Below are 115,343 nucleotides of genomic sequence, written 5' to 3' on the forward strand. Positions count from 1 at the left end.
TTACAGAACACCATGACGCGCTGCGAATGGTGTTCACGCCTGCAGCGGATGGCAGTTATACTGCTTGGAACCGTGCCGTGAATGAAGGGGAAAGTTACGGCTTGGAAGTCTTCGACTTCCGGCAAGAACAGATTCGGAAAAACGGTCGGCAGGGTACCGATTTACAGGAAGGACGGGAAGAGCTGGAGGAGCCGTCGTGGAGTCGGTTAGTGGAAGCGAAGGCTCGCGAGCTGCATTCCGGCATCTCCTTAGAGACCGGTCCGCTCGTAAAGCTGGGCTTATTCCAATGCGGTGATGGCGATCATTTGCTCATCGTGATTCACCATCTCGTAATTGACGGTATATCCTGGCGGATCTTGCTGGAAGACCTCGCCACGGCGTACGAGCAGGTTGTACAAGGGCGGGACATTCGTCTTCCGTTGAAAACCGATTCGTTCCAACTCTGGTCGCAACAACTGACTGCTTATGCTTCAAGTCCGGCTATGGAGGCGGAACGTGAATATTGGAGTCAGATGACGGGACGGGAGCAAAGACCATTGCCGAAGGATTACGATCAAGGCGGAGACACGGTCGAAAACAGCGCAACGTTTACCTTGCAATGGTCGCGGCGCGAAACGCAGCAGTTATTAACGCAAGCGAACCGGGCATACGGGACGGAGATTAACGATCTGCTGCTGACCGCACTGGGAATGGCGATTCAAGAATGGACGGGCAGTGAGCAGGTTGCCGTCATGTTGGAAGGGCACGGCAGGGAATCCATCCTGCCGGATGTGGACGTAAGCCGGACGGTAGGCTGGTTCACGAGTGCGTATCCGGTCATGCTTGACATGCAAGCGGATCTGGATCTGCCGCGGTGCATCAAGCTGGTCAAGGAAACGCTGCGAAGCATTCCGCATAAAGGCGTCGGGTACGGCATTTTGTGCTATCTGTCCCCATCGCGGGAGGATAGTATCCGGACGTTGGCGCCTGAGATCTCGTTTAATTACTTGGGGCAGTTCGATCAGGACTTGCAGAGCAGCGCGCTTCAAATGTCTTCGCTTTCGTCCGGGGATGCGGCAAGCCGCAGGCAAAAAAGGGCAGCCACACTCGAATTTAACGGCATGATCGCCGAAGGAACATTGACATTGAATCTGAGCTATAGCGCCGAGCAATATCGCAAAAAAACGATGCAGCAGTTGGGCAAACGGCTAAAGCATCATTTGCAGGAAGTGATTCGTCACTGCGCAGCAAAAGAATGCATAGAACTGACGCCTAGCGACGTGATGCAGCCAGACATGACGATTGAGGAACTAGAAGCGCTAGTACAGCGGAATCGTCACATCGGGGACATCGAGAATGTATATGCTTTGACGCCTATGCAGCAGGGAATGCTGTTCCACAGCCGTCTAGATCCTCAGGCGGGGGCTTATGTGAACCAAATGCTCATTTCGCTGCAGGGAGAACTGGATCTAATCGCATTGGAACGAAGCTGGAATAGGGTCATCCAGCGGCATGCGGTACTGCGGACGAGCGTAGATAGCGGTTGGCGCGATCAGCCGCTGCAGGTGGTCTATCGAAGCCGTACCTTGAAGATTGATTATTCCGACCTATCGATGAAGAGTGCGGCGGAACAAGAGCAGGCGTTGGGCTTACTCAAGGAAGAAGACCGCAAGAAAGGATTTGCGGTAGAGGCGGACGGCTTGATGCGTGTAGCGGTCGTGCGTACGGGACTGGAGACGCACCAGCTGCTGTGGAGCTTCCACCATATTCTGATGGATGGATGGTGCTTGCCGATCGTGGTCAAGGAAGTCCTTGAAGTGTACGCGGCCTTGTGCAAGGGAGAGCAGCCGCAATTGCTGCGAGTGAGCGAGTATAGCGAATATATACGCTGGCTGTCCGAACAGGACGCTCAAACGGCATCGAACTATTGGACAGACTTGCTTGGGGGCTTCGATCAAGCGGCAGAGCTACCGAGACGGCAGCGCCAAGTACAGGGATATGAAGCAAGGCGGGTGACCTGTTCATTGGATCGGAAGCGAACTGAACGGATCAGCCAAGCAGCACGAGAGCAGGGAGTGACGGTAAATACCCTGCTGCAGACGGCATGGGGACTGCTGCTGCACAAATACAGCGGGACAAGCGACGCGGTATTCGGCAGCGTGGTGTCCGGCAGACCGGCAAATCTTCCTGGTGTGGAAGGAATGATCGGGCTGTTCATCAATACGATTCCGGTTCGGGTGAAGTGCGAGCCGGGAGACACAGTAGCCCAAGTGTTGCAAAGAAATCAGGAGCAAGCGCTGGCGTCCCAAGCTTACGACTATTATCCGCTGCATGAAATTCAAGCTCAAAGTTCGAAAAATCGAGAGCTGTTCCATCACATTCTGATATTCGAAAACTACCCGGTGGAGGAGCAGGCAGCATCACTTGGAGATGCGGCTGGACTGAACATTACGGCAGTTCAAGCAGAGGAACAAACCAACTATGACCTGAATGTGATGATTATGCCTGGGGAAGAGCTGACGCTTCATTTTGACTTCAATGCGCAGGTGTACGAACGAGATGGAATGGAGCGTTTGCAAAGACATTTACTGCAAATCACAGAACAGATTGCAGCGGACTCAAGCATTCCGGTACAGGAGCTGGAACTGCTGACAGCGGCTGAGAGAGAACAACTGCTCGTGCAGTTCAATGATACAAAGGCAGCGATTCCGGAAGAGGCAAGCATTCCTTCGTTGTTCGAGCGGCAGGCAGCACAGACGCCGGATCAACTGGCTGTCGTATGTGCAGACCAGCGGCTGACTTACCGGGAGCTGGAGGAGCAGGCGAACCGCATTGCCCAATGGCTGCAGGCTCATGGCATAACGGAGGGAGATCATGTAGGCGTGCTGATAAATCGTTCGCCGCAGCTCATCGCAGGGCTGTTAGGAATCCTAAAAGCCGGGGCCGCGTACGTTCCAATTGACCCAATTCTTCCTAAGGAGCGTATGGAGGCGATAATCCGGGATTCCGGGATGAAGGCAATGCTTACCGATGCAGGATATGCGAAGACATTATCTGTCTTGCAAGATACATCGCTATGTTATTCATTACTTGTGGACGACCATAAACTGCTGGAAGAATATCCTGCCGAGCCCGTTGGCGTGGAAATAAAACCATCCGGCAGCGCATACGTCATCTATACCTCTGGTACGACTGGCACGCCGAAAGGGGTCGTTGTGGAGCATCGAAACGTGGTGAATTTCATCACGGGGATGATCCGCGAGCTTCCGTTCGGGAAGCATGCTTCGATGCTGTGCGTAACGACGGTGTCCTTCGACATCTTCGCCGCAGAGAGCTGGGTGCCGCTGAGCTGCGGCATGCAGATCGTCCTCGCAAGCGAGGAAGCGCAGCAGGATCCAGCCGTACTGGGAGAACTGTTGACTCAGCATCCGGTGCAGATGATGCAGATGACGCCTTCGCGTCTCATGCTGCTGCTCGGTAATGCACGGAGCGCGGCGCAGCTGCGGAGCGTCAAGACGCTGTTGGTAGGCGGGGAGGCCTTCCCTTCCAACTTGTATCGACAGTTGAAGAAGCATACGGATGCGACGCTGTACAACATGTACGGGCCGACAGAAACGACCGTGTGGTCCACGTTCGACCGCTTGGACGGGGAGGAGCGAATCAGCATCGGACGGCCGATGGCGAATACGCAGGTATATGTGCTGAACGAGGAGCTTCAACCGCAGCCGATTGGTGTGGCAGGAGAGCTCTGTATTGGTGGTGCGGGCGTCGCACGCGGATATTGGGCGCGACCAGAGCTGACGGCCGAGAAATTTGTTGACAATCCGTTCGTCTCTGGAGAACGTCTGTACCGGACCGGGGATTTGGCGCGCTGGTTGCCAGCCGGGCGGCTGGAGCATCTGGGACGTATCGACCATCAGGTGAAGATTCGGGGATACCGGATTGAACTAGGCGAAATCGAAGCCAGCCTGCTGCGTATTCCGGGCGTAAGCGAAGCCGTCGTAACTGTTGTAGAAACGAAAGAGGAAAAAGATCATGCGGAGGAATTATGCGCCTATATAACAGGTGCAAGGGATGAGCAAATGCTTGCGGCAGTCGAGATCCGCGCCGCCTTGGCTGAATCTTTGCCATCGTACATGATTCCATCGTACTTCGTGCAGCTGGAGGAGCTTCCGCTGACACCGAATGGCAAGGTGGATCGCCGGGCACTGCCGAAACCATCGGGAAGTGGAACGGCAGCGGAATATACAGCGCCGCGAACCAACGCTGAGGCGAAGCTGGCGCAGTTGTGGCAGGAGGTACTGGGCGTTGAACGCGTAGGCATTCATGACAATTTCTTCGAGCTGGGCGGACATTCATTGAAGGCGATGACGCTCGTATCAAAGATTCACCAGTTGCTCGGAATAGAACTGCCGTTAAGACAGTTGTTCCTTTCGCCAACGGTCGAAGGGCTGGCGGCTGCGCTGGAAGATGTGGAAGGAAGCGCGATGTATCAAGCATTGACTCCGGCAGGAGAACAAGAACATTACCCGCTGTCATCGTCCCAAAAACGGCTCTATTTCCTGCATCAATTAGAAGGAGCCGAGCTTAGCTACAACATGCCAGTGGCGCTGCGGCTTGAAGGAAAACTGGAACGGGTACAGCTTGAAGCAGCGCTGCATGCGCTCATTGCCCGTCACGAATCGCTACGCACTTCGTTTGCTATCATAGATGGCGAGCCGATACAGCAGGTACAAGACAAATGGAGCTTCTCTGTATCTTATGAGGAAGCGGAGGAAAGCGACGTCGAGAAGCTCATCCAGGCATTCCTTCGCCCGTTTGACCTAAGCGAAGCGCCACTACTGCGCGCAACCGTGTTGCGACTTGGTGAAATGCAGCACTTGCTGTTGATGGATATGCACCATATCATCTCGGACGGTGCGTCAATGAATATTTTGGTGACTGAATTTGTGAAGCTGTACGCGGGCGAAGCGCTGGATCCGTTAAAGCTGCAATACAAAGATTACGCCGTATGGCAGGAGAAGTACGCGCTTAGCGATGCTTACCGGGAGCAGGAACAATACTGGCTCGATCATTTCACGGGCGAACTACCGACTTTGCAGCTGCCAACCGATTTCACGCGTCCCGCTTTGCGCAGTTTTGCAGGCGACCGAGTTGATTTTAAGCTGGAGAAACCATTGTCGGAAGCGATCCAGCGGCTGGCACTGAACCAAGGGGTTACCGTCTATATGGTATTCTTGGCGGCATACAGTACCCTGCTGTCCCGCTTGTCTGGCAACGAGGAGATTATTGTTGGCTCGCCGGTAGCCGGACGCCCGCATGCGGATCTCGCAGGTATGATGGGGATGTTTGTCAATACGCTGGCTTTGCGCACATTCCCTTCCGAACAAAAAGCATTTGCCGAATACCTTGAGGAAATCAAGCAAACGTCGCTTGATGCCTTTGAACATGGCGAGTATCACTTTGAGGAATTAGTTGACCAAGTTGTCATCCAGCGTGATTTGAGCCGCAATCCGATCTTCGATGTGATATTCATGCTTCAAAATGCCGAAACCTTACAGCAGGATCTTTCGGATTTGAAAGTCGATTCTTATCCGCTTGCCGATACGCAGGCCAAGTTTGACCTCAGCTTAATGGTATCCGAGAGCGAGGCTGGCTACTACGGATCATTGGAGTTCGCTACCGCCTTGTTCACGCGGGAAACGATAGAACGATGGGCTGGTCATTTGACGGAGCTATTGAATCATGTGACGTCTGAGCCGGATACGACTCTCGGTGAAGTTAGATTAATGAGGGGAGACGATGAGCTCAATCAACTGATGGCATACAGCGGCTTGCCTATCCAAACCAAGCCTCGAACGACGACGATTGATCGGCGATTTGAGGAAATAGCCGGCCTATATCCGGATCGGACGGCCATTGTAAGCGGTGATCGGCATCTCACTTATGCGGAGCTGTGGATACAAGCGAGTCTTGTTGCCGCTAGACTGCGGAGAGAAGGAATGCAGCCGCGGGCAGCCGTTGCCATTCTGGCGGAACGCTCAATCGAATTCGTCGTTGCGGTACTGGGAATATTGCAGGCGGGTGGAGTGTATGTGCCGCTGGATCCGGACGCGCCTGAGGAGCGTGGCCTGTATATCTTGGGCGATTGCGGAGCGGAATTCCTGTTGGCTGCACAAAAACGAACAGTTCCGGCGTCTTATCCGGGAACGGTCATCACACTTGATAATGGAGATCTTCAGGATCAAGCTTTAGTAGCGCTAGAGGATTTGGAACGTTTGGAGCTTGAAGAAGCGCATGACTGTGGTTCTGATGAGCCGGCCTACATTCTATATACCTCGGGCACCACGGGGAGACCAAAGGGAGTGCTGGTAACGCACGGAAATGTACTTCATCTGGTGAATAACAATGGGTATGTTCCTTTCCATGACAATCATCGCTTCGCACAGACTGGTTCGGTAAGCTTTGATGCGGCTACGTTTGAAATTTTCGGAGCACTCCTGCACGGTGGATCCTTGCATCCGGTTGAGAAAGACGTGCTGCTGGACGCGCGTCGAATAGGGGCGTTTTTGACGGAGCAAAGGATTACGGTTCTGTTCTTGACGACATCTCTCTTCCATCATCTATCCGATGAGGATGCGGCTCTGTTTGCCAGCGTACAGCACCTGATTATTGGCGGGGAGGCTCTTTCGCCGAAGCATGCTTACGCTGTGAAGATGGCATGTCCAAAGCTTATGATCTGGAACGGTTATGGACCTACCGAGAACACGACATTCTCGACTGCATTTGCAATCGAGGATGTCCATAGCAAAAACAACATTCCGATCGGCCGGCCGATTGAGGGGACGACAGCCTATGTATTAAGCACGGAGGGTCAGCTGCTCCCAGTCGGGGTGCCTGGGGAATTGTGTCTTGGGGGCGAAGGCGTAGCTGCAGGGTATTGGAATCTGCCGGAGCTTACACATGAGAAATTCATGCCGGATCCATTTATTGCAGGCGGAAGAATGTACAGAACTGGGGATTTGGTGCGCTGGCTCTCGGACGGAACGCTCGAATATTTGGGAAGAATCGATCAGCAAGTCAAAATACGCGGCTATCGGATTGAACCTGGCGAAATTGAGGCACGACTCCTGCTTCATGCCGATATTCGCCAAGCGGCGGTCGTAACTTGGGCAGAGCCGGCTGGAAGCGAGGTTTTGTGCGCTTATTACGTAAGCAGCAAGCGCCTGGAACCAGCTGAATTGAGACATCACCTTAGCGTCGCTTTGCCTGAATATATGGTTCCTGCGCATTTCATGCATTTGTTGGAACTTCCGCTTACGAGAAATGGCAAGCTTGATCGCATGGCGCTGCCCGAGCCAGAAAAGAATGCGGTATCGGACAGTGCGTTCCTGCCGCCGCAGACAGTAACGGAGATTAGGCTTGCGATGCTATGGCAGGATGTATTAGGGGTACAGCGGGTAGGTCTGAACGACAATTTCTTTGAACTAGGAGGCCAATCTTTACGAGCAATGACGCTGGTTTCACGGATTCATCAACAGCTGCATGCACAAATCAAGCTGCACGATGTATTCCAGGCGCCTACGCTTGAACGGATGAGCCAAATTATCGAATCATCGGCGGGCTCACCGTATGAAGATTTGATTCCTGTACCAAATCAAGATTACTATCCGTTATCCTCTGCCCAGAAACGGATGTATGTATTGCAGCAGCTTCAAGGAGAAGAACAGGCTTATAATATGCCGAACATTTTCCAATTGGAAGGGCCAGTTGATTTGGAGCGCATAAATGATGCGCTTCATGGCCTAATTAAGCGGCATGAGGTGCTGCGTACTTCATTTGAAATGGTGGAAGACAGTCCCGTTCAGCTCGTACATGATACGGTGGAATTCTCCGTTTCTTATACGGAGGCGAACGAAGAGGATGCAAGCCAGGCGATTCGCGAGTTTTACTTCCCATTTGATCTCACACGCGCTCCGCTGCTTCGCGTAGGACTGATACACTTGCAAGAGGAACAGCACCTGCTGCTGTTCGACATGCATCACATCATTTCGGATGGCGTTTCGATGAGTATATTGATCAAGGAGTTCGGGAAGCTGTACTCCGGCGAGACTATGCCGTTCCCGCGCCTTCAATATAAAGATTACAGCACTTGGCAAAGCCGGTATGTGATGATGGAAGGTTACAAAAAACAGGAAGCGTATTGGTTGGGGAAATATACGGGAGAGCTTCCGGTATTGGAATTGCCTCTAGACTACCCGAGACTGCCTGCACGCAGTTTTGCAGGAGACAGGGTGCATCTGGAATTGGATCTCCATCTTACCGGAGAAATGACAAAACTAACGCAACATACAGGGACTACCTTCTACATGCTGCTATTGGCGGCATACAGTACGCTGCTGTCGCGTCTCAGCGGACAGGACGATATCGTTGTCGGCTCGCCCACTGCTGGCAGGCCGCATGCAGATCTTGCTGATATGTTGGGCATGTTTGTAAATACACTAGCGCTGCGTACCAACCCGGCCGGCGAAAAAGAGTTTTTAAGCTATTTGCTGGAAGTAAAGGAAAACGCACTTGATGCGTTCGTCCATCAAGAGTATCCATTCGAAGAGCTGGTGGAAAAGGTTGTCAGTCGGCGGGATGTGAGCCGCAGTCCTCTATTTGATGTCATGCTTGTCCTGCAAAATATGGAGAAGGAGCAAATGGAGCTGGAACATGTCCGGTTGACCACCTATCCGTACGAAGGAATCGCTGCAAAGTTCGATCTCACGCTAACCGCCATTGAGCATGAAAAAGGGATGAGCCTTACTTTCACGTATGCTGCGGATCTGTTTGACCGTGCAACGATTGAACAATGGGCATCTTACTTTAAAGTGCTATTGGAATCGGCAGTATTGGATCCAAAGCAGCGGCTCGCGGATTTGCCTTTGCTTGACGAAGAGGCGCGGCAGCGGATGCAAGCCTATACGCAAGGTGCATCAATGAATTGTTGTGATGAGCACACTTTGGATCAATGGTATGCAAAGCAAGCCAGAAGAACGCCTGATCGATACGCTGTCATTTGCGGTGAAAGCCGGATGACTTACAAGGAGTTGAATGAACAAGCCGACCGCCTCGCCGAGCTGTTGCTTGACAGGGGAGTAGGCCCGGATCGGATTGTCGGTCTCTTCCTGCCGCCATCTCCGGAATTAATCATCGGAATGCTCGCGATTTGGAAAGCCGGCGGTGCCTATCTTCCGATCGATCCTGAGGTGAATTCAGAGCGGTTGACATACATGCTGAAGGATTCGGAGACAGCCCTGCTGCTGACGATAAGCGAATGGGAGTCCAGTCTGCATCTTCCGGTGGAGTGTCTGAGTTTGGATCGGCTTCCTGCAAAATCGTCGGGTGTCAGCAATGATAGGCTGAATGCAAGTCGCAGCTTGGACGATTTGGCATACGTCATTTATACATCGGGAAGTACAGGGACGCCAAAGGGCGTCAAAATTATGCATCGAAATGTGGCGGCTTATGCAACATGGTTTATCGAAGAAGCTGGCATTGTGGAGGAGGATCGTACGGCCCTTGTTTCCTCATTCGCCTTTGACCTGGGATATACGGCAGTATTTTCAGCTCTATTGTCCGGGACGGCGCTGCATTTGCCAGGTAAAGATACCTACATGGATCCGGAAAATTTGCTGGAGTACCTTATCCGGGAAAGAATCACTTACGTCAAAATGACACCGTCCCTGTTCGGTCTTCTTGTAAGAAGTCAGTGTTTTGCGGAGCATTCGGTTAACGACTATCTTCGTTTGGTCGTACTCGGCGGGGAGTCAATCAACTGTGCAGATGTGGATCTGTTCTTTGCCAAGTATGAGTGTGCCGAAGTGATGCAGCATTATGGGCCGACGGAGACGACAATCGGTTCCATAGCAATGAAGATGGATGTCGAACAGTTCCAAATTTTCCGGAACCGACCGGTATTAGGAAGACCGATTGCAGGCGAACAGGTTTTTATTGTCGACTCTAATGCAATACCAGTTCCGATGGGTGTTGTGGGGGAAATCGCAATTGGCGGACATGGAGTAAGCCGAGGCTATGTGAACCTGCCGGCTGAGACAGACAAGCGATTCGTGAGTCAATCGATCGCTTCGAATCAGCGGTTGTACTTGACAAGTGATCGTGGCCGAGTACTGGCAAATGGTATGATCGAGTACTTAGGTCGCAGCGATCATCAAGTAAAAATCCGCGGTTACCGGGTTGAACTGGGAGAGATTGAAGCGCGGTTGAAGCAAATGGACAGGGTCACGGAGGTTGCTGTGTTGGCTATTCCGGATAGCCAGGGTATATTGGATTTGAGTGCATTTGTCGTGGCCGAAGGTCCAATCGACAAGGCAGAATTGTGGAAACAATTGCGTTTGCAGCTGCCTGACTATATGATTCCGTCTCGCTTCCATCAGCTTGAAAAGCTGCCGCTGACAGCCAACGGCAAGGTTGACCGTGCAACGCTGGCTAAGCATCAGATCTCGATGCCTGCAATTCAGCAGACTAAATATACGGCTCCTCGAAATTCACTGGAGCAAGCACTTGCCGATCTATGGCAGGAGGTATTGGGTATAGAACGTGTTGGAATTGAGGATGATTTCTTCGAGATCGGCGGGCAGTCGTTGAGATTGATTCAGACAATTGGGAAGATTCGGCGAGAATTGAAGCTGGAAATTTCCCTTCGTGATGCCTTTGCCCATACGACCGTGGCAAAATTGGCGCAATATTTTGAAGCCCGGGGAAGTAAGGTTGAGGAACATATATGTTCGGTATGGAACCCGGATAACGAAGTATCCCTGTTCTGTTTCCCGCCAATTGTGGGGTATGGTCAGGTGTTCATGAAAATGGCGGAGGAACTGCAAGATGTTGCCGCGATTTACGCCTTTGACTTTATCGAAGCGGAAGATAGGATTCGCTATTATGCGAACCATATTCAGAAGTTACAGCCACAAGGAATGCTTCATTTGCTTGGCTACTCGGCAGGTGGAAATTTGGCTTTCGAAGTGGCCAAACAATTGGAGAGCGATGGGCGGGAAGTAGCTCATCTCATCATGCTAGACGCTTATCCGAGAAAGAACGTGCTCCAAGCTGCGGATCAGGCAGCGTATGTTGAGTCGCTGCAGGACGAAATTTCGCGTTTCATCGCTCATGTGCCTGAAGCAGACGGAGAGGAAGTACTTCAGAACATCGTCAAATACAAGTCATGGGTTGACAGCGTGGCGACGACTGGAAGGACTCATGCCTGTATTCACTTGATTCGCTCGGAATATGCGGAAGAGCAGTCAACGCATAATTACTGGGAGAACTGGACCTCTGGAGATCACAACCTGTATCAAGGAAGCGGGAAGCATGAAAAGATGCTGGAAGACGAGGATGCAAGCAGGAATGGAGCTATTATCAGAACCATATTCCAGCGGGAAGTGTAATGAAGAATAACGGTAAAGGTAGAAGGCGGGGGAGTTATTATCTCCCGTCTTTTTCCATATTTCACAAATAAGTAAAGAATTCTTTTAGATGTAGCTTCATAATATTCAGGGTGGCATGCCCAAGAGCAACAGCAAATCAAGCAACATTGGCATCATTTTTCGATCTTGAAGGAAGGAGATGAAAAAGGTTTGAAGTTTCGCATGGAGTTTCGCTTTAAACCATTATTTTTGGAGGTGCTACTGGTATGTTCAACGAAAGGCCAATTATGAAAAGGACAAAATTAATGGCCGTCCTGCTCTCATTTTCTTTACTTGTTTCCTTGTCCGGAGTAATTGCGCTGCTTCCATCGAAGGCTTCTGCTGCAAGCTCTCCCGATGACAATTTTTCAGCAAAGACGCTAAAGTTCCTTCGTGCCAATACAGGACTTGATGGCGAGCAGTGGGACAATATTATGAAACTCATTAACAAACCTGAGCAGGACTCGCTTAAATGGACCGAGTACTATGGGTACTGCGAGGACATTGATGATGATCGCGGGTATACAATCGGCATTTTCGGAGCCACGACAGGGGGAGACAACGACAAGCATCCGGACGGCCCGACTTTGTTCAAGGAATTCGACGCTGCTAGCGGTGCTTCTAAACCTTCGGTTGAAGGAGGCTTGTCCCGAATTGGTGTTAATGGGTCAATGAAAGGATCGATATTGAAAATTAACGATAGCGAAAAAGTGTTCTGCGGCAAAATCAAAAATTTGCAAAACAATAGTGCGTGGAGAGAGGCAATGTGGCAAACCTTTTATAAGGTTTACATAAAATACAGCGTGGAGCAAGCGCGCCAACGCGGTTTCAATTCTGCGCTGACGATCGGTTCCTTTGTCGATACAGCCTTAAATCAGGGCGCTACTGGAGGTTCCGGAACACTTGAAGGCCTTTTGTCTCGTTCAGGCAAAAGTAACGACGAGAAGACATTTATGAAAAAATTTTATGACGAGAGAACAAAAATCGTAGATACCAACCAATACAATCAGCCGCCTAACGGCAAGAACCGTGTGAAGCAATGGAGCCAACTGTGGGATATGGGGAAAGCAGACCTCAAGAACGCTGACGAAGCGGTCGTTAAAGTCACCAGTTGGAAAATGAAATAAGTCAAAAATCCCGCGACCGTTGTTCGGATGCGGGATTTTTTCTGTCATCTTTTTGAAAGGTACAGTTTAATTCCATCTAACTATCATTAAAAAAGTGATGAAAAGAATGCAGCAGCCCGCTATAAATGGAGCGAATAGATTGGCGTCAAATAAGAAACCAGCCAAAGTGGGGCCAACAATATTTCCAACGCTCATGTAAGCATTATTCATCCCGGCTACATCCCCCTGCTCATTGCCTGCCATCTTGGATAATTGCGTATTCAACGCTGGCCGAAGCATGGATACCGCAAAAAATATGATGGAAGTGACAAGGAATATGCTCCAAAAATGAGTAGCGAATAAAAGTACAATATAGGCAGTTGACATTAAGAGAAGAGAGCCTTTGATTACCTTCGTTTTACCGAATGCCTGAATGATTTTCGCGACAAGCAATGCTTGCATGCCAACGCCGATTATCGCCCCGGTGGTTAGAATGATGGCAATATGCTGTGCTGTGAATTGGAATTGGGTCGTTACATATAAGCCGAGCACGGATTCATAATTGGCGAGTCCGAAAGTCATTACTAGTACAAGCATGAAGAGCATCGCATATTTGGATGTTATTGATTTGGCATACAGCATCCACAGCGCATCTCCAAGAGCGAACAGCAGCTTAGCAGCACTGAATATGACAAGTCCGGCAAGAATAAATGTTTTTCTCCCATATCGATCAGACAGGCTGCCTGTAAGCGGGGACAGCAGAAACTGAGTAATGCCGTAAGCGGCAACTAACAATCCCATCGCCTGACCGTTTGCGTCGAATTCGATGATCAATTCAGGCAGGATGGGCGTAATCAAGCCAACACCGGCCATCACAATAAATATATTGAGCATTAATATTGCGAGTATTTTGTTGTTTTTGAGAAAGGTAACCATACGAAAGCCTCCTTACTGGTGGACTGCACCACATGAATGATGATGTTTTAGCAAGTTGTAGAAACCAAAAAACCTCCTTATCCATACTGGATAGGAGGCAGACATGTCTGGATACGTACCATCCAAAATACGCGAATAGAATAGAACTCGATCGATTTTAAACAACATTGTCGCTAAAATATGGGTTGTCCGTGTATTCGTAGATTTGGTACGATAACGGAAAATAGGGCTACGACAAAGGAAACAAATGAATACATTAGAACTGGTGAATTCGTGAAAAGGGAAGGGGACCACGATCTTGCTGCAAATTATCAATTTGAAAGACCGAATGGATTTACTGGAACAGGTGAGTCATTGGCTGTGGCAGCAATGGGCAAGCGATAAGCCCTACGAAGCGATCAAGTACGCGACAGAACATCATGTCCATGTCGACCGTGTGCCGATGACATTCGTGGCTTTGCTGGATAAGCAGCCTGTAGGTACGGTATCGCTATGGATGAATGATTTTAAGTGTCGTCAAGATTTGTACCCATGGCTGGCGAGCTTGTATGTGACGGAAGCAGCAAGGGGACAAGGAGTCGCGGCTGCGCTTCAACAATATGTTGTACAAGAGGCAAAGCGGCTCGGATATGATAATTTATACTTGAACACGAATCATATTGGATTTTACGAAAGACAAGGTTGGGAGTTTGTAGAATCAGCGCCGCTGCTGGAAGGTGGTTATAAACGAATATACAGGAAAAAACTAACATATTAATCGAAAGGGCAGCGGAGAGCTGCCCTTTATTTTTGCCAAAAAGAGATATAATTTCTCTCAAATCCCCAGAATTAATGATTTATTCAATGGATGTTTTCCCTAGTTTGATGAAAAGGAAACTGATTTTGTATGCTCTTATTTTAGAGTGACCTCCTCATTACTTGCAAAATTCGACAATGTGATGAAATGGGTGAAAGCGCCCTTGTAAAGGTTTACGGGATTCGAATATGTATGGTCTTCGTCCTAATTCTGGGAAGAAGTTGCTGCGTCGAAAGTACTATTCGGAAATAAAAACAGGAATTTAGCTGCATGACTGTAGCTCTGTGTGACGCCGATATTAGGTTTATCGTTCATCTATCGTGAACGTACACCAATATACACATGGGGGATAACTGCAGATGAAACATCAGACGAAACAACTGACGAAAAAACAGAAGAAACAACAGATGAAGGAGCAGATGAAACAACGAGCATGGATGAAGTGGACTTCGATTTTGTTGGCGGCCACTATCGCGACGGGGAGTACAGCGGGCTTCGCAGCAGCTGAGGAGCGAGGATTGCAGGTTCGGGAAGATGCCGCTCAGTTTGGAATTCACAATGTGATCGCACAGCAAGAACCTTCTGGATCTGATTTGCCGTCCGACATGGAAGGAAGACTGCCGATGGCGGAACAGTCTGAAGATCCAGGGATCCCGGAGCCGCCTGCCCGGGCTGTAAAGAGCATAAGCAAACAATCCACATACAGCATGGCCGATTTGAATGCACTGTCGTATGAGGAGCTTACAGATCTGCTGGTAAGCATTGATTGGGAAAAGATTCCTGAGTTGTTCAAATTAAATGAGGATAGTCGACGTTTTTATGCGGACGAAAATCGCATGCAAGCGATCATTGATCGGCTGGAGGAGAGCGGAAGACGATTTACAACTGAGGATATGAAGGGTATTCCAACGTTGGTAGAGGTACTGCGTTCTGGTGTATACCTGGGGTATTACAATAAGGAGCTGAGTCGCCTTAATGAGCTGGATTTCCGTGAGAAAATGCTGCCTGCTATAAAGGCGATTATTGATAACCCGTCTTTTACTTGGGGAAATGAAGTGCAGCATTCAGTTATTTCGGCAACGGGCAGACTGATTTCTAACGTCACAGTTGATACGTATATCGTCAACCGGTTGACCGGACTGTTGTCAGACTTTACTGATCGCCAAGAGCAATTAGGAGGTAATTTCTTATCTGGAAAGGCCTTCTACGACGTAATCCAGGGCGTCGGGTATGTTCTGATGTATCGCATGACCGAGCCGGATCAGAAGGCCGAATTCAAAGGCAATATAGACGGATATTTGGAGCAATTATTCCGTCTGGGGAGCGAAGGTTCCACAGCAGAGGATAAGAAATGGCTGACCAGCAATGCAATTTACTATTCTGGCGCGCTCGGGCATTATCATAGCGATCCGGAGAAAGCGAACCGGGTGCTGACGGACGTTATGCAGACGCAGCCGAAGCTTGGGGAGTTCTATTTCGTAGCAGCAGATCAGATTGCACGGAATTACGATGAGAAGGACGCTTTTGGCAACCGGGTTGATATCGACGAACTGAAGCAGCGCGGAAAGGAACATTATTTACCGCAGCGGGTTGAATTCGATGATGGCCAGATAGTGTTCCGGGCGGGGGGCCAATTGACCCAAGAGCAACTCCAACGCTTATATTGGGCGGCGAAAGAAGTGAAGGCCCAATTCCACCGGGTCATTGGCAATGACAAGCCATTAGAGGCGGGAAATGCAGACGATGTACTTACGATCGTCATTTATAACAGTCCGGATGAATACAAGATGAACAAGTTCTTGTACGGGTACGACACGGAAAACGGCGGTATTTATATCGAAGGGGTAGGTACCTTCTTTACGTATGATCGCACGGAAAATCAAAGTATTTATAGTTTGGAGGAGTTGTTCCGGCACGAGTTTACCCATTATTTGCAAGCACGCTTTGAGGTGCCGGGCCAGTTTGGACAAGGGCCGTTGTATCAAGGCGGACGCATGCAATGGTTCGATGAAGGCGGAGCCGAATTCTTCGCTGGCGCCACGCGAATGGAGGGAATTAAGCCCCGCAAGTCGGTTGTCGGCTATTTGGTTGGTGACGAGCCGGGGCAGCGCTTCACTGTGTCGGATACCGTAAATTCAAAATATGGATCATGGCAATTTTATAATTATTCCTTTGCATTATACGACTATTTATATCATCATGACTTTAATGCGATGGATCGGATTCATCGTGCCATCCGGTACAATGATGCGAATGCTTATGAGCAGCAGCTCGCGTCCATAAGCGGCGATGCACGCACGAACGAATCATACCAGCGCTCTATCGACGAGGCGGTTGCTCGCTATGAAGAATTGTCGACACCGCTCGTATCTGACGACTATTTACAAGCGGTAGAGCAGAAGCCGGAACTCGAAATTTACGATGAGATCACGAATGTGGCTGGACTTCGCAACAGAAGCGTTAAGAAAAGTAATTCTGGCTTGTTCAAATCGTACGAACTGCGCGGCACTTATGTCGGCGGTGCCTCTGCAGGAGTAGAACAAGATTGGCAGTCGATGAACAAGTTGACGGATGGCTTCCTGCAATCTTTGTCAGACAAACCATGGAACGGATACAAGACGCTTACGGCATACTTTACTAATTACCGTGTTAATGATGAAGGCAATTTCGTTTATGATGTTGTGTTCAATGGCAAGCTTCCCGAAGGTGCAGACGGTGGGGATGTAGAATTGCCGGATGGCGGCACCAATCCCGGAAACGGCAACGAAGGCAACAATGGGGATAAAGACGGCGATCAAAAAGATACTGCGGATCGTGAGCCAAACGACACATGGAAGACAGCTGTTCGACTCGACGATACAGGAAAAACGATTTCCGGTAAATTGAGTAATAAGGATGCGCTGGATATTTATCGTTTTGACGCGAAGCAGGCAGGGGAATGGACGATCGAATTGGAATCGGCGCAGGAACTGGGAGTAGCTTGGGTGCTATTCCATGAGTCTGACCCGAACAATTATCAGGCCTATCCGACTAAAAGGGAAGGGAACAGCTTAGCTGGCTCTATATCCGTTTCCGAGCCGGGAACCTATTATTTACACGTATATGCGGCAACAGAAGGAGATCAGTCGTATCGTCTGTCTGTTAAGTCGGAAGCGCAGCAACAGCCTGAACCAGAGGTGTCTTTATTTGAGGAGACTGAACCGAATGATGCGCCTGACATGGCTAATGGACCGGTACCAGTAGGCCGGACGGTAAATGGAACGCTTGAAGGAGACGACAAGCAGGATGTATTCATGATTGACTTGGACAAACCAACATCGTTGAACATTGGATTGGAAAAGCAGCAGGGCGAACACGTAAATTGGGTGTTGTACCGCGAGGGCGATAATGAGCAAGTTCTGTATCCTGTTGATATAGACGGAAATTGGATGAAGGGTCAAGTCGAAGCGGAACCTGGCCGGTATCATTTGTATGTGTATAAATTTGCCGATGAGGATGTTCGTTACAAGCTCGAAATTCAATAATATTTAATTTCATAACAGGTAAGTTGGTTACCGAAGTGCTGCTGTAACCGAAAAAGCGAGCGTGTCACTCTTCATTGAGCGGCACGCTTTTTTTCAGTTATCAAGCGTTTATCAAAATATATTTCCAATTTTATGAACCACAATTATACTTAGTAGAGTGAGTTTGGTGTAAGGAAATGAAAAAGTCTAGCGATGACCGACAAAAGGGGTAAATAGGCGGTGAATAATAGCTATGAAAATATCAATCGAAGAAATCGATATTCAGAAAGAAGAAGAAATTATTATACGATGTCATGAAGTCACTGATGAAATCATGAGTCTGATAAGTCGGATAAAAGTAAAAAATAAGATGCTCATGGGCTTTCAAGAGGATACGATTCACCAAATCAAGCTCAGCGATGTGTACTATTTTGAATCGGTGGATAACAAGGTATTTATGTATTGCAAGGATAAGGTGTTTGAAGCGAAACAGAAGCTGTACGAGCTCGAACAGGTAGTTGAGGGAAAGAAGTTTTTCCGCGCATCGAAATCTAGCATTCTCAATATCGCTAAAATATCGTACATCAAGCCGTCTATCAGCGGCAGGTTCGAGGCGAGAATGGATAATGGAGAGACGGTTATGGTGTCGCGTCAATATGTGCCGATTCTGAAATCGATGCTTGGTCTATAGGGAGGGACGAACATGAATGTTTCAGAGATTGTAAAAAGCTTTGTAAGAAATTACTTGCTTGTATTTGCAGGCATTGTCATATTCATCACCCTGCTGAACCATCTAAATATATGGGTAGACGGCTCGGATGCTTCGATATTTTCTCTCGGTTTCCATCATATATACGCAATCATGATATGCGCTTTGGTGGGTGTCTTGCCAAGTCCTTTGTTCTATTATTCTGCTGATGATACAAGCGAAAAGGGAATGCGGTTGCGAATTTTGATCCATTTTGTGATCTTAGAAGTAGTGTTGCTTATTCTCACGAATTGGATGGGTTGGGTAACGGGAGTAGTTAACACTATGATACTCGCATTTGAAATCGCAATTATCTCCCTGCTTGTCCGTTGGCTTGAATGGAGCAGTGACAGGAAGGTCGCAATGGAAATCAACGAGAAGCTACAAAAACTAAAAAATGATGAAGAACAATAAGACGGGGAGGCAGCAGCTTACCTCGTCTTTTTTACAGCTTACTTTGTTATTCATACAGCATAGTGTCGTTCATATTTACTCTGCACCAATCGTTATGTATGCTGATGCTGCACGAATGAAGCAGAGGAGGCTCGGATTTGGATGATAGGAAACATCATATTGATTATTGCAGTTGTTTGTGAAGTAGCATTTGCAGTATTCTGCATTTGTACGAAGTCGTATCAGAAAAAGATCAAAGCCATGATAAGGATTGGCGCTTTTGCAGCATTCCTAATTTTCACACTGGCTTCGGTCATCGAGTGGAGCTTCCGTTGGATGGGACTTGGACTGCTGCTGCTTGTCTGGGCGCAACTTGGAGTATGGACGCTCATACGCAGCAAAGAGGAGCACAAAGAATATAAAAGCGGCCGCGTTATCAGGAATGCAATTGCTATGTTTATGCTCGTTGTCATCACTATAACTCCTGCTCTCGTATTCCCGCAGTATCATTTGCTACCTGTTACGGGGAAATATCAAGTCGCAACCGCAACATACACCTATGTTGACAAAAATCGTATCGAACAATTTACAGACACAGGAGAAAATCGGCACGTTAATGTTGAGTTTTGGTATCCTGAACAGGCAGACGGTACCTATCCGCTGTTGGTATTCTCTCCTGGTGCATTCGGCAGCAAAGAAAGCAATTATTCAGCCTATATGGAGCTTGCGAGCCACGGGTACGTAGTATGCTCTATTGATCATCCGTATCATTCTTTTTATACGGAGTCCGAGGACGGAAACAGGGCGTTCATCGATCAGGGATATATGCAGGAAGTCTTTGGTGCCAACAAGGGAACATACACGGTAGAGCAGACCTATGGGCTTAATCAAAAATGGATGAAGCTGCGTACAGATGACATGAATTTTGTAATCGATACGATTTTGGAAAAAGCAAAAACGAGCAGTGACCAGGTTTATGCGCTAGTGAATACTCAAAAGATAGGTGTGTTTGGACACTCCATGGGCGGAGCAGCAAGCACTTGGCTTGGCAGGGAGCGTAATGATGTTGGCGCCGTTGTTAATATCGATGCTGCGATGTTTGGCGAGCTCGTATACAACAAGGAGACCGATGATTTTGCGGCAAGCAACAAGACCTATACGACTCCGCTTCTTAATATCTATTCTGACGCTGTGTGGGTACAACTCCTACAGCGCAACAGCAAATCCCCTTATGCAGCTAACAAAGTTATTGATAAAAACGGTAAAGTAGTGCATACCGTCCATTTCCAAGGAGCGGAGCATATGAGTCTTACCGACCTGTCCCTCATTTCCCCGCTAATATCTAATGTGCTGCAGGGCGGTAGGATGGCAGAAATTGATCCTTATTACTGTCTTGAGACGATGAATCATATTCTCGTACAGTTTTTCGATTGCTATCTCAAAGGGCAGGGCAGCTTCACATCTGCGGGAACATATTGATGGGCAAATCACTCTTAACTATTTCGATCCTCAACTTTTATCTTTTTTCATATTGCGCTTCAGATCGTTTGTGCTATAATAAATGTCGAATGGACGACCATTCACGTCATGCACAACAGAAGAAGTTATAGACAATGGAAGTTTGGTGCAAATCCAACACGGTCCCGCCACTGTAATAGGCTGAATACTCGGTCTTAAGTCAGGTCTTTTGTCTAGTAACTTTGCCAGGCCAGTCATTTCGAGGCGAAAGTGACTGGTTTACAAGTCTAGTGACGATTGCGCCTCACTAGGCTTTTTTTATATTTCTCGAAGGCAGTCGACAATGCAGTCGAGTTGGCCTGGTGGTCGCCGCCGAATATACGATGATGTACAAGCGAGGCAAGCGGGACGTTCTTCAACGAAGAAGAATCAGATGCACAATGATGTGCATGTCCCAACTTTTTCTTACTGAGATTTGTCGTAATGATGAACTCGACCCTATTGAGGTTGACGCATGTTTGCGTTACGATGTACAGTATAGATGATAATTGAATGATAAGTTGCACAATGGCGTGCACACGACATAACAAGCAAAGAGGCTTTTTGAAGGGAACCATCCCTTTGAGAGGCCTCTTTTTTTGTTGCAACTACTCGTTGGAGGTGCTTTACGTGGATAAACTTTCGATCAAAGCCGATCTCTATATGGGTCATGGCGCGCTGGATCGTCTGATGGAATGGCGTAATAAGCGGATTTTCATCGTTACCGATCCATTCATGGTCAAATCAGGGATGATCAACATGGTATTCGACCGACTGCATGAGAGCAATGAGCAATATATTTTCAGCAATATCGTACCCGATCCTCCTGTTGAAATCGTAACTGAAGGTGTTGAGGCATTGGGTGCGTTCAACACAGATTTAATCATTGCAATTGGCGGTGGATCTGCGATTGATGCGGCTAAGGCAATGAAGCTGTTTGCGCAGAAGCTGCTGAACCAGCAGGAGATTCCGTTCGTCGCGATTCCAACTACAAGCGGAACAGGATCAGAAGTGACATCGTTCTCTGTTATTAGCGACAAACAGAAAAACATCAAATACCCACTTGTGTCCGATGATATGCTGCCGCAAGAGGCGATATTGGATCCAGAGCTAGTCAAGAGTGTGCCGGACTTCATTACGGCGGATACCGGAATGGACGTATTGACGCATGCGATTGAAGCATATGTGTCTACTAAGGCAAATGATATATCCGATGCGCTCGCAGAGAAGGCTATCAAGCTGGTGTTTGCTTATTTGCCACGTGCATATAAGGATGGTGGAGATTTAGAAGCACGTGAAAAAATGCATAATGCCTCCTGTATTGCGGGAATGGCATTCAATATTACATCACTGGGGCTGAATCATGGCATTGCGCATGTCGCAGGTGCCAAATTCAAAATTGCGCATGGCCGCATGAATGCGATGCTGCTCCCGCATGTTATTGAATACAATGCAAATTATAAACCAGGCTATGGCAGAGAAGAGAGCACAGCTGCAGCGGTTCGTTACGCAGAAATCGCGAAGAGCTTGGGTCTATCCGCACCGAATCCGAAGAGCGGTGTACGCAGCTTGGTGCAAGCTATCAAGCAGCTGCAGAAGCAATTGCAGATGCCGCAGACGCTGAAGGAATGCGGAGTTGAGAAGGCGCTGTTGGATGAAATGAGAGCGTCGGTTGCCGAAGGCGCGTTGAAAGACGGCTGCACCGCGACGAATCCTCGTGTACCAACAGCAGGAGATGTGGCTGAAATTTTGAACAAAATGTTTCAATCGTAGGTTTGCGTCGAATTTTGTCTGAATGTGTATTGACAACGTTTGCAGTATTAAAATATAGTAAAGGTAACACAACGGCGTGTTGCATACAAAACCAAGCAAAGAGGCTTCTTAAAATTCCTGTGTGAACTTTTAAGGGGCTTTTATGTTTTTTTACAGCAATTTCACGTGTTTCTGACATGAGAGTGAGATGATGGTATGGAGCAACACACTGAGAAACAACGCGTTATCCAAGAGTACGTGCCTGGTAAACAGGTCACGCTGGCTCATATTATCGCGAATCCGAATCCAGATATCTATAAGAAGCTGGGATTAGGGAATGACGCACATGATTCCATCGGAGTCATGACGATAACACCAAGCGAGGCGTCCATTATTGCAGCGGATATCGCGACGAAGGCGGCTGGCGTACAGATTGGCTTTGTTGATCGCTTCAGCGGATCACTCGTCATTACAGGCGATGTATCCTCTGTCGAATCCGCCATAAGTGAAGTGCTGTTTGGACTGCAAAATATTTTAGGCTTCTCAACTGCTGCGAACATAACAAGAACGTAGGTGAAGAAGCTGATGAGAAAAATTATTTTCGCCGGAAGTACCGGTTCTGGCAAGACGACTCTGTGCCAATGGCTGCATGGTCAAGAAATTGCCTATAAAAAGACGCAAGCGATTGAAAGCTTCGACCAAGCAATCGATACGCCTGGCGAGTGCATCGAGAACCGATATTTGTACAAGATGCTGCTCGTATCGAGCGTAGATGCTGACGTAATCGGGCTTGTGCAAGATTGCACGAAGGAAGATAGTTACTTCCCACCCGCCTTTGCAACCGTATTTGCCAAGCCGGTCATCGGCGTGGTAACGAAGGTGGAACTGGCCGAGTCGCAGGAGCAAATCGCACAAGCGAGAGCTCATCTGCAGGCGGCTGGCGTGGAACAGATATTTGAAGTCTCGACGATAGAGAATGTGGGAGTGGAGGCGCTTCAGCAATACTTGGAGGCGTAAACGGCTGATTCTATTATTACAAGAGGCGCAATACCAATAGACAAGCAAATAACGGCAGACAATGAGGTGCATGACACATGAATGGAAAAATTGTAATAGTCGACGACGAACCTATTACAAGAATGGATATTCGTGAGATGCTCGAAGAGGCGAACTACAATGTAGTAGGCGAAGCTTCCGATGGATTTGAAGCCATCGAATTATGTAAGAAGCATCTGCCTGACCTCGTCATCATGGATGTTCAAATGCCCATCCTCGATGGGCTCAAGGCTAGTAAACGAATCTTATCAGAGCAGCTGGCAGGAGGAATTCTTCTCCTGACCGCCTTCAGCGACAAGCAGACTATCGAGAAAGCCTCGGCTGTCGGTGCGCTTGGCTATCTGGTAAAGCCGCTTGATGAAAAGTCGTTCATTCCCATGGTGGAAGTGACCATTGCCAAAGGCAAGGAGATACGCAAGCTGGAGCAGAATCTATCGAAGCTGACGCAGAAGATGGAAGAGCGCAAAGCAGTGGAGAAGGCGAAAGGGATCTTGATGAAGGAAAATGGCTATACCGAGGAGGAAGCCTATCAAACCCTGCGCAAATTAAGTATGGATAGACGATGTCCGATGATGGAAATCGCAACCACGATCGTCATGTCCTATGATTGATTTCAAAGAACGAATCAAGCAGCTGTGCAGACTCCATACGGGGTTGTCTGAAGCGGATATGGCGTGGATATGCGAAATTGCGGAGTCTTTTGAACATACCGAGGTGCAAGACGATGTGTTCATTGATGTACTGTCCAGTGTATCGAACGAGGCTATCGTCGTATATCATCGCCGTCCGAGCGAACGACAGTCCTTGTATGAGCGGCCAGTTACGGGAGAGAAGGCGCTGCGCGAGAATGAGCCTGGCGTTCTGAGAACTCTGGAGACTGGCATTATGTCGCAAGGCCTTGTCGCCAACACGCAGGAGAATCATCTGGTTCGGCAGACGGTATATCCGATGAAAAATCAAGATGGCGTCATTGCAGTTGTCATTTATGAAAAAGATGTGAGTGACAATATTCAAGCTCACTTCAATATGGCGGGAGCGCCGTATGAAGATGGCGAGATGTCTTCTATGCTGACGGCTATGCTTCGCTTCAAGGATTCGCTTATCAATCAGTTGGAGGACGCTGTTCTCGTGTTTGACAAGCATGGATTTTTGAAGCTTAAAAATAATCAGGCAGATGCGTATTATAGACAGCTTGGCTATTTGGAGGATATACAGGGCTTGCATTATGACAATTTGTCGCTCGATCAGACGATGTTCTCCGAGGTTATGAAGCAGCATTCATCTTCGCCGTGTTGTCCATTGACGACAGATGTGAAGGCTGCAGGCCGTTACTTCCAAGTGAAGCGGCTATTCATTGAGGAGAAGGATCTATGCGTAGGCGTCATTCTGCACGATGTAACCGAGATAAAGGACAAGGAAGCAGAGATCATCTCGAAGTCGGTAGCCATTCGGGAAATTCACCATCGAGTGAAGAACAATTTGCAGACGGTGGCATCCCTGCTGCGCATTCAAGGCCGACAGTGCAGTAGCCCTGAGGCTAAGAAATGTCTGGATGACAGTGTCAGTCGGGTATTGGCAATTGCGGCTACTCATGAACTGCTATCGACGGAAATCGATGCACAGGTAGATCTGCTCGATGTCATACGGCTCATTGCATCAAATATTGAGCGCTGCTTCGTTCATTGCCATGCTATCAAAGTGAACATCTCATCAACAGACAGTATTTGCTTAGATAGTGATCGTACCGTAGATATCGCGCTGATTGTAAGTGAGCTGCTGCACAATAGCTATGAGCATGCGTTCGGGGATTGTACAGAAGGTGAAATCACGATTACGGCGCAAGTCGAAGGAGGTCTTGTTACCGTCGTCGTTGCAGACAACGGAACAGGATTCGTGGTAGAAGAAGCTTCTCGCAAGAGCTTAGGGCTGTCGATCGTTCGCAGCTATGTGAAGGATAAGCTGAAAGGGAAGCTCACGATTGCATCAGGTGATAAGGGCACGGCTGTTACATTTACGTTCAAAAAAATAAATATTCGAACTACAAGGGCGTAGTTTTAGAAGCAAAGAGGCTTAAAGTCAACCATATCCGGTGTGAATCGGAAGTGGTGCTTTAAGCCTTTTTTTGTTCGAATGGTGTTGTTCGAATGTTACCACAATGCGATTCAGGAACTATGCCCAGTGGAGTTAAACGGAAATCAATCGGTGGGGGTGAGGAAAGTGGAAGAACAATTGCTGAGTGTAGGCATCGATATGGGGACTTCTACGACACAGATTGTGTTATCGAAGCTGCACATTCAGAACATGGCATCTTCCTTCACAGTGCCGCGATTGGTCATTACGGACAAAGAAGTTGTATATCGAAGCGATATTTGCTTCACGCCTGTAATGGAGGACAATCGCATCGATATGCAGCAGATTCAGGTGTTTATTGAAGAGCAGTATGCGAAGGCTGGCATTCGCAAGGAAGATATTCAGACAGGCGCTGTCATTATTACGGGGGAAACAGCTCGCAAAGAAAATGCCAACGAAGCGGTACTTTCGCTAAGCGGTTTCGCTGGAGACTTCGTAGTTGCAACGGCCGGTCCAGATCTGGAGAGCATCATCGCTGCGAAAGGTGCAGGTGCCCATACGTACTCCAAAGAGCATTCGACTTCCATCGTCAATATCGACATTGGCGGAGGTACGAGCAATCTGGCGCTATTTGCTAGCGGTGATCTCATCGATACAGGCTGCCTCGATATCGGTGGACGACTCATCAAGGTGGATCAAGCTACACATGAAGTGACGTACATTGCACCGAAAATTAAGCAGCTGGCAGAGCGGAGAGGCATCAAGCTCGCACTCGGTCAGCGGGTAACTCCAACCGACTTGGAGCCGATTATCGGAGAGATGGTCAAGCTGCTCGAAGAGAGCGTTGGACTGAGGCAGCCCGGCGACTTTTATGACACGATCATCACGAACAAAGGGATCAAGCTGGAACGTTCGATTCCGTGCATTTCTTTCTCCGGCGGCGTCGCGGACTACATTTATGAAGAGGCGACGGGCGATGTGTTCCAGTACGGTGACATCGGCATCTTGCTCGGCCGTGCCATCGCAGCGTCTCCGCTTACGGCGCAGATGACAGTGGCTCGGTCAGCTGAGACCATCCGAGCAACCGTAGTTGGAGCAGGGTCTCATACGACGGAAATTAGCGGCAGCACGATTACGTACACGGAAGAGAGCTTCCCGATTAAGAATATTCCGATTCTGAAGCTTGCTGCGGCAGATGAGTCGGGAAGCAGTGAGACGCTGGCGCAGGCGATTGCCGACAAGCTGAATTGGTTCAAGCTGAACAATGATCTGCAGCGGGTTGCGATTGCATTGGAAGGGAAGAAGAGCCCCAGCTTCCAAGAGGTTCAGAAATATGCGCAAGGGCTGTATCAAGGCATGTCCGAGCTGCTGGAGCGGGATTATCCCCTCATCGTGATCGTCCATCACGACATGGCGAAAGTGCTGGGACAGACGCTGTACGCCCTGCTTGACTACAAGAAGGATGTTGTCTGCATCGATAGTGTTGTGGTTGATAACGGCGACTATATCGATATCGGCAAGCCGATTGCGAATGGTAAGGTGCTGCCAGTCGTCATTAAAACCCTCGTATTTCATTAGGGGAGGTTCAAAAATTTCGATTTTGATCACGAAGTGATACTGGTAGTAACTCGGCATCGAACATTGCGTTCACTCTCGAAATCCGCTGCTCATGTAGTCCCGACTACACTGCGCTGCTCATTCTTCGAGTTCTCACAATCTTCTCGGTGCTGAAAACCGAATTTTTTGAACTTTTATTATTAAGACAAATTGATTATGAGTTGGAAGGAGGAGCTTTTGTGATTTTAAAAACGAAGTTGTTTGGCCGCGTGTATCAGTTCAGCAGCCTTATGGAAGTTATGGCAAAAGCAAACGAGGAAAAATCAGGGGATACACTGGCTGGGCTGGGTGCTACTTCGTCCGAAGAGCGTGTAGCTGCGAAAGTAGTTCTCTCCCAAATTAAGCTGTCTGATCTGCGCAACAATCCAGCCGTTCCTTACGAGGTAGATGAGGTTACCCGCATTATCCAAGATGGGGTTAATGAGCGCATTTACAGTGAAATTCAAAACTGGACGGTTGAAGAGCTGCGGGAGTGGATCTTGAATGAGAACACGACCGAAGCTGACATTAAACGCGTATCGCGCGGGTTGACAGCCGAAATGATTGCAGCGGTTGCGAAGATTATGTCCAACCTTGACCTGATGTACGGTGCGAAGAAGATTCGCATTGAGGCTACTGCCAATACGACGATTGGCCGTGCAGGTACGTTGTCCGCACGTTTGCAGCCGAATCACCCGACAGATGATCCGGATGGAATCATGGCTTCCCTTATGGAAGGCTTGACCTTCGGTATCGGGGACGCCGTACTTGGTCTCAATCCAGTTGACGACTCGGTTGAGAGTGTAACACGTGTATTGAAGCGATTCGAGGAATTCCGTCAGAAGTGGGAGATTCCAACGCAAACTTGCGTTTTGGCTCACGTTACCACGCAAATGGAAGCGGTGAAGCGCGGCGCGCCGACAGGACTTATCTTCCAATCGATCGCCGGCTCTCAAAAAGGGAATGAAGCATTCGGCTTCAATGCCGACACGATTGCGGAAGCGCAGCAGCTTGTCTTGCAGCACGGGCAAGTAGCAGGGCCAGACGTCATGTACTTTGAAACAGGGCAAGGCTCGGAGTTGTCTTCCGAAGCGCATCACGGCATTGACCAAGTGACGATGGAAGCGCGTTGCTACGGTTTTGCGAAGAAATACAATCCGTTCCTAGTCAATACTGTTGTTGGATTTATCGGGCCTGAGTATCTGTACGATGCGAAGCAAGTCGTTCGCGCCGGCTTGGAAGATCACTTCATGGGTAAGCTGACAGGCGTCTCCATGGGTTGTGATGCTTGTTACACAAACCATATGAAGGCTGACCAGAATGACTTGGAAAACTTGGCTGTGCTCTTATCTACAGCAGGTTGTAACTTCTTCATGGGCATCCCGCATGGCGATGATGTCATGCTTAACTATCAGACAACGGGCTATCATGAAACCGCGACACTGCGTGAATTGCTTGGCTTGCGTCCAATCCGCGAGTTCGAACAATGGATGGAGAAGATGGGCTTCATTGAAAATGGCAAGTTGACGAAAAAAGCCGGAGACGCATCCGTGTTTCTTAAGTAGGGAAAGGAGGAAGCTCACATGAACGAAAAAGATCTAAAATCGATGATTGAGTCGATATTGAACGAAATGGTAGGAAACGAGACGGTGCCGGCTGCAGAAGCAGTGAAGGAAGTCGTCACGAAGGCAGTGGAAGTGACTGCTCCGCAAGAGGGAAAAACGGAGTTTGCCGTAGGTGGGCTGGTACAAGCCACCATGCCTGCAGAAGAGCAACTGGACGATGGCGAATGTCTGGATGATATTACAGATATCGATCTGCGCAAGCTGCTGCTTGTACCGGATCCAGAGGACCGCGAAGGCTACTTGAAAATGAAAGAAAAAACACCTGCACGCCTTGGCGTATGGCGTGCAGGCCCACGATACAAGACAATTACGTCGCTGCGCTTCCGTGCTGACCATGCTGCAGCACAAGATGCCGTGTTCTCCTACGTGTCTGAGGACTTCGTGAAGGAAATGAATCTTGTGCCGATTGCGACAAAATGTCGGGACAAGGATGAATATATTACGCGCCCTGACTTGGGACGCCAATTCTCTGATGAAACGATTGCGACGATTAAACAGCGTACGACCAATCAGGCGAAAGTTCAGATTATGGTTGGTGATGGCTTAAGTTCCGCCGCGATTGAAGCCAATTTGCGCGACATCATTCCATCCATCACACAAGGTCTGAAGATGTATGGTTACGAAGTCGGCAATATCTTGTTTGTTAAGCATTGCCGCGTTCCTTCCATGGATGTCATTGGCGATGTAACAGAAGCGGATGTCGTGTGTCTGCTCGTTGGCGAACGTCCAGGATTGGTTACCGCTGAATCAATGAGTGCCTACATCGCTTATAAGCCGACGGTAGGTATGCCTGAAGCGAGACGCACGGTTATCTCCAACATTCACTCAGGCGGTACGCCTGCAGTTGAAGCCGGCGCGCATATTGCAGAGCTGATCAAGACGATGATTGACCGCAAAGCATCAGGTATTGATTTGAAACTGTAGCGTTCATTCCAATGTCGTTCAATAATCACGACAAGTTGAACACGCAATTTATAAGCTATCGCAAGGAGGAAGGCACGTATGAGAAACGAACCGATTCATGCAACGGTGCTCGGCATGAAGCTCATTTCCAACGTAAGCCTGGATATGGCAAGCAAGCTGGAGCTGAAGCCACACCATAAGAGCTTAGGTATTATTACTGCTGACATTGACGATGTCACGTACGTGGCATTGGATGAAGCGACAAAAGCAGCAGCCGTAGATGTTGTCTATGCAAAAAGCATGTATGCCGGATCGGCCAATGCTTCAACGAAGCTGGCAGGCGAGGTCATTGGTATTCTGGCAGGACCCAATCCAGAAGAAGTGCGCAGCGGCATGAGCGCCGTTGCGGATTTCATCGAGAGCGGAGCGCATTTCGTGAGTGCAAATGAAGATAACAGCATTACGTATTTCGCTCACTGTGTATCCCGTACAGGAACGCACTTATCCGAGACAGCAGGCATCAAGGAAGGAGAAGCGATCGCTTACTTAATCGCTCCTCCACTTGAAGCAATGTATGCACTTGATGCAGCACTGAAGGCCGCAGATGTGACAATTGCCGCTTTCTTCGGACCACCTTCAGAAACGAACTTCGGTGGTGCATTGCTTACGGGCAGTCAATCGGCCTGCAAGGCAGCATGCGATGCGTTCGCAGACGCTGTTCAATTCGTCGCAGACAATCCGACGAGTTATTAAGGTAACGGGCGATGAGAAATAGTGCATTAGGATTGGTTGAGGTTAGGGGATATCTCGGAGCAGTCGCTGCCGCAGATGCCGCTTTGAAGGCAGCAAGCGTTACTTGCATCGGTGTTGAGATCATCAATGGTGGATTGGTAACGGTGAAGCTCGATGGTGATGTCGGAGCTGTACAAGCTGCCGTTGACGCGGGAGCAGAGCTGGCCAAGCAGCTGGATGTACTTGTCACTCGTCATGTGATTGCTCGCATGCATGAAGAGACAGCAGCAATGGTTGCGACTCCGGATACTCCTGATGATGAAGGGGACAATCACTGTCAGGTGAAAGAGAGCGACAGCACGAGTCAAAATAAACAAGGCGAGGCGGAACTCGTCTCTGAGATTGCGGCTGAACATGAAGCTGTAACAGATACGAATGAAGCTAAGGATGTTGCAAATAAGTTCGCTGCAACGAGCATCAACGAAGCTGACGAGAAGAATTCCAGAGGCGAAAAGCATGATGCTTCGGATGATGTTTCGAAGTCGGTCAAGCTAGAGTCGACCGAAGGAAACAACAATGCAGCTGCTGCAACTGGCCAGGAACGCATATCTGGAATCACGGATTCCGTGATCGCAATACAAGCAGATGAAGCCCCTGCAGCTGAGGATGCTAATGATAAGGAAGAAACTGTTACTAAGTCTGAACAAGTAGCTGCTCCGAAGGTTTCGCAAGCGAAAGCAGAATCAACTGCTGCTAAGGCTAGCAACAGTACTGTTGAAGGTAAGACAAACGCTGGCATAACGAAAACCGCTCATGCTTCGAATTCTGCGGGTTTGAATACGTCAACTGTTGGCGACAAGCAGAAGCAAGCTAGTACCGGTAATGGCGGCGCTGCACGCGTAAAGCCAGTGCCTTCACCAGCCGCGAAACGGAGCAAAAGCACAAAAAAAGCAAGTTCGTAAAAAATGGAGTAGAGAGAAGGAATATTGATGGAAACATTGGATAAAGACCTACGATCCATTCAAGAAGTCCGTGATCTGATCAAGAAAGCGAAAGAAGCACAAGCCAAGCTTGCCGTCATGACGCAGGAGCAGATTAACGCAATCGTCAAGGCAGTAGCGGATGCTGGCTACAAGCATCGCGAGAAGCTCGCGAAGATGGCAAATGAGGAAACTGGCTTCGGCCGTTGGCAGGATAAAATCATCAAGAACTCATTTGCTTCGAAGCACGTGTATGCATCGATCAAGGACATGAAGACAGTTGGCGTGTTGAAGGATGACAAGGCACACAAGGTGATGGAGGTAGCGGTTCCAGTCGGCGTTATTGCGGGTCTGATTCCGTCTACGAATCCAACATCGACAGTTATCTACAAGGCGCTCATCGCGTTGAAAGCTGGGAACAGCATTGTGTTCTCTCCACATCCGAACGCGCTCAAGAGCATTTTGGAAACAGTGAAGGACATCAGCGAGGCAGCTGTGCAAGCAGGTTGTCCGGAAGGTGCCATCGGCGTCATGACCGTTCCTACGATCCAAGGTACGGATCAATTGATGAAGCACAAAGATGTTGCCTTGATTCTTGCAACTGGTGGAACAGCGATGGTCAAAGCCGCTTATTCCTCCGGTACGCCGGCAATCGGGGTTGGTCCGGGCAACGGCCCTGCCTTCATTGAGAAGAGTGCGAACATCCCGCTTGCAGTCAAGCGCATCATGGATTCCAAAACGTTCGACAACGGCACAATCTGTGCATCCGAACAATCCGTTGTTGTGGAAGCATGCAGTAAGGATGCGGTAATTGCGGAATTTAAAAAGCAGGGGGCTTACTTCCTTTCGAAGGAAGAGGCAGCACAGCTTGGCAAGTTCATTATGCGCGCCAATGGCACTATGAATCCGCAAATCGTCGGACGCAGTGTGGAACATATCGCGAAGCTGGCGAACCTGAGCATTCCAGCAGATGCACGCGTGCTGATCGCAGAAGAGACACAAGTTGGACCGAAGGTTCCATACTCTCGCGAGAAGCTGGCTCCGATTCTTGCCTTCTACACAGAAGACAACTGGGAAGCGGCATGCGAGCGCTGCATCGAGATTCTGCATGGCGAGGGTGCAGGCCACACGATGGTCATTCACTCCGAAAATGAAGAGATCATTCGCGAGTTCGCATTGAAGAAGCCAGTATCCCGCTTGCTTGTGAACACACCGGGTACACTTGGCGGTATCGGCGCAACAACAGCAATTGCACCGGCGCTTACGCTGGGATGCGGTGCCGTTGGCGGCAGCTCGACATCCGACAACATCAGCCCACTTAATCTGCTCAATATCCGCAGAGTCGCTTATGGACTTCGCGAGATGGAAGATTTGATGGAGCAGGAGCAGCCTGTGGCTCAGCAAGATAAATTGGCAAGCCTTAATTTAGGAGACAAAGAAGAGCTGATCGGCATGATCGTCGCTCGTATTCTCGAAAAACTGTAAGTTGATAGATTCATGAGGATTCCTATTTATTTGTTTCACAACAATGGTAACTCAACACTTTATATACAATTAATTCTAATTTATTGACTACTAGGAGGAATTTTATTATGGCAAACGCAAACGCATTGGGAATGGTAGAAACGAAAGGTTTGGTAGGCGCAATCGAAGCAGCAGACGCAATGGTAAAAGCAGCTAACGTTACATTGATCGGCAAAGAGCAAATCGGTGCAGGTCTCGTAACTGTAATGGTTCGCGGTGACGTAGGTGCAGTTAAAGCAGCTACAGATGCAGGTGCAGCAGCAGCAGAACGTGTTGGCGAATTGTTGTCCGTACACGTAATTCCAAGACCACATTCCGAAGTGGACGCAATCTTGCCTAAGACAAAAACAGTAGAGTAATTCGGATTCCGAACGAGTTTTATTGAAAGAGATGAAGCAGGATGCTGGCGTTAAGCTCGGCATCCTGCAACTCATCTATCGTGATGAATCGGCTTGTTCAAGCCGAGATAATTGGCGTTAACGAGATGGATTTGAACAACACGCATTCGCACGAGAAGGATGTGAGAACATGGCTCTGATTACGGAAAGCGAACTCCGCAAGCATTTTCGAAACCAGAATTTGAAGGATGTTGCCGTATATGAGACGGCGGCAGGTACAATTCTAACGCCGTCGGCCAAGAGCTTCTTGACCGATCACCAGATCGAACTCCGATATGTGACGGCTCCTGAACTTGGGGCGAATACGGCCACGGTGGAGGCACCATCGTCCACTAAGGAAGTTAAACTGCAGATTACGAAAAACCTGGATGTCGAACCTGCGACAGAAGGCAAGAAGCGATTTCGCACGCTGTATGGCGGTTTTTTGGAAACGAAGCCGGAGCATATGACCCATTTATATGGCAATATGCTTGTATTCAAGGATCATCCACGGATCCTCTTCCGCGGGAAGTTGGATTCACTAGAAACAAAATGTTTAGAAGCGCAAATTAGCTGCTTCAAGTTGAACATGACCAAGCTGGTCAATGATTTGGAAGAAATCTTGCAATTCGTACGGCGAGTCGTGCGATGCGAGGTACTGAGTGAGAGCATTGAAGAGTTTCATTTGCTTGGGATGACAGCGAAGGAACTTCGAGAGCAATCTCATTTTCCTAAGAAGTACTTTGGATTGGAACATTTTCAACCCAGCTATGAAATGGGCGAAGCGGTTGTTGTTATAAATGCGTTGCGCACATTGACAAGGGAGACGGAACTGTTGGCTTATCAGGCCTTCAAGAAGGAGCATGGCGAAGCAGATCGCGAGGATATTATCCGTTCGCTGAACCGTTTGTCCTCCTTGTTCTGGATTATCATGTTCCGCATCCGTGTTGGACACTACGATAAATGAGGTGAAAAGGTGGATAACCAACTGGTAGAAAGCATTATTAACGAAGTGGTGAAACGTGTGCAGAATGAAGCCTGCTTCGAGGTGGAAGCATCCGGCAAGCATGTGCATTTGAACCGGGAAGCGATCGATGCGTTGTTCGGTGAAGGCTATCAATTGACGAAGGCGAAGGAGTTGTCCCAGCCTGGGCAATATGCCTGTAAAGAACGCGTTACACTGATCGGTCCGAAGGGCTCACTGCATAACGTAGTCGTGCTCGGCCCTGAGCGCAAGGAATCTCAAGTTGAGGTATCACTGACAGATTCTGTTGTGCTTGGTGTGTCTGTACTTGTAAAAGAAAGCGGCAAGCTGGAAGGAACTCCGGGCATCGTGATTGCTTCTGGCAGTAACATGATTAGATTGGAAAAAGGACTCATCGCTGCACAGCGCCATATTCATGTGAAAGCTGAGGATGCTGAGAAGTTCAACGTGAAAAATGGCGAGATCGTACAGGTGAAAGTGTTTGGCAAGCGCCCGCTTATTTTTGACGATGTGCTTGTACGCGTCAGCTCCAACTATGAGACTTACATGCATATCGACTATGATGAGGCAAATGCATGCGGCTTTGCAAAAGGGACGAAGGGCATAATTGTAAAGCAGAGCATCTAGGTTTAGGAGTGTGAAAAAATGAACATAGAAGCTCAAGACCGAGCTGCAATCATTGAAGCCGTAGCAGCAGAGGTAATCAAAAGACTAGGGCAACAGGACAAGAAAGAACCGACTGCAGCGAGAAAGCAAGCGGTTCTTCTATCCATGGAAGCGGTACCGGAATTGGAGAGCCTACTGAACTCGCATGTTGATGTTCGTTATTATGATGAGACGCTCAGAGATTGTGATGTACTAATTATCCCTAAGCTATGCATTCAGCTGTTAGCCAACCTTGCTAACGGAATAAGTGCAGGCCCACGCGAACGATTTGTCTTGACGATGCTGCTTAAGGGACGAGAGGTTATCGCACTCGAAGAAGGATTGCAGTATCGTAAATACAAGTCGACGGCACCTGTACTCTTGTACAAGATGTATGACGAGTTTGCGGCAAAGCTTAGTGCTTACGGGATTCGGCTTGTAAAGGAGCAGGATCTTCCTGCAGCCTGCCTAGAGATTGGCAATGTCTCTGGAAAACTTCAAGCTGGACAACATGCAGTGGCGTCACAGGAAGATATTCGGGTTGAATCCGTAGTAGGCGACATAGCGTCTCATGCACTAGTGCTGAATCGCAAGGTTATTACGGAAGCGGAATTGAAGAAGCATCGTCTGCATAACGGAAAAGAAATTGTCATTGATCGGCACAGCATCATTACACCGCTCGCGCAAGACTACTTGCGCATGCAGAAGATGCAGGTGCACAGAAGATAACGGCGGGGTGAAACTATGATCGTGGGACAAGTTACGGGAAGCCTGTGGGCGACCCGCAAGGACAACAAGCTGAATGGTCTGACCTTCCTGGTGGTCAAGCCGTTATCGAATCATGATGAACCCGTTCAGCGTGATTACTTCGTCGCGGCAGATAATGCAGGAGCGGGCATCGGTGATACTGTGCTCGTGACAACGGGAAGCGCAGCCCGTGCATCATTCACGAACTCAGACATACCAGTCGACGCGGTTATTGTCGGCATTGTGGATTCTATCGAGGTATCTCATGACTAGTGCAATCGGTGTGATTGAGCTGCGCAGCATAAGCAAAGGCTATGAGACGGCTGACCGCATGCTGAAGACATCTCCCGTCAGCGTGCATCATATGAAGCCGATCTGCCCGGGGAAGTTCCTCATTATGATGAGCGGAGACACGGCAGATGTTCAGGCTGCGATGGAAGCAGCCCGAGCGGAAGCAAGTGATTTCCGTATTAGCGATTTCGAGCTGCACGGTGTTCAGCCCGAAATCGTCGAGGGGCTGAAACGCAGCAACGCTTCACTACCTGTGGATGCGCTTGGAATTGTGGAGACTTCTACAGTGTCTTCCGGTATTTATGCACTGAATGAAGCACTGAAGCAAAGTGACATTCACGTGAAGAAAATGAATCTCGGCATGGCTATCGGCGGCAAGTTCCTCGCCGTATTCACGGGTAGTGTGAGCGATGTCGAGCAGGGGATGAAGGTGTTCGTATCCTCCATGGATCAAAAGCGGATTATTCATTATTCCGTGATACCTTCCCCATCCGAAGAACTTAAACAACACTTCCGATAGGTAGTTTAAAAAGCTCGCTTTTGATCTTAGGTAAGAATGGAGGAGCACGTTCGTGGAGATTAATGAAATCATCATATACGGCATGGTTATCTTCATGATTCTCGGTGCAATCGACAAATGCATCGGGTATAAGTTCGGATTGGGTCACCAGTTCGATGAGGGTATTATGGCAATGGGGTCGCTCACTCTAGCCATGGTGGGGATTATCTCTCTGTCCCCAGTATTGGCCAAGGTGCTAAGTCCGGTGGTCGTACCGCTGTACAGTGCGCTCGGCGCAGATCCAGCAATGTTTGCCACGACGCTGTTAGCCAACGATATGGGCGGGTTCTCACTCGCACAAGAATTGGCGCAGACGCCGGAAGCGGGATTGTTCGCGGGTACGATTCTAGGCGCCATGCTTGGGCCAACAATCGTATTCATTATTCCAGTCGCACTCGGCATTATTAAGAAGGAAGACCAGAAGTACTTGGCAACCGGCGTATTGGCTGGTATTGTTACCATTCCTCTTGGTTGCTTAATAGGGGGATTGGTAGCAGGCTACTCGATTTCAATGATTTTGACCAACCTAGTTCCAATCATCCTGTTCGCAGTGCTGATTGTGTTAGGCTTATGGAAATTCCCGAATGGAATGATTAAGGGCTTCACGATCTTCGGTCAGTTCATCGTCATAGTTGCGACGCTTGGACTAGCGGTTGGTATCACGCAGCAGTTGACGGATATTACAATCATTCCGGGACTTGCACCGATTGAAGAAGGAATTAAGATCGTTGGCGACATCTCCATTGTATTGGCTGGTGCTTTTGCGATGGTGTTCGTCATTACGAAGGTATTCAACAAGCCGCTTATGAAGCTGGGCAAAATGCTCGGTATGAACGAGATCGCTGCAGCGGGCTTGGTAGCAACGCTTGCTAACGTCATCCCGATGTTCGGCATGATGAAGGATATGGATGTGCGCGGTAAGGTCATCAACGTTGCATTCGCTGTCTCTGCCGCATTCGTATTCGGCGATCACCTCGGCTTTACGGCTGGGGTTGCGAAGGAAATGATCTTCCCAATGATCGTCGGCAAGCTTGTCGGTGGTATTACAGCGATTATCGTCGCTATGTTCTTGGCCAAAAAGTTGGCACCCGAACCGGAGCAGAAGGAAGAGCTTCCGGAATCGGTTTAATGAATGGTATGGGCACTCTATCTCTCTATTTTATGTATATGGGCATGATATAAATTGTTTTGAACTCTTCTTTAGGTGTAATGCCTAAGAAGGGTTCTTTTTTTGATATTGGTTAGGGAAATAACTAACTCGGAGCCATACAATGTGGACAGTGGTGTGTCGGAAAGTGAACGTAGTCGGGTGCATGAATGAAATCTCATGCACCCGAATTAAGGATATTTAGTTACTTCTCATGACATCAATTAATCTTTTTGTCCAGCTAAAGTCTGTTTTCGTAATTGAATTATCTCCGTATACTTTGCCATCTCTATCGATGGCATAGATAAACATTCCGCCCTTAGGGCCATCTTTTGGCTGCCAAGCTGCATATTTGTAAGCTCTGCTTGTTTCAAATGGTTCCTGAGCATCACCCCAGTTTGCACCTAATTCTTCTTGAAAAGATATTCCCGGAAGAAATTGATCAGGGGAGATCGTATTTTTATAAGTTGCCCATGTAGTATCTAATCTACTAGGGGTTCTGCCGTAAGCTTGAAGGAACAAATAGTCACAGAATGGAGCTACTTTTTTGAATAGGCTATGATTGTCTTTGTTTGTATCATAGATAAGCAATTTGCCACTGTTCGACAATGGTCCTAAACGTTTAGACAGAGCTTCAAAAGTACCAGAAGCTTTTGTTTCTTTGTCTTGTGTTAACGTTTCCTCCATATCAATGTCTAAGCCATCTAAATTGTAGGGAGTTATGTATTTATCAACTAAAGATTGCGCATGATTATCATATTCTTTGGATGTGGGCATTGTACCCATACTAGGAACGTTATATAGCTCCCTTATATCTATCGTGCGTATCACTTTGGTTTGACGTTCGTGTAAGGCAGGCACATATGTATCACGAAGTGTGTCCCAAAATAACTTTTCATTTGTACCTGGGTTAACATAGTGGAAGACAGAAACGATATCGACTCCTTCAGGAATATCTGTCATCGCTGTCACATTAGGGTCTGGGAGAGTTGAATTTGCATCATGAGGCATTGTTACGTCACGCCATGTTCTGTAGTATGCCATCATTACAGGAGATTTTTGACCTTTGGTCAATTCGTTTGCTAAAGAAGTTGAAGGACTAGCTGAAACAACTGAGCCACTCACTAAAGATAAAATTAAAACGGCTGACAAGAGCAACAACATGGATGTTTTTTTCATAAATGATAACTCCCTTTCTTAGATGATAATTTACCACAATAAAGTAAGCGGTTACATTTCAGAGGAAATCATGTCTTCAGCGCTGTCCTTCATCCCATAAATTCAAAACCTCCCCAAAGAAGTATTCACCTTTTACGGTTTGACTCTCCATTGGCGCAAATTCCTGCTGCAAAAGTTGAGTCATTACTATTATCGTACAGAAGTACAAAAAAGTGAAGTGAAATCGTGAAATTAATGCTATTTTTTGGATCAAGTTGCCACTATTTCTTCTCCCACAACCGGTTCATTCGGCGTGAATCCAGTAGTACAGCCACATTGGCTATAAGGGGGAAAGGATATATATCCCTAGAAATAGGTTAGCCCCGGATTAGTTCCGAGGCTATTTTACCCACTTTATGACGTGCTTTAGGCATACCAATCTATTGCTTCTCTTTCAAGGTTCTTCACGAACGAATCCTTCCCGTCCATATAAGCTTCGATGTCATCAGGGTATTGTCGCGCTAGCCTTTCTTTTAAGCTGCCATATCGTGATGCAATGTCGGAGTGTATTCGCAAATAATCCCTTACTGCCAAATGACGATGAATATCTTCCGTGTTATCGAACTGAAACGTATGCACGTGATGGGTTCGATGATCTCCGCCCTTTCTGAAATACCGTCTTCCTTTCATGCCGAACTCGCCCATGCATTCGTAACCGAGTTCCTTCATTTGCTCATTAAAAGAATCGATTCTGGTGATGTCCTTTACAACAGGCATCATATCGATTATCGGTTTGGCTTGTAACCCGGGTACTGAAGTGCTGCCGATATGATGGATTTCGATCAACTCAGCTCCGAATATCGCTTTTATTTTTTGTGCTTCATCCTCGAACATACGATTCCAGTCTTCATTATATTTAGTGACGATTACGTTCATCGCTACAGATCTCCTCCTTCGAACGAGCTTATATATGTTTAATCTGACAGTATTTATCTCTGTAGATATATCATAGGGGAAGCCAAATAGGAAGTAAACGCTCTAATTAGCGGCTCGTTCATCATCGGGATCGTTAACGAATGGTGTTTAGGTTATCATGATGAGAAAGACATCGCTCGCAGATGCAGCGACTTGTTTCAATGTTATATCGGTAAGTAAGACATATGTGAAAAAGCATCCGCAGAACGGATGCTTTACGCAGTCAATATAAATTTTGGATCACATCGCGGTATCGATTCCCGTATTGGAGCGTACGAGAATTTCATCGAATTCGACTTGATTGTCGGCTTTTCCTGTTTTTCTCGACAATATGGTGCCGATATAACCAGCGATGAAGCCGAGCGGAATGGAGACAATACCTGGAGTCGTGAGCGGATACAGTGCGTGTCCAACGAATATCGCCTTTCCAGCTTCAGGATGAAATACGTTCGGACTGACGAGAACGAGCCCCACGGAGGTGATCAGACCAACCACCATAGCCCAGATCGCACCATTCGTATTAAAACGCCTCCAGAAAATCGTATATAAAATAACAGGAAGGTTTGCACTTGCTGCAACGGCAAACGCTAGCGATACGAGGAATGCAACGTTAAGATTTTGTGCAAATAAGGCTAGAATAATGGAAATCACAGATATCCCAATGGAAGCATAACGTGCCATATTGACCTGCTGCTTCTCTGTCGCTTGCCCTTTTCTCAAGATTTGATTGTAGAAGTCATGGGAGAAGGCAGCAGCAGCGGTAAGTACAAGTCCTGCTACAACGGCGAGAATGGTTGCGAAGGCGACAGCAGAAATAAATGCAAATAGCATATTGCCACCTAGTGCTTTTGCGAGGAGCGGAGCTGCCATGTTCCCTGCTTTATCCGCGGCGGTAATATCTCCATTTCCAACAAATGCAGCAGCCCCAAAACCTAGGAATATCGTCATCACATAGAAAATACCGATAATCCAAGTTGCGTATACAACCGAGCTGCGAGCTATTTTCGCATTTTTAACCGTAAAGAAGCGGACAAGAATATGGGGAAGGCCTGCGGTTCCAAGTACTAATCCCATCGTTAAGGAGAGTGTATCAAGACCATCTTTATATTTAACACCGGGATTAAGGAATTTCTCTTTGAGTGGCGTTGCATCCTTGACATGATCAAACATGCCTGTGAGGCTCCAGTCGAATTTGTATAGCACAAGAATCGAGATAAGAAGTGTCCCGGCCATAAGGAGAATTGCTTTGACAATCTGTACCCAGCTCGTTGCGTGCATCCCGCCAAAAGTGACGTAGATGGTCATAAGAACACCTACGATGATGACGGAGGTTGCAAAATCAATGCCGAGAAGCAGCTTGATCAAAGCTCCTGCCCCTACAAGCTGTGCAATCATGTAGAAGATGGATATGGCAATGGTATTAAACGCTGCGAATCCGCGAATTTTTGTCGTTTTAAAGCGAGCGGCAATCATATCCGCAAACGTATATTTCCCTAAATTTCGTAAAGGTTCTGCGACCAAGAAGAGGACGACTAAGTAAGCAACAAGGAAGCCGATGCTGTAGAAAAATCCATCAAATCCTGCTAGCGCAATCGATCCCGCAATCCCCAAGAACGAAGCCGCTGACATATAGTCCCCGGCAATCGCCATCCCGTTCTGCCATCCGGTTAAGCCGCCTCCAGCTGTATAGAATTCGCTTGCAGATTTACTCTTTTTCGATGCCCAATAGGTAATAATGAGTGTCACCGCAACGATGGCTAAAAACATAATAAATGCAGCAGTATTCATGGTTTACCTCCCTTTCTCAGCAATAATTTGGTCGGAGGCTTTATCAAATGTAGATGCCTTTTTGTAGTAAATCATACAAAATGCCCAGGTCATCACAAATTGCAGTAAGGCAAAGACCCAAGCCCATGTAATACTGCCGTAAAAGGAATAATTCAAGATGTCCGTGTAGGATGTAAGGATCGGCAAGGCGAAATAGAAGCAAAGGAAGAAGATTGTGAAAGGAATAATGAAGGTTTTCTTGGTTCGAATCAGCATTCTGAAGCTATCTGATTTCGCAATTGATGAGTATTGTTCGGGAGTTAATTCCTGCTTCGTGTGCTTGGCTGTTAACTTTTTACCTGCCATCAGCAATCCCTCTCATTCAATGAGTATACCTGCATCGTACAAAAAAACGAAGCGCTTACAAAATACTCCGTGCAGTTAGAAGTGGCCACCACCTTTAATGTTCATGTAGATGTGTACAACTTGTGAAAATATAATTCGAAGATATTATACTATAAAATGAATTGTTGTAAAGATATACCTGACTTATAACTTTATTTCAGTCCATTACGATTTGTAATCGTGAAGAGGTGTCTTCGAAATAGGCTTGATTGCTGATCTCATGCTGTGAAGTTGAATGTGTAACGTTATATGCACCATACTGGTGGTTTATACCTGTGTTTATAATTGAGGGAACTAGATAGGAAGTAAACGATCTGTTAAGATTCGAAGCAGAAGGGGGCGGAAGAGTAACCTATGAATAAGCCATGTACGCAGCATTTCGCAGCATTGAATGAATATGTTGAGCGGATTCAACATCAGATTTCAGCCACAGCAGCGGCTACCTATATTCTTCATAAGCAGAAAGTTGTTAACGAATGGTACTCTGGAACTCATGACAGGGCAGGGCAACGCATTGTAGATGCAGCGTCTCGCTTCAACGTTGCATCGGTGAGAAAAACATATCTAGCGTTCGTGGTCAGCTTAGCATTGTATGAAGGAAAAATCCGCAGCTTGGATGACTCTATCACGGACTACATAGACGACGACTACTTAGATATCACAGATCAACAAGTGGCAGCGATGCTGAGCGGGACGACGATACGGCATTTGCTGACTCATACGCATGGACTCCATCATTCGAATCGAAGATTGTTTTCTGCCGGTACCGACTGGGCCTATAACAACATGGGTGTAAACATACTTATTAAGTTGATGGAGAAACTGTATGAGAAGCCGTTTGTCCACGTATTGGAGGAAACAGTGTTCCACCCGTACGGATTTACAGAGACAGGATGGAGCAAAGAACGAAATGATAATCTGGTCTGGCTTCATGAAGAATATACGGATGATCAGGGGAATGATGGGAATTTATTTGTAAGTGCACATGAGTTGGCGAGATGGGGACGGCTTCATTTAGATAAGGGCATGTACGAGGGAACAAGAATCATTCCAGCAGAAATCTTCGAGCTGGCTACATCCATATGTACTCCGTCTCAATTAGAGACGCATTTGCCGAGGAACGGTTTCTTCTGGTTTGTTCAGGATATTCCGCGCGCTGCATCTGAGCTGGGGGATCAGCTTCCGGGAGGTTCGTTTCAATCGCTCGGCATAACTGGCTGCGCTTGCCTTGTCATTCCGAAATATCAAACGGTGGCAGTAAGAATGTACAATCAACAGGGTGGAAATCCTGCAAGTTATGACTATTTAGAGGATATTAAAACGTTTGGCAATATGGTGTGCAATATGATCGAGAAAATGTAGTGAAAACTGTGTTAGAAGGTTAGCATCAACTAGATATACAATAAAGAAGCTCTCGATATTTCGAGAGCTTACTAACCTGATTCTCATTACATCATATGTATGACACAAAATTAGAACTACTGTTTTATGTCACCAAATCTCCCTCGACAATCTTCGTCATATAGAGCTCTGGCTGTGCAAGGAAATCTTCGAAGCTGCATACGTCTCCGTATTCCTGATGTTCTTCATCATAGTAGCCGACGCATTTCGTCTTTGGATTCCAGACAAGGAGAATCGAAGTATAATTATCAACTTCCGCGGTGAGACGCAGCAATTTCTTCCTTCCTGCCTTCATTTCAATCGTATCTGAAAAAGTAAAGAACTCGATGTAGCCGATTTCCAGCTCATTGTCAGGCAAATCGATTCGCAGCTTGTCTCCCATTAGAAAATCAATCAGTCCTTGCGGCAGCTTATAGCTCTTCAATGCCAATCTTTTATTTTCAATGTTATGATAATCAGCAGGCTCCAAGGACTTCAAATACTCGGCCATCGCGGTATCTTTATTTTGCACAGCAATCGTATAGGCACGATCACCGCCTTTTTCACATATACACACGTCCGCTCCATGTTCAACTAAGTATTGAACCATCTTCATATCGCCATTTCGTGCGGCAGTGGTTAAGGGGGTAGCACAATAAGGGAAGACCATATCCGGCTTATTGAAATTGATATCCACGCCATGCTGAAGCATAAATTCAATTGTACGCCAATCCCGATCGTTAACGGCTTTACGTAGTGTATAGCCGCCATAACTGGCTGCATCCAAGCCAAGCTCATGGATAAGCGGAAGGTTGTGCTTGTTCCCGTAATAAGCTTGTTGATAGGCATTGGACTTAAGCTGATCTAGGGCATCGACCTTGGCTCCATGTGCTACGATGTATCTTATGATCTCCTCTTCACAATAGCGAACAGCGAGCAGGAAGGACGGTTCCTTCTTATGATTCAAATTCACACCATGCTCGATAAGCAATTTAATTACCTCGAATTGTCCCGCAATTAAGGCTGCTTCTATCGGGATCACAGTCGTATATTGGCTTATTCTAATCTCTTGTTCCATATCCCAGCCCTGTGCAATGGCATCGCGCAGCTCTGATAGATTGCCTTCATTGATGTGTCTGACAAGATCAGGAAGCGACGTATCGGTTCCAATGTCCTTTAGCTTAAACATCTCAACAACTCCACTCGTGTAAGAATCTACAGCAGTTATTCATTGACCGAAAACGTTGAGGCTATTAATTCAACATAGCCATCATATCCTGTAATCATATAATGCCTTAGACCAAGCCTATTTTTAGGGTCATATTTTTTAACGTTTTCCTGTAGGTATGTAGAATTAACCACTTCATAAAAACCTAAATGATGAAATTTTTCTTGATCAGGGACATCAATATGATAACCATTATAATGATTCTCATAGAAAGGTACAGTTACGCATTTAGCTTCTGCCACTAGTGGGAAACAAATTTCAATATTCACACACTTGTCCCAATCCATGCTTTGCGGATTTTTCAATGGTATAGCACCAACTTCAACTTTTACACCATCTGATTCTGTATAAACTACCTTTAGGTCAGTGGTGGATATTTTGAATTCGGGCATTACAGGTTTTAAAGTTAACATATGTTTAAATCCTCGACTATATAAATTCTCAACGATTTCTATCAAAATTCAACTACATTAATTACAGCAGATTACTCCAAAAAGTTCAATCGCTAAAATAGCGGTTGTATCTAAATGTAGATTTTAGTGGGTGGGTATGCTACCGTATTTGCAGTACAGACTGGAGGTTTTAGACGATGAAGGATAGAGCTAATAGTGTATGGGTTGATATCGTGCTTGTTAAGTTGCCACCTGATGGCTTGAAGGGGCTGATACATCTTAGAGAAGCTTTGCAACTCACCACGAATGCAACACATTTATACCAACAATCTAAGTCATTGCCATATACGCTTATGGAAAAGGTGTATTTTGGAACAGCCGACAACTTAGTTAAACGACTAAAGAACCCAGAGATCCTTCAAATCATCGAAAGGGGTGATAGGGAGGAAGTGATATCCGTTGAAGCCCGAATCCCCGAGGAAGCCAAACAGATTCCAACCTTGCCGAAGCAGCTAGTAGAATTTATTAATCTTGATTTCTGCTTTGATTATATAGGAATGCTCCCAGCATATTACGCAGACATAAATGATTTTAATAAAATACAGGAAGGCTATCGCTTTAACTCTCTCTCAGGGGAATTTCTCGTTTCAGATAAAAACGGCGATTGGCAAGATGGCTGGTATGTTTTCGCGGTGAACACGATGGACGATCCTTTTTGTATTGACTTTACTCAAAAAGATCATGGCTTTCCTGTCTACTTTTCATATCACGGAACGGGAAAGTGGGTTCCGATTAAAATTGCAGATACGTTAGAACAATTTGAACAGATTTTGAGAGTACTCAAAAGTAAAGATTTAGAGGTTCCCTTTGAATTAAGTGAACTGTCTTTAGAAATTGATTTGAACAATGAATTTTGGGATGAAGTGAACGGAACGTGCAAAGAACTGGATCAGTAGTAAGGGCATGTATTTACATACATCGAATAAGCAATACGGCGTAGGGAGATCAATTTTAGCGAACGGCAATAATTATATTTTGCGTGGCGACGTTTGTGTTACGCCTTGTTTTGGATGTTTTGGGTGAACGCAAAGAATGCTTGTGAAAAGGGGTACCTAGATGAGTTATTTTACTGAAGCTGATTTTAAAAACTTATGGAAGAGGGAAGGATCAGCGTATTTTACCCTGCCACTGCCATCCGATGAGGAATTAGCAGCGTTGGAGCAACGGCTTGGCGTTAAACTTCCCGCTTCTTACATTGAGTTTGTGTCCACATCTCAAAATGGTGGATTACTTAAACGCAATGGCTTTCCTATTCTTGATGGATCCGGCAATACGATTCGGCATGTAAAAATTGATTATATTAATGCAATCGGTCACCGTCCTGGAGATGAAAGTCTTCCAACGCACTATGCCGGACACAAGGCGCGTGATATGCCCCCGCTCTTCTATGACATTCCAAATCTATTGGAAATTTGCGGCATCTTGGGTGCGCCTTATTATGATTTCTTTGTTTTAAACTATTTGGAGTGTGGGACAAGCGGGGAGCCGTCTGTAGCTTTCATAACTCGAAAAGTTCGACGTGGCAAAAACGGCGAACCTGTCAATGGAAAAGAAGACTGGCGGAATATTAACGAAACATATTATTGGGAATTGACAACCGTTGCCCCTACTTTTGATGCATATATCAAAGACCTTATCGTTATGCCCAAACTGCCCGCCTTTGACTTTGCAGCATTAAAAGCACCATTGAAACAAGCCGCACAAAAATCATTCCGCGAAATAATAAAAGCGCATGGACATGAAGTAATTATCTCTTTTGGCCTGTACGTTGATGATGAAGGCTCTATGGTAGCGGACGCGGCAAATACAAAAACACATTTCGAAAAACTTGTGGCTGAAGATCCCTCAGATAAGGATTATTTTGCTTACGCCACTAACGAATGGCGTTATGAAGGCACAAATTTTACGCTCGATTTGTTCGAGCCGATTTGCAACGAACTTGCCATGTATAGTGCGGCTTTGGGATCAGATGGCAAAATGAAACGTTTCCGCGATAAGTTGCTTGATCTTTGTACGGAGGTATTGGCGGAATTAAAAGCAGAGGATTTCTTCGCCAAAGAATATAATTCACCAGTCTTGCTTAGTGTCGGCGTTTCAAACGGCGATGTTTCTACTGCAAAAAGGAAAAAGATTCGCGCACTTTTGGCATAGTACTTGAAATAGTTCATCGTTTCGCAAAACTATTTAGGTCGTTGGGGCAAAAAGAAATTTTAAACAGTAGAATCAATCAAATTCCGACAAGCTCGAGCAACACGCTCTGGCTTGTTTTTTTGCCAAATCCCGAAAAAGCTTTTATACAAAACAATTCAAAATTACGATGCATATAGTGATCATCGCTTCATCGGAATGAAAGTATATACTTCCTTTTGTAGGTAAAGTACACTTTAAGAAAGGAAGTTCATGGTAGTATAAGGTGAATACGGAGTCAAGGTCTGATTTCTCATGATGGAGGTACCTATGACGGTTAAACGAATCGTTGCCAATATAGCTGCATTGAATCTATCGGAAGCCAAGCGTTTCTACGAGGAAATATTGGGACTTGATCTCATGATGGATCACGGTTGGATTGCTACCTATGGAAATGACGCTCAAATGAGTGTTCAGATTAGTATAGCGTCACAAGGAGGTTCAGACACGCCTGTTCCGGATGTGTCGATTGAAGTGGATGATGTCGATGCTGTCGACGCTGTTCTGGAAAAGATGGAGCTTGCTGGTTTCCCGATTGAATACGGGCCTGCAGATGAGCCTTGGGGAGTGAGACGCTTCTATGTGCGTGATCCTTTCGGTAAGGTTGTGAATATTTTGGCACATACCAGTCGTTCGTAATTGAGATTTCATATGAAAGATTCGCAAGTGCATTCCTACATAAAGCTTCATATAACGATGACATCGGAGAGGATTGAGTTCGAAATGCAGCATGAGATGCGACAAAAATATCATGTGTTAGCCAGAGGCATTATTTTATCAGGGGAATACCTGCTAGTGGCACATTGTATTGGGATGGACAATACGTTCCTGCCTGGTGGACATGTTGAATTTCGGGAAGGAATGCAGGAGTCGCTGTCTCGTGAAATATTCGAAGAGATGGGCCTACAGTGTGAAGTGAAGCAGTATATTGGTGCGGTTGAAGCGGGCTATGAAGACAACAATGTTTATCATCAGGAAATCAATCATTTATTTATAACTGATGTACATGATATCGATCCAACTCGGAATCCCAGATCGATGGAAGCACATTTGGAGTTTTATTGGATTCATGTCAATGAGATGGACGAGCATAATCTGCTTCCGTATCCTGTTCGGGAAGCGGTTACACATTGTAAGAATGGCAATCGAACTCCCTTCTGGGGGAGCGACATTGTATCATCAGGGGAGTGCTGACCAGAATGACAGAGTTAACAATTGATTGTGGCGACATATTGCTGCGGGAGTATCGAATGGAAGATGTGGATGCTATATGTGCATTAACGCAGGAGCCTGCTATTTTGGAATTCTTACCGGATTGGAACGCATCGAAGGAGCAAAGGTTGGATTGGATGGCCAACTACGAGTTGGTAGAAAATAAACAATTTCTGCAGGCGGTTGCAGAAGACGGACACATTGGTGATCTTTGCCTACGCTTAGGAATTGTGCTGAAGGAGACAGGTGCGTTTATAGGATGGTGCGTAACAGGGATGAAGGATGAATTGCCGTCTCCGAATCGGGAAATTGCGTATGCAATCTCTCAAGATTATTCCGGGAAGGGATATATGACGCAGGCGGCGCGAGCGCTTATCACCTATTTGTTCGAGAATACGGATGTAACTGAGCTGAATGCAGTTGCACGCTTGAACAATATTTCTTCAAATAAAGTGATCCAAAAGTGTGGGTTTATTCAGTATAGTGAGATCGATATCGACAAGCAGCCGCATTTGTATTACAAGCTGCGCAAGTCTGAATGGACTGGGAAGCAGAAGTGTGAAGGAATGAATGTTTAGCATCTAAGTATCAGAACAGTCCATATTGCTCAAGGAAGCTATGATTCAATTGTACATACGAATCGGATTAAGTATTAAGCACCATCCGCATGATTTACCTGAATATTTGGCTGCTTGGGAGTATTGGAAGGAACAAATGGCCGGGTATGTAAAAGAAGTTGATCATTAAGAAACAGCGGACTGGGAAAGAAGAATGGCATCCTTATTCAGAAGGCGTTACTGTGAAACTAACTAGTATAGTGAGCCTGGGCATGCTTGTTCATGAAAAGATAGAGAATAACGACAACGAGAATAAATTGGAGGACAACAACATGGAAGCATACAGTTTGCATGAAATGGTCGTACATCATACGAAGCTAGCCATTCAAATTGCTGAAAAGACGGGGCACACGCTGGACTTCAGCAGCGAGAGTATTCATCGGGTGGAAGACATATTGGATAACTACGCGAATGATTATGCGAGTCATGATGATATGGTTAAGCCGCTCGATCGAGAGGTGTGGTCAATAGCGGCGATTTGGGGCATCTATGTAGGAGAGATTATGAGGATTGAACTGGGCGAAGCATGCAGATGGGAAGAGGTTGATGGAGGGTACCTGTTGATTGCTCATGGAGCCCAGGCCAATCCGATAGGGAAGGCATATAAACGCATCGTCAACGGTCCTGAGGATAATATCGTGTCGTTCTATGACATCATTGGGGAGAAAATGCGCGAGCATATCCAAAAAGGACAGGAGATCTAGCAGAGAGGAAAATGATATGGGGTATCACATCCAAGATAAATTGGTAGTGGCTGTAGCGTCGAGTGCGTTGTTTGATTTGACAGAATCAGATGCTGTTTTTCAGGAACATGGTGAAGAAGAATATCGGAAGTATCAGCGTGAGAATGAGAAGCGAGTGCTGAATAAAGGTGTGGCTTTCCCACTTATTAAGAGATTGCTCGGTCTGAACGATGCGGATATCGGTGATCAAGCCGTAGAGGTCGTTCTGTTGTCCCGCAATGATCCGGATACCGGCCTGCGCGTATTCAAATCGATAGAGTATTATGGTCTGCCTATTACACGGGCGGTATTCGTCACGGGAAATGATCCGTTTGTATATATGGATGCTTTTAATGCGTCGCTCTTCTTGTCTGGCAATAAGGATGATGTGAAGCAGGCCGTTGAGTTGGGGTTGCCAGCGGGTTGCGTGTATCCGACTGATTATGTTGATGATGAGGAAGATGAAGAGCTCCGTATTGCCTTTGATTTCGACGGTATTATTGCAGATGATTCGGCAGAGGCTGTATATGAAAAGGGAGCAATTGAGCTGTTTCACCAGCATGAGCGGTTGAAGGCGGGAGAGCCGCTCCCTGCCGGGCCATTGTTGCGTTTCTTTCTCGAAATTTCCAAGCTGCAGCGGAGAGAGATCAATCGTAGAATTGAGAATCCAAATTATCGACCGAAAATAAGAGTAGCTATCGCGACGGCACGGAATGCGCCTGCGCATGAACGGGTGATTTCCACTCTACGAAAGCTGGATATTCGGATTGATGAAGCATTTTTCTTAGGCGGAGTTGAGAAGGAGCGGGTACTGAAAATCTTTAAACCACACATCTTCTTTGATGACCAGGTTGGGCATATAGAAGGAGTTGCGAGAATCGCACCTTCCGTCCACGTCCCGTTCGGAGTAAGAAATGTTGAGGCAGTAGGCGAGACACGACAGAGCAGAGAACTTGCATCGATCCTCTTAACAGAAGGGGCTGAGATGTAGTGAGTCAGAACCGCGTAATAAAACATACTCACCTTGGAGTCTATGGTGTGATGATGAGAAATAATGAAATCCTGCTGATCAAAAAAGCAAGAGGCCCGCATACCGGTAAATGGGATCTTCCGGGTGGAAGAATTGAGTTTGGAGAAGAGCCCTATGCAGCGCTGCTACGGGAAATTGAAGAGGAAACAGGAATCGCGAATTGTTCGGGAACGATACGAACCGCTCTCTCCTACACCCTGATTTATCCCTATGCTGAGGATACGTTAGAAGAGCTCCACCACATTGGCATCATTTACAATGTAGACATACCTAATGATCATGAATTGAGAGTGGGCGGAGATGGGGAGGATTCACTTGGTGCTTGTTGGATTGCCATTGAAGATTTGCCCAAGTGTAAAGTTACTCCTTTTCTATCCTTATTGTTCGAGCTTGATGCTGTCATTTGAACGAAAAAATACGAACGTTCGTTCTTTTGTTTTGTGAGAAAATGTGGTATAGTTAAAATCTGAGATAGGAAGAAAAGAGGACTTCGTGAGAGTTCTATCCCTTAGATCCGTTTTTGAATAGCTGCATAACTAAACGTACTGCAACCCACCTTTCGATATTCGCTAGATGTGGGTTGTTTTGCATCCTATTATTAGAAGAGGAATAAGTGGAACATCATACGAGGTGACAATAATGGAGAATACGATCATCAAGCAAGATTACTTAGCTCAGGAATATCTGATTTGCCAGGCGACATCTGAGCATTTTGAGGCAATGCTGAACATATTTCTAGAGACGGCTGAGTGGCTCCACAGCAAGGGAATAAGACAATGGGGACATTTTCTTGACGGATACGGCAGAGATGATATTACAGCGAGCATTGACAGTGGATCTGCCTATGTTGTATTGCAAGGAGATACTGTGATTGGCACGGTTTGTGTGCTCATGGAACCAGAAGAGTGGGATCTCCATATTTGGCCTGATACCGACCTAGGAGATTCTGTAATGATTCATCGCTTGGCCGTGTCACGAGACTATGCTGGGGCGGGGATAGGCAAGCATATCGTAGCGTGGGTAGAGAATGGCTTGCAATTTCTTTCTGGCAAGAAGTATATCCGGCTGGATTGCGTTGGTGATAATGAGAAGTTGAATGCGTATTACGTGACACAAGGCTTTGAGAAGGTAGGGAGTACAGACGGTCATAGCAAATACCAAAAGGAAATTGGAGTTGTCGTTCCATAATCGTTGTATAAATGCTATATATTGAAGGGAGATGCGGGCATGGAGGCAATACTTGTTGATAAAGGGTCGATGATGGCAGTAGGTGTTTCTTTACAAGCGATCTTGCCAATTGAACGGGAAGAAAGAAATATCCCGAAGCTTCACGATGCATTCGAAAGTCGGATAAGTGAAATCGAACACCGAATGAATAATGATTCGATTGGTATCTTTATCGATCCACCCAATTATGATTACAGAACGGATCCCTTCACATGGATGGCTGCTTTAGAAGTATCTTCATTAGAAAACATCCCCGAAGGAATGAGTTCGATTACCCTTCCTGCCAGCACTTATGTTCGAGCTGCCTATCAAGGACAACCTCATGAAGCTTATCGAGTCTATGACTTTTTATATAACTGGATTAAGCAATCAACCTATGAACTTGCTGATTCATACGGCATTGAAATTCGAAGAGTATCTGTCGAAGGCGATCAAGGAGAAGAAATTATCGAGTTGATGCTGCCTGTAAAATCAAAATCGTGAAGAGCGTGGGGATGAACGCCGTTTGGAATAGCAAAAATCAAATCTTAGATGTCAGTAAGGTAAATCGGATATACAAATTTTCATTTTTATCGATTTCTCAAATTTATGAACTAACAAAATCAGCTGGGGTCGAATCGGTACAAACTATGGCGAGCAAGTCTCAAAGTGAGACTGTATTTCACCTTTCAAAAGGTATGGAAAGCATATCGCCTGAATGGTCGTCCGATTTATACGCAGTAAGTTATGATTATGACACATAATACAACTGGATCCTATTTTATCTGAATGTCATTTAACTAACTTGAGGGGATCGATGTACTATGATTCGTGTATTGGCTGTGACGGATAAGTTAGAATTGAGAAGGGATATTACCTTAGAGGAGCTTAAGCAGATACAAGCAAAGTGGTACTGGGTCGACTTCAATGAACCTTCGCCTGAAGAAGCGTTGCTCCTGGAGCAGTATTTTCATTTCCACCCGCTGGCAGTTGAAGATTGCTTGCATCATTTGCTGCAGCGGCCGAAAGTTGATCATTATGAAAACACTCATTTTTTTGTTCTGCACTCACTCCACCCTCATACATTTGCGGCGGAAGAAGTGGATTTGTTTTGGGGAGACAATTTTATTGTAACGTTTCATTTGAATCCGTCACAGGAAATCGACGACGCATGGAATCGCATTGCGGAGAATCAGCAGTTGTTCGAAGCTGGCCATGTGTATGCGGCTCATTTGGTTATTGATAAGTTAGTCGATCAATATTTCCCTGCGGCCTATCAGCTTGAAGATCAATTGTCTGACATTGAATCCAAAGAGGGGAAAGACTCTATCCAAAGCGTGATGAACGACATATTTGAAATCAGATCCAAGCTGTTAAAACTGCGAAAAACGATCTTGCCGATGCGGGAATTGATGTACCGAATCATTAATTCCGAGCGCATCGAAGGCGTAAAGACCAACATGCTCTACTTCACAGATATTTATGACCATTTGCTGAAGCTCTCCGAAATGATTGAATCGAACCGTGAGATGACTGCTGATATGAGAGACAGCTATATGTCCTTAAACTCCAATCGAATGAATACGATCATGAAGACATTGACTGTCATAACGACCATTTTTATGCCACTAACTTTCATAGTTGGAATATACGGTATGAACTTTGATAACATGCCTGAGCTTCATTGGAAATGGGGTTATTTTATCGTTTTGGGAATTCTCGTTGGCGGCGGCATTGGAATGTACGCATGGTTCAAAAGAAAAGGCTGGTTTGATTAAGGCCCTAATTATTGTTGGGGAAATAAGAAATATAGACAAGCAACGACAAGATTTTCTGATGAATATGCTTGAACAGAGGTTAGTCTAACTCCCGATGTAAGATTGTCCATAATGTTAGCAATAAATTGCAGCCCATGAGCGGGTTCGGCTAGAGATTTTTTTCTATTGTTTCTCGTTGATTTTGATTCGTTGTGGATTTGTGAGTAGAATGATTTTTCTGAACGTTCAAGGAGGGGTAATCCGATGGAACCTTCTCCTTGGTATTCAAAATAGAAGAGCTACATGGGGGAAGTATGAAGGATGGACACGATAATGAACTTAGCAAGCTCTTCCGATTGGGAGCAAGTGCGTGAATTGCTGGCTCTATGCATGTATCCTAATGAGGAGAAGATTAATAGACAGGCTGAGATGTATCAGAGCGATGAATCTCTGCAATTGTACGGAATGATGGTTCAAGAGGAGTTGGTTGGACTCATAGGAATTAGCAAACACTCGTACGGAGAAGCCGTATTGCAGCATATTGCGGTTAAACAAAATCATAGAGGCCAAGGTATCGGCCGCTCGATGATCAATGAATTTATGAAGAGCAATAATATCACTAGACTTGAAGCAGAAACGGATAATGATGCAGTCGGCTTTTACCGGGGAGTAGGCTTCGAGATTACAAGTCTTGGAGAGAAGTATCCAGGCGTAGAGCGATTTTTGTGTATTTTGAAGCGCCTGAAATAGCAGCATTGAGGAGAGGAGGTAGGATACGGTTTCATTTTCAGCAAATGATTCAAGAGCAGGCGAATGAAATTGCGTATAACTAGAATTATCCGGAGATATATTCCTTCTGCCGAATAATGCAAAACAGGAAGCAGTTGATACCGCAATCTGCTCCCTGTTTGTTTCAACCCGTTAGTTTCATATATGCTTTGTTTTAGTTGTTTTGTTTATGGATGTGTTCTCTTCCGAAATATACATCTCTATTTTATTGGGCCTAGCCTAATTCCTTAATTCGCCTGATTCCTTGCACGATCCGCTCCTTCAGACTCTCCTGCAGAGAGTAAATGACCGGTGCAGAAGGGATGTCGAATTTCAGATGGGAGTGAGGAATTTCCGTGAGTATGGTGCCGATTGCGTTGCCTTGCTTGTCATGGATTACGTTCCAAAATATTCTTGATCTGTTGTCTTCCGTCCCCCATTTCTCAAGGGAGTTGCGAAAAATCAAGCGTTCCGCGATAACGAAGTCATTTTCTTCGAGCTTCTCCACAGTACTGAAACCGGCATCTTCCAGCTGTTTGAATATGAACGGCATAATTCGTACAATGATCTCCATTCGGACTCGATAAAACGGTTTGCCGTCTTACTAATTTCTTCGATCGTCATGTCTTGCCGGAAAACCAGAAATTCTTTCTTCACCAACAATCGCCTCCTTCACTTCAATGCAATTCTATTGTATTACATGCAAGCCAATTCAAAGGTTAAGCAAAAAACAAGAAGGAATATCAACCATTATTATTGAAAACCTTATAACTTTGTTTAATCTTGAATGCTTGTTATGAGGAGAGGTGAAGCGTTGAGGATGCGTCCCAAAAAAATGGCGGCGAGATTCATGATTAGCGCCAGTACCATAAGGAATTACGAGGCTAAAGGCCTTATACCTCCAGCTGAACGATCATCGAATGGCTACCGTATTTATACAGACCAGCACGCAGCCTATTTGTCGTGTATTCAAGCGATGGCCCCGGCATTCGGAATGGAAGTAACGACCGAGGTGGTTCGTTGTCTCCGTCAAGGCAAGCCGCAAGATGCAATGTGGATCATTAGGGACACAGAAATCGTTTTATATGAGGAAAAAGAGAAATTAGAGAGGTTAATCCAGGATATTCGTATACAAGCTGAACGAAATAGTTCTCCTTATGACGAAGAGCCGTTCACCATCAACGAAGCATCCGAACTGACACAGGCACCTAAATCGGCGATCCGCTACTGGGAGCAAGCAGGATATGTAACGGCGGATAGGAACCCTGACAACTGTTATCGCCGATATAGTAGATCCCATTTGCTAAAAATCAGGTTGATTCAAGTGCTGCAAAGCTCCGTGTATTCAGAAGATACTGTGAATTTTAAGCAATCCCTTGCGTTGGTCAAACATACGGATCTTCAGGGGCTCATCAATGTGGCTGCGAATGTTAGGACTTATTTAGATAAAATGATCGAGTCCCAGATGTGCGGGGTATCTTATTTTTACCAATTGATGCAGTTTACAAGGACGAGGTCTACGACAGGGAACATTCAACCAGGCTCGAAGAATGGAATTGAGGAATAGATCATGGCCTCGGGAAAAGCATGTGGACACGATTCAAAGCGATGATTATCTTCATCTGATTATAGACACGATGAGTAACCGGAAGGTTGGTTATGTAATTGTGGCTGGATGTGAAGGAGCATAACGTACGTGTGAAGCATATCTACGCAGCTGCGGGATTTCGAGTAGGGATGTTAAGAGAGTGTATTCGAACGGCGCATTCCTATGAGACCTTGATTATCATGGGAATGCTGAAGCGAGAGTGTCGCCCGCAGGATGGTGAATTCTACCGTTTGAAGCTTTGAATTACTCGTCTATCGAATGTATAATAATGGAATACACAATTTTTATCCACAACCCAGCCTTAGAGAATATTTATCTGATGTGCGGGGTTCTTTTTATTTCAATTTCAAGCAAACAGAAAGGTGATAGATAAGATGCAGAAGCAGACGGGAATACAACTGGCTGTGGAGCAATTCGACAGGAAAGATACTAAAGGACTCATTGCTTTGTCCGCTTCGATTGGGTGGGATTATGATGAACAGGATATTCAGACGATTATGTCATCTGGCACGGTATGGGGACATCGCAATGAGCAAGGCGACATTATTTCAAGTGCTGCTATTCTTACCTACAAGCCTGGATTGTCTACCATTGGCATGGTTATCGTTGATCAACGCTATAGAGGGCTGGGCTTAGGGAGGGCGGTTGTTCAAGCTTGTATGGACGCTGTTGATAACAGCGATACCATAATGCTGATTGCAACGGAAGAAGGCCGACCTTTGTATGAAGGCATGGGGTATCATATCGTGTCGTACGTCAATAAGCTTGTATGTTCTAGCTACAACACATTATCTAATCGGAGTGATTCTGTCTCTGAAATGCGTACCATGCCGCTAGGGTTGGAACACTTCCCTGGGATTCGTGAACTGGATCAGTTGGCCGTTGGAGCAGACAGAGAGACATTCCTATCTGCTCGCTGGAAACAGGCGAAGCAGGGGGTAGTTGTACTGGATAACAAAGGTACTCTGATCGGGTATGGATTTGCCGTTCAAGGCCCGAAGTATCTCGTTCTTGGACCAGTGGTAGCTGTACAGCAGGAAGCGGCATCAGCCATGATTCATTACTTGGCCGAAGGTAACCGGGGCAAGCTGCTTCGTATTGATGTGCCAGAGGAACAACCTGAATTTATCGAGCTTTTGAGACAGGCTGGTTTTGAGAGAGAGACTCATCCTCCGGTGATGATTAAGAATGCACAACAGCTGCCGGCAAGAAATCGTACACTATACGGGATTGCAGCGCAAATATTTGGATAACGGGTGGAACTAGGTCAGAAGTGTCTTGCCCATACGCGTGTAGCTGGTCAACGACAATGTAAACTGAGGTGAAATGAATATGGAGTGGTCTGCTCTTATTATTTCGTTTTTCTTCTTAGCTACACTCGTCAGAATTGAAATTCACACCAAGAAGAAGCTTGATAATGATAAGAAGATAATGAAACAGCTTCAGGATATCTTGGATGAATTAAAGAACATGAAGAATTGAAGGAGGAAGCAAGATGATATCAACATTTCCTAGATTAGAAACGGACAGAATGATTCTACGGCAGCTCAGGTCGGAGGATGCGCCCAATCTATTCGAGAACTTCTCAACGGACGAAGTAACGCAGTATTATAACTTGGAAAATTTCGTGGCGATTGAACAAGCCGAACAATTAATAGAGAGATGGAACCAACGATTTGAGGAAGGACAGAGCAGCATTCGCTGGGGAATTGCACTTCGATCGGAGGATAGAATCATTGGGACTTGCGGCTATCACAACTGGCGGAGAGCAGATTGCAAAGCCGAGATAGGATACGAATTGAATCCAAGCCATTGGAATAAGGGCCTGATGACGGAAGCATTGAACCGCATAGTCGCATTTGGATTTGAGGAGATGCAATTAAACCGAATCGAAGCCTATGTGTTTGGAACAAATACGGCTTCACAAAAACTGCTTGAGAAGTCCGGATTCCACCAAGAAGGATTGCTGCAGGAGTGCTATCGCAAAAATGACAGGTTTATAGATGCTATTCTATTTGCCAAGCTTCAAAAGGATCATGCAGAAAACATATAAAAGATGAAGTGATACTGTACACCCCTCACTCGCATGTAGTACACGAATCAGTTACGCGGAGAAGCGAGAACAATGAAGCTAGTGTGTACAATTAGGTTAGGTAGGTGTTGCATGAAGAAAATAATATCGATTGTGGTTGTTGTCTTGCTTTTGTCCTTTGTGTTTTTCGTCTATACGGAAATGGAAGGATTACCTTGGAAACATGCTGAAGTAAAGCGGAAGGCAATCGATTATATGAAACAAAAGTACAATATGGATGTTGCAGCGGAAGGAAGTTCTTATAATTTTAAATTTAAAGTATATACAGCGAAAGTATATAACGTGAAGGATTCGAACAAAGCGATTATTCGTGTGGACGATGATAGTGACTTCGACGCCGAGGGCAACTATGTTGGGAAGCGATTGCAAGACGATTATACCCTTGTGTATTGGTCTGAATCTATTCGCGATGGACTGCAAGTAAAGCATCCTGATCTGTTCAAGCTTCAAGATATTGAGTCGATTCAGATTGAATACGCATATTACACATTATCACTTACCGAAGGGCTTAGCGGTGATCAGGATCAGGATGGGGTGCACATTCCGGTAAAGCCCAAGGATGTTCCTGAATTGTTTATTCGATTGAAGTCTGTCGATATAGGCGACCATGTGTTGGAGCAATTGCGTGAGGTAATCAATGATATGGTGAGAACCTCTCAACCAATGGGTGTCTTCGTTAGGGCAGCTGAGACGAAAGGGACTCAAAAAAATGAAATCTCAAAGACCGAAATGCTTCATCTAGAGCACGATCAACTCAAGCCTATCCAATCTATTGAGGATTTGAAGAAGAACATAAAGCTCTTGTAAGGGAGCGCCGAGCTGTCTCAACTGTCATTACGCTAATGACATGAGGCAGCTCTTTTTTTGTTGCAGTAGGACTGGGCTGTACGCGAGTCATAGTGAAGCGGACGTCGACATACGTTAACAATGACATTTCTAGGTCGGATTCACGATAACGAAGCGAATCGAATTCAATGAAATATAGGTGTTTGTGGGAAAGGAGGATTGTTTATGTCTAAGCAAGAGAAGGGAGTACTTGCTATTGGCTCGGGATCCATGCTGGATTCATTGGTTAAAACCTGGCATAAAGCGGGAAACTTCACACTGACGGTTTGCACAACTGACACGGAAACTCCCGATCATGTTGCATTTGCGGTATATCAGGAGCCTGACGAACAGGGAGGATTGACCCCAAATGTCACGATGAAACGGAGAGATCTCAAACAAGATTGGCGCAGTATTATTCGACCATACCGTTTTATCCTATACGCTGCCCAACTTGATAATTTGGCTGAATGGAGAGACCTTCAGGATGCATGTGAATTGGAGGGGAAACCCCTTCTGTCTGCGATAACCTTACGTGGGGTTGGATTAGTTGGGCCATTGTTAGATGTGGACGGAACAGCACGACCAGAAGCGGTGTGGCGGAGCCTGCACCCGACCGTGTTCCGAAGTGAGAATGAGCAACAGAGCTTCTCGTTAACGGCACTTCATATTCTTACAAATCTGGTTGTGCATGAATATCATCGGGAAGTGACAGCAGGAAGAGACGGGAATTGTAGAGATCAATGCTATATTCTTGATCCGAACAGCTTAACAGGGAGCTGGCATTCCATTCGTTCACATCTCATCGATGTTGAACGAGGGAGTAAGGCGGCTTGCCGTATATTTACAGTGGATGAAATCATCACAGCAAGTACTGAGCGAATGAATGATTCAGATTGGTATACCAGCTTCGCAGATATGACTTCCTCTTCAATTGGAATTTTTCACAAATGGGAAGAGGCGGGAATTGTGCAGCTTCCTCTCGCACAATGCATGGTTCAGCCGATTGATCCGGCATCTGAATCATTTGTCCGACTACTGCCAGCAATCATATGCAGTGGATTGACACATGAAGAGGCTCGACGTGAGTCGGGGCTTGCAGGATTGGAAGCGTATGCGGCACGTTTATTACCGTTTCTGTTCCCTGTATCGGGGAATGATCATGTGGCTGCTATCGGTGTAGGTGCTGGTTGTGAGGCAGCTGAAGCTGTTGGACGGGGAATTAGGGCATGCTTGACGAAACGGTTGCAGGATCGTATTGACCGCAGCCGACACGGAGCGAGTCAGATGATCGTATCGCGACTGCGATTTGAACATGTAGCAGACAGCCGCTGTCAGTATTATTTGCAGTCGCTAGGTATCATGGGAGTTGAGTCTATTATTGCGGTTGGGGAGCCGCTGCTAGGTTATCCGGTAGTATGGGCCTATTCGAGGGATAATTGGTATGGAAGTGTGGATGTAGATTTCACAATTGCGCTTCGCCAGGCCCTTCAGAAGGCGCTAAATCAGGTTGAGGGGCATGCGTCCGATCTATTTCTAGTTCAATGCGAAGAAGATAATTCAATGAACACGGCCGCAATCCCTCATATTTCCTATCCGTTCACATCTGCTTATTGGATAGCAACGGTGCAAAGAGTATTGGAGAAGAACAAGAAGAACGATTCGTGCTTCGAAATATATGATTTACACAGCAGTTCTTTCCTGGGTACAGAGGCATTCTTCGTATGTGGAGTGCGGCTCAGAGAGGAGGGCTCTACGTGAACACTGTCCTGGTGATTGGAGAGGGATTACTTGCGGATGTCGTATATGCACAGTTAATGGATCAATGCGATTACAACATAACAAGATTGACGAATCACAATGAAGGAATTCCAAGTACAAGTATGAGCATCGCATTGGTGCTTCAGGATCAAGAAAACCTTGGCTTGCTGTTGGAAATGAATGAGAAGCTTCAGCAATCGGGAATTCCGTGGATATCGGCTTATTTGAGTGGGGAAGAAGGGTTCGTTGGTCCAATGAACTGGCCAGGTGCATCCGGATGCTTCCAATGCGCAGACATTAGAATGTCGATAGCGGGCAGCAATACTAATGCAACTAATGACATGCTTTTGATGCTGGTTAACCCTGACTATGTCCCTCGAGTTGAATCGGACATTGAAGTGACAGGGTATCGATTTATGGCTCAGTTACTTGTTGAGGAGACATCGAAATGCGTAAACGGACACAGTCTGTGTACCGACAGTCACATTTATATGATCAACTTGCACAGCTTGAACTGTACGCGGCATTATATTCTTCCTTATGGTGCTTGTCCAGTATGCGGCCAGCTAGAAGAAGATTCGCCGGAAGCAGCGAGTATTGTGCTTAAACCATCTCCCAAGCTGGATAATAGCTATCGGTGTCGTTCCATGAATGAATTACAGGGGGTTCTGTTCAACGACTATTGGGATCGTCGATCTGGCTTATTTAACGACTTAGAGTTGCATCTTTCTTCTGTATTTGCAGATGCAGTCGTCAATCTCCCGCTCGGCTATTACGATGAGGTGACAGGGGGACGTTCCCATTCGTTCATGAACAGTCAGCTTGCTGCCATATTAGAGGGATTGGAACGTTATTGCGGCATCACACCCCGCGGTAAACGTCTAGTTGTGTTCGATAGTTACAACCAACTGAAGGAAATTGCTATGGATCCTGCTACAATTGGGCTTCATGCACAAGAACAATACGAACAGGAAGGTTTTCCGTTTGCCTCCTTTGATCCAGATACTCCTATTGAATGGGTGTGGGGTTATTCATTTTTACAGGAACGCCCCGTTCTAGTTCCTCATCTAGTAGCCTATTACAGCTTAGGGCACGAAGGGAGTTTCGTGTATGAAACCTCTAACGGCTGCGCATTAGGAGGCAGTCTGGAAGAAGCGGTGTTGTATGGCATATTTGAGGTAGTTGAACGAGATGCCTTCTTAATGACTTGGTATGCGAAGCTCCAATGCCCAAGGCTTGATCCATGTTCCTCAGGGGATGAGGAGCTGGTCCTCATGATTCAACGGATCAAGGCTGTCTTAGGATATGAGGTGTTGTTGTACAACATAACAACGGAGAATGGGATTCCGAGCATCTGGTCGATTGCTCGGGGAACACCAGAACATGAAGTGAGTGTAGTCTGTTCTGCGGGAGCTCATCTTGACCCGATACGAGCAGCTAAGAGTGCTGTCCATGAACTTGCGGGGACGATCTCCATGGTTGAAAAACGTTGGAAGGAACGTGGTTCGGAAGCACTGTCTATGTTTATGGATCCGTATGAGGTACAGCAGATGGAAGATCATACCTTGCTGTACAGTTTGCCAGAAGCAGCGGAAAGACTTCACTTTCTGTTAGAGGAGCAGCGTCCAGTCCGTTCTTTTGCCGAAGAATTCCAAACACCAGTGGTTCCGGTCAGTACAGATGTAACAGAAGAGCTGGAGGAAGTTCTTGAAGTGTTCCGTCGATTGCAATTAGACGTGATTGTTGTTGATCAATCGTCCAGCGAGACGCTACGCAATGGCCTACACTGCGTGAAAGTGCTGATTCCAGGCATGCTTCCAATGACTTTTGGCCACCATCTACGTCGATTGGAGGGGATTGACAGAGTGTTGGAAGTACCGATGAAACTTGGATATGTGGATCGCAAGCTTACACGTGAGGAACTGAACCCTTATCCGCACCCATTTCCGTAAGGGATGTTGAACGAACGGCATTCGGATTGACTCCAATGATTATTCATGATTCATGCATGAGGACGCAAAAACGAGGTGGTATTGAAATAAACATACCGGTAAAATAAGTGAATGAGAAGTTGATTCCATGAAACAGCGATTGGGATATGTTGAGCTCAATCGCTGTTTTGATCTATTTCTAAATGCTATCTGATAAGAAGCCGACCATTTCTTTTTCAAAATAGAAATAAATGATTAATAGGGATGACATTCCATAGTGAGAGAGGTATATCTATCATGCATCTATTATTTGAAAAGCTTGTGCAAGAAATTGAGTTCACGGGAAATATGAAGCAGGATATTCAACAGTTTCTAACCGCAAATCATAGCCCGGGCACTGCAGAGCATTGTATGGATGTAGGGACAGAAGCTAGAAGAATCGCGCAATTATATTATGCTGATCCGGAGAGAGCGGAATTGGCGGGATGGCTGCATGATATAAGCGCCGTATTTCCTAACGAGGAACGCATTGAGGCGGCGAGGCAGCTAGGAATTGATATACTGCCCGAAGAAGAGCAATTCCCGATGATCATCCATCAGAAGCTATCCAAGGTGATGGCCCGGGACATATTTGGCGTTCAGGATGCCGAAGTGCTGGATGCGGTGGGCTGCCATACTACGCTGCGAGCCGATGCCTCGCAGCTTGATCTTGTCCTATTTGTTGCCGACAAGATTGCATGGGATCAGCAAGGCATTCCTCCTTATATCGAGGAATTACATCATAATCTCGCAATATCGCTGGAACATGCGGCGTTTGCTTATATTCAATATTTATGGGATCGCAAGGACACACTGAAGGTCATCCACCCTTGGCTTGCAGATGCTTATGAACAATTACATGTACAATTGAATGCGGAATGAAGTTGCAATGTGGAGTGGTCTGACGCAGTAGGCGTCAGACCACTCCATTTTTCGTTAGCTGCTACCGGAAATTTGAAAGAGAAATGGGGCTCCCACTTAGTTCGAATCTAGTATAAATTGGATTATATCTTGTGGTATTGGTAGAATAAAGAATGGTTGAAGGAAGTTTTTCGATTTTACTATTGACTATCGGAATATTGAAATAGCCACCAAAGCATATTGGGAACGGCTGGAGTTGAGGGAAAGGTGGATGGAGTAACTTGAATGTATGGGATGTATTAGGGATTGAGCCAACGGAAGATGATTCTGTCATCTCAAGCGCTTATGCGAAGAAGCTGACGCTAGAGCATCCGGAAAATGACGCACAGTGGAAAGAAATGCTGCATGAAGCGTATGAAGTAGCGTTGAAGCTGGCGCGCAAAAGGTCAGCAGCAACAGAAGCTTCTAACATGAGGCTGAACGATCATGGTGAACGGTTGGAAGATCCATTTGTACATAAGACGATTGCAAGAGAAGAGGTTGCTGTGAGCACAGCTTATCCTTATGCTGCAAATCCGATTCAGGTATTTCTAGTCCGAGTATCTGAGCTGTATAGCAATTTCGCAAATCGAATCCAGCCTTCATCTTGGAAAGCCTTGTTCCAGGAGAACGCGGAATGGGATATTAAGAATCCGCAGTTACGTGATGAAATGGTGATGTTTCTTGAGGAGAAGCATTATTTTCCGATGGCGGTATGGGCCGTGCTGGAGAAGACTTTCCGTTTTCTAGAGCATGAGGAAGAATTAAGGGAACGCCATGCCGGGGAAATCATTGATTACATATTCGAACAGGTTAACGGTACAATGGAGCTGACCTATGATTGTTTCATTGATGCGGACATCGATTTTGATATTGACCGTTATCTCTACCTGCGTGAGATGGCGCAGTATATGCTTATGCAAGGAGAACTGGAAGAGGTAGGCACATATTTGAGTGAGGCCCATGAATGGTTCCAAGACGATACTGACCTAGAGCTCATACGCGGCAAATACTTCGAAGCAATCGGCGAAATGGAGCAAGCAATGGATTGCTTCAATCAAGTGATTGCGATGAAACCCGATGAGTTTGAGGGACGATGGCACCGTGCACAGCTCCTATACAAGCTTGAACAATATGAAGCTGCCTTGGCGGACTGCAACCGCTTGCTGCAGATTGAGGAGAATCAGCAAGATGCGTTGATGCTGTCCATTCATTGTTATACGCAATTAGGGCACCTGAAGGAAGCGCGTATGAAGCTCCAGCAATCCAATGACATTGACAATATTCATGACATTTTACGGTATGTTCACGGTATTAAGTTATTTAACAAATATAGATATGCCCAAGAAGTGGAAGAAAAGGGACAGAGACAAGCACGCAAACAAATTTCATCATTTCTCCTCTACTTCTATCTCCGCTTGACTTGGCTATACCTACTCATCTATGTCGGGCTTCAACTATTTATAAGCGTGCCTCTTGTCGTTACGGTAGTGTGGCTTGCAGTAATGGTGTGGAACGGTTGGAAGACGTTCAAGACTTACCGAATGATGACTACCTAGAAGGAGGGCTCCAATATGCCAAGCGAATACAATAAGCAACAAAGAAAGCAACTGGAGCTGTACTTCCGTTGTCTTTCTTCTGTATGTACGGACAGTGTGATGGGGTATCATTATATTCCGTTTGGTTTTCCATTTACGGATCGAATTCTGCGCAGAAGCTCGATGAAGAAGGCGTTTTCCGCTTGGAGCGTTACAGATAAGGAATCATTGCTCAGTCGAGTTCAGTGGCTGCTCGAAGATGGACTGCGAAAGGAGTACAAGAAGCTGCATATGAGTCTTGCTGCACGCAATGCAGTCTCTCGCAAGCGTTTTGTGGAATCCTCTGTTGATCATCCTGACCATGCCAAGGTCATAATTGTCAATGCATTTTTGCACCAGCTTCCTTCCGGGGAAATTGCGGCGTTTGGCGGGGCTTGGGCTATCTATATGTGCAATATGGGAATTACCTACGGCTACTTAACCAAGGAAGAAGCTTGGGGGTTGAAGCTTAAAGCGGCTCACCATTTGCAAAACTGTTTTAAGAGCTGGGAAGACTATCTTGCCGCTTTTGCTGCAGGCAATAGCTACTTTGCCTCGGATAGTGAAATGAAGATGCAGACTCACATTACGAGTAGAGCCTCGCTGCTGCTTGGATCGAGCACATTGGCCATGGATAAGGCGAAGTGGGGGTTAGCTTGACGATTTACTAGCAAGGTGGAATAGAAGGTGATCAGATGGCAGCTGAGGTTCATGTAGCCAGCATCCATGATTATTTTGAGCGTTATTCTGAAATGATTCATGGTGAGATGGAAAGCAGCACTTGGGAGCAGCGAGTGTTCCTTCCTCCTCACATAGGAACGGGCAGTGTGATCCGGATGCGCGTCCGTGAAGGTATGGAAATCATGGTGACCGACGTCACTTATGCGGAAGATATGAGGCTCCACATTCAGGAGGCATGCCGTCTGTTTGAACTGAGTTATTGTTTGAGCGGAGAAGTGTATTGCGAATGGGGTGGAAAAGCAAGCCATACGGAACCGCAGTCTGGCAATGTGCTGCTGTTGGAGGATGTGCAGGTATATGAGGAGAAAAAGGCAGGAATGCACCATCATATGGTCGAGGTGAGATTTTCACCGGATGAACTGTATGCCTATGCCGCTGATGCGGCCGAGAAGCAGAACATGGAGAGATTGCTTCATCGTCACCTTGGCAGTATTGACTCCTATTCGGTCACACCTGACATTCATCGATGTGTAACGGATATGCTTCGGTGCAATTATCGGGGAAAGATGAAGCGACTATACATGGAGAGCAAAGCTATCGAATTCCTCGCCTTATTCGGAGAGACTGACGAAATTCATGATCGAACAGTGAGACGAATCGTTCGACGCGATGATATCGTGAAGCTTCATGAGGCAAGGGAAATGGTAATGAACAACTATGAACAGCCCTTGTCGATACGAGAACTCTCCAAGCATGTCGGGATCAACGAATTCAAGCTGAAAGCAGGATTTCGAGAATTGTTCGGCTCAACAGTATTCGAACTGGTGCGCAAGCAGCGGATCGAGAAAGCGATATGGCATATGGAAATGGGGCATCTGAATGTAGGGGAAGCAGCCGTCGCGGTCGGGTATAGTAATGTTAGCAACTTTACGGCAGCCTTTCGCAAGCATTACGGCTGCAATCCAAGCTCGTTCCTCAAGCAGTTGGAACAGCAGGATCAAGTTCGAAGGTCGTCTTCGAATGGCGGCGACTCTTCCATTTCGCAAGGGGATCCTTTGGCCTAATGTAGGTAGAAGGGTTCTTCAATTATTTCCGCTATAGGGGCAAAGACTCCCTCTTCAGGTAGAGCATGTGAACATGATTGGCTCATAATTAGAGTATTCATGTGATTCTAACTACTGGAGGGAATCGTAATGTCTCCTATTTTGACAACTACATCACAACACACGGATGGTAATCAGCGAATAGAGGGGAATCCGAAACGATGGATTGCACTCGTTATCGTACTGCTGCCGACGCTGCTTATCTCACTGAACACTTATATGATTCAGGTTGCTCTGCCGTCGATGCAGCACAGCTTGAACGCAAGCTTCGCTGAAGCGCAGCTAATCGTTACAGGTTTCTCTCTTGGCTTGGCGGTGGCCTTGATCATCAGCGGGAAGTTGGGTGACATATACGGAAGAAAACGGCTGCTTCTTATTGGAGTGAGCGGGTTCACAATCATGGCCATGCTTGGAGGCTTGACCTCGGATCCTTCCCTGCTTATTGCCATTCGGATCGTTCAAGGCTTGGCTGCTGCGCTCATTCAGCCCCAGGTTCTTTCTACGATGCAGGTCAGCTTTCCGCCACGAGAAAAGGCAATCGCGTTCAGCATATATGGTGCAATCATTGGATTTGGATTTGCTTTTGGACTCATTTTTGGGGGCCTTATCGTGAACTGGAACCTGTTCGATCTTGGCTGGCGGATGGTGTTCTTTGTTAACGTTCCATTCGGTATGCTGGTTCTGATGCTGCTGCCAATCATTCCAGAATCGAGCGGGGAGAAACAGCCTATTGATTGGAGTGGTGCACTTCTGCTCATAAGTGGCTTATTTTTGCTTGTATATCCTTTATCGGAAGGGCAGAGGCAGGGGTGGCCGTTGTGGGTTTGGTTTTGCTTGCTGATCGGTATTGGTGTACTCATTACTTTTGTGGTATTCGAGTGTCGCACGAAGAGAAGAAACGCCTTTCCATTGGTGAATCTTGATGTATTTCGGCATGCTTCCTTTCGCGTAGGTATGTTGGCTGTGCTTGTCGTGTACCTGGGCATGTTCGCTTTCTTTTTCCTATTAAGCTACTATGTCCAATACGGCCTGCATAAGGATGTTCAAACTACAAGCATGGTGTTTCTGCCATTGGGGGTCGGGTTCTTTCTGTCCTCTCTTTTATCCTCCCGTTTCGTAGAAAAATGGGGGATAGGTACACTGAAGCTCGGCTCGATCGGCATGGCTATATGCATATTGCTGCTGATTGGTTCTATCTTGTATGACGCGAGGGCAATGCTTGATTACCGTAATCTTCTCCTATTATGGATGTACGGATTCAGTCTTGGCATGGTCACGACACCACTTGCGAATATCGTTCTGAGCACAGTTCCGAAGAAGGATGCAGGATCGGGATCAGGACTATTCACGACCTGCATGTACTTGGCGAATTCGCTAGGGGTGGCATTGATCGGTATTGTGTTTTCCGGCGTACTTGGACATGCACTCGTAGAAGCAGAGCTGTCTGATTATGTACGCGCATTTTCTGTATCAGTTGGTGCTTGCGGAGGGCTGGCATTGGCGACTTTCGTCTGTCTCTGCTTTTTACCGGATCATAGCCGGAATAACCGATTGGCAAAAGCGAAGCATACATTGTGAAAATGGAGAGAAGTAAGAGAGAAAACCATTAGAATTGGAGGAGAGCAGGGCATGAGTATGGTCACGCTGCATCAGGTCGAGTACGAGCAAAAATCTACGCTTCGCAATTTGCTGGAGCTGTATAAATATGATTTCAGTGAATACGATCCTGAGGACGTCAACGAGAACGGTCTATATGAATATATGTATCTGGATCATTACTGGACAGAGGAAGGGAGATATCCTTTCTTCATTCGAGTGAATGGGAAGCTTGCGGGATTAGCGCTCGTAAGGAAGTTGGGAACGGATGACGACAAGAGAACGGTTTATTCGATGGCGGAATTTTTCGTAATGAAAAAGTATCGGCAATCGGGAGTAGGAAAGTATGCGGCAACAGCTTTGTTCGATCAGTTTCAGGGGAATTGGAAAGTTGGCCAGATTGACGAGAACGTACCTTCGCAGCATTTTTGGAGAAAGGTAATTGCAGCCTACACAAACGATAACTATGAAGAGATTCGGGAAAACGGCTGGGACGGCCCGATCCAATGCTTCTCCACTGAGCTTCAGTAGAAGAGAGTTTCAATAATCGTTGTCCGAAAAAAATATTTTTAAATAACGACATCAATTTTACGCCCCGCTTGTGGCTTCTGGATCGCTGCATACACCAGTAGCTTTTTTAGTGGGGAAGTGTGAAGTGAACAGATGAGCATGCAAATGAAAAAGCCCGCTTGACGAACGGCTGATATGCACGAGCCATTTGTCTGAGCGGGCTATTTGTTAGTTATGTTTTATTTAAAGCACCTAAGCACCTGTTTAAATTAACAATCCGCCTCTTTCTTTATGCCGCGCAATGAGTACCTCACTAGTTACGCAAGTGATACCATCAATCGCTTGAAGCATTCTCAAGCACTGCTCAGCATGCTCCGGATCATCCAGCAGTGCATGGACATGCAGATGCGGCTTGCCGCTCATTTGATACACGTTCGTAATCTCCTCAGCTAATCTTAGCTGTTCTACGACATGCTGCAGCTTCACCCAATCCACTTCAATATCGAAATACATCGACAAGGTTTTGCCCGCCTTGAGCGGATTCACGACAATGGTGAACCGATCAATAATCCCATCCTCCATCAATTGATGGATTCGTTCGCGAACAGCCGCTCGGGTCAAGTTGACCATTCGTCCAAGCTCCGCATTGCTTAAGCGTCCATTCTCGGATAACAGCTGCAAAATCCGTGTATCGATTTCGTCTAAATTACGGAACTGCATTTGATCAACCCTTTCGACTTGTACTTGTCCTATTAAGCCCATTATAGCACATACAATGTAAAGTTAATGATGTAATCTATTGATCGAATGTATAAAAAAGTGTATACATATGTATGAGGAAGAACATGGCGCGGAAGGGGAGAGGATGTTGTCTTTACTAGCGATTGAAATACTGTTGATCTCCGTGTTGGCTGGAATCGTCGGGGCAGTGCTTGGTCTGGGTGGAGGGATTATAGTTACGCCAGCATTGACCTTATTGTTCGGTGTTGATATTAAGACGGCGATTGGCGCAAGTATTATTTCGGTCATTGCAACCTCAAGCGGGGCAGCGATCGCTTATATCCGAGATCGGATTACGAATGTGCGAGTAGGCATGTTCTTGGAGGTTGCAACAACGGTGGGAGCGATAACCGGTGCATTTCTAGGCGGAATCATGGCGCCTACGGTACTGTATATTATCTTCGGTCTGCTGCTGCTATACTCGGCGGGGACTATGCTTAAGAAGCGGAATGATGAACTGCCGAAGGATGTACATATGCATCCGGTTGCGGAGAAGCTGCGCTTGCAAGGCGAGTATTATGATAAGGCTTTGGATCAAACGGTTGCGTATAAGGTGGACAATGTATACAGCGGATTCGGCGTCATGTACGGGGCAGGGGTCATATCGGGTCTGCTTGGAATTGGCAGCGGCAGCTTCAAAGTGATGGCGATGGATGTCTTCATGAAGCTCCCGCTTAAGGTATCGAGTGCGACGAGCAACTTCATGATGGGCGTTACGGGCGCGGCAAGCGCGGGGGTCTATCTGTTCCGTGGTGACATTGATCCGGCAATCTCGGCACCGGTGGCGCTGGGTGTTCTTATGGGGGCAACGGCTGGCGCGAGAATCATGCAGAAGATGAAGAGCAAGACGATTCGCAAATGGTTTATTCCGGTATTAGCTTATGTGGCCATTCAGATGATTGTACAGGGATTGGGGGGACTTCTATGAGTGAGCTTGGGCGAGAAGGCAGCGTACAGCAGTCCGAGATCGAACAAATGCGCAATGACAAATCGGAAGCGGTAGAGATTGTTGTCAGCAAGTGGCTTCGGGTAGGGGTACTGGCTAGTGCAGCGGTGATCCTTGCTGGCTTGCTGCTGTTCCTCATTTCTGGAGACAGTGGATATCCTGAGCAGACCTTTCCAACCAGTCTGGCAGGAATTTATGCGGGTCTATTATCAATGAAGTCATATGCGATTATCCTGACAGGACTGCTTATGCTCATTGCTACACCAGTACTGCGGGTCTTTATCTCTATTTTTGTTTTTCTGCATGAACAAGATTATTTGTATGTAGGAATAACAATAATAGTGTTCTTGATCTTAGTCGCCAGCTTTTTCATTGGAAGTGCAGGGTGATCTATTGTGTTAGGAGTGCCTGAACAGAGAAAAGTGTCAATAATATTCGCCAGGAAATACCTGTTCATCCACTTGGATTCATGTATACTAAAATAGAATATGTATCCAAATGAAGAGAGCATTGAGTGGAAACTTGATGTTCTCTTTTCGTCTCATTTACTAGATAGGAGTGGTAGCCATGTCTATGCTGCAAGTATTAGATAAGGGGTATGTCCGGTTAGTCAACACGATGGGTTCGGATTTGACGGTTGTCAACTCCGCACGGGTATCCTATGCCAAGGAATCGATGGAGCTAAGTGAACGGGATATTCGATTGATTCAATTTCTGGCTAGAGAAGGACATACCTCGCCATTTCGACATGTCATGCTGCAGTTCGAAGTGTACGCGCCGCTTATGGTTGCTAGACAGTGGTGGAAGTATGTCATAGGTTCTTCCCATATGGAAGGCACAGGCGACAGCTTGGAGGCTTGGAATGAATCGAGTCGTAGATATATCACTGAAGATCCTACCTTCTACATACCGTCTCAGGGGGAATGGAGAAGCAAGCCTGAGAATTCGAAGCAGGGCAGTGGAGACATTGTATCCTGGGAAATCGGGCAGAAGCACACGGACGAGCTGATGAACTACATCGAGCTTGGCGTTGCCAAGTATGAAGCGGCACTAGAAGATGGCATATGCGCGGAGCAAGCTAGATTATTTCTGCCTTCCTATGGCATGTATGTGCGCTGGTATTGGACAGCCTCCCTGCAATCGGTAGCTCACTTCTTGAATCAACGCCTGGAGCATGATGCTCAGAAGGAAATTCAATCTTACGCGAAGGCGATATTGGAGCTTAGCAGACCTATTTTCCCACATTCCTTGCAAGAGCTCTTGAAGCAGGATATTGGGGAGTAAATGCAGGTAACAAGTGCATGTATATGGTCTTGAGGAGAGTATGCAATGGACGCAGCCATATTGGTATTCGGCTACTCCAATATGGTGCGTCCATTCTCATTTTCTATGAAATGCTTTACTTATAGACCTTTAGATTTATTGCCCGCTGGTAGTAAGCGTCGTTCCACGCTCTCGTACATATCAAGCAAGCGAGATAGCCAAGCAAATCTAGTGGATGACCAGAACACGAGCACTGCTGAGAAGATCCCGATCATTGCGCCCACTGCAATATCTACAGGATAATGTACGCCAACCCATACACGAGATAACGCTACACAACCCGCCAGCACAAGCCACAACCAGCCCCAGCCTGTTTTTTTGCGCATCAGCCAGAACGACGCACAGATGGAGAAAAACAATATCGTATGATCACTGGGAAATGAATTGTTGATGCTGTGATCGATTAATTTACTAACATGCGGGAGTTCCGCAAATGGTTGATGATGCGAATGGAACATTCCAACCGCTTTGCCAAGGAGCTCTGCGAGAATGAATGCAAATCCGCCTTGCAACACCATCATGCGATTGGCTGTTGTACGAGTGAACCAAAATAACAGCATGCTAGCTGCTAACAGATAGATCGTATATTCCGCAATGAATACGACAGATGGATTTAGAAAGGAGAGCTGCTTGCCTAAGTCGTTAATTCCACGAAACATTTCAATATTTAATTGGGGTAATGACACGTATGTTCTTCCTCCTTGTGACCTATATCAATTAGATCTAGTATTTATTCCATATGCTTAGTATAGGGAGAGGGCTTTAATTGCTCCTTAATAAATTCTTAATATTACATAAAAATCTGATCAGAATCAGCTGGTTATTTATGGGTTATCGCGTATTTGCTAATATGAACCGAATGGGGAACACGATTGTTATGATTCCTATGTTGAAATAGGAGGCTGTCAAAATGGACTTCAATCTTTTGTGTCACTATTATGAAGCCGCAAGAGGGCCATTTCACAATTTGTCTGCACTGTCTATTGAAGAAGCGAACAGCATCTTGTCCGAGTTAAGAGAGAATGGAAGAGGCTTTGCAAGCAAACGATCTGAAGATTACATGCAAATTCGGCGTCAATTAGAGAATCAGGCAAGAATGATGTTTGTAGAGCAAGGCGGCAATCCTCGGACGCTATATCCTCACTATATGACATTAGGGCAATGCCACTGGCTGCTGGAGTGGTATGAAGAGGGAAGAGAATTACAAATCTATATTGATGATTTCGACGCAAGTACCATTAGTTTTACTTATGGAGACTTATTTCCTACGATGCGAGTTGAGGACAGGAAGCCATATCGCAAAAAGGTATATACCCGAGATGCTATTCAACAGGTAGTTGAACAGTTTGGCTGGCCACAGCAATGGAACGCGCACGGTCATTATGGCCCTGAGCGATATATTGAAGTTCAAATATGGGATGATCGGGTCATAGAACGATACAGAAACAAATGGATAAATACTGAACATGCAGACAACCACGATTTTGAGGGGAGAACAATGGCATGAGTGTAGCATCGCTTATTACTTTGCAGCCAAAGTGATCGAGGGGAAGCTATGTATTCAGGCTGGCCGAGCTAATTTATGACATGGCTTGGAATGATAAAGGAAAATTGTGAATATTGAAGATGGCCTATGAGGAAGATGTGACATCTTCATTCAAATGCTGGAGACGAGAATGAGGGAAATATCAGAGCCATAAGGTGTCTCTTAGGAGGATTATTGTGACAAGGCATATTAATCCCCCAATAAGACGATAACAAATCTACGTATCTTTCGTTACGTAATAAGTTTGCAAGAACATAGAGATTTCGTCGTTAATAGTAACTAAATCCGAATCTGAAGGGAAATGCCCCATATCGTATGATTTGATTGCGATCAGATTCGGGATGATTGCGCGTGCTGCTTGATTGAGCTGCTGATCAGGGAAAAATATGTCCTTTCGGCCTGTAATGAGAAGAGTCGGCGTATGGAAATGCTGGAGTTCCTCTTTTTCTGTAAGTTTAGGCATATTTTGCTCAAGTTTCACATATCGAAAAATGTCTCCAATAATTTTCTTGTCTATTGCCTTCATCGTATTGTCAGACATGGCATTGGTTAGCTTATCAAGGTATCTATCTGAGGAAGTTGCATGGAACAGAAGCAGTGGCAAAAGGATGTCCTTGATCATTTTGAGCTTCGATCCTAAGCGTATCCCTGCTGGTGACACAAGCACGGCGCAGTCTATTTTATGCGGCATATAGGCGGCTAGTCTTAATATGATTCCTGCTCCAAAAGAGGGGCCTATAAATCCGCATTTCTCGATGTCAAGGCCGTTCATGAGTTCTTCAAGCCATAGAGGGAAACTATTATCCTTAGCTGACACTCGAGTTTCTGCACTAAACCCAGGATGACCAATCGTATCGGGCGCATAAATTCGATACTGGCTCGTTAATGGAGAAAACCAAGACAATGTCATTGGGTTGATGCAATTTCCCCCTTGTAATAGGAACAACGGCTTTCCATCAGTGGGTCCCACAGCTAATAGATGAGTTGAGCCAAAGCTTGTATTCAGATACATACGCTCCACAGGAAACCGCAAAGCTTGTATATAGCTTTCATAATGATTCGCAATCAAACTTTTACCCTTTTCGCTTTTATAAATCGTTACTATGCTGCTCATCGAACGCCTCCTCCGTACTTAGCACCATCCTATAGTTACGTTACATATCGAAATTGGATGCAGATGGGGCGAAAAGTTTAATTCTCAAATTGAAGATGTGACGAGGCTGATCTTTGTCAGGTTGAAGACGTAGGTGGTTGCTCGCCATTTGAAAAAAGAAGGAGTGTTGGTTGATGGGACGTGTCTCTAGAAGTGGGTTTGTCTTTCGGACAGTGTGGCTTGTAATACTTCTCATTCTGCTTCAAGGCTGTACATCCAAGTCTGGCCCTGAGTATTTGGAAATAAAGGGATTGAATCAGGATGAACAAGAGATTGTACAGCTCATCAACAAACGAATGCAATATTTGCATGAGGGCAATGCGGAGGAATATATGAAGCTATTCGCACCGAATAGTCCGATAACAGGCATGCCGACCTACCAATTGAAGGCGGTGAAGCTGCACACTCCCATCCATATTCAGGAGCAGAAAAAGGGATATCAAGTTCTTCTCCTAGCTGATGATATGCTGACCAACGATGATTTTTTCACATCACAGTACGTATTTATCAAAGGGAAAGATCCCGACTCGAAATGGTTAATTTACGATATTGACTAAATGAATCCGAAAGGATATCTGATATGAAGAGATTGATGCAGGGCATAATTCTAATCGGTTTGTGTTCGCTACTTTTTAGTATACAGGTAAGAGAGGTAAGTGCTACTAGCTGGGTCTACTTAGAACCAGACAAGGTGATGGAACGGGCGTCTGTTATTGTGCAAGGGACGTACAATTTTAAGAGACAACAAGCAGGCAGCAGACAGGAAAGCATATAAATATCGACTCTATCCTAACAGAGACCAGCGGAACTTTTTCGAAAAAACCTTTGGATGTGTGCGTTTTGTGTATAACAAAATGCTTGCTGACAAAATCAGTTCTTTTAAAAAATCTATGTTCGTTTGCGATATTTTACCCCAGGGCATGAGATGAATCTATGCGGCCATGCAACTACAGCGTCGTTGTATTGTTTACATTCGAAAGGCTATTTTGGAGAAAAGAAAAGCATTAACATCGAAACGAAGGCAGGTATCTTACCGATTGAATTCACGATCCTTGATGGACGACTGTACATCAAAATGAAGCAGAACCGTTCACAGTTTATTCCTTTTCAAGGAGATATCGCGCGATTAGCGGAGTCAATCGGATTGCAGGTAGACGATATCGATCTGACCACACCAATAAAGTGTATATTAATGGAATGTGATAAGCGCCCTTACAAGACACCTGACCCGACTGAAATCACGTTTTTTAGTTGGGTTATTTCATTCTAGGGGAGACTCCATAATAAGGTTCTCAGTAAATCGAATCTTTAATAATGATTGGAAGAAAAAGAAGCATAGAAGTGAAAAACTTCTGTGTTTCTTTTTTTATATATTCATTGGAAATACTTTTCATTTCCGGGCACAGATGCTCCTTCCATCCTATTATAGAAGCTATATTTTTGAAGGTAAGGAATTTGTAAGGAATGGATAAGAAAAAAGAAATTTTTATTTTGTAGGATAAAAATGTAAAAACGAGCGAAAGGGGATTAGATAAGATCCATGTTGCCCTTTTGTTAGGGAGATGATAGCTGTGTAATTAGTACGGAACAACAAGCAATCACCCATACAATATGAATAAAGGAGTGGAATGCCCTATGAAAATACGTAGTCAAATTACATTTGCAAGTTTGGCACTTTTAATAGCTGGAAGTTCCCTGTTATACACAACGCCAACCCCATTTGTAAAAGCAGAGCCCACTCAAAATGTATCAAGTTCGTCACAAACAAGTATTCAACGAGATCGTTCTTCCGTCAAGCAAGCAATGCGGGATACATTGCAGCTTGGATACCCGGGGATACTCGCTAAAACTTCTGAGGGTGGAAAAACGTGGAGTTATGCTGTTGGGATAGCGGATCTGAGAACCAATAAACCAATGAAAACAGATTTTCGCTTTCGCATTGGCAGCGTGACGAAGACGTTCACCGCAACAGTTTTACTTCAATTTGCTGGAGAGAACCGCCTGAATCTAGACGATTCCATTGAAAAATGGTTGCCTGGTGTCATTCAAGGAAACGGATATGATGGTAACCAGATTACGATTCGGCAAATATTGAACCATACAAGTGGAATCGCTGAATACTCAAGGTCAAAAGAATTTGATCTTATGGATACAAAAAAATCGTATGCAGCTGAAGAATTAGTAAGTATGGGGATTTCTCTACCCCCTGACTTTGCCCCAGGAAAGGGGTGGTCTTATTCGAACACAGGATACGTATTACTGGGTATCCTTATTGAAAAAGTAACCGGAAACAGCTATGCGGAAGAAATTGAAAATCGGATTATTGAACCGCTTGAATTGTCGGATACATTCCTACCTGGCAATTCGACCGTTATTCCAGGCACCAAGCATCCCCGCGGATATATCCAACTAGACGGAGCAAGTGAGCCAAAGGACGTTACTTATTATAACCCAAGTATGGGTCAATCGGCTGGAGAGATGATTTCTACTGCTGACGACTTAAACAAATTCTTTTCTTACTTGCTCGGTGGCAAATTACTAAAAGATCAGCAACTAAAACAAATGCTTACTACCGTTCCTACAGGAATAGAAGGAATCGATGGATTTGGTCTTGGAATCTATGAAACTAAGCTTCCAAATGGTGTCTTGATATGGGGACATACGGGTGGGATTCCAGGATTTGATACCTTTGCTGGGGGTACACATGGAGGTAGACATACGTTAGCCATCAGTTTGAACAGTATGGGTAAAGTTAAAAGTTCGGAACTTTTTAAAAATATTTTACTTGCTGAATTTAGCAAGTAGGTAAAAAGGAAAAAGGTTAAACTATGTCATTATCCAAGGAGGCAATTCTCTCATGAAAAATAAACTATCCGGGGTATTAGCCGCTACATTGGCGATAACGATGACCCTACCAACAGGCGCGATCGCAGCTTCTAGCAGTAAGACTACAATTGTAGCAGGCCAAGAGGTTGCTAGCAAAGAACTGAAGAAGATTGCATCTGAGAAAGCTGCTCTACTCACGAAGTCCTATGAGACGACTAGCGTGCAGTATGCGCTAATTGATAATGGAAAAATTATTTTGTCGGGTCAGACAGGTAAGAACGATATGGAAGGGAATCAGCCGCTGACCAAGGATACTCTATACGGGATTGGTTCAACCAGTAAAGTATATACAGCTGCGGCTGTAATGAAATTGGTCGACGAAGGAAAAGTCGATTTGGATACTCCTGTTGTTCGCTATGTTCCTGATTTCAAGATGAAAGATGCGCGGTATAAACGTATTACGCCGCGTATGCTGTTGAACCACTCCTCGGGTATGCCTGGTATGACGTTCAATAATGTAGTTTTATTTAATGATAATGATACTTTTGCCCATGATAGCTTGTTGCGGGAACTATCCAGCCAAAGCTTGAAGGCCGACCCTGGCGCATTCTCGGTATACTGTAACGACGGTTTTACGCTGGCCGAGATTTTGGTAGAAAGAGTCAGCGGTATGAGTTTTACTGAATTTCTACATCAAAAGTTTACAGAGCCATTAAAACTGAATCATACGAAAACGCCGCAGGACAAATGGGAAGACGAAAAGCGGGCTGGACTTTATATTCCGACGTACCAAGGACAGCTTCCTATTGAATCATTGAATGCGATTGGTTCGGGAGGGATCTCTTCCACGGCAGAAGATGTGGTGCGATTCTCACAATTATTTATGGGACAGGGAAAAGGAATCCTTTCTAATAAGGCAGTCAAGGAGATGGAGCAAGAGGAATATAAAAAAGGAATGTGGCCGGAGAACGGAGATAGTGTGTTCAACTATGGTCTTGGATGGGATAGTGTAGAACTATACCCATTTAATAGATATGGGATAAAGGCCTTGGCTAAGGGCGGAGACACGGTGCTGCAACATGCTGCACTGGTCGTGCTTCCAGAGCAGAAGATGGCAGCTGCTGTGTTGTCGTCAGGCGGTAGCAGCGTTACAAATCAAATGGTGGCAACTAAATTACTGCTAACCGCGCTTAAAGAGAAGGGTGCAATTAAAGATATAAAGCCGGATAAATCCTTCGGCAAGCCAGTCAAGGTCAAGATGCCTCAAGACGTGGCAAAGAAAGCGGGCTTTTACGGGAATACCTACAGTCAGTTCAAAATAGAAATTACGAAAAAGGGAGAATTGTCCTTACCTCTTAAGCCAGGAGAAAAATATGTATATACGGCGGATGGAAGCTTTATTAATGAGAAGGGTACTTCCAAGCTCAACTTCGTCACCGAGAAGAATGGAAAAACGTATTTGAGGGAGAGCAAATATGAACTATCGCCAGGCTTGGAGCAAACTGCAATGAATAACTATTTAGCCGAGAAACTAGAAGACAATGTGCTACCGAAGAAAACCGCTGCTGCATGGGCGAAGCGGGAGGATGGCAAGTTCTATCTCGTGAACGAGAAATTTAGTTCTATGATCTATCTCGGAATACTAATACCTCTTACCACACAAATTACTCTCAATGAGGGCTATTGGGACAGCAAACAAATTACAGATCCGAATACGGCAAAGCATCAACTCCAGATTCCCGTGATGGGTGGGCGTGATACGGCGGAAGCTCGTTTCTATACAGAAGATGGAAATGAATATATGGAGATGGCCGGCTTCTTATATGTAAGTGAATCCAAGGTAAAACCGCTTGATGCAGGTCAATCATCCAAAGTTAAGCTGCAAGCAAATGGGCATGCGAAATGGTTTACGATCCCGCAAGCGGCAGCAGGGAAAACAATGACCGTGGCGTTGCCATCGAAGAGTTCGTTCGCGGTGTATGATGAGAAGGGAGTAAGTATCAACTTTACTGTTGCGAGCGGAAATAACAAAGTAAAACTGCCGAAGAACGGAACGGTTGTATTTGCTGGCGCGCCAAACTCGGAATTTACAGTTACGCTGAACTAGCTACAGTTCAAAATGATCTTCAACAAGACCAGCACGACATAGGTAAAATACCTAAGCAGCAAGCTGTCGTCGGTACTCTACTGGCGGCAGCTTCTTTAACTTTCTTTGTGGTCGATTATGATTATATAAATGAATATATTCTTGTCTTCATTGAAGGAACAGCTCGTCCAAGAAAATGAAGTTGAACGTAACCCTTCTATCTGAATTGACAATTGGAGTGTATAATAATGGAATATGATTCAGTGTAGTAAGACACCAAATGGCCCGACTGAAAACTCGTTTTTGGTTGGGCCTTGTCATGATAAGGAGAGAACCTCAAGATGAATATAAGATTAGCCGGCGTACAAGACATTGATCAGCTTATTCGAATGCGATGGGATTTCTCGAATGAGTATAACGAAGAGCAGGTTGAAGAGGAACTATACGAAGATTTTTACAAGGAGTGCCGTTCCTTTTTACTAGAAGCAATGAAAGGGGGAAACTGGTTTATTTGGGTCGCTGAATTAGATGGCAGTGTCATCTCCCACATCTACTTGGAATTGATTCACAAAGTCCCTCGACCTGGTCGGAAGACAAATCCATTTGTATATATGACGAATGTATATACCGTACCAAAGCATCGCGGCAACCAGATTGGAAGCAGGTTGATGAAGGAGATAGAGGCTTGGTCGAAGCAGCAGGAGCATGAATTCATCATCGTATGGCCTAGTGAATGGAGTATTCCCTTCTATGAAAGGAACGGGTACAGCCTATGCAATGACCCGATGGAGCTGCATTTATAGTGTAGTTCTCAATCACAGAGGGAGGGCTATTCATGAATTTGGCAAATCGAATTACCGTAATCAGAATTGGTTTCGTACCCTTGTTTATTCTCATGTATCAACAGTATCCTGCATGGATGGCAGAGCAGGCTGGAAATACACAAGAAACAACTGGCATCGTCTGAACTTGCAAATGGAATGGGGTGAGATGATTTGACGACTACACTCTACTTTGTAAGGCATTGTGAATCACCATATGTTGAAGGGGAAGAGCGCTCAAGGGGCATATCTGCTGCAGGAGAACAAGATGCAATGAAACTTGCCGAATTAATGCAGCATATCTCGATTGATGTATTTGTATCAAGCCCGTATGCTCGGGCGATTCAAACGATTCAGCCGCTTGCTGATTTTGTGAATCGTCCTATACACATATACGAGGATTTGAGAGAACGGCAAATAGGTGCATTTGAAGGGTTGAGCTTCCAAGAGGCAAAACGTAAGTTGTACGCAGACTTCCATTTTTCTTTTCCTGATGGAGAATCAAGCCGTGACGCTCAGCGAAGAGCAGTTGCTGTACTTCAAGAATTGATAAGCAAGTATGAAGGACAGCATATTGTATTTGGGACACACGGGGACATTATGACGTTGATGTTGAATTACTTTGATCCGGCTTATGGATTCGAGTTCTGGACCTCCACGACAATGCCAGATATCTATAAGCTTGAGCTTCAGGATATGCGAGTTCTACGAGTTGATAAGCTCTGGCATTATAAATAGTCGAATTGATATTACCCCTACCAAGAAATGAGGGAGACCTTGAAAATTCGCATCATTGGTCGATCGTGATTTGCATTCGATTATGGAAGAACGACTAAATAATCGGGAGGGCATTCAACAATGATAACGTTTAAAAATATTGATCAGGACAATTGGGAAGAGAGCATCAACCTTCGTCCGTCGGAGGAACAAAGCAAGTTTATAGCTTCTAATCTGTACTCCATAGCAGAAGTGCAATTTTTGCCGGGGTTCGTGGCGCAGGCCATTTACGAGGATGAACAAATGATAGGCTTTACGATGTATGGACTAGATGAAGATGACGGCAACTATTGGATCTACCGGTTCATGATCGATGAGAAGTATCAGAGCAGGGGTTATGGCAAGCAGGCTCTGCAGTTGTTAATGGATGAGCTTCGATCTAAGGAAGATCGAACAGAGGTGGTCTATATTAGTTACAATCCTGAAAATGAAAGAGCACAGCGTTTGTATGCGAGTGTTGGTTTTGTTGAGCAAGGGGTAGCGGATTGGGGAGAGATGATGGCGAAGTACCAATTTGAATCGAATGCATGACTTCATGGTATGAACAGCATAGAGTTGCATGCAAATACTATCTTGATGAAAAACAAGGTATATGTAGATTAAAGAGAGCTAGGATTTCAATCGGTATTGCATCAATTGGTTGAGGAGGCGAACCGAATTGTTCATGAATGCTGGGATGAAAATGGAGAAGCCAAGATGGGATCGATCTGCAGCATATATCCTTTCCAAGCTGTCAGGTGCAGGCTTCTCTTTGTTTGTTTTCTTTGCTATGTTTGTATTACCGAAGATGGATTTGTACGCGTATTCAGAACAGTTTGCCAACTCTGCCTACTGGAAGATTTTCTTTGGGTATGGAATTGCATGTTCAGTGATCATTGATCTTATCACGATCAAACTGGGAAGGCTGAAGGTGCTGTCACGTATTCTGCTGCACGCGATAGCGGGAAATCTCTTTTTTCTAGGACTGGAAGTGAGTATGAGCTCATTTCTTATCGGAATGTTCGGCTCGTTCCTCGCCCTTTTCTTTTTCTGGGGAACATATGCTTATCCAATTATATGCGGCCGGAAGCTTGCTCCCTATCTCTTCTCCGTCATTATCCCCTCCATCCTCCTACTGATTGCGATTATTGATTTCACAACGAAAAGCAACTGGGTTGAGGAGCGCACCGCGAATACGTATACGGCTGATTTTGATTATTTCCATGGAAAGCATGAAATCCCGATACAAGTCAGCCAAGGTGATGTGATAACACTATCCATTTACGTGCGTAACAAGAATGGCGGAGGGCACGGTTTTCATATAAAGGATGAGCGAGGGAACCACGTCGGAATGGAGCCTGATGGGGACAGCTCGGTGAAGCTTTACGCTCAGAAATCGGAGATCTATGATGTGACGGTAACAGGAGATAAGCTTCAAGGCGGCTTTACGCTTGCTTGGCGTATAGAAAGACGTACTTAATCCTCTTTGATCTACTTTATCATTTTTCACTGTTGTTCATAATTAAATGGTATATCATCAACAAGGCGATGAGGGAGAGTTATTATGAAAGAACTCGTATTCATTAAGGATTATAAAGACATAGAGAAATACCGTGTCAGCTTCAATGCATTGGCGCAGGAATCCTTCGGTATTCAGTTTGAAGATTGGTATCAGCGAGGATGCTGGAATGATCGATATATTTGTTATTCTTATGCTGATGGTGATAGAGTCATTGCTAATGTGTCAGCGAATGTAATGGATATCATTGTTAAAGGTGAGATTCATGAAGCCATTATGATCGGCACGGTCATGACGGATGAAGCGTATCGGAATCAAGGCTTGTCTAGAAAGCTAATGGAAATCGTAATCGAAGAGTATCAGCAAAAATGCAGCTTTATGTACTTATATGCGAATCGAACGGTTCTCGATTTCTATCCGAAGTTTGGTTTTCATAAAGTACAAGAACCGGAATTCTACTCCGTGATAAATACGCTAGAGGCACACAGCGATCGTCCTCATATGCGGAAGCTGAACGTAATGGACGTTCAGGATTGGGAGCTTGTCATGCGATACTATTCTTCGCGGAACGTAAGATACTCGACGTGTGACGCTATTCATGCAGAGGGCATCTTCGCTTGGTATTGCTTGCACGTGTTTGAGAACGATCTGTATTTCATCGAGGAATTAGATGCGGTCGTTATCTTTATGCAAGATGGAAATTCAATACAACTATACGATGTCCTGTCTCCGAACCAAGTTGATCTCTCGCAAGTTGTCAATAAGATTTCAACTGAGCAGACGGAACGGGTGTACTATCAATTTCATCCTGAGCAAGGTGGGATTAAGGTCGAGTACCCAGAACCATCAGATGATAATTTGTTTATGTTGCCAAATCGTCTTCAATCCCTTGATCACATAAAGCTCCCTAAAATCGCGCAGGCATAATGAAGCGTGAAATGAGTGAAATGCAGCAAAGTTATTACTTCCAAATGGAAATAAACCATTATGTTTACTTCTTTCAAAAAGTGACTTGCGATCCATGCGCCACGTGCCTATTGATCGCGAGTCACTTTATTTATTTCGTCTACTTGATGATTTTCAACCTTCATAATTGCCCGAGAGTTAGGCTGTATAACATTGGGAGATACCCCTATTCCGAAATACGTAAGATGTGGGAAAAAGCATGATATACACGATCTTCTGTCTGGTATATATATGGTTTCATGGAAGCTTGTCGGTTTCGCAGGATCAGGTTCCATACGTAGATAGTGAAATCGAATAAATCCAGAAGGGGGATGATGGATATGAAATCTGTGCTTGAACTGGAGAAGAGACTAGCTGAGCCTTCAGATGAATGTATTCAAGATCTGGCGAAAGTCGACGGAGATATTGTTATTCTTGGTGTAGGAGGGAAAATGGGGCCAAGTCTCGCTAAGCTGGCGGTTAATGCGGTTCGCAAGGGCGGGCTGAACAAGCGGGTGATCGGAGTATCTCGGTTCACTGGAGGCGATGTACAGCGCGAACTAGAGGAAGCGGGAGTTGAGACGATTGCATGCGATCTCCTTCATGATGGAGAATTGTTAAAGCTTCCACATGCATCGAACGTGATCTATATGGCGGGCAATAAATTCGGCACTACGGGAAGGGAGCATTTTACATGGGCAATGAATGTGTATCTGCCTGGAAGAGTGGCCGAGAAGTACAAGGACTCTCGCATTGTTGTGTTTTCCTCTGGTAATATCTATCCATTCATGCCGATCGGCAGCGGAGGGGCTGATGAGTCTGTATCACCAGAACCAATCGGTGAGTATGCGCAGTCCACATTAGGTCGAGAGCGAATCTTCGAATACCATGCCCATAAAAACAATACCCCAATGCTGTTCTACAGATTGAACTATGCGATTGATCTCCGTTACGGTGTCTTGTTAGAAATAGCTAAATCTGTGATGGAAGGGAGTCCGATTAATCTGAGTATGGGGCATGCAAATGTAATCTGGCAAGGGGATGCGAACGCAATGGCTCTTCGCTCCTTGACGGAATGCACGAGTCCGCCGACCATCATGAACATCACAGGGCCAGAGACGATGTCGGTGAGATGGGCAGCGGAGCAGTTCGCTATGCGCTTCAATAGAAGCGTGCATTTTCAGGGGGAAGAGTCTGAACTGGCATTGTTGAATAATGCATCGAAGTCACATCAGCGCTTCGGGTATCCATCTGTATCATTGCTGCAGATGATCGACTGGGTGGTGGAATGGGTTCAATCTGGAGGGGCAACATGGAATAAACCTACTCATTTTCAGGAGAGAGGTGGGAAATTCTGATGCTGACACGCAATAAGCTTTCGAACACGCTGCATGAGGCTCTCCATCAGGGCTTAGTTATTCCCGCGCATCCACTTGCACTCAATGAGGAGCATCAGCTGGACGAACGCCATCAGCGCGCGTTGACGAGGTATTACATTGCATCCGGAGCAGGTGGAATCGCAGTAGGAGTTCACTCCACACAATTTGAGATTCGCGACCCTAAGCATGATTTATTTGAGACGGTATTGCGCATGGCCGTTGAAGAGGTGGAACGAGCTAACATAGAACGTCCGTTTATGAAGATTGCCGGTGTGTGCGGCAGTACGGAACAAACGATGAGGGAAGCGGAACTGGCACAACAGGTGGGGTATGATGCCGCATTGCTAAGCATGGGAGGGCTCTCCAGCATGAGTGAAGAGGAACTGCTTGAGCGTACTGAGAGGGTTTCTGCTATTATGCCGATAATCGGATTCTATCTGCAGCCGTCTGTTGGAGGGCGTGTCCTCAGCTTTGATTTTTGGCGCAAATTCGCGGACATCCCGAATGTAGTAGCAATCAAAATGGCTCCCTTCAATCGCTATCAGACCATCGATGTTGTACGAGCGGTATGCTATTCTGACAGAAGAGATGAGATTGCATTGTACACAGGGAATGACGATAACATTGTTAATGATCTGCTTACAACGTACCGCTTCGATGTGAGAGGGCAGTCAATTGAGAAGCGTATTGTGGGCGGTCTTCTCGGCCATTGGGCTGTATGGACGAAGAAGGCAGTCGAATTACTGGAGGAGATCAAGAAGGAGAGAGAACGCGGCGAAATCTCTGGGGAATGGTTAACTAGGAACATACAGATTACAGACTGCAATGCTGCATTTTTCGATACTGCTCATCAATTTCATGGATGTATTCCAGGGATTCATGAAGTGCTGCGCCGCCAAGGGCTGCTCAAGGGCATTTGGTGCCTGAATCCGAATGAGACGCTTTCTGCTGGGCAAGCGGACGAAATCGATCGAGTATATAGACAATATTCGCATCTTCATGATGACGAATTCGTTGCAGCCCATCTACAGGAATGGCTGGAATAAACATTAACTGTATTTCATCAAATTCAACCACTTTATCATTTTCCACTCGGGGGGAATCCTTGGTGCATAAGGGTTTTACGTGAACTTTTATCCCGAGGAGGGTCTATTAGAACAATTTATGAAAACGCTTTATTTATTAAATGGTGACTGCTTCTTATACTGAGAGAGAGAATTAAGTTGGAAGCTGCCAGTAGGGAATGCGCAACAATACAAAGGGGGAAATGATCGCAATGTCAAAAAGAGTCATAAGTGTTGTCATTATGATGACAATGGTCTTCACGCTTCTTGCGGCATGCGGAGGCGGAGGGAGTGCAAGCAGTCAAGAAAGCAGCACAAATTCCAACAATAACAGCAGTAACAGTGGTAATGCAGGTTCCGGTTCTACAGTCACGGGGGATAGTGAGCAATATGGGGATACGGGCGGGCTGAAGCTTCCGATCGTTGATAAGCCTGTAACGTTAACATGGATGCATCCTGGTAATGTCTCCATTACGAATGAAATGCTCGTCGTCAAGGAAATTGAGAAGCGAACAGGCATTAAGGTGGTGTTTCAGACATACTCCAGCCAGACTTACGAGGATAAGTTGAGAACGACCGTTGCCTCCGGGAAGCTTCCAGATATTTTCAATGGATTAAAGGGTGCCGAACTGAAGGATATAGGCAAGCAGGGCGGTGTTGTGGCCATTAATGAGCATGTCGATATGCTGCCCAACTTCAAGAAGCTGTACATGGAAGAAAACCCGTGGGTAATCAAGTCATTCGGCGATCAGAGCGGGAACTTATACTCATGGCCGATATACAAGTTGAATCGGGACGTCAATCACGGTTTCATGTATAGAAAGGATATATTCGATAAAAACGGCATCAAGCCATGGACGAATACAGATGAATTCTACACTGCTATGAAAAAATTGAAGGAGCTGTATCCGAACAGCTATCCTTACGCTTCTAAGACGAAAGAACACATTTATGGAGACTGGTCTTATGGTTGGGGAATAGGCGGTGAGAACTATCCAATTTATTATGATGAAGCAGATAGAAATTGGAAGTTCGCCTCCGTGCAGGATGCGCACAAAGATATGCTTGACTTCATGAAAAAGATGTTCAACGAAGGGCTGCTTGATCCTGAGTTTTTAACGAATACGCAGGATTCTTGGACAACGAAAATGACAACAGACAAGGCATTTGTAACCTTCGACTGGATTGGCAGATTGGATCTGTTCTACAACCAGGTGAAGAGTGCGATGCCAGATTACAACTTGCGATATGCACTGCCAATTGGTCCGACGGGGCACGTAAGATCGCTGCCTGAGGTTAGCGACTTCGGTATCGCAGTAGCGGATAACGACAATAAGGAAGTTGCGCTGAAGTTGCTGGATTACTTAACAAGTCCATCTGGCGGGGATTTAATGACACTTGGTGTAGAAGGTGTGAACTTCAAGTGGGGTGAGGATGGATATCCTGTGTATCCAGATTTGGCTAACCTGCCGCTAGTGGATATTAGTGTTCTCGAGGATCGCTATGGGATGTGGCAGGAAAGCGCCTATTTGCGACCGAATCCGAAGAGTGTCTATTTCAAGTTCTCGGAAAAAGAACAGGAAGCGCAAGATCTAATCATGAAGGATAATCGAAGAGAGCCGCTAGATCCAACCCTTAACTTCACAGATGATGAAATTGCGACCCTATCAGAGCTGCAGACGTCGATCCAGAAGGCAGCGGAAGAGTTCAATTCGAAGTATGTGATGGATAAAAACTATGGTGAGAAGCAATGGGAGGACTGGAAAAACACTGCGAAAAAAGCAGGGATTGATCAAATGCTTGCCATATTTAATGAAGCACAAAAGCGTTTTGACTCCAAGTAAGCTGCGGATCATTTGAAATCGGAGGGGCACCTGGATCCTGATTCAGGTGTCCATTCCTCAAGGGGGAACAATTGTGCAGCAATCAGAGCTTGAGACTGAGCACCAACGAACAATGACGCCAAGTCGTATGCGTTGGGTGAACTTCTGGAAGCATATCAAGCGCGATAAGCAGCTTCTTGTGCTTTTTATTCCTTGTATTCTCTTCTACGCAATATTTCGATACGGGCCCATGTATGGGTTAATCATCGCATTTAAGGATTACAGTGTGTACAAAGGCGTATTCGATAGCAAATGGGTAGGACTGAAGCATTTTATTAAATTTTTCAGCAATCAGGACTTTCTTATTCTCTTTACAAATACATTCCTGCTAGGCTTCTACACGTTATTATTCGGGTTTGCGTTTCCGATCCTATTTGCCGTTTTCTTAAATGAAGTTCGAATAAAATGGTTTAAGAAATCGATTCAAACCTTTAGTTATTTACCCTCCTTTCTATCAGTAGTCATTATTTGCAGTATGATCATTGACTTTCTCTCTCCAACGAATGGGATCGTCAATCAAGTTCTTTCCTATTTCGGATTTGAAAAAAAGCATTTTTTGATTGATGCTGCATGGTTTCGGCCGATCTACGTCATATCCGATATTTGGGCCACGATGGGTTATCAGGCGATTATCTATTTGGCGGCTGTAGCCGGTATTAATCCTTCGCTGTATGAGGCAGCTAAGGTAGATGGTGCGAAGCGGCTGCAAATGATGCGGCATATTACGATACCAGGAATCATGCCGACGATCGTCGTCATGTTCATCTTAAATATGGGGAATATGTTCAGAATCGGTTATGAAAAGGTGCTGCTGCTGTACAACCCAATGACATATAGTGTCGCCGATGTGTTCTCCACCTATGTGTACCGAAAGGGCTTCCTCGAATCAAGCTACAGCTATGCAGCGGCTGTTGGGATGTTCGAATCGGCCGTAGCTTTGGTTATGCTGCTGGGAGCGAACTATGTAAGCAAGCGATTTGGAGGTAACAGTCTATGGTAGGGGAACGTAAGCTGTCGATCTTCAATGTTGTCAATACGATCCTATTGCTTCTCGTTGCAGTGTGTACCCTTTATCCGGTATGGTATATTGCTGTCATTTCATTTAGTGATACGGTTTCCGTTCTGCAAGGAGAAGTAACCCTGTTTCCGAAGGGCTTCAATATAGATGCTTACGTTGAGGTGCTGAAGGATGACAAGATTCCAAGGGCGTATCTGAATACAATCTATTATACGGCGCTTGGCACATTCATCAACTTATTGTTTACGGCCATTTCCGCTTACCCATTAGCGCAGCGCAATTTTGTCGGCAGAAAGTTCTGGATGCTTGCGATCGTGCTGACGATGTTCCTGAATGCAGGAATTATCCCAACTTTCATGGTGGTCAAAGGACTGGGCTTAATTGATACAGTATGGGCACTCGTGCTGCCTAATGCAATCTGGACATTTGAGCTCATCATACTCAAGAGCTTCTATGAGAGCATGTCGTCCCAAATTCGGGAAGCGGCCAAAATCGATGGAGCTTCCGAGTATCGCATCTTGTTCAGCATCGTAATCCCGTTGTCGAAGCCCGCCTTGGCGTCGATTGGACTCTTTTATTTCATGGGGCATTGGAACAGCTTCTTCCTCCCGTTAATTTATTTAAATGACAAGGATATGTTCCCGCTTCAGATTGTCCTGCGAGACATGCTCATCTTCAATGCAGAGTCGGATGCTTCGCTCGTAGATCGTGCAGCTTTGGCTCCACAGGCGATGAAGAACGCGACAATTGTATTGTCTATGATCCCCGTCTTGCTTATTTATCCTTTTGCACAGAAATACTTTGCAAAGGGGGTTATGCTAGGAGCGGAGAAGGGATAGTTGATCACGGTGTAGAATGTAGTTGGAATCGCTTCATGCGTATGAGAACATGACAAGGGGAAGAGCGAGATGAAAAGATTATTGATGAACGTCGGCCTGCTTCAAATTTTCATGGCTTTGTTAATCGTGATCATGGTCATGTTTGTCTCCAACTATATTGTACACAAGAACTCCATCTCAGAAGTCTATGACGAAGTAGCTCAAAATAATGCGTTAGTCGTGAAAACGATGATTCAATCGATCGATAACAGCTTCAGGTCCCTAGACAGCATGAATCATTCCATTCACTCCTTACCCTATAACAACATTGTAAATAGTGATGGAAGCCTGGATATGGCGAAGGTGTACGATTTACAGAAAAATGTTACCGCACTCGTCTCCAAAGCTGATTTTATCGAAGATATTATTGTATTTCATGACAATTCGAATCTTGCAATAACCTTGCACGGTACGACTGATTTAGGAGAGCTATTTGAGCAAAAATATGTACATTCCATCTACAATGCAGCGTATTGGAAGCGCTTTATGTCCATGCCCCATGAATCGAAAGTCTTTCCGTCCGATACATACAAGGTCATGAACAGCGGTACGACATGGCAAAAAAAGAAACTGCTGATTATGGTGGGAGGCAATAAATTTCGTCTATCCGATAAACATATCATGTTTTTGATCAGTGCCGAAAAGTGGATGAAATTCGTTGACCAAACTGCTGTTATACCAGGAGCATCATTTATTGTGCTTGATTCGAATCGCAATGTGATACTCAGCACGAATGATGATTTTGACTTGGTAGAGGTATGGAATCAGCTGACGTCTAATTTTCAATCGGAAGGGACGATCACGGGCAAGGATTTCGAGTACAATTTCTACAAATCGACGTACAACGGATTTATGTACATCAATAAAATTCCTTATAAGTTTAAGAACATCAACTCCGTAAGCAGTGCGAATCATACGATCATGATCACTGCTATAATTGGAGCTATCACTTTATCTTACTTGCTCAGCATGTACTTATACCGACCCATCCGTAACATCATTCAGCAGCTGGGCATGGAAACGAGTAAAGGAAATGATATTCGCAATATTCATAAGGCTATTCGTGTGCTCCAATTAGACAACGGTAAGCTCAGAGAGCAGCTTGAAGTCGAACGTGTAGAAAATCGAAGAACTGCCTTCCTTCGAGCGATTGATGAGTATGCAGATCCAAGTGAATCGGAGCAGCTTATCCGCAAATACTTCCCAGAAAGCACTGTGAAGAAACAATTTGTGATGGTTCTGATCCAGCTGCTGCCTAAGGAGGAAGCGGAGTCACATGAGCGTATCCATGTCGATGAGTTGGAATCACGTATTGCTGCTGGATTGAAGCGAGAGTCGATAGAGGCACTTCTATTTCATGCCGATAAGCTGCAATTTGTCGCGTGGATTGGATTGGATCAGCCTTTAACTAGGCGTACACTATTCAAACAGCTTCGTGCTTACATAGCTGCTGCAGGAAATAATGAGCTGAGCCGCTATGAAGTAGGGGCTTGTGTAAGCAGTATGTACAGCACTGATGAGGTACATTGGAAACGCGCTTTTCAAGATGTAAGCCATGGGATGTCACATCGGTCGGTAAGCAACGATGAACCTGTGATGGATGCCGAACAGATAAGATACACCTATAACTTGTACTACCCGCTGGACAAAATAGAGAAACTCTCCAACCACGTGCTATGCGGAAGGCTGGAAGATGCCGTCCAAATCATAGAAGATACATTCGAAGCGAATAACAAGCGCAATATTCATATGCATCAGATGGTGCATGTGGCGCAAGCGATGTTCTATGATTTGTTCCGCATGATCGGCAATCCGTCGTTGGAACAGGCGGAGTGGAGCAAGCTTGAAGGGGATTTTCTTCGAAGCATTACACGGGCGAATCGATATACCGAGATGAAGCAGGCGCTTATTAAGGTTGCTGCATTTTTGGTAAAGCAGTGCAAGAGTGAGCCAACAAATAAGTTGAATCCTGCGTTCATTGCACAATATATCGAGCTTCATTATATGGAGAATTTGTATTTGGATTATATTGCAGAAGTCTTCCATACTTCACCGAAATACTTCTCTAGTTATTTCAAAAAAGCGTTCGATATTAACTATGTGGATTACTTGAACAAGGTGCGACTAGCCCATGCCAGAGAACTGCTGAAGCACACCTCCTACTCCGTGTCTGAGATCGGAGAAAAAACAGGGTATTTGAATGCGTCTACATTTGCTACTACATTTAAGAAATATTACGGAATATCGCCTAGTGAGTATCGAAAACGGCAGACAGGTTAACGATTGGGGGGATTAAAGTGAAGGCTGTGGCGACACAATCCGGTACAATTGTGATTGCAGAAGTGGAACCGAAGGAACTGGAGTATGGACATGTCAGAATTCGAACGGAATATTCAGCAATCAGTCCAGGGACAGAGCTGAGCATGGTAAACAGTTCATCGGAATCGCTGCTCCTCTTGGGATATAGTGCAGTAGGCATCGTTGAGCAGGTAGGGGATGGAGTGAGTCATGCTTTAGTTGGGCAACGGGTGGCTTGCTATGGAGCGCCGTACGTATGCCATGCGGAATGGCTGACTGTTCCCACGAATTTGATCGCACTTGTGCCTGATAAGGTTGATCCGAAGGAAGCGGCGTTCGGGGGCTTAGGTGCAATTGCGGTGCATGCGCTGCGTGTAGCTGATTTACGATTTGGGGAATCTGCCGTCATTGTTGGTCTAGGGACTTTAGGCAATTTGATCGCACAAATCGCTCATGCTGCGGCCTATCGAACGGTTGCGCTGGATACGGATGCCCGCAGGGCAGAGATGGTCAGACAGCACGGATTAGACTATGTGTATGCGGATCAAAGGCTAATGGAACTGGAATTGTCTGAAGCGGTTGGAGAGGCGGGAGCAGATGCCGTATTGCTCTGTGTGAGCGGATCGGGAGAGGCAGTGACGAACAGTGCGCTGACATGGATTCGAGATCGGGGGAAGGTGGTCATTGTTGGCGATCTGTCGATGGACTATTCCAGAGAGCTCATGTTCCAGAAAGAGGCTCAAGTTCTCATTTCAAGGGCAGGAGGACCCGGTCGGTATGACAAGCAATATGAGCAGGAGAATCGAGATTACCCGATCGGTCATGTTCGTTGGACGGAGGGGAGAAATCTCGAAGCCTACATACGTCTGCTCGCTGATGGACGCATTTCGATGAAGAAATTGATCACCCATGTGTATCCGGTAGCAAGAGCCGAGGAGGCTTACGATAATTACAGGGAACGTAGAGACGTGGTTGCGACCTTGCTTCAATACGGGCATGAGACGTAATACTCGCGTCTATATATACTTGTATTCTTGTAGTACATATGAGCCGTACGACGAATCCATGATTTGTGATGTACGGCTTTTTCTGTTGAGAGAAAGGCAATTCTATAATAGACTAGTATGGAAAAATGAACCATTGATTCTCTCTGTGGTTACTGGGCTGATGTATCAATACATCCAGATTGCCTACTAATCTCGACTGTATGATGCTAGTGATTTGAATTGCGAGTAGTCGTTAATGGGGGAGATGGTCTTATGGATATGAATGAAGTGAAAGAGATTGCAAGAAAGACAATGAGCAAGCGAAAATCTCATCTCAATCGAGAACGCGGATTCATTTACTATCATGGTCAACGTGTGGCGAATCTAGCCATGCATTTACGGAAGAGTCTCTTTCCGAACGAATCGACAATGGATGACATCATCTATGCGGGCGCCTTGTTCCATGACGTAACGAAAGGGATTGAGCCACATCATATTACAGGAGCTGAGCTTGTACATACCTTACTGGGTGAAGCATGCTCAGAGGAAGAATTGGCAGGCATTTCGGAAATTATTAGGTATCATAATTCGCGTAAGCAAGCCGATTCTCCTGATTTTCCTTATTATATGAAGCTGGTTCAGGATGCAGATATATTGGATCACTTCGGTTCTATGGAGGTATGGCTGAAATTCGTATACAGCGGGAATAACGAAGAAAATGTTTTCGACGCCATTCAATTGTGGGATAGTGAGAACTATGCCGAGTATGTAGCTAGCTCGCGAGAAGCGCTGAACTATGAATTGTCCAAAGATATTTTCGATCAGAAGATGATCTTCGCCGAGCAATTCCAAGCGCGATTTCGTGCAGAATGCAATGGTGAGATCTTGTTGCATCATCGATGACGTAATGCCCGCACTGCTTGCTATCCCGAAGCAATGCGGGCACGGGTGTTGAGGTTGCATCTAAGCCTACTCTCTTTGGGGATAGGCTATTTATGTTTGGGGTCAGGTATAGTTGCTAATTATAGTTTGCCTCCCCGTAATGCGTCGGTGCGTCGATTTACCCGCTTGCGAAGCAGATTCAACATGGCTTTCTTAAACCGACTCTTCGTATTGTTGTATGCCGCGAAGAATTCATCTGGGTTATCGTAGTAGCCTAAATCCTCCGTAATCGAGAAATTCTGAATATAGGTGCTGTCGCCACGCCAGCATAAGTTGATGTTCTTCACGTCTTTCACTGATATGCCATATCCGATATGACCACCGTTGTAGCTGCACAGCCTATCTTTTACTTGCTGAAGGTACGTATCATCGATAATGACGCCCTCAAGCGCCAGCCATTTGCCTTGGTAATGAACTTCTGTCCAGGCATGAACGATATTGCGGGGGGCGAATGTATAGATGATGCCAGTCAATGCTCCCTTTTGCATTTTCTTATCGATATAGAAGCCGTGAATGCGGCAAGGGATTCCGACTCCACGCAGCAAGGCCATCAGCAGGATGCTCTTCGTATTGCACTGGCCATATCCATCTGCTAATACCTCCGAAGCGGGAATATCGTCTCCACGGTTGTAACCGAACTTGATCTGGTTGCGCACATAATCGTATATATCACGAATCTTATCGTACTCTTTAGCCTCTTTCCAGGATCGCTCTATGATAAGCTTCTGAATCGATGGATGGTTATAATCAACTAATGCCGTTGCTTCTAAATAGGATTTCATGGTCATTCCTCCTTCTCCTTCAACTATAAAGGAGAGGAGGAATTCATACTTTCAAATATCTGCTATGTTGAACAATTGTACGAGCAGTCATGCCAAGTTTGTCTCGAACGGTCTTAGAGAAGTGGGAAGGGCTATTAAAGCCCGCTTCCATTGCTGCGTCTGTTATGGATTTTCCGCTAAAGACAGCATGGAATGCGTGTTCTAATTTATGATGAACGATATAGCTGGCGAGTGATATGCCGATCTTGTCTTTGAATAGATGAGATAGTCTGCTCTCGGACAGAAATACCTTCTTGCTGAGTGTTTTTACAGTCAATTGAGGGAGAGAAATGCTCTCTAGTGCTTGCATGATGTGATGAACTCGTGCGTCAAGAATAGGCGGCAGATTGTCATCCATCATTTTCAATATGTGCTTGCACTTGTTCCAAATCTGGTGGTATTCCATTGCTTGCTGTAGCGAAAATAAATGCTGGATTGCAAGCTGCTGCAGTTCCTCGATTTGATTGCTTGTTAGGATATAAATCGGTGAGTGCTGTAAGTAGGTTCTCTTCAGATGCTCACCGAATGCAGATTCAGGGTTGATGAGCATATACCACTGCCACTGTCCATGGCCTTGCAGTTCATGAACGATGTTAGAATGCAAGATTAAGCCGGAAGCTTGATAGGCGAATCCGTCTACCGTTATCGCTACATCTTCTTCAAGGCCGATCGTAATCTGAATATAGTTATGGCTGTGATTGTCCGCATCTACTTTGTTCGTGAGAAAAGATACATGATCAGAGCCAAAATAGACGATTAGATCGTAGGGGCTCATGATTGCAGACATCTTGCTTACTCCTCCTTTGCGCGACTTCATCGGTTGACCAATGGAGCATTGGTTCGAATTATACCTACCGGAACGGTTGAAGTAAAGGGAAGGACTCGCAGAAAGAATGGTATTTTTGTAGCGTTTCTTGCTTTGACAGGTTCTATTGGGGTGGATAATAATAGATATCAAGAGGTATTGTGGAAGCAATTGTGGAGCATGTTCTTAAGATTTATGACAACGAACGGAGTGGAAGTCTATGGACAGTCGTGTTCAAATTAAAGAGATAGAGCAGTTGGATGGAGAAGTGCTTCAAGGGCTATCAACGTTGTTATTGGACGTCGTGAATGATGGTGCATCAATAGGATTCCTCCCTCCACTGGATCGCAAGATGGCTGACGATTATTGGGCAGCGGTATTGCAGCCGGAGGTGCGCCTGTGGGTTGCGCTCGTTGATAATCAGATGTGCGGTACAATCCAGCTTCATCTCGCTCAAAAGCCGAATGCTCTTCATCGTGCGGAAGTGGCGAAGTTGATGGTGCACCCTTCCCAGCGCAGAATGGGGATTGCCAAGGGGTTATTGCGTGTTGTAGAAGATTGCGCGCACGATGAAGAACGAAGCTTGCTGGTGCTAGATACGAGAGAAGGAGATCCTTCTAACTTGTTGTACCAATCTTACGGGTATATGGAAGCTGGACGGATTCCGGAATTCGCCAAGTCTGCAGATGGAGATTATCACGCAACCGTTATTTATTATAAGAAGTTCTAACATTAACGTGGGACATGATATAGAGGGAGTGGGATACAATGACCGAACGAGTTCGGGTAACAACAGGATCACCTTGGGAGCCATTGGTAGGCTATTGCCGAGCGATACGAGTGGGCGATCAGGTCGAGGTTGCGGGTACAACAGCGATGCAGGATGGCCAAGTGGTCGGTGTAAATGATGCCCATGCGCAAACTACATATATTTTGCAAGTTATTTCTGACGCTCTGAACCAAGTTGGAGCAAGTTTGTCCGATGTTGTTCGAACAAGAATGTTCGTCACAGACATAACCAAGTGGGAAGAGATTGGCAGAGCTCGCGGTGAATTTTTCCGCGACATTTGCCCGGTAGCTACGATGGTAGAAGTAAAGGCCCTTATTGATCCTGCCCTGCTCGTTGAAATCGAAGTACAGGCGATTGTGACGGATACGGTTGTATAGATGAGTGTACTTGATAGGTATCTGCTACTATTGGAGTGACTGTGTGCACCTAATGGTGTCTATGCACATGAAACTAGGAGACTTTAGAGGAGATAGCACGACATATGGATATTGAGATTATGCCGTATCATTCATCGTGGAAAAGTGAGTTTCTAGAGATTGGGCGACGGATAAGGGAAGCGCTAGGGGATGCTGCTGCTCGGATCTATCATATTGGTTCTACTTCTGTGGAAGGATTGGCAGCCAAGCCGATTATTGATATACAGGTATCTGTTCGTTCGTGGGATGACTTTGAGCATTTGATACGTCAATTCAATTCGATCGGCTATGTTCATCGCGCAGATAATCCAGACAAGACGAAGCGTTATTTTCGCGAAGCTCCTGGAGGGAAGCGCACGCATATCGGAGCAGTTCCCGCTCCTGTTCAGAGATTACTTGCGCTGCCATATTGATGAATGTGAGTTGTATGCTGCGGTCAAATATGAGCTGATGAAGAAGTACCAGAAGGACAGGCATGGATATGTTGATGCCAAAGAACCTATCATCTGGGACATTATGCGCAGAGCGAGCAGTTGGAGTCAGGAAGTTGGCTGGAGGGCTGGAGAGACAGATGTGTAAAATCGTCCTTCAATTAGCCTGATATAGGCAATCATGGTTCCATGGAAGTCAGCGAGCATAATTGATCCTTTTTTGGATTCGGAACATATAGCTTCGACCGTATCAAAAATTCATCATCGCATTACCGCAACTCGAATTAGGATAAGGAAAAAATAGAGAGAGTATGGGGTGTACGTGTGAATCTACCATGGGTCATATTTTTTATTGTTTGGATGACAATTTTCTTTCTGACAGAATATTCTCTGTTATTGGGTGTATTATTTGGCAGTGTATCAAGCATCTATGTTATATACCGTTATTTTAGCGATAAGAAAGAACGCGAGGCGGAAAGGCAGAGAATGATTGCTGATGCGACAAGCTATGAAGAAGACTACGAAGATAACGAGGAAGAGGAATATGAGGACGATGGGGAAGAAGAAAGTGCGGATGGTGATGAAGAGGACGAATTGCTCGAAGATGCAGCCATAATTGTAGCGGAAGTCGGATACGCGTCAACGGCTCTCCTTCAATCAAAATTAAATATAGGAGCACAGAGAGCTCGGCTCATTCAGGAGCAGCTAGAGGTGGTGCAAATTGTTGGCCCGCCATCAGCAAGTGATAGACGGCAAGCGCTCCTAACCCCAGATGGAGTAACTGCACTTATCAAAGAGGTGTATTCCAATGAGGAGGACTTGACTGAAGAAGAACAGGCTGAAGCGGACCGAAATATAGAAGCCCTTTTGCAGGAGCTTCATGAGTTAACGGGTCTTGATGCGATGCATCAGAACATTCAGCGCCTCGTTCGACTAATCCAGAGGCTTAATAATCGCTATGATTTGGGACAAGACATTTATTATCCGAGAATTCATATGATATTCGCTACGGAACCGGGTACTTGGGAGATGAGGGCTGCTGATCTCATTTCTTCTCTCTTTCACGAACTGTTCTACTTGTCTGAACGAACGGTAACTGAGGTGAATTATAAACAATTAATTGATCCGTACCGCCGAAGACGCTCACAGTCTACGCTCGATATTGTTGAACAGGCACGCGGAGGCGTACTTGTAATACAAGATGCCTACAAGCTGCTTGAAGACGATCGAACCGGACAGGGGCGGGAAGCGCTAGATATGTTATTTTGTTGTTTGGAAAATGAGACTGAAGAAGATGATGAAATTCTCGTCATTTTAACGGGAGCGCCAGCGAAAATGCACCGCTTCTTGGAGGAACATATTGAAATAGGACTTTATTTCACAAGTGTGTATGCGCTCAACATTGAGGTTCCATCCGCTAGTCGGACGACTTCTCCATCAGTAGAGAAGCGGAAGGAGTCAACATCGCTGAGCGATACTGAGCAGTCAGGCAATCACACAGCAGAAATGCATTCCAATATGAAGAGTAGCGAGATATCGAATGCTGATGAATCCCAGCAAACTGATAAATTTCAACAGCCAGATGAATCGCTGCAGGGACGAACATTATCAGCAAATCCAAACTACTCTAAGGCACAATCAGATCAAACGGGGGAAGCAAGATTCGATTTACAAGGTAGTTTGAATGAATTCCTATCCAGTGGAGTACTTGGCGAATATGCAGAATCGCTATGCCAACTTGTCCATCGGTTGTCACAATATCAAGAAGGGAAGGCAAAAGGATTGTACGTCGATATGCCTCCCATGTGTCTTGCAGTTATGGGCGGTATCGAGCCTGCTAGGGTACAGGTAATTGAACTCTTGTCTCAGGTGTATAAGAAGTGCGGCATTCTATCATGGGGGCAAATCGTACCTGTATCAATAGACAATATGGAGGATCAGGATCCAAGTTCCATAAGCAGTAACGTAATATCGAATCTCCAACATGCGAAGAATGGTATGCTTGTGCTGCGGCTTCCTGCACAAGATAGAAATCGTACACATGCAGACAAGGTGCGTGCATTAACGGAGTCTCTGGTGAAAGCTACGGATCGCTATTCCTCCGAAACCGTAATCATCATCGAAGGGGATGCCAACGATGTTGCCGTCTTTTTGAAAAACAGCTCAGTACTACGGATGCGTTTCTCAGAAATCATTCAATTACCAAGTTTGTCGGAAATCGGCTCTTAACCATGTGATGCAACATATTGGAGTAGCGTAAGATGAGGACTGGGTGTCATTCTATCTTCTGCAAATAGAACAGGGGGAATGTAGCACATGGGGATTGTTGTCGTTATCATTATTGCAGGTATTGGTTTATATATTTGGTACCATCTGATTCAATCTGCCATTGAACAGTCGAAGATGGCCCAACATATCAAAGAAATTCGAGATTTGTTGGTTGAACTGCATAAGGATAAGAATATACAGACCCAGACGCAAGTACAAGAAACCCCTGATTCTGTTCAGCCAAGACAAGATACTGAATGTTGTCCGGCCTGCGGCATACGGGTAAGTATGGATGATACCGTATGTCCTGAATGTGGGTTGACCCTGGCGAATACGGAGAATTAGGAGCGTGAAGATGAAAAGCTGGAGTCGTAAGTCAATGCTCGTCGATCTTGGTTTGATTGGGCTATGTGTTGTATTGTTTATCGTTTATGGAAGAACTTTCGAAGTCGGCTTCGCGTGTTCGCTTAGCTTCCTGTATATTCTGTTGCGTAAAATTGACTTTCAGAAGTATAAATGGTTGCGGAATCTATTCTTGATTTGTACGTCCATAGGTTTAATGCTGTTCGTTGTAGTGGAATCGCTCATTATATCTGAGATGGGGACAGATGATCGTAATCAGGCACAAGTCGATTATGTAATTGTTCTAGGTTCAGGATTAAGAGGCACGAAGCTCTCAGCAACGCTGCAAGATAGACTTGATGCAAGCTTGCCTTATATTCGAGCCAACCCTCAAGTTCCCGTAATTGTATCGGGAGGTCAGGGGCCAGGTGAAGATATACCTGAAGCAAGTGCAATGGAAGATTATTTAATACAGAATGGGATACCTAAGGAACGCATACTTGCTGAACGGAAGTCAACCTCAACGAAGGAGAATCTACTCTATTCACAGACTCTGCTTCGAGAACAAGGTGCATTAGGCAACAAGTTAATGATTGTCACAAGTGATTTCCACATGTATCGCTCGAAGATGCTCGCCAGGAAGATTGGGTTTGAGCCGTACGGAATATCAAGCAGTTCCCCTAATCATCTGAAACCGACGAATATGATTCGTGAATTTTTAGCGATGGTGAAGGCGGTTTTGTTTTGAATAAATTAGCGGTAAGGGAGATTCCTCATGCACAAGTGCTCGGGGATCTCCCTATTTGTGTATGCTAGGGAACGATGTTAAGATACGATAGCCATTTTCGTATAAGATTGTATACCAAATCTGCAACTACAATCCCTGCCGCCACATCCATAAATACATGCTGCTTCACAAACAATGTCGATACTATGATTGCCCATGAGAGGATGAGGACAATGGCTCGTAAATAGGGGAAGCGATGCTGTGAATCTGGGTCGGATACAGCCTTAATCATAAGATAGGATGTGAAGACATGAATGCTTGGGAAGCAGTTGAATGGTGCATCTGTTTGATACACAAGCTGTACAAGAGCTGTCAGCAATCCAGGCTCTCCTATTTCAGGACGTGGTACAGTCGTTTGATATACTGCATAGACCATATAACAGATGACCAGTCCGGCACAGAGGGAGAGCAGCGTTCGATAGTACACATTTCTTTGCTTCCTGAAGACCAGCACAAGTACGGTGAAAATATAGGGATACCAAATCACGTAGGGAATGATAAATGCAGGGATAAAGGGGATTTCCTGATCCAAATCAGTCGATAGGTCATGAACGATCGTATTCCCATGGTTTAATAACCCGTAACAGATGTTAAGCACCGGGATTGCTAATAGCCACAGCAGGGGAATATATGCCGAGAGCTTTCGATTCATCTTCGCTCATCCTTTCTTTTACGAACTTGAACTCATCGTAAAGCATAAAACTATAGACGAACCGTATGAAAAGCTGAAGAATGTATGAAGAACGGATGAGAACAATACAGCTTTTCTTTTTGTGATGAATAAGGGTTGTAAATACGGGGATATCGTAGTAAACTTTGATTATTGTTTCAGGTGTAACAATATTGGTAGTCTCATTTTAGATGTCTATATCATTTTCATACCCATATCGTTACATATGTAACAATAAATCGAGTACTAGATTACGTAATGAGCAATCCAGAGATCTGATGAGGAGGAAAGCGAATGCAATCAAATTCTAAGCTAATTTTATACGTAGTATGTCTAAGCACGTTCTTCGCATCATTGATGCAAAACATCTATTCCCCGATTATTCCGCTGTTACGTGATACCTTTCATGTGTCGCTATCGATGGTGAACGCATCGGTCTCGATTTTCATTTTTATCGTTGCGATCATGCAAATTGGGTGTGGGGCACTCATTGATGTGAAGGGTGCAAGGTATATATTAATGCCTAGCATTGCTATATCGATTGCTGCTAGTATCGGCTGCGCAGTGTCGGAGGATTTTACTTTGTTTCTCGTATTTCGCGCATTGCAAGCTGTAGGGACAGCATCGATTCCGTTAATTGCAGCTACCACCATTGGGAAGCTATACCAAGGAGCGGAGCGGGGCAGTGCAATGGGGACTTATCAGATGCTAATGTCAATTGCTCCCGCTGTTTCCCCCGTGCTTGGTGGATGGATAGGAGGGAAATATAATTATCCCGGCATCTTCTGGTTCCTCACTGGCGTGTCGCTATTATTGCTGCTTGGGAATGGATTATACTTTCCGAAGGATCAGAGGAATCGGTCAGCTTCCATAAATATTCGCAGGATGATCGTTCAATATGGTATTGTGTTACGAAGCCAAGTCGGGAGAGGAATTCTTATGATTAGCTTCTTGTATTTCTTCCTGTACTTCGCACTCATCGTATATTTGCCTGCGCTTCTGACAGATCAATATCACATGAGCTTGACGATTGTCGGCTTGCTCTACCTTCCTATGGCGGTCAGTATGATACTGGGAACTGTGGTATACAAATCAATTCAAGCTAAAATCGATCAACGTCGTTTACTGCTCTACAGTAATCTAATGGCAGCATGCAGCATTCTTATATTTGCTCTGACTGAATCGTACTCTTTAGTAGGGCTGTCAATTGGTTTGTTCTTGTACGGCACAGCAGGTGGGTTGATTGCGCCTCTCTATTCAACCATGATTAGCAGCGAGTTCGAAGAACAGAGAGCAAGTGCATTAGGCTTGTACAATCTGATCCGCTATGTTGGGATGTCGGCCGGGCCGCTTATTTGTGGTCTGATTATCGTGAACTTTGGTTCAAGCATGACATTTGCTGCCTTCGGCGTACTGTTTGTCGTGCTCTCGATATGGATGGTTAAACGGGTATCTACCCAACATGTTACCCAACCAGTTGCCAAAGAAATATAACAAATGCTTCCGTCTCTGTTGATTTGTATGTATAATTATGGGATGTGAAGCTGATTGTTACATTCTGTTCGCTTTATATGGACATCATGACCTGGCTTTGTTACGAGACCGGGTTATTTGTCTATTCTGAAACAGTACCTTTCGAGAATGGGCATGAAGCCACTATTCGCTGGGGGATATGGCATATTGCTGATCATAGCAGACATCATTTTGCAAATATTGTGTTCATGAAGAAGCTCTACGAGCGGGAAGTTTTACATCGTGACCATACATGAGAGAACCCCGAACAAAAGAGAGGGAGGGGAGAATGTTGCTGAAGCCAGGGCTAATTTATTTGGGGGCGACACTTGTTGGTATCGTTCTGATATCCATGCATCACTTAGGACGTTCCTTCGGAGATGAGATCTTTCTCTTTCTTGGTCTATCGCCGTGGGTACAAATGGATGGTGGGAGTTGGCATCCGCCTGTTATTTTTGGTATCCTTTTATTAATTGTTGGAATTCGGGGTGCAGCTCGCTCTTATAATCATCCAAAGCTAGCAAAACGGCTGATTATCGGGTGTATTTTGTTTGCGATGGCATCCCCTACGGTTAGCAAAGGTGTGATGTTCACCGTGAAATATTTCGCATCGGGGATATCTTCGTTAGACTACGCAAAGAAGGGCAGCAGCTGCTCGACTGTGCAATATTCTGAAGATGTGAAGCAGCTGACCACTATTTGCACATTTACCGTATATAATTACGGTGAAGAAACAAATGTCCGCATTCGTCCCATGCGATTGATGAATGACGAAACTATTGAGTTTGATTTTCAAAGTGTAGAGCTGATCCCTCACCAGAAAAATAGTGTGACCGCGGAATACCGTGTCTATGCGAGAGATTCTACGGCTTTTTACAGCGGGAGATCGAACGAGATTGGAGCGGAATTGGAGTTGTTTGGTGAAACTAAAAGCGATAAATAAGAAAGGAACCGAACTATGTGGAAAACGTTGAAGCAGTGGATTCCAAGTGTAATTGTCGCAGTCGGTCTGTCATTATTCATTAAAGCATATGTCGCTGAAGCGATGAGTGTCCCGACTGGCTCGATGATCCCGACGATAGAGAAGAAGGATCACTTGATCGTTGAGAAAATGATGTGGTTAACCGATCTAAAGCATGGGGATATTGTTGTATTTTATCCGCCAGTTGCGGAAGACCGGTATGTGAAACGGCTTATCGGCTTGCCGGGAGATCGTATCGAAGTTAAGAATGGACAGTTGTATCGGAATGATGCTCCCGTCGAGGAGCCATATATTCAGGAAAAGATGAACTATTCCTATGGCCCGATCACGGTGCCGCAGGATCATTATTTTTTCCTTGGAGATAACCGAAACAACAGCTCTGATTCCCATCTTTGGGATAAGCCGTTCGTGAGCACAGACGCAATAATCGGCAAGGTGCTGGCTGTTGTACCGACACATATTTTTAGCCAATAGGCGTCGCCATTTATCCATTCATACAAGTAGAAGCTATAAGACCTCACCTGTGATTACCTGCTATTAATCAAGGGTGGGGTCTTTTTATGCAAGGTATGACCCTCGATATGTATTTGGAACCTCTGTTGCAGAACATCAATATTTCCCATAGCTATTCAAGCATAGATGGAAGGATTGGGATTGGCATTGGTAGCGGGGAAAAGAAAACCCTCTGTATGCTGAGCCTATTAGCTCGCAACAGAGGGTGTGTTCATGGTAAGTTAAATAAGTAATTCCAAGTCTCGATTCACTTATGCTTGATTTGCAGTATTGCGAATATGCTTCTTGCGGCCGATCTGAATAAGCGTCAAGAAGAATGCTGCCAATACACCGCTTCCAAGCAGCATCAGGAAGCAGCCGTTCCAGCCGGAGGATTCAACGATAAATCCAACGAGTGCGCTTGCAGTCAAGTTACCGAACAAGTAAGCGAACAAACCAGTCAAACCAACCGTTGTACCTACAGCGAACTTCGGTACGAAGTCGATTGCGCTAAGGCCAATCAAGAACTGTGGTACATAGATGAGACAGCCGATAATGGATACGGCGATCGTAATTACCAGCACGTCCGAAGACTGCCAATATACGAGCGTAGCCAACAAGACTCCGACCATGCTGATGATACAGAGCGGCATCCGGTTGCCTTTGAACAACTTGTCGCTAAGGATACCGACTACGAGCGAGCTTACAATTGCTGCCCATTCGAATACAGCAAATGCAACATGAGATTGCGATTGTGTGAAGCCTTTTTCTTCCGTCAAGTATAATGGTACCCAGTTCAAGACACCGAAGCGAATAAAGTAGACGAATACGTTCGACAAGCACAGGAACCAGATAAATTTGTTTTTAAGTACGTATTTAAACAAGATTTCTTTCAAGGACAGCTTGTCGCCGTCTGGATTGCGTTCTACATCATCATAATCGTTGCGATATTCGTCGATTGGCGGAAGGCCGATCGATTGTGGCGTATCCTTACCGGAGAACCATACGAATACGGCGATAACCATGGCCATAATCGAGGGAACGACGAAAATTGCGGATTGCCAGTAAGCATTGCCGAGAACCCCTAATGCAACACCGACGATTGGTGCAATAAGACCTCCGCCGATATTATGGGATGTATTCCAGATTCCCATATAAGTACCGCGCTCTTTCTTCGAGAACCAGTTCGCCAGGGTGATACTGCAAGGAGGAGCACCCATGCCTTGGAACATCCCGTTCACGATAAGAAGCATGAAAATGAGACCGAACGTGGAAGAAGAGCCCATGATAAGGTTAATAATGGCAGACAAGAACAAACCAACAGCGATAAAGCGCTGTGTATGGGCTTTATCTGCCAAGTTCCCCATGAAGAACTTGCTTATCCCGTAAGTGACGGCGAGTGCCGAGCTCAACAAACCAATTTGTGAAGTGGTAAACCCGAGCTCACTCTTTAAATAAGGTGTGGATAACGTAAAGTTGCTACGTACTAAGTAGTAGCCTGCATAACCGATAGAAATACCGATCAATGTACGAATCCGGAAGATTCGGTACAATTTCGCGATCATGTGCTCCGGCAATCGAGGTATGGCGGGAGCTTTTTTCAACCAAGCAAACATTTTTCATTCTCCTTGACCTTTTGTGTCTGCACGCAAGTTGTTCCATTGATTCAAAATCTGTTCATGTCTGCGTAGTGAGCTGTGTACGGGAAGTACAGCTGAATTCGAAATATCCTGTTCGTTCTGATGAACGGTAGGAGTACCGAACGATACTTGTTCAAGAACAGCTGCTGCCTCTTGGGACAAGCTGTAATTAATGAAACAGTCCGCAGCGGTCTCATTAGGTGCATTCCGAATTTTAGAGATCCCGTTCACAGATAAGCTCGTATCCTTCGGAACACTGCTAACAAGATCGAATCCTGCATCGCGCAGCTTGCGCTGATCTCCGAGGAAATTGATACCGATTACATACTCGCCTGAACTAACGTATTGAGCTGGCATGTAACCGTTCACTGTGAGAAGCCCAACATTGCGGGTAAGACCCTTGAGAAAGGCCGTTGTTCTCTGCTCGCCCCATGCCTCGTATAAGGAGGAAAGGAATGTATATGCCGTTCCGGAGTAATTCGGATCGGGCATAACGATCTTCCCTTGGTAAGCAGGAAGAAGAAGATCTTCCCACTTCTTAGGCATCGTTAAGCCTAATGGCGCAAATTCCTTATTCCAACGGTCACGATTGACAGCAATAGACAATTGTTCAATCTCATATCCTGCCCAATACCCATCTTCATCCTTGAAGGAGCTAGGAATCGCAGCGAGATTCGAGCTGCGGATAGGGGAGGAGAGCTTCTCCTGCTTCATTGTCAAATGCGCGTCAATCGTTCCGCCGATGACGAGATCCGCTTGCGGTTTGGCAGATTCCTGTGTAACACGCCGCAATATTTCTTCTGTGGACAAACGAATGTACTCATACGTACAGCCTGTTCGTTGACAGAATGAGGATAGCAATGCGCTACCGACTTCCTCACGAGCAGCGACGTATGCAACGATATGGCGCCCATTTAATTGGGGCACACCTTGCTCATCTACGGCGATCGTATTTTGATCTTTGGTACAGCCTGCCTGCGTGAATAGGCAGATAAATAATAGAAGGTAAAGGAATCGTGTCATTTTGATTGTGCCCCTATGTTCTTCCCATGAAGTAGTGACCCCAATTTTGTCCGCAAATAGATTGAATTGCCGTTGTCATCCCCCATGTATTCCATGACGACGTAATCGGCGTATACGACCATATGCAGCAGATTGTTGCGGTCATTCAGCATCTCATTATCCTGTTTGAAAGCGGTAATATAAGCGAGCGGCTTTTGCTTGCGCAGCAGCAGCAGCTGTTTCATCTCTACCGGATCCTTAATTTCAGATGCCTGACTTATCTGAGATACCAAGTAACCCTTTTCATCATCTTGCAGACTTTCCTGTATACCATCTATACGATAGGTAAGCTCTTTGGAAGAGCGGATAAATTCCGCATAATGTTCTGGCGTATAGAACAGACTTAACAGCTGCGTCTGCATAGCAGACAGCATTGGAGTCTCATGTCCTGGGCCGTAAGACCATTTGCCAAGGGTTAAGGTATTTTCGAGCGAGAAGGTCTGCTCACTTCCGTTCAAATAGCGAATTCGTCCGGAGAACATGGCATTTCCTTCATCTCTCGCAGTCATTATCTGCTTCGGTTCATACTGCTGCTTAATGCGATCCACATAGGATACAAATGCATGCAAACTTACCTCGTCATTGACCTGGAGAGTTCCCCATTTCCCATGAAAGATAGTTGCCTGCACGGGAAGGGAATCGCTTACTTTTTGCAGTACTTCATGCTTATCATAGATAAGGCCGACTTCTTGATAGACTTGTTCATTCAAGTAATAGCCGGCGATCATCAGCACCAGAATGACACCTCCAAATAGGAAGGCATTCCTTAACATCTTGTTCATCCTTCATTATTCTCCTTGGACAGAATAAACGACTATCATTTCATAATCGCCTCGTAATTGTTTCGTAAATGTATTATTTCGTGAAAATCGGCAGCGGATGTGAATCAAGTGCTGCTGGTGAACGAAAATCCAGCGTAACGATAGTTCCGATTCCCTCCTCGGAATGGATAGACATCGAGCCGCCTTGTCTTGTCATTAACTGTTTACAGATGAGCAGACCGAACCCGTTGCCTTCGCTGGAGCAACGAAGGGAGTCATCTGCTGATGCGATCCTGAATCTCTCAATTAGTGAGTGACTAAGTCCGATACCATCATCTTGGAATGTAATGGATACTGTCTGCTCACTGGTGCGCTGTTGAATGATGAGTTCAGACGCATCGCTATATTTGATTGCATTATCAAGCAGATTCAACAAGATTTGCTTTGTCTTATCCGGGTCGGCTACGACCATTGTGGAGATTAGCTGATTCGTAAGCTTAATCTGATATTTATCTAATCGTAGCTGAACAATATAGACAGCCTCATTGGCAATGGTTGCGATATCACATATGGTAGGTGACACCGAGAATGGGCTGTCGCTATATTTCGACTGAGACAGCAGTTCCTCTACTAGGGTAAGCATTCGTTCGCTTTCGACGGAAATATGGCGCAGGCTCGTCTCAACATCCTTACTGTCCTTCAACCGCGGAATTAAATTTGAATACCCCATAATTGCAGTCAGCGGAGTCTTCAACTCATGGGTGACCCGATCAAGGAAATCACGCTGCTTGTCCTTCTCCTGACTTAATTGCTGAACATGAAGCTCGATTGCATCGGCCATAGCATGGAAGGAATGGGCGAGTTGGCTAATCTCTTCGTAGGCGCTTAATTCGATGCGTGTACTATAATTGCCGCTTGCCAGCTTCTTCGCCATATCTCGCAGCTGCTCGATAGGCTTGCTTAATGATTTCGCGAAGCGATTCGCAATAAGCACAGCAACGGCAAGAATGAGAAGGAATGTAATCGCAAAGGTCGCATTCATTCGATTCAGTAATTGAGCCTCTTCTTCCAAGGGTTGAAGAAAACGAATCAAGCCGATGACTTGATTATCCACATAGATAGGACTCGAGAACAGGAGCAGCGGCGAAGGAGAAGCTTTTTGAATCATATAGGACTTGGTGCCATGCAAAGCTTGCTCCGTATCTTGATTTACATAAGACAGCGATCCGCGTTCCGTATCCGAAAGGACATGCTGCTGTGCATTCATGATCTGTACCCGGACACCCATCCGTTTGGACAAATAAGAGGCAATGAGCGTTGCACCTTTTTGAAGCGTTTCTTTTGGTTCGCCCTGCTGCTCGCGTTCCACATAATTGATCGTATAGATCTGGGCCTCGATGCTGAGCTTCTGCAAGGAATGAACGGCTGATTGATAAATATTATTCTGCAGTGAAATGTCGAGCACAATATAAAGAAACAACATAACGGGTATGAAAAGGGCGAGTAGTGCCAAATAGATTCGTTTCTGTAAAGTCATCGGTTGTCCACCTTGTAATCATCATAGCCAACTGTGTCAGCAATCAATTTTATAGCCAACTCCATAAATGGTTTTGATACGATCACCTTCATTGCCGAGCTTTTTGCGAAGGCGCTGAATCATAATATCAACGGCTCTCGTATTTTCTGGATAGTCGAGCTTCCACACTTTCATGAGAAGATCGTCACGTGTAAATATGCGCTGCTTGTTCGAAATGAGCAGCAGAAGCAAATCATATTCACGATAAGTTAATATTAGTTCCTTGTCATTTACGTGGATGGATCGCTTCTCTGAATCTACCCGGAACGGGCCACATTGAATAAGGCAGCCATTGCTGTCATTTACTTGAACTGGCTTATTCAATCTGCGTTCGATAACTTTAATTCGAAGCAGCAGCTCCGTGCTATGGAAGGGCTTGACAAGGTAATCATCTGCTCCTAATTGTAGTCCGAGCAGCTTGTCATTAATTTGTCCTTTGGCAGTAAGCATGATAATCGGAATATCCGCGTTGCTAGCGCGGAACTCGCGAAGCAGCTGATAGCCGTCTGTATCAGGCAGCATCACATCGAGAATAATGAGGTCGATATGCTCTTTCTGCCACTGCTCATTAGCTTCGCGGCCGTTAGCAGCGGTATGTACTTGATATCCTTCGATCTCCAAATTAAGTCGAATGAGATTCAAGATACTCTCTTCGTCATCGACAACTAGAATATTCATCGTGTTCTCCTCGTTGATAGAAATAATAGTGCTTATTTATAAAAACAGCCTTGGAAAAGGCCACTGCAGAGATCCTGAATGAACCACACCCATAACTGTACACGATAAGCGATGCAAGCATGCGTGGTAATGTTTGCTAAATATACAAAATTAATTGGTTCATTAGTCCTATAAAAAGCATCTTATCGCCTAGAAGATATTTAAAATTTATCAGTAATATAGTATGATTGTCGCATAAATACGGTTGCTTTGAAATGATGGCAAGTGCCTATCAACAAAGGGAAAGAAGGTGTCTGAAAATGGGGCATGTCCATCATATTCATGGGACATATGATTTGTTTCTCGTTATCGTTTCTTATTTAATTGCTGTAACTGCATCCTACTCTGCATTGGATCTTGCCGGGAGAATCAGTATGAGCAAAGGAAACAGAAGGTTAATCTGGCTAATATGCGGGGCAACATCAATGGGATTAGGCATCTGGTCCATGCATTTTGTGGGGATGTTATCCATGTCGCTGCCGGTGAAAGTTACATACGACATCGACTATGTAGTTATCTCCGTAATCCTTGCGATATTCGTCTCAAGTATCTCTCTCTTTACCGTAGCGAGGAAGAAGATCGGTATTGGCGAGCTTATCCTATCAGGCATATTGATGGCGCTTGGAATATCTGGCATGCATTATGTTGGCATGGATGCGATGATGATTGGGATTACCTATGATACAGCAATTGTGATTTTGTCGATTGCAATCGCGGTGACTGCTTCTGCGATCGCTCTGTGGCTTCTGTTCTATTTCCGCAAGGATCAGGCAGGAAGCGGAACATGGTACAAGCTGGGAAGTGCGTTGATCATGGGCGCTGGCATTGCAGGCATGCATTATACAGGTATGATTGCAGCTCATTTCTACATTAATCCGAACATTTATCGGAGATCTGCCTTATTGATCGATCCGGCAGTGCTCGCTTACATTATTGCCTGTGCGACATTCTTGTTACTGGGCATGACCTTATTCGGCGTATTTATCACCAGACGTCTGTCCCAGAAAGATTATGTGATTCAAGAACATGCTGGTTGGTACCGGACATTGTATGAGAACAATGTGGATGGAATCATATCCGTAGATACGAACGGACAAATCATTAGCATAAATCCTGCGGTCATTCGGATGATTGGCGGGCAAGCGGAAGAATACATAAACCGAAATATATCCAATATTCAAGCGATCGTTGCCGATGATTTAACTGAAAGAGCCCGCAAGTTGTACGATATTGCGATTGAAAACAAAACACATAGCTATGATACGGCAGTTATTGCGAAGGATGGGCGTCGGTTAGAGCTGAAGGTAATTATCGTACCGGTGGAGATTGAAGGTGAACTGGCAGGCAATCATGTTATCGCTCGGGACATAACGGAAGAGAAGAAAGCGAAGGAACAGATTAAGCATCTGGCCTATCATGATGATCTGACCGGACTGCCGAATCGTCGCATGTTCAACGAGATTCTGACACAGCTCATCAAGGATTGTGAACGGGAGGATGGATACTTCGGCGTAATGGCCCTGGATATTGATAGGTTCAAGTTAATTAATGACTCGCTTGGACATACATACGGCGATATATTCCTGAAGGCTGTAAGCGATCGAATTATCTCCAGCGTAGAAGGGTATGAAGCAACGATTTCACGGCTCGGAGGCGATGAATTCATTGTACTCTGCCGTACGAATCCGGCTGGAACTGATTGTGAGAAATTGGCCACGCGTATCGTCGAGGAGATGCGGCAGCCATTCCGGCTGAAGGATAATGATTTCTACATTTCAACAAGTGTCGGCACGGCTATCTATCCGAAGGACAGCACAGATCCGGTTGAATTGATTAAGAAGGCCGATGCAGCTATGTACGAGGTGAAGAAACACGGCAAGAACGGTCATCAATTCTACACTTCAGATCTCGATGTTGGCCTGTTAGGCAAGATCGAGCTAGAAGGCGACTTGCGCAAGGCAGTACAGAAGGGAGAGCTAGTCCTGCATTATCAGCCTCAAATCAGTACGGAAGAGAACAAAATGATCGGCGTCGAAGCGCTCGTGAGATGGAACCATCCGACGCGAGGCCTGTTAATGCCAGGCACCTTCATTCCATTAGCTGAAGAGACAGGAATGATTAGTGAAATCGGCAATTGGGTCATTCGGGAGGCATGCCGTCAGATGAAGGAATGGCATGATGCGGGAGGTCCGCTTATTCCTGTATCTGTCAACCTGTCAACACAGCAGTTCCATCATTCGAATCTCACTGAGCAAGTGAAGCTGGTACTGCACGAAACAGGTCTACCCTCGCAATATTTGGAACTCGAAATCACGGAGAGCATGATGATGGATGCGGGGATATCCACGACCATTCTGCATGAACTCAATAAGCTTGGCATTCGTATTAGCTTGGATGACTTCGGTACAGGATATAGTTCTCTCAGCTACTTGAAGACGTTCCCGATACATAAGTTGAAGATTGATAGATCCTTCATTACGGATATATCCAGCAACGAGAATGATAAAGCGATCGTTGCAACCATTATTTCCATGGCGCAGCATTTGAAGCTGAATGTGATTGCAGAAGGAATTGAGACGAAGGAGCAGTTGGATATTCTGACTGAGAAGGAATGTCGTGAAATTCAAGGCTATTACTTCAGTAAGCCGCTGCCTGCAGCAGATGTAGAGAGTTCCTTTTTTGTACCGCTGCGAACTGAAGATACGGTATGAAGATAAATGTAGAATAATTTTCGGTTAAATAAATGATCATGAAGACATATGAAATTGGTGTCTTCATAGTCACAATGAATTATAATGCTTTAACTTTAATAGCATTTTTTGATTATTTTTCAATGAAGAAGAATCGTGCCAAAATTCCGGTAATTGGGATAATGGTATTTCATTTTCAAATTATGGAAATGGGTGGAACTAATTCCTGTGACTTAAGTCGCGATAATGGTTCTTTCCTCATGAAATTATAATCCCGTATGTAGTGCTGGTTCGAAAGCGCGTCTATAGGTATGTGGAACCTTTGCAGAGCGTGAAGTTATGGGTAAGATGTGGTCGGGACAACTAATGAATGTATGCTCATATTGTCCTGTACATTTTCACCTATAAGTGACGTGATGACACGGAAGGAGACAGTACGAATGACGAAGAGAAGCGAATGGAGCACAAATGTTAAAACGCTTATCCTTTCATGCGGGATAGTTGTATTAGGTGCCGCAGCAGCAGGCGGTTATGCTGGTACAGCGTACGCACATGGTTATATGGAAGGACCGACAAGCCGGGCGCTGCTGTGCAAGCAAGGAGAAAATAAAAACTGTGGTTCTATTCAATATGAGCCGCAGAGTGTAGAAGCAAAAGGTAATTTCCCAGTAGGCGGTCCGAAGGACGGAGAAATTACAGGCGGTGGGATCTTCCCCGAGCTGTTCGAGCAATCGGCAGATCGATGGACGAAGGTTACCCTGCATGGCGGCAAAAACACGATGTCTTGGCATCTAACTGCTCCGCACAGCACGAAGGAATGGAAATACTATATTACGAAAAAAGGCTGGAATCCGAACGAGCCGTTGAAGCGCTCGGACTTGGAACTGTTCGCATCGTTCCAAGATGGCGGTAAAAAGCCACAGACCAAAGTATCTCATGAGGTAACCATTCCAACAGACCGCAGTGGTTATCATATTATATTGGGTGTCTGGGAAATTGCGGACACAGGCAATGCATTCTATCAGGTCGTGGATGTGAACTTGGTGAACAATGGCGAGGTTCAGCCTCCAACGGTTCCATCTAATCTCGAATCGAAAATCCAAACGGCTGCAAGTATTGAGCTAGGCTGGGCAGCATCAAATGCTTCAAATGGCATTAAGCAGTATGAAATTTATCGAGATGGCAAACTCGTTGGCACATCTGTGACTCCATCCTATGTAGATAAAGGGTTAACTGCATCCACCTCGTATGTGTATACGGTAGTCGCAGTTGACGGGGCTAATAATCGTTCAGCGGCAAGCAGCCCGCTTACTGTGACAACGAAGGCGCCTGTTGTGGATACAGAAGCTCCATCCGTTCCGACGAACGTAAGAGCGCCTCATACGATGACTACAGGTGTTCATCTCGTATGGGATGCATCCAAGGATAATGTTGGGGTGGCCCAATACGAAGTTTTCCGCAATGGTACGTTTGTCGGTACAGCAGTGGAGCCATCCTTCATGGATCAAGGGCTGAAGTCTGGAACGACGTATACTTACACTGTAGTGGCTGTAGATGAAGCGGGCAATCGATCTGCGGCGAGCAATGCGGTTCAAGTGACTACGAAGTCGGATGAGCAGACATCGACGACATGGGACAGCACGAAAGTATATGTAAGCGGCGATCGCGTCACTTATCAAGGTCTGGATTATGAAGCAAAATGGTGGACGCAAGGCGATAAGCCAGACTCTTCTGATGTATGGAAGCTGCTGAGCGATGTGGCACAAGAGTGGAATTCTTCAACCGCCTATGATGGACAAGCTAATGTGACATATGAAGGCGCCACGTACCAAGCGAAGTGGTGGACAAAAGGCGAGACGCCAGGAAAAACAGATGTGTGGAAGCTTGTAAAATAAAAGCATAGTTGAATACAACCCGAAAAAGCCGTTCTCGAACGAAAGAAGCCGGAGAATTTACTCTCCATCCGCTCTCGTTATGGGACGGCTTTTTGCATGGATGTCGCTTCTGTTTACATTCCGTTTAAATTCATTGATTATGATGGACTCAACTTCACAAGTGGATAATATATAAGGAGCTGGGGATCAATGGATAGAGAAATAGAAGGAACGAAGGGGTCATTCGGAAATTGGCGGCAATTTTTACGCGTCATAAATGAGACAAAGCCATCGAAATTGATGTTATTTATTGCGTTGCTGATGAGTATTGGTTCAACTGCAGTCTCACTGGTAATACCGATGTTTACGAAGGGGATGGTAGACAACTTCTCCATGTCGAAGCTGGATACGATGCAGATTGTGGCGCTGGCCGCAGCTTTCATTATTCAGACGGTTGCTTCCGGTTTATCGATATACATGCTGAATCTTATCGGCCAACGGGTTGTAGCTGGATTGCGGGATCGATTGTGGAGGAAGCTCCTGATATTGCCCGTATCGTATTATGATGAGAATAAGACTGGTGAGACGGTAAGCCGAATTACGAATGATACCGGGATTGTGAAAGGGTTCATTACCGAGCATTTATCAAGCTTCT

112 protein-coding genes, 2 pseudogenes and 1 riboswitch (1 of these 115 running past the window's edge) are annotated in these 115,343 nt (G+C 45.7%); of the genes and pseudogenes, 93 read left to right on the forward strand and 21 right to left on the reverse strand.

The features are described from left to right. Nucleotides 1-11,429: non-ribosomal peptide synthetase (locus PBN151_RS24485; RefSeq protein ID WP_072731090.1), on the forward strand; the 11,429-nt coding region annotated here is incomplete at its 5' end. Between the two features lie 266 nt (nucleotides 11,430-11,695). Beyond that, a complete protein-coding gene (locus PBN151_RS24490; protein WP_227775045.1) occupies nucleotides 11,696-12,574 on the forward strand; it encodes a chitosanase in 879 nt (292 codons plus the stop codon). 66 nt (nucleotides 12,575-12,640) lie between these two features. Here the strand turns inward: PBN151_RS24490 and PBN151_RS24495 are convergent, their stop codons facing one another. Then, the gene (locus PBN151_RS24495; protein WP_072731092.1) at nucleotides 12,641-13,489 is read right to left on the reverse strand and encodes an MFS transporter; all 849 of its coding nucleotides are present in this window, start codon (nucleotides 13,487-13,489) and stop codon (nucleotides 12,641-12,643) included. Nucleotides 13,490-13,787: 298 nt separating this feature from the next. Here PBN151_RS24495 and PBN151_RS24500 point away from each other — a divergent pair, with 298 nt between their 5' ends. The 7 genes from PBN151_RS24500 (at nucleotide 13,788) to PBN151_RS24520 (ending at nucleotide 20,408) form a co-directional block, all read left to right on the forward strand. Further along, nucleotides 13,788-14,246, forward strand: coding sequence for a GNAT family N-acetyltransferase (locus tag PBN151_RS24500; protein WP_072731093.1), 459 nt, complete (start codon nucleotides 13,788-13,790; stop codon nucleotides 14,244-14,246). Nucleotides 14,247-14,571: 325 nt separating this feature from the next. Beyond that, nucleotides 14,572-14,793, forward strand: coding sequence for a hypothetical protein (locus PBN151_RS31500; protein ID WP_175560790.1), 222 nt, complete (start codon nucleotides 14,572-14,574; stop codon nucleotides 14,791-14,793). Then, nucleotides 14,705-17,809: a collagenase gene (locus tag PBN151_RS24505; RefSeq protein WP_072731283.1), complete on the forward strand. Its 3,105-nt coding sequence runs from the start codon at nucleotides 14,705-14,707 to the stop codon at nucleotides 17,807-17,809. Before PBN151_RS31500 ends, PBN151_RS24505 begins: the two co-directional genes overlap by 89 nt. Before the next feature lie 232 nt (nucleotides 17,810-18,041). Then, entirely contained in the window at nucleotides 18,042-18,479 is a 438-nt protein-coding gene (locus tag PBN151_RS24510; RefSeq protein ID WP_072731094.1) for a LytTR family DNA-binding domain-containing protein, read from the forward strand. A 12-nt stretch (nucleotides 18,480-18,491) separates the two neighbouring features. Beyond that, nucleotides 18,492-18,950, forward strand: coding sequence for a DUF3021 family protein (locus tag PBN151_RS24515; RefSeq protein ID WP_072731095.1), 459 nt, complete (start codon nucleotides 18,492-18,494; stop codon nucleotides 18,948-18,950). Further along, on the forward strand, nucleotides 18,934-19,095 hold the full coding sequence (locus PBN151_RS32080; protein WP_227775047.1) for a hypothetical protein: 162 nt from the start codon (nucleotides 18,934-18,936) through the stop codon (nucleotides 19,093-19,095). Before PBN151_RS24515 ends, PBN151_RS32080 begins: the two co-directional genes overlap by 17 nt. Next, nucleotides 19,092-20,408, forward strand: coding sequence for an alpha/beta hydrolase family protein (locus PBN151_RS24520; RefSeq protein WP_227775049.1), 1,317 nt, complete (start codon nucleotides 19,092-19,094; stop codon nucleotides 20,406-20,408). The genes PBN151_RS32080 and PBN151_RS24520 overlap by 4 nt, the downstream gene beginning before the upstream one ends. A gap of 110 nt (nucleotides 20,409-20,518) precedes the next feature. Continuing rightward, nucleotides 20,519-20,670, forward strand: a riboswitch (adenosylcobalamin (AdoCbl) riboswitch). A gap of 4 nt (nucleotides 20,671-20,674) precedes the next feature. Here the strand turns inward: PBN151_RS24520 and PBN151_RS32370 are convergent. After that, complete coding sequence (locus PBN151_RS32370) at nucleotides 20,675-20,806, reverse strand: hypothetical protein (RefSeq protein WP_265332133.1); 132 nt, start codon at nucleotides 20,804-20,806, stop codon at nucleotides 20,675-20,677. Between the two features lie 250 nt (nucleotides 20,807-21,056). Between PBN151_RS32370 and PBN151_RS24525 the strand changes: the two genes are divergently transcribed. The 19 genes from PBN151_RS24525 to eutH all read left to right on the forward strand — a co-directional run bounded on the left by PBN151_RS24525 (nucleotide 21,057) and on the right by eutH (nucleotide 37,397). Continuing rightward, nucleotides 21,057-22,199 (forward strand): 1-propanol dehydrogenase PduQ, encoded by a 1,143-nt coding sequence (locus PBN151_RS24525; protein WP_072731096.1) that lies wholly within the window; start codon nucleotides 21,057-21,059, stop codon nucleotides 22,197-22,199. Between the two features lie 195 nt (nucleotides 22,200-22,394). Then, nucleotides 22,395-22,751, forward strand: coding sequence for a BMC domain-containing protein (locus PBN151_RS24530; protein ID WP_021252539.1), 357 nt, complete (start codon nucleotides 22,395-22,397; stop codon nucleotides 22,749-22,751). 12 nt (nucleotides 22,752-22,763) lie between these two features. Further along, on the forward strand, nucleotides 22,764-23,195 hold the full coding sequence (locus PBN151_RS24535; RefSeq protein WP_072731097.1) for a EutP/PduV family microcompartment system protein: 432 nt from the start codon (nucleotides 22,764-22,766) through the stop codon (nucleotides 23,193-23,195). A gap of 77 nt (nucleotides 23,196-23,272) precedes the next feature. Further along, nucleotides 23,273-23,845, forward strand: a complete 573-nt coding sequence (locus PBN151_RS24540; protein WP_072731098.1) for an ANTAR domain-containing response regulator — start codon at nucleotides 23,273-23,275, stop codon at nucleotides 23,843-23,845. After that, nucleotides 23,838-25,286 (forward strand): sensor histidine kinase, encoded by a 1,449-nt coding sequence (locus PBN151_RS24545; protein ID WP_072731099.1) that lies wholly within the window; start codon nucleotides 23,838-23,840, stop codon nucleotides 25,284-25,286. The genes PBN151_RS24540 and PBN151_RS24545 overlap by 8 nt, the downstream gene beginning before the upstream one ends. A 165-nt stretch (nucleotides 25,287-25,451) precedes the next feature. Further along, on the forward strand, nucleotides 25,452-26,882 hold the full coding sequence (gene eutA, locus PBN151_RS24550) for an ethanolamine ammonia-lyase reactivating factor EutA (protein ID WP_072731100.1): 1,431 nt from the start codon (nucleotides 25,452-25,454) through the stop codon (nucleotides 26,880-26,882). 218 nt (nucleotides 26,883-27,100) lie between these two features. Further along, complete coding sequence (locus tag PBN151_RS24555; RefSeq protein ID WP_021252534.1) at nucleotides 27,101-28,465, forward strand: ethanolamine ammonia-lyase subunit EutB; 1,365 nt, start codon at nucleotides 27,101-27,103, stop codon at nucleotides 28,463-28,465. 18 nt (nucleotides 28,466-28,483) lie between these two features. Further along, entirely contained in the window at nucleotides 28,484-29,449 is a 966-nt protein-coding gene (gene eutC, locus PBN151_RS24560; protein WP_028531609.1) for an ethanolamine ammonia-lyase subunit EutC, read from the forward strand. Between the two features lie 78 nt (nucleotides 29,450-29,527). Continuing rightward, nucleotides 29,528-30,181 (forward strand): ethanolamine utilization microcompartment protein EutL, encoded by a 654-nt coding sequence (gene eutL / locus PBN151_RS24565; protein WP_021252532.1) that lies wholly within the window; start codon nucleotides 29,528-29,530, stop codon nucleotides 30,179-30,181. An 11-nt stretch (nucleotides 30,182-30,192) separates the two neighbouring features. Next, complete coding sequence (locus PBN151_RS32455; protein ID WP_072731101.1) at nucleotides 30,193-31,122, forward strand: BMC domain-containing protein; 930 nt, start codon at nucleotides 30,193-30,195, stop codon at nucleotides 31,120-31,122. A 27-nt stretch (nucleotides 31,123-31,149) separates the two neighbouring features. Then, nucleotides 31,150-32,625, forward strand: coding sequence for an acetaldehyde dehydrogenase (acetylating) (locus PBN151_RS24575; protein WP_072731102.1), 1,476 nt, complete (start codon nucleotides 31,150-31,152; stop codon nucleotides 32,623-32,625). A gap of 107 nt (nucleotides 32,626-32,732) precedes the next feature. Continuing rightward, nucleotides 32,733-33,023: a BMC domain-containing protein gene (locus PBN151_RS24580; protein WP_005549798.1), complete on the forward strand. Its 291-nt coding sequence runs from the start codon at nucleotides 32,733-32,735 to the stop codon at nucleotides 33,021-33,023. 41 nt (nucleotides 33,024-33,064) lie between these two features. Then, nucleotides 33,065-33,202, forward strand: coding sequence for a hypothetical protein (locus PBN151_RS32090; protein ID WP_174811097.1), 138 nt, complete (start codon nucleotides 33,065-33,067; stop codon nucleotides 33,200-33,202). After that, nucleotides 33,193-34,008 carry a cobalamin adenosyltransferase gene (locus tag PBN151_RS24585; protein WP_072731103.1) on the forward strand — a complete coding sequence of 272 codons (816 nt, stop codon included), beginning with the start codon at nucleotides 33,193-33,195 and terminating at the stop codon, nucleotides 34,006-34,008. Before PBN151_RS32090 ends, PBN151_RS24585 begins: the two co-directional genes overlap by 10 nt. A gap of 9 nt (nucleotides 34,009-34,017) precedes the next feature. Then, nucleotides 34,018-34,653, forward strand: a complete 636-nt coding sequence (gene eutD, locus PBN151_RS24590; RefSeq protein WP_072731104.1) for an ethanolamine utilization phosphate acetyltransferase EutD — start codon at nucleotides 34,018-34,020, stop codon at nucleotides 34,651-34,653. 18 nt (nucleotides 34,654-34,671) lie between these two features. After that, nucleotides 34,672-35,400: an ethanolamine utilization protein gene (locus PBN151_RS24595; RefSeq protein ID WP_072731105.1), complete on the forward strand. Its 729-nt coding sequence runs from the start codon at nucleotides 34,672-34,674 to the stop codon at nucleotides 35,398-35,400. A 15-nt stretch (nucleotides 35,401-35,415) separates the two neighbouring features. Then, on the forward strand, nucleotides 35,416-35,691 hold the full coding sequence (locus PBN151_RS24600; protein ID WP_021252525.1) for a EutN/CcmL family microcompartment protein: 276 nt from the start codon (nucleotides 35,416-35,418) through the stop codon (nucleotides 35,689-35,691). Beyond that, a complete protein-coding gene (locus PBN151_RS24605) occupies nucleotides 35,684-36,229 on the forward strand; it encodes a BMC domain-containing protein (RefSeq protein WP_072731106.1) in 546 nt (181 codons plus the stop codon). The genes PBN151_RS24600 and PBN151_RS24605 overlap by 8 nt, the downstream gene beginning before the upstream one ends. A gap of 52 nt (nucleotides 36,230-36,281) precedes the next feature. Next, on the forward strand, nucleotides 36,282-37,397 hold the full coding sequence (gene eutH, locus PBN151_RS24610) for an ethanolamine utilization protein EutH (protein WP_072731107.1): 1,116 nt from the start codon (nucleotides 36,282-36,284) through the stop codon (nucleotides 37,395-37,397). 219 nt (nucleotides 37,398-37,616) lie between these two features. Here eutH and PBN151_RS24615 read toward each other — a convergent pair whose 3' ends face one another. From PBN151_RS24615 to PBN151_RS24630, 4 genes are all read right to left on the reverse strand, one after another. Continuing rightward, nucleotides 37,617-38,594 carry an endo-beta-N-acetylglucosaminidase family protein gene (locus tag PBN151_RS24615; RefSeq protein WP_072731108.1) on the reverse strand — a complete coding sequence of 326 codons (978 nt, stop codon included), beginning with the start codon at nucleotides 38,592-38,594 and terminating at the stop codon, nucleotides 37,617-37,619. A 405-nt stretch (nucleotides 38,595-38,999) separates the two neighbouring features. Next, nucleotides 39,000-39,509 carry a GrpB family protein gene (locus PBN151_RS24620; RefSeq protein ID WP_072731109.1) on the reverse strand — a complete coding sequence of 170 codons (510 nt, stop codon included), beginning with the start codon at nucleotides 39,507-39,509 and terminating at the stop codon, nucleotides 39,000-39,002. Between the two features lie 279 nt (nucleotides 39,510-39,788). After that, on the reverse strand, nucleotides 39,789-41,336 hold the full coding sequence (locus PBN151_RS24625; RefSeq protein WP_072731110.1) for a solute symporter family protein: 1,548 nt from the start codon (nucleotides 41,334-41,336) through the stop codon (nucleotides 39,789-39,791). A gap of 3 nt (nucleotides 41,337-41,339) precedes the next feature. Continuing rightward, entirely contained in the window at nucleotides 41,340-41,681 is a 342-nt protein-coding gene (locus PBN151_RS24630) for a DUF485 domain-containing protein (protein ID WP_072731111.1), read from the reverse strand. A gap of 393 nt (nucleotides 41,682-42,074) precedes the next feature. Between PBN151_RS24630 and PBN151_RS24635 the strand changes: the two genes are divergently transcribed. Beyond that, on the forward strand, nucleotides 42,075-43,082 hold the full coding sequence (locus PBN151_RS24635) for a serine hydrolase domain-containing protein (protein ID WP_072731112.1): 1,008 nt from the start codon (nucleotides 42,075-42,077) through the stop codon (nucleotides 43,080-43,082). A 124-nt stretch (nucleotides 43,083-43,206) separates the two neighbouring features. Here the strand turns inward: PBN151_RS24635 and PBN151_RS24640 are convergent, their stop codons facing one another. Together PBN151_RS24640 and PBN151_RS24645 are read right to left on the reverse strand one after the other, a co-directional pair. Continuing rightward, nucleotides 43,207-44,289 carry an ankyrin repeat domain-containing protein gene (locus PBN151_RS24640; protein WP_072731113.1) on the reverse strand — a complete coding sequence of 361 codons (1,083 nt, stop codon included), beginning with the start codon at nucleotides 44,287-44,289 and terminating at the stop codon, nucleotides 43,207-43,209. A gap of 35 nt (nucleotides 44,290-44,324) precedes the next feature. Next, nucleotides 44,325-44,741, reverse strand: a complete 417-nt coding sequence (locus PBN151_RS24645; protein WP_072731114.1) for a hypothetical protein — start codon at nucleotides 44,739-44,741, stop codon at nucleotides 44,325-44,327. Between the two features lie 176 nt (nucleotides 44,742-44,917). On the opposite strand from PBN151_RS24645, the gene PBN151_RS24650 reads away from it, so the two are divergent. The 13 genes from PBN151_RS24650 to PBN151_RS24710 all read left to right on the forward strand — a co-directional run bounded on the left by PBN151_RS24650 (nucleotide 44,918) and on the right by PBN151_RS24710 (nucleotide 54,261). Next, complete coding sequence (locus PBN151_RS24650) at nucleotides 44,918-45,676, forward strand: SMI1/KNR4 family protein (protein WP_072731115.1); 759 nt, start codon at nucleotides 44,918-44,920, stop codon at nucleotides 45,674-45,676. 160 nt (nucleotides 45,677-45,836) lie between these two features. Further along, nucleotides 45,837-46,931: a DUF4303 domain-containing protein gene (locus PBN151_RS24655; RefSeq protein WP_072731116.1), complete on the forward strand. Its 1,095-nt coding sequence runs from the start codon at nucleotides 45,837-45,839 to the stop codon at nucleotides 46,929-46,931. A 306-nt stretch (nucleotides 46,932-47,237) separates the two neighbouring features. Next, entirely contained in the window at nucleotides 47,238-47,606 is a 369-nt protein-coding gene (locus PBN151_RS24660; protein WP_072731117.1) for a VOC family protein, read from the forward strand. A 57-nt stretch (nucleotides 47,607-47,663) separates the two neighbouring features. Continuing rightward, a complete protein-coding gene (locus PBN151_RS24665) occupies nucleotides 47,664-48,161 on the forward strand; it encodes an NUDIX domain-containing protein (RefSeq protein ID WP_227775052.1) in 498 nt (165 codons plus the stop codon). 5 nt (nucleotides 48,162-48,166) lie between these two features. After that, nucleotides 48,167-48,757, forward strand: coding sequence for a GNAT family N-acetyltransferase (locus PBN151_RS24670; RefSeq protein WP_072731132.1), 591 nt, complete (start codon nucleotides 48,167-48,169; stop codon nucleotides 48,755-48,757). Between the two features lie 25 nt (nucleotides 48,758-48,782). After that, complete coding sequence (locus PBN151_RS31505) at nucleotides 48,783-48,926, forward strand: hypothetical protein (RefSeq protein ID WP_175560791.1); 144 nt, start codon at nucleotides 48,783-48,785, stop codon at nucleotides 48,924-48,926. Continuing rightward, nucleotides 48,916-49,500, forward strand: coding sequence for a hypothetical protein (locus PBN151_RS24675; protein WP_072731137.1), 585 nt, complete (start codon nucleotides 48,916-48,918; stop codon nucleotides 49,498-49,500). Before PBN151_RS31505 ends, PBN151_RS24675 begins: the two co-directional genes overlap by 11 nt. A 16-nt stretch (nucleotides 49,501-49,516) precedes the next feature. Further along, the gene (locus tag PBN151_RS24680; protein WP_083545318.1) at nucleotides 49,517-50,509 is read left to right on the forward strand and encodes a 5'-nucleotidase; all 993 of its coding nucleotides are present in this window, start codon (nucleotides 49,517-49,519) and stop codon (nucleotides 50,507-50,509) included. Next, nucleotides 50,509-50,955, forward strand: coding sequence for an NUDIX hydrolase (locus tag PBN151_RS24685; protein WP_227775054.1), 447 nt, complete (start codon nucleotides 50,509-50,511; stop codon nucleotides 50,953-50,955). The genes PBN151_RS24680 and PBN151_RS24685 overlap by 1 nt, the downstream gene beginning before the upstream one ends. A 232-nt stretch (nucleotides 50,956-51,187) precedes the next feature. Beyond that, entirely contained in the window at nucleotides 51,188-51,736 is a 549-nt protein-coding gene (locus tag PBN151_RS24690; RefSeq protein WP_072731140.1) for a GNAT family N-acetyltransferase, read from the forward strand. A 39-nt stretch (nucleotides 51,737-51,775) separates the two neighbouring features. Beyond that, on the forward strand, nucleotides 51,776-52,258 hold the full coding sequence (locus PBN151_RS24695; RefSeq protein ID WP_072731142.1) for a GyrI-like domain-containing protein: 483 nt from the start codon (nucleotides 51,776-51,778) through the stop codon (nucleotides 52,256-52,258). A 320-nt stretch (nucleotides 52,259-52,578) separates the two neighbouring features. Further along, nucleotides 52,579-53,532, forward strand: a complete 954-nt coding sequence (gene corA, locus PBN151_RS24705) for a magnesium/cobalt transporter CorA (RefSeq protein ID WP_072731150.1) — start codon at nucleotides 52,579-52,581, stop codon at nucleotides 53,530-53,532. Nucleotides 53,533-53,844: 312 nt separating this feature from the next. After that, nucleotides 53,845-54,261 carry a GNAT family N-acetyltransferase gene (locus tag PBN151_RS24710; protein WP_072731288.1) on the forward strand — a complete coding sequence of 139 codons (417 nt, stop codon included), beginning with the start codon at nucleotides 53,845-53,847 and terminating at the stop codon, nucleotides 54,259-54,261. 253 nt (nucleotides 54,262-54,514) lie between these two features. Here the strand turns inward: PBN151_RS24710 and PBN151_RS24715 are convergent, their stop codons facing one another. Continuing rightward, nucleotides 54,515-54,853: a DUF6022 family protein gene (locus tag PBN151_RS24715; RefSeq protein ID WP_227775056.1), complete on the reverse strand. Its 339-nt coding sequence runs from the start codon at nucleotides 54,851-54,853 to the stop codon at nucleotides 54,515-54,517. Nucleotides 54,854-55,114: 261 nt separating this feature from the next. On the opposite strand from PBN151_RS24715, the gene PBN151_RS24720 reads away from it, so the two are divergent. The 14 genes from PBN151_RS24720 to PBN151_RS24780 all read left to right on the forward strand — a co-directional run bounded on the left by PBN151_RS24720 (nucleotide 55,115) and on the right by PBN151_RS24780 (nucleotide 68,924). Further along, entirely contained in the window at nucleotides 55,115-55,846 is a 732-nt protein-coding gene (locus tag PBN151_RS24720; protein WP_227775059.1) for a MerR family DNA-binding transcriptional regulator, read from the forward strand. A 98-nt stretch (nucleotides 55,847-55,944) separates the two neighbouring features. Continuing rightward, the gene (locus PBN151_RS31510; protein ID WP_072731152.1) at nucleotides 55,945-56,130 is read left to right on the forward strand and encodes a GNAT family N-acetyltransferase; all 186 of its coding nucleotides are present in this window, start codon (nucleotides 55,945-55,947) and stop codon (nucleotides 56,128-56,130) included. Nucleotides 56,131-56,262: 132 nt separating this feature from the next. Continuing rightward, nucleotides 56,263-57,141, forward strand: coding sequence for a GNAT family N-acetyltransferase (locus PBN151_RS24730; protein WP_072731153.1), 879 nt, complete (start codon nucleotides 56,263-56,265; stop codon nucleotides 57,139-57,141). A 79-nt stretch (nucleotides 57,142-57,220) separates the two neighbouring features. Further along, nucleotides 57,221-57,370, forward strand: coding sequence for a hypothetical protein (locus tag PBN151_RS31515; protein ID WP_227775061.1), 150 nt, complete (start codon nucleotides 57,221-57,223; stop codon nucleotides 57,368-57,370). 13 nt (nucleotides 57,371-57,383) lie between these two features. Next, entirely contained in the window at nucleotides 57,384-57,941 is a 558-nt protein-coding gene (locus PBN151_RS24735) for a GNAT family N-acetyltransferase (protein WP_072731155.1), read from the forward strand. A gap of 111 nt (nucleotides 57,942-58,052) precedes the next feature. Beyond that, the gene (locus PBN151_RS24740; RefSeq protein WP_072731157.1) at nucleotides 58,053-58,787 is read left to right on the forward strand and encodes a YfjL-like protein; all 735 of its coding nucleotides are present in this window, start codon (nucleotides 58,053-58,055) and stop codon (nucleotides 58,785-58,787) included. A gap of 204 nt (nucleotides 58,788-58,991) precedes the next feature. Then, a complete protein-coding gene (locus tag PBN151_RS24745) occupies nucleotides 58,992-60,566 on the forward strand; it encodes a hypothetical protein (protein ID WP_072731158.1) in 1,575 nt (524 codons plus the stop codon). After that, a complete protein-coding gene (locus PBN151_RS24750; protein WP_072731160.1) occupies nucleotides 60,563-62,518 on the forward strand; it encodes a TOMM precursor leader peptide-binding protein in 1,956 nt (651 codons plus the stop codon). Before PBN151_RS24745 ends, PBN151_RS24750 begins: the two co-directional genes overlap by 4 nt. Nucleotides 62,519-62,794: 276 nt before the next feature. Further along, nucleotides 62,795-63,418, forward strand: a complete 624-nt coding sequence (yqeK, locus tag PBN151_RS24755; RefSeq protein WP_072731161.1) for a bis(5'-nucleosyl)-tetraphosphatase (symmetrical) YqeK — start codon at nucleotides 62,795-62,797, stop codon at nucleotides 63,416-63,418. Nucleotides 63,419-63,678: 260 nt separating this feature from the next. Continuing rightward, nucleotides 63,679-64,995 (forward strand): hypothetical protein, encoded by a 1,317-nt coding sequence (locus PBN151_RS24760; protein ID WP_072731163.1) that lies wholly within the window; start codon nucleotides 63,679-63,681, stop codon nucleotides 64,993-64,995. Nucleotides 64,996-65,010: 15 nt separating this feature from the next. After that, nucleotides 65,011-65,673 carry a DUF1266 domain-containing protein gene (locus PBN151_RS24765; protein ID WP_072731164.1) on the forward strand — a complete coding sequence of 221 codons (663 nt, stop codon included), beginning with the start codon at nucleotides 65,011-65,013 and terminating at the stop codon, nucleotides 65,671-65,673. Between the two features lie 35 nt (nucleotides 65,674-65,708). Further along, nucleotides 65,709-66,758 (forward strand): helix-turn-helix transcriptional regulator, encoded by a 1,050-nt coding sequence (locus PBN151_RS24770; protein ID WP_072731166.1) that lies wholly within the window; start codon nucleotides 65,709-65,711, stop codon nucleotides 66,756-66,758. A gap of 129 nt (nucleotides 66,759-66,887) precedes the next feature. Beyond that, a complete protein-coding gene (locus tag PBN151_RS24775) occupies nucleotides 66,888-68,375 on the forward strand; it encodes an MFS transporter (RefSeq protein WP_072731168.1) in 1,488 nt (495 codons plus the stop codon). Between the two features lie 51 nt (nucleotides 68,376-68,426). Then, nucleotides 68,427-68,924: a GNAT family N-acetyltransferase gene (locus PBN151_RS24780; protein ID WP_072731169.1), complete on the forward strand. Its 498-nt coding sequence runs from the start codon at nucleotides 68,427-68,429 to the stop codon at nucleotides 68,922-68,924. Between the two features lie 243 nt (nucleotides 68,925-69,167). On the opposite strand, the gene PBN151_RS24785 is transcribed toward PBN151_RS24780, so the two are convergent. Further along, nucleotides 69,168-69,623 (reverse strand): Lrp/AsnC family transcriptional regulator, encoded by a 456-nt coding sequence (locus tag PBN151_RS24785; RefSeq protein WP_072731171.1) that lies wholly within the window; start codon nucleotides 69,621-69,623, stop codon nucleotides 69,168-69,170. Nucleotides 69,624-69,768: 145 nt separating this feature from the next. Here PBN151_RS24785 and PBN151_RS24790 point away from each other — a divergent pair, with 145 nt between their 5' ends. The 3 genes from PBN151_RS24790 (at nucleotide 69,769) to thyX (ending at nucleotide 71,913) form a co-directional block, all read left to right on the forward strand. Next, the gene (locus PBN151_RS24790; protein WP_370510454.1) at nucleotides 69,769-70,611 is read left to right on the forward strand and encodes a sulfite exporter TauE/SafE family protein; all 843 of its coding nucleotides are present in this window, start codon (nucleotides 69,769-69,771) and stop codon (nucleotides 70,609-70,611) included. Continuing rightward, on the forward strand, nucleotides 70,608-71,018 hold the full coding sequence (locus PBN151_RS24795; protein WP_083545320.1) for a DUF1634 domain-containing protein: 411 nt from the start codon (nucleotides 70,608-70,610) through the stop codon (nucleotides 71,016-71,018). Before PBN151_RS24790 ends, PBN151_RS24795 begins: the two co-directional genes overlap by 4 nt. Nucleotides 71,019-71,196: 178 nt before the next feature. Then, nucleotides 71,197-71,913 (forward strand): FAD-dependent thymidylate synthase, encoded by a 717-nt coding sequence (gene thyX, locus PBN151_RS24800; protein WP_072731175.1) that lies wholly within the window; start codon nucleotides 71,197-71,199, stop codon nucleotides 71,911-71,913. A 119-nt stretch (nucleotides 71,914-72,032) separates the two neighbouring features. On the opposite strand, the gene PBN151_RS24805 is transcribed toward thyX, so the two are convergent. Next, entirely contained in the window at nucleotides 72,033-72,638 is a 606-nt protein-coding gene (locus tag PBN151_RS24805; RefSeq protein WP_072731177.1) for an undecaprenyl-diphosphatase, read from the reverse strand. Nucleotides 72,639-72,862: 224 nt separating this feature from the next. On the opposite strand from PBN151_RS24805, the gene PBN151_RS24810 reads away from it, so the two are divergent. Continuing rightward, a complete protein-coding gene (locus PBN151_RS24810; RefSeq protein ID WP_072731178.1) occupies nucleotides 72,863-73,459 on the forward strand; it encodes a hypothetical protein in 597 nt (198 codons plus the stop codon). Between the two features lie 256 nt (nucleotides 73,460-73,715). Here PBN151_RS24810 and PBN151_RS24815 read toward each other — a convergent pair whose 3' ends face one another. Next, entirely contained in the window at nucleotides 73,716-74,612 is an 897-nt protein-coding gene (locus PBN151_RS24815) for an alpha/beta fold hydrolase (RefSeq protein ID WP_072731179.1), read from the reverse strand. Nucleotides 74,613-74,785: 173 nt separating this feature from the next. On the opposite strand from PBN151_RS24815, the gene PBN151_RS24820 reads away from it, so the two are divergent. The 5 genes and pseudogenes from PBN151_RS24820 (at nucleotide 74,786) to PBN151_RS24845 (ending at nucleotide 79,584) form a co-directional block, all read left to right on the forward strand. Beyond that, complete coding sequence (locus tag PBN151_RS24820; protein ID WP_072731181.1) at nucleotides 74,786-75,208, forward strand: hypothetical protein; 423 nt, start codon at nucleotides 74,786-74,788, stop codon at nucleotides 75,206-75,208. Nucleotides 75,209-75,382: 174 nt separating this feature from the next. Next, nucleotides 75,383-75,541: pseudogene (locus tag PBN151_RS24830) on the forward strand (helix-turn-helix domain-containing protein); the annotation flags it as partial. Nucleotides 75,542-75,549: 8 nt separating this feature from the next. Next, nucleotides 75,550-75,921: a PhzF family phenazine biosynthesis protein gene (locus tag PBN151_RS24835; protein ID WP_227775063.1), complete on the forward strand. Its 372-nt coding sequence runs from the start codon at nucleotides 75,550-75,552 to the stop codon at nucleotides 75,919-75,921. Nucleotides 75,922-76,286: 365 nt separating this feature from the next. Continuing rightward, nucleotides 76,287-77,456 (forward strand): serine hydrolase domain-containing protein, encoded by a 1,170-nt coding sequence (locus tag PBN151_RS24840; protein WP_072731183.1) that lies wholly within the window; start codon nucleotides 76,287-76,289, stop codon nucleotides 77,454-77,456. Between the two features lie 52 nt (nucleotides 77,457-77,508). Continuing rightward, on the forward strand, nucleotides 77,509-79,584 hold the full coding sequence (locus PBN151_RS24845) for a serine hydrolase domain-containing protein (RefSeq protein WP_072731184.1): 2,076 nt from the start codon (nucleotides 77,509-77,511) through the stop codon (nucleotides 79,582-79,584). Nucleotides 79,585-79,635: 51 nt separating this feature from the next. On the opposite strand, the pseudogene PBN151_RS24850 reads toward PBN151_RS24845, so the two are convergent. Further along, a pseudogene (locus tag PBN151_RS24850) lies at nucleotides 79,636-79,722 on the reverse strand (IS3 family transposase); the annotation flags it as partial. Nucleotides 79,723-79,904: 182 nt separating this feature from the next. Between PBN151_RS24850 and PBN151_RS24855 the strand changes: the two are divergent. From PBN151_RS24855 to PBN151_RS24915, 14 genes are all read left to right on the forward strand, one after another. Then, entirely contained in the window at nucleotides 79,905-80,366 is a 462-nt protein-coding gene (locus PBN151_RS24855; protein ID WP_072731186.1) for a GNAT family N-acetyltransferase, read from the forward strand. Between the two features lie 32 nt (nucleotides 80,367-80,398). Further along, nucleotides 80,399-80,530, forward strand: coding sequence for a hypothetical protein (locus PBN151_RS32375; RefSeq protein ID WP_265332136.1), 132 nt, complete (start codon nucleotides 80,399-80,401; stop codon nucleotides 80,528-80,530). A gap of 28 nt (nucleotides 80,531-80,558) precedes the next feature. Beyond that, complete coding sequence (locus tag PBN151_RS24860; RefSeq protein WP_072731187.1) at nucleotides 80,559-81,122, forward strand: histidine phosphatase family protein; 564 nt, start codon at nucleotides 80,559-80,561, stop codon at nucleotides 81,120-81,122. Between the two features lie 120 nt (nucleotides 81,123-81,242). Beyond that, complete coding sequence (locus PBN151_RS24865) at nucleotides 81,243-81,692, forward strand: GNAT family N-acetyltransferase (protein WP_072731195.1); 450 nt, start codon at nucleotides 81,243-81,245, stop codon at nucleotides 81,690-81,692. Nucleotides 81,693-81,819: 127 nt separating this feature from the next. Further along, a complete protein-coding gene (locus PBN151_RS24870; RefSeq protein WP_072731197.1) occupies nucleotides 81,820-82,620 on the forward strand; it encodes a hypothetical protein in 801 nt (266 codons plus the stop codon). 84 nt (nucleotides 82,621-82,704) lie between these two features. Further along, complete coding sequence (locus PBN151_RS24875) at nucleotides 82,705-83,586, forward strand: GNAT family N-acetyltransferase (RefSeq protein WP_072731198.1); 882 nt, start codon at nucleotides 82,705-82,707, stop codon at nucleotides 83,584-83,586. Between the two features lie 359 nt (nucleotides 83,587-83,945). Continuing rightward, on the forward strand, nucleotides 83,946-84,962 hold the full coding sequence (locus PBN151_RS24880; protein WP_072731199.1) for an NAD-dependent epimerase/dehydratase family protein: 1,017 nt from the start codon (nucleotides 83,946-83,948) through the stop codon (nucleotides 84,960-84,962). Further along, nucleotides 84,962-86,029, forward strand: coding sequence for a dihydrodipicolinate synthase family protein (locus PBN151_RS24885; RefSeq protein ID WP_072731201.1), 1,068 nt, complete (start codon nucleotides 84,962-84,964; stop codon nucleotides 86,027-86,029). Before PBN151_RS24880 ends, PBN151_RS24885 begins: the two co-directional genes overlap by 1 nt. Nucleotides 86,030-86,259: 230 nt before the next feature. Further along, a complete protein-coding gene (locus PBN151_RS24890; RefSeq protein WP_072731202.1) occupies nucleotides 86,260-87,891 on the forward strand; it encodes an extracellular solute-binding protein in 1,632 nt (543 codons plus the stop codon). Nucleotides 87,892-88,003: 112 nt separating this feature from the next. After that, entirely contained in the window at nucleotides 88,004-88,930 is a 927-nt protein-coding gene (locus tag PBN151_RS24895; RefSeq protein ID WP_072731297.1) for an ABC transporter permease, read from the forward strand. After that, nucleotides 88,924-89,787, forward strand: coding sequence for a carbohydrate ABC transporter permease (locus PBN151_RS24900; protein WP_021257906.1), 864 nt, complete (start codon nucleotides 88,924-88,926; stop codon nucleotides 89,785-89,787). The genes PBN151_RS24895 and PBN151_RS24900 overlap by 7 nt, the downstream gene beginning before the upstream one ends. A gap of 69 nt (nucleotides 89,788-89,856) precedes the next feature. Further along, nucleotides 89,857-92,106, forward strand: coding sequence for an AraC family transcriptional regulator (locus PBN151_RS24905; RefSeq protein ID WP_072731204.1), 2,250 nt, complete (start codon nucleotides 89,857-89,859; stop codon nucleotides 92,104-92,106). Between the two features lie 17 nt (nucleotides 92,107-92,123). Next, a complete protein-coding gene (locus PBN151_RS24910; protein ID WP_072731205.1) occupies nucleotides 92,124-93,131 on the forward strand; it encodes a zinc-dependent alcohol dehydrogenase in 1,008 nt (335 codons plus the stop codon). Between the two features lie 252 nt (nucleotides 93,132-93,383). Then, nucleotides 93,384-94,013, forward strand: coding sequence for an HD domain-containing protein (locus PBN151_RS24915; protein WP_072731207.1), 630 nt, complete (start codon nucleotides 93,384-93,386; stop codon nucleotides 94,011-94,013). A gap of 119 nt (nucleotides 94,014-94,132) precedes the next feature. On the opposite strand, the gene PBN151_RS24920 is transcribed toward PBN151_RS24915, so the two are convergent. Next, complete coding sequence (locus tag PBN151_RS24920) at nucleotides 94,133-94,834, reverse strand: transglutaminase-like domain-containing protein (RefSeq protein ID WP_072731209.1); 702 nt, start codon at nucleotides 94,832-94,834, stop codon at nucleotides 94,133-94,135. A gap of 43 nt (nucleotides 94,835-94,877) precedes the next feature. Continuing rightward, entirely contained in the window at nucleotides 94,878-95,660 is a 783-nt protein-coding gene (locus tag PBN151_RS24925) for a helix-turn-helix domain-containing protein (RefSeq protein ID WP_072731215.1), read from the reverse strand. A gap of 238 nt (nucleotides 95,661-95,898) precedes the next feature. Here PBN151_RS24925 and PBN151_RS24930 point away from each other — a divergent pair, with 238 nt between their 5' ends. The 7 genes from PBN151_RS24930 to PBN151_RS24955 all read left to right on the forward strand — a co-directional run bounded on the left by PBN151_RS24930 (nucleotide 95,899) and on the right by PBN151_RS24955 (nucleotide 100,673). Further along, nucleotides 95,899-96,408 carry a GNAT family N-acetyltransferase gene (locus PBN151_RS24930; RefSeq protein WP_072731216.1) on the forward strand — a complete coding sequence of 170 codons (510 nt, stop codon included), beginning with the start codon at nucleotides 95,899-95,901 and terminating at the stop codon, nucleotides 96,406-96,408. A gap of 38 nt (nucleotides 96,409-96,446) precedes the next feature. Next, nucleotides 96,447-96,845 (forward strand): RidA family protein, encoded by a 399-nt coding sequence (locus PBN151_RS24935; protein ID WP_072731218.1) that lies wholly within the window; start codon nucleotides 96,447-96,449, stop codon nucleotides 96,843-96,845. Nucleotides 96,846-96,949: 104 nt separating this feature from the next. Continuing rightward, nucleotides 96,950-97,297, forward strand: a complete 348-nt coding sequence (locus PBN151_RS32380; protein WP_265332137.1) for a GrpB family protein — start codon at nucleotides 96,950-96,952, stop codon at nucleotides 97,295-97,297. Between the two features lie 10 nt (nucleotides 97,298-97,307). Beyond that, on the forward strand, nucleotides 97,308-97,463 hold the full coding sequence (locus PBN151_RS32385; RefSeq protein WP_265332138.1) for a GrpB family protein: 156 nt from the start codon (nucleotides 97,308-97,310) through the stop codon (nucleotides 97,461-97,463). Nucleotides 97,464-97,675: 212 nt separating this feature from the next. After that, the gene (locus tag PBN151_RS24945; protein ID WP_175560794.1) at nucleotides 97,676-99,544 is read left to right on the forward strand and encodes a DNA translocase FtsK; all 1,869 of its coding nucleotides are present in this window, start codon (nucleotides 97,676-97,678) and stop codon (nucleotides 99,542-99,544) included. A gap of 87 nt (nucleotides 99,545-99,631) precedes the next feature. After that, nucleotides 99,632-99,928 (forward strand): hypothetical protein, encoded by a 297-nt coding sequence (locus tag PBN151_RS24950; RefSeq protein ID WP_072731221.1) that lies wholly within the window; start codon nucleotides 99,632-99,634, stop codon nucleotides 99,926-99,928. A gap of 10 nt (nucleotides 99,929-99,938) precedes the next feature. Continuing rightward, nucleotides 99,939-100,673 (forward strand): YdcF family protein, encoded by a 735-nt coding sequence (locus tag PBN151_RS24955; RefSeq protein WP_072731223.1) that lies wholly within the window; start codon nucleotides 99,939-99,941, stop codon nucleotides 100,671-100,673. Nucleotides 100,674-100,737: 64 nt separating this feature from the next. Here the strand turns inward: PBN151_RS24955 and PBN151_RS24960 are convergent, their stop codons facing one another. Then, the gene (locus PBN151_RS24960) at nucleotides 100,738-101,364 is read right to left on the reverse strand and encodes a phosphatase PAP2 family protein (protein ID WP_072731224.1); all 627 of its coding nucleotides are present in this window, start codon (nucleotides 101,362-101,364) and stop codon (nucleotides 100,738-100,740) included. A gap of 312 nt (nucleotides 101,365-101,676) precedes the next feature. On the opposite strand from PBN151_RS24960, the gene PBN151_RS24965 reads away from it, so the two are divergent. The 3 genes from PBN151_RS24965 to lepB all read left to right on the forward strand — a co-directional run bounded on the left by PBN151_RS24965 (nucleotide 101,677) and on the right by lepB (nucleotide 104,350). Next, a complete protein-coding gene (locus PBN151_RS24965) occupies nucleotides 101,677-102,876 on the forward strand; it encodes an MFS transporter (RefSeq protein ID WP_072731226.1) in 1,200 nt (399 codons plus the stop codon). Nucleotides 102,877-103,183: 307 nt separating this feature from the next. Then, complete coding sequence (locus PBN151_RS24975) at nucleotides 103,184-103,837, forward strand: hypothetical protein (protein WP_083545321.1); 654 nt, start codon at nucleotides 103,184-103,186, stop codon at nucleotides 103,835-103,837. Nucleotides 103,838-103,852: 15 nt separating this feature from the next. After that, complete coding sequence (gene lepB, locus PBN151_RS24980) at nucleotides 103,853-104,350, forward strand: signal peptidase I (protein WP_072731235.1); 498 nt, start codon at nucleotides 103,853-103,855, stop codon at nucleotides 104,348-104,350. A gap of 290 nt (nucleotides 104,351-104,640) precedes the next feature. Here the strand turns inward: lepB and pgtP are convergent, their stop codons facing one another. The 5 genes from pgtP to PBN151_RS25010 all read right to left on the reverse strand — a co-directional run bounded on the left by pgtP (nucleotide 104,641) and on the right by PBN151_RS25010 (nucleotide 110,085). Then, nucleotides 104,641-105,984: an MFS transporter gene (gene pgtP, locus PBN151_RS24990; RefSeq protein WP_021255145.1), complete on the reverse strand. Its 1,344-nt coding sequence runs from the start codon at nucleotides 105,982-105,984 to the stop codon at nucleotides 104,641-104,643. Between the two features lie 3 nt (nucleotides 105,985-105,987). Beyond that, nucleotides 105,988-107,037 carry an ABC transporter substrate-binding protein gene (locus PBN151_RS24995; RefSeq protein WP_370510455.1) on the reverse strand — a complete coding sequence of 350 codons (1,050 nt, stop codon included), beginning with the start codon at nucleotides 107,035-107,037 and terminating at the stop codon, nucleotides 105,988-105,990. Further along, a complete protein-coding gene (locus PBN151_RS25000; protein ID WP_072731246.1) occupies nucleotides 107,028-107,852 on the reverse strand; it encodes a DUF3919 family protein in 825 nt (274 codons plus the stop codon). The genes PBN151_RS24995 and PBN151_RS25000 overlap by 10 nt, the downstream gene beginning before the upstream one ends. A 73-nt stretch (nucleotides 107,853-107,925) precedes the next feature. Further along, entirely contained in the window at nucleotides 107,926-109,368 is a 1,443-nt protein-coding gene (locus PBN151_RS25005; RefSeq protein WP_072731248.1) for a sensor histidine kinase, read from the reverse strand. Nucleotides 109,369-109,404: 36 nt separating this feature from the next. Then, nucleotides 109,405-110,085 carry a response regulator transcription factor gene (locus PBN151_RS25010; RefSeq protein WP_021255141.1) on the reverse strand — a complete coding sequence of 227 codons (681 nt, stop codon included), beginning with the start codon at nucleotides 110,083-110,085 and terminating at the stop codon, nucleotides 109,405-109,407. Between the two features lie 299 nt (nucleotides 110,086-110,384). On the opposite strand from PBN151_RS25010, the gene PBN151_RS25015 reads away from it, so the two are divergent. From PBN151_RS25015 to PBN151_RS25030, 4 genes are all read left to right on the forward strand, one after another. Then, nucleotides 110,385-112,835, forward strand: coding sequence for an EAL domain-containing protein (locus tag PBN151_RS25015; RefSeq protein WP_072731249.1), 2,451 nt, complete (start codon nucleotides 110,385-110,387; stop codon nucleotides 112,833-112,835). 38 nt (nucleotides 112,836-112,873) lie between these two features. Next, nucleotides 112,874-113,086, forward strand: a complete 213-nt coding sequence (locus PBN151_RS31520; protein ID WP_227775065.1) for a hypothetical protein — start codon at nucleotides 112,874-112,876, stop codon at nucleotides 113,084-113,086. Nucleotides 113,087-113,254: 168 nt separating this feature from the next. Then, nucleotides 113,255-114,709 (forward strand): lytic polysaccharide monooxygenase, encoded by a 1,455-nt coding sequence (locus PBN151_RS25025; RefSeq protein ID WP_139295421.1) that lies wholly within the window; start codon nucleotides 113,255-113,257, stop codon nucleotides 114,707-114,709. A gap of 189 nt (nucleotides 114,710-114,898) precedes the next feature. Continuing rightward, on the forward strand, nucleotides 114,899-115,343 hold the 5' end (the start) of the coding sequence (locus tag PBN151_RS25030) for an ABC transporter ATP-binding protein (protein ID WP_072731253.1). 1,331 nt of this gene lie beyond the right edge of the window; only the first 445 of its 1,776 coding nucleotides appear in the window; it begins with the start codon at nucleotides 114,899-114,901; the stop codon falls past the right edge of the window.

This window comes from Paenibacillus sp. NAIST15-1 (assembly GCF_001894745.1).
GTDB classification, from domain to species: Bacteria; Bacillota; Bacilli; order Paenibacillales; family Paenibacillaceae; genus Paenibacillus_B; species Paenibacillus_B suaedae.

What these genes read in the sequence shown, in the direction of transcription:
- PBN151_RS24715 (WP_227775056.1), bottom strand. Translation starts at nt 54,853, where the DNA reads ATGGAGATCATTGTACGAATTATGCCGTTCATATTCAAACAGCTGGAA.
- PBN151_RS25010 (WP_021255141.1), bottom strand. Translation starts at nt 110,085, where the DNA reads ATGAATATTCTAGTTGTCGATGACGAAGAGAGTATCTTGAATCTCATT.
- PBN151_RS25015 (WP_072731249.1), top strand. Translation starts at nt 110,385, where the DNA reads ATGGGGCATGTCCATCATATTCATGGGACATATGATTTGTTTCTCGTT.
- PBN151_RS24595 (WP_072731105.1), top strand. Translation starts at nt 34,672, where the DNA reads ATGAACATAGAAGCTCAAGACCGAGCTGCAATCATTGAAGCCGTAGCA.
- PBN151_RS24690 (WP_072731140.1), top strand. Translation starts at nt 51,188, where the DNA reads ATGGAGAATACGATCATCAAGCAAGATTACTTAGCTCAGGAATATCTG.
- PBN151_RS24615 (WP_072731108.1), bottom strand. Translation starts at nt 38,594, where the DNA reads ATGAAAAAAACATCCATGTTGTTGCTCTTGTCAGCCGTTTTAATTTTA.
- PBN151_RS24600 (WP_021252525.1), top strand. Translation starts at nt 35,416, where the DNA reads ATGATCGTGGGACAAGTTACGGGAAGCCTGTGGGCGACCCGCAAGGAC.
- PBN151_RS24505 (WP_072731283.1), top strand. Translation starts at nt 14,705, where the DNA reads ATGAAACAACGAGCATGGATGAAGTGGACTTCGATTTTGTTGGCGGCC.
- PBN151_RS32090 (WP_174811097.1), top strand. Translation starts at nt 33,065, where the DNA reads ATGCTGGCGTTAAGCTCGGCATCCTGCAACTCATCTATCGTGATGAAT.
- PBN151_RS24900 (WP_021257906.1), top strand. Translation starts at nt 88,924, where the DNA reads ATGGTAGGGGAACGTAAGCTGTCGATCTTCAATGTTGTCAATACGATC.
- PBN151_RS25025 (WP_139295421.1), top strand. Translation starts at nt 113,255, where the DNA reads ATGACGAAGAGAAGCGAATGGAGCACAAATGTTAAAACGCTTATCCTT.
- PBN151_RS24920 (WP_072731209.1), bottom strand. Translation starts at nt 94,834, where the DNA reads ATGAAATCCTATTTAGAAGCAACGGCATTAGTTGATTATAACCATCCA.
- PBN151_RS24875 (WP_072731198.1), top strand. Translation starts at nt 82,705, where the DNA reads ATGAAAGAACTCGTATTCATTAAGGATTATAAAGACATAGAGAAATAC.
- PBN151_RS24770 (WP_072731166.1), top strand. Translation starts at nt 65,709, where the DNA reads ATGGCAGCTGAGGTTCATGTAGCCAGCATCCATGATTATTTTGAGCGT.
- thyX (WP_072731175.1), top strand. Translation starts at nt 71,197, where the DNA reads ATGTCTATGCTGCAAGTATTAGATAAGGGGTATGTCCGGTTAGTCAAC.
- PBN151_RS24510 (WP_072731094.1), top strand. Translation starts at nt 18,042, where the DNA reads ATGAAAATATCAATCGAAGAAATCGATATTCAGAAAGAAGAAGAAATT.
- PBN151_RS24945 (WP_175560794.1), top strand. Translation starts at nt 97,676, where the DNA reads ATGACAATTTTCTTTCTGACAGAATATTCTCTGTTATTGGGTGTATTA.
- PBN151_RS24915 (WP_072731207.1), top strand. Translation starts at nt 93,384, where the DNA reads ATGGATATGAATGAAGTGAAAGAGATTGCAAGAAAGACAATGAGCAAG.
- PBN151_RS24580 (WP_005549798.1), top strand. Translation starts at nt 32,733, where the DNA reads ATGGCAAACGCAAACGCATTGGGAATGGTAGAAACGAAAGGTTTGGTA.
- PBN151_RS24810 (WP_072731178.1), top strand. Translation starts at nt 72,863, where the DNA reads ATGGACTTCAATCTTTTGTGTCACTATTATGAAGCCGCAAGAGGGCCA.
- PBN151_RS24855 (WP_072731186.1), top strand. Translation starts at nt 79,905, where the DNA reads ATGAATATAAGATTAGCCGGCGTACAAGACATTGATCAGCTTATTCGA.
- PBN151_RS24840 (WP_072731183.1), top strand. Translation starts at nt 76,287, where the DNA reads ATGAAAATACGTAGTCAAATTACATTTGCAAGTTTGGCACTTTTAATA.
- PBN151_RS24890 (WP_072731202.1), top strand. Translation starts at nt 86,260, where the DNA reads ATGTCAAAAAGAGTCATAAGTGTTGTCATTATGATGACAATGGTCTTC.
- PBN151_RS24620 (WP_072731109.1), bottom strand. Translation starts at nt 39,509, where the DNA reads ATGAACGTAATCGTCACTAAATATAATGAAGACTGGAATCGTATGTTC.
- PBN151_RS24880 (WP_072731199.1), top strand. Translation starts at nt 83,946, where the DNA reads ATGAAATCTGTGCTTGAACTGGAGAAGAGACTAGCTGAGCCTTCAGAT.
- PBN151_RS24935 (WP_072731218.1), top strand. Translation starts at nt 96,447, where the DNA reads ATGACCGAACGAGTTCGGGTAACAACAGGATCACCTTGGGAGCCATTG.
- PBN151_RS32080 (WP_227775047.1), top strand. Translation starts at nt 18,934, where the DNA reads ATGATGAAGAACAATAAGACGGGGAGGCAGCAGCTTACCTCGTCTTTT.
- eutC (WP_028531609.1), top strand. Translation starts at nt 28,484, where the DNA reads ATGAACGAAAAAGATCTAAAATCGATGATTGAGTCGATATTGAACGAA.
- yqeK (WP_072731161.1), top strand. Translation starts at nt 62,795, where the DNA reads ATGCATCTATTATTTGAAAAGCTTGTGCAAGAAATTGAGTTCACGGGA.
- PBN151_RS24585 (WP_072731103.1), top strand. Translation starts at nt 33,193, where the DNA reads ATGGCTCTGATTACGGAAAGCGAACTCCGCAAGCATTTTCGAAACCAG.
- PBN151_RS24720 (WP_227775059.1), top strand. Translation starts at nt 55,115, where the DNA reads ATGGCGGCGAGATTCATGATTAGCGCCAGTACCATAAGGAATTACGAG.
- PBN151_RS24670 (WP_072731132.1), top strand. Translation starts at nt 48,167, where the DNA reads ATGACAGAGTTAACAATTGATTGTGGCGACATATTGCTGCGGGAGTAT.
- PBN151_RS24845 (WP_072731184.1), top strand. Translation starts at nt 77,509, where the DNA reads ATGAAAAATAAACTATCCGGGGTATTAGCCGCTACATTGGCGATAACG.
- PBN151_RS24495 (WP_072731092.1), bottom strand. Translation starts at nt 13,489, where the DNA reads ATGGTTACCTTTCTCAAAAACAACAAAATACTCGCAATATTAATGCTC.
- PBN151_RS32375 (WP_265332136.1), top strand. Translation starts at nt 80,399, where the DNA reads ATGAATTTGGCAAATCGAATTACCGTAATCAGAATTGGTTTCGTACCC.
- PBN151_RS24635 (WP_072731112.1), top strand. Translation starts at nt 42,075, where the DNA reads ATGAATAAGCCATGTACGCAGCATTTCGCAGCATTGAATGAATATGTT.
- PBN151_RS24540 (WP_072731098.1), top strand. Translation starts at nt 23,273, where the DNA reads ATGAATGGAAAAATTGTAATAGTCGACGACGAACCTATTACAAGAATG.
- PBN151_RS24650 (WP_072731115.1), top strand. Translation starts at nt 44,918, where the DNA reads ATGAAGGATAGAGCTAATAGTGTATGGGTTGATATCGTGCTTGTTAAG.
- PBN151_RS24960 (WP_072731224.1), bottom strand. Translation starts at nt 101,364, where the DNA reads ATGAATCGAAAGCTCTCGGCATATATTCCCCTGCTGTGGCTATTAGCA.
- PBN151_RS24710 (WP_072731288.1), top strand. Translation starts at nt 53,845, where the DNA reads ATGAACTTAGCAAGCTCTTCCGATTGGGAGCAAGTGCGTGAATTGCTG.
- PBN151_RS24775 (WP_072731168.1), top strand. Translation starts at nt 66,888, where the DNA reads ATGTCTCCTATTTTGACAACTACATCACAACACACGGATGGTAATCAG.
- PBN151_RS24660 (WP_072731117.1), top strand. Translation starts at nt 47,238, where the DNA reads ATGACGGTTAAACGAATCGTTGCCAATATAGCTGCATTGAATCTATCG.
- PBN151_RS24930 (WP_072731216.1), top strand. Translation starts at nt 95,899, where the DNA reads ATGGACAGTCGTGTTCAAATTAAAGAGATAGAGCAGTTGGATGGAGAA.
- PBN151_RS24545 (WP_072731099.1), top strand. Translation starts at nt 23,838, where the DNA reads ATGATTGATTTCAAAGAACGAATCAAGCAGCTGTGCAGACTCCATACG.
- PBN151_RS25005 (WP_072731248.1), bottom strand. Translation starts at nt 109,368, where the DNA reads ATGACTTTACAGAAACGAATCTATTTGGCACTACTCGCCCTTTTCATA.
- PBN151_RS24905 (WP_072731204.1), top strand. Translation starts at nt 89,857, where the DNA reads ATGAAAAGATTATTGATGAACGTCGGCCTGCTTCAAATTTTCATGGCT.
- PBN151_RS24535 (WP_072731097.1), top strand. Translation starts at nt 22,764, where the DNA reads ATGAGAAAAATTATTTTCGCCGGAAGTACCGGTTCTGGCAAGACGACT.
- PBN151_RS24640 (WP_072731113.1), bottom strand. Translation starts at nt 44,289, where the DNA reads ATGTTTAAGCTAAAGGACATTGGAACCGATACGTCGCTTCCTGATCTT.
- PBN151_RS24530 (WP_021252539.1), top strand. Translation starts at nt 22,395, where the DNA reads ATGGAGCAACACACTGAGAAACAACGCGTTATCCAAGAGTACGTGCCT.
- PBN151_RS24605 (WP_072731106.1), top strand. Translation starts at nt 35,684, where the DNA reads ATGACTAGTGCAATCGGTGTGATTGAGCTGCGCAGCATAAGCAAAGGC.
- PBN151_RS24730 (WP_072731153.1), top strand. Translation starts at nt 56,263, where the DNA reads ATGCAGAAGCAGACGGGAATACAACTGGCTGTGGAGCAATTCGACAGG.
- PBN151_RS24790 (WP_370510454.1), top strand. Translation starts at nt 69,769, where the DNA reads ATGTTGTCTTTACTAGCGATTGAAATACTGTTGATCTCCGTGTTGGCT.
- PBN151_RS25000 (WP_072731246.1), bottom strand. Translation starts at nt 107,852, where the DNA reads ATGAACAAGATGTTAAGGAATGCCTTCCTATTTGGAGGTGTCATTCTG.
- PBN151_RS24780 (WP_072731169.1), top strand. Translation starts at nt 68,427, where the DNA reads ATGAGTATGGTCACGCTGCATCAGGTCGAGTACGAGCAAAAATCTACG.
- PBN151_RS24645 (WP_072731114.1), bottom strand. Translation starts at nt 44,741, where the DNA reads ATGTTAACTTTAAAACCTGTAATGCCCGAATTCAAAATATCCACCACT.
- PBN151_RS32455 (WP_072731101.1), top strand. Translation starts at nt 30,193, where the DNA reads ATGAGAAATAGTGCATTAGGATTGGTTGAGGTTAGGGGATATCTCGGA.
- PBN151_RS24575 (WP_072731102.1), top strand. Translation starts at nt 31,150, where the DNA reads ATGGAAACATTGGATAAAGACCTACGATCCATTCAAGAAGTCCGTGAT.
- lepB (WP_072731235.1), top strand. Translation starts at nt 103,853, where the DNA reads ATGTGGAAAACGTTGAAGCAGTGGATTCCAAGTGTAATTGTCGCAGTC.
- PBN151_RS24795 (WP_083545320.1), top strand. Translation starts at nt 70,608, where the DNA reads ATGAGTGAGCTTGGGCGAGAAGGCAGCGTACAGCAGTCCGAGATCGAA.
- PBN151_RS32380 (WP_265332137.1), top strand. Translation starts at nt 96,950, where the DNA reads ATGGATATTGAGATTATGCCGTATCATTCATCGTGGAAAAGTGAGTTT.
- PBN151_RS31520 (WP_227775065.1), top strand. Translation starts at nt 112,874, where the DNA reads ATGAAGACATATGAAATTGGTGTCTTCATAGTCACAATGAATTATAAT.
- PBN151_RS24735 (WP_072731155.1), top strand. Translation starts at nt 57,384, where the DNA reads ATGATATCAACATTTCCTAGATTAGAAACGGACAGAATGATTCTACGG.
- PBN151_RS24885 (WP_072731201.1), top strand. Translation starts at nt 84,962, where the DNA reads ATGCTGACACGCAATAAGCTTTCGAACACGCTGCATGAGGCTCTCCAT.
- PBN151_RS24490 (WP_227775045.1), top strand. Translation starts at nt 11,696, where the DNA reads ATGAAAAGGACAAAATTAATGGCCGTCCTGCTCTCATTTTCTTTACTT.
- PBN151_RS24925 (WP_072731215.1), bottom strand. Translation starts at nt 95,660, where the DNA reads ATGTCTGCAATCATGAGCCCCTACGATCTAATCGTCTATTTTGGCTCT.
- corA (WP_072731150.1), top strand. Translation starts at nt 52,579, where the DNA reads ATGATTCGTGTATTGGCTGTGACGGATAAGTTAGAATTGAGAAGGGAT.
- PBN151_RS24955 (WP_072731223.1), top strand. Translation starts at nt 99,939, where the DNA reads ATGAAAAGCTGGAGTCGTAAGTCAATGCTCGTCGATCTTGGTTTGATT.
- PBN151_RS24965 (WP_072731226.1), top strand. Translation starts at nt 101,677, where the DNA reads ATGCAATCAAATTCTAAGCTAATTTTATACGTAGTATGTCTAAGCACG.
- PBN151_RS24950 (WP_072731221.1), top strand. Translation starts at nt 99,632, where the DNA reads ATGGGGATTGTTGTCGTTATCATTATTGCAGGTATTGGTTTATATATT.
- PBN151_RS24895 (WP_072731297.1), top strand. Translation starts at nt 88,004, where the DNA reads ATGACGCCAAGTCGTATGCGTTGGGTGAACTTCTGGAAGCATATCAAG.
- PBN151_RS24785 (WP_072731171.1), bottom strand. Translation starts at nt 69,623, where the DNA reads ATGCAGTTCCGTAATTTAGACGAAATCGATACACGGATTTTGCAGCTG.
- PBN151_RS24815 (WP_072731179.1), bottom strand. Translation starts at nt 74,612, where the DNA reads ATGAGCAGCATAGTAACGATTTATAAAAGCGAAAAGGGTAAAAGTTTG.
- PBN151_RS24975 (WP_083545321.1), top strand. Translation starts at nt 103,184, where the DNA reads ATGTTGCTGAAGCCAGGGCTAATTTATTTGGGGGCGACACTTGTTGGT.
- pgtP (WP_021255145.1), bottom strand. Translation starts at nt 105,984, where the DNA reads ATGTTTGCTTGGTTGAAAAAAGCTCCCGCCATACCTCGATTGCCGGAG.
- PBN151_RS24630 (WP_072731111.1), bottom strand. Translation starts at nt 41,681, where the DNA reads ATGGCAGGTAAAAAGTTAACAGCCAAGCACACGAAGCAGGAATTAACT.
- PBN151_RS24680 (WP_083545318.1), top strand. Translation starts at nt 49,517, where the DNA reads ATGGGGTATCACATCCAAGATAAATTGGTAGTGGCTGTAGCGTCGAGT.
- PBN151_RS24740 (WP_072731157.1), top strand. Translation starts at nt 58,053, where the DNA reads ATGAAGAAAATAATATCGATTGTGGTTGTTGTCTTGCTTTTGTCCTTT.
- PBN151_RS24625 (WP_072731110.1), bottom strand. Translation starts at nt 41,336, where the DNA reads ATGAATACTGCTGCATTTATTATGTTTTTAGCCATCGTTGCGGTGACA.
- PBN151_RS24655 (WP_072731116.1), top strand. Translation starts at nt 45,837, where the DNA reads ATGAGTTATTTTACTGAAGCTGATTTTAAAAACTTATGGAAGAGGGAA.
- eutL (WP_021252532.1), top strand. Translation starts at nt 29,528, where the DNA reads ATGAGAAACGAACCGATTCATGCAACGGTGCTCGGCATGAAGCTCATT.
- PBN151_RS24695 (WP_072731142.1), top strand. Translation starts at nt 51,776, where the DNA reads ATGGAGGCAATACTTGTTGATAAAGGGTCGATGATGGCAGTAGGTGTT.
- PBN151_RS24865 (WP_072731195.1), top strand. Translation starts at nt 81,243, where the DNA reads ATGATAACGTTTAAAAATATTGATCAGGACAATTGGGAAGAGAGCATC.
- PBN151_RS24665 (WP_227775052.1), top strand. Translation starts at nt 47,664, where the DNA reads ATGACATCGGAGAGGATTGAGTTCGAAATGCAGCATGAGATGCGACAA.
- PBN151_RS24515 (WP_072731095.1), top strand. Translation starts at nt 18,492, where the DNA reads ATGAATGTTTCAGAGATTGTAAAAAGCTTTGTAAGAAATTACTTGCTT.
- PBN151_RS24820 (WP_072731181.1), top strand. Translation starts at nt 74,786, where the DNA reads ATGGGACGTGTCTCTAGAAGTGGGTTTGTCTTTCGGACAGTGTGGCTT.
- PBN151_RS31515 (WP_227775061.1), top strand. Translation starts at nt 57,221, where the DNA reads ATGGAGTGGTCTGCTCTTATTATTTCGTTTTTCTTCTTAGCTACACTC.
- PBN151_RS24765 (WP_072731164.1), top strand. Translation starts at nt 65,011, where the DNA reads ATGCCAAGCGAATACAATAAGCAACAAAGAAAGCAACTGGAGCTGTAC.
- PBN151_RS24520 (WP_227775049.1), top strand. Translation starts at nt 19,092, where the DNA reads ATGATAGGAAACATCATATTGATTATTGCAGTTGTTTGTGAAGTAGCA.
- PBN151_RS24745 (WP_072731158.1), top strand. Translation starts at nt 58,992, where the DNA reads ATGTCTAAGCAAGAGAAGGGAGTACTTGCTATTGGCTCGGGATCCATG.